General features: G+C 68.3%; 97 protein-coding genes, 1 tRNA gene and 2 riboswitches (2 of these 100 running past the window's edge). Of the genes, 61 read left to right on the top strand and 37 right to left on the bottom strand.

Annotated elements, in window-relative coordinates:
* From capB to ESD82_RS02590, 9 genes are all read left to right on the top strand, one after another.
* Window positions 1-1,485: the 3' portion of a caprolactamase subunit beta gene (gene capB / locus ESD82_RS02550; RefSeq protein ID WP_147429073.1), read on the top strand. It extends 264 nt beyond the left edge of the window; only the last 1,485 of its 1,749 coding nucleotides appear in the window; the start codon falls outside the window, past its left edge; the stop codon is at window positions 1,483-1,485.
* 94 nt (window positions 1,486-1,579) lie between these two features.
* Window positions 1,580-3,703, top strand: coding sequence for a caprolactamase subunit alpha (gene capA, locus ESD82_RS02555; protein WP_167521688.1), 2,124 nt, complete (start codon window positions 1,580-1,582; stop codon window positions 3,701-3,703).
* A 76-nt stretch (window positions 3,704-3,779) separates the two neighbouring features.
* Window positions 3,780-5,108, top strand: coding sequence for a purine-cytosine permease family protein (locus tag ESD82_RS02560; RefSeq protein WP_147429071.1), 1,329 nt, complete (start codon window positions 3,780-3,782; stop codon window positions 5,106-5,108).
* Window positions 5,109-5,199: 91 nt separating this feature from the next.
* On the top strand, window positions 5,200-7,053 hold the full coding sequence (locus tag ESD82_RS02565; protein WP_244314490.1) for a sensor histidine kinase: 1,854 nt from the start codon (window positions 5,200-5,202) through the stop codon (window positions 7,051-7,053).
* Window positions 7,050-8,396 (top strand): sigma-54-dependent transcriptional regulator, encoded by a 1,347-nt coding sequence (locus ESD82_RS02570; RefSeq protein ID WP_024842549.1) that lies wholly within the window; start codon window positions 7,050-7,052, stop codon window positions 8,394-8,396. The genes ESD82_RS02565 and ESD82_RS02570 overlap by 4 nt, the downstream gene beginning before the upstream one ends.
* Before the next feature lie 189 nt (window positions 8,397-8,585).
* Window positions 8,586-9,560 carry a tripartite tricarboxylate transporter substrate-binding protein gene (locus tag ESD82_RS02575; RefSeq protein ID WP_024842550.1) on the top strand — a complete coding sequence of 325 codons (975 nt, stop codon included), beginning with the start codon at window positions 8,586-8,588 and terminating at the stop codon, window positions 9,558-9,560.
* 56 nt (window positions 9,561-9,616) lie between these two features.
* Window positions 9,617-10,081, top strand: a complete 465-nt coding sequence (locus ESD82_RS02580) for a tripartite tricarboxylate transporter TctB family protein (protein WP_024842551.1) — start codon at window positions 9,617-9,619, stop codon at window positions 10,079-10,081.
* Between the two features lie 7 nt (window positions 10,082-10,088).
* A complete protein-coding gene (locus ESD82_RS02585; protein WP_024842552.1) occupies window positions 10,089-11,597 on the top strand; it encodes a tripartite tricarboxylate transporter permease in 1,509 nt (502 codons plus the stop codon).
* Between the two features lie 21 nt (window positions 11,598-11,618).
* On the top strand, window positions 11,619-12,584 hold the full coding sequence (locus ESD82_RS02590) for a Bug family tripartite tricarboxylate transporter substrate binding protein (RefSeq protein ID WP_147429070.1): 966 nt from the start codon (window positions 11,619-11,621) through the stop codon (window positions 12,582-12,584).
* 46 nt (window positions 12,585-12,630) lie between these two features.
* On the opposite strand, the gene ESD82_RS02595 is transcribed toward ESD82_RS02590, so the two are convergent.
* Window positions 12,631-13,440: a FadR/GntR family transcriptional regulator gene (locus ESD82_RS02595; protein WP_024842554.1), complete on the bottom strand. Its 810-nt coding sequence runs from the start codon at window positions 13,438-13,440 to the stop codon at window positions 12,631-12,633.
* Between the two features lie 163 nt (window positions 13,441-13,603).
* On the opposite strand from ESD82_RS02595, the gene ESD82_RS02600 reads away from it, so the two are divergent.
* The 3 genes from ESD82_RS02600 to glcF are packed head-to-tail and all read left to right on the top strand — an operon-like array spanning window position 13,604 to window position 17,470.
* Window positions 13,604-15,043 (top strand): FAD-linked oxidase C-terminal domain-containing protein, encoded by a 1,440-nt coding sequence (locus ESD82_RS02600; RefSeq protein ID WP_407672801.1) that lies wholly within the window; start codon window positions 13,604-13,606, stop codon window positions 15,041-15,043.
* Complete coding sequence (locus ESD82_RS02605; protein ID WP_147429068.1) at window positions 15,040-16,173, top strand: FAD-binding protein; 1,134 nt, start codon at window positions 15,040-15,042, stop codon at window positions 16,171-16,173. The genes ESD82_RS02600 and ESD82_RS02605 overlap by 4 nt, the downstream gene beginning before the upstream one ends.
* 1 nt (window position 16,174) lies before the next feature.
* Window positions 16,175-17,470, top strand: a complete 1,296-nt coding sequence (gene glcF, locus ESD82_RS02610) for a glycolate oxidase subunit GlcF (protein WP_147429067.1) — start codon at window positions 16,175-16,177, stop codon at window positions 17,468-17,470.
* A gap of 92 nt (window positions 17,471-17,562) precedes the next feature.
* Here glcF and cysN read toward each other — a convergent pair whose 3' ends face one another.
* Together cysN and cysD are read right to left on the bottom strand one after the other, a co-directional pair.
* A complete protein-coding gene (gene cysN / locus ESD82_RS02615) occupies window positions 17,563-19,485 on the bottom strand; it encodes a sulfate adenylyltransferase subunit CysN (RefSeq protein WP_024842558.1) in 1,923 nt (640 codons plus the stop codon).
* A 1-nt stretch (window position 19,486) separates the two neighbouring features.
* Window positions 19,487-20,422, bottom strand: coding sequence for a sulfate adenylyltransferase subunit CysD (cysD, locus tag ESD82_RS02620; protein WP_024842559.1), 936 nt, complete (start codon window positions 20,420-20,422; stop codon window positions 19,487-19,489).
* Between cysD and ESD82_RS02625 the strand changes: the two genes are divergently transcribed.
* The 8 genes from ESD82_RS02625 to ESD82_RS02660 all read left to right on the top strand — a co-directional run bounded on the left by ESD82_RS02625 (window position 20,403) and on the right by ESD82_RS02660 (window position 28,525).
* Window positions 20,403-20,780, top strand: a complete 378-nt coding sequence (locus ESD82_RS02625; protein ID WP_147429066.1) for a hypothetical protein — start codon at window positions 20,403-20,405, stop codon at window positions 20,778-20,780. The genes cysD and ESD82_RS02625 overlap by 20 nt on opposite strands.
* Window positions 20,781-20,876: 96 nt before the next feature.
* Window positions 20,877-22,469, top strand: a complete 1,593-nt coding sequence (glpD, locus tag ESD82_RS02630; RefSeq protein ID WP_147429065.1) for a glycerol-3-phosphate dehydrogenase — start codon at window positions 20,877-20,879, stop codon at window positions 22,467-22,469.
* Between the two features lie 14 nt (window positions 22,470-22,483).
* Window positions 22,484-23,563 carry an ABC transporter ATP-binding protein gene (locus tag ESD82_RS02635; protein ID WP_147429064.1) on the top strand — a complete coding sequence of 360 codons (1,080 nt, stop codon included), beginning with the start codon at window positions 22,484-22,486 and terminating at the stop codon, window positions 23,561-23,563.
* Window position 23,564: 1 nt separating this feature from the next.
* Window positions 23,565-24,650 carry an ABC transporter ATP-binding protein gene (locus ESD82_RS02640; protein WP_024842562.1) on the top strand — a complete coding sequence of 362 codons (1,086 nt, stop codon included), beginning with the start codon at window positions 23,565-23,567 and terminating at the stop codon, window positions 24,648-24,650.
* Window positions 24,650-25,537, top strand: coding sequence for a carbohydrate ABC transporter permease (locus ESD82_RS02645; RefSeq protein WP_024842563.1), 888 nt, complete (start codon window positions 24,650-24,652; stop codon window positions 25,535-25,537). Before ESD82_RS02640 ends, ESD82_RS02645 begins: the two co-directional genes overlap by 1 nt.
* Complete coding sequence (locus ESD82_RS02650) at window positions 25,537-26,340, top strand: carbohydrate ABC transporter permease (protein ID WP_024842564.1); 804 nt, start codon at window positions 25,537-25,539, stop codon at window positions 26,338-26,340. The genes ESD82_RS02645 and ESD82_RS02650 overlap by 1 nt, the downstream gene beginning before the upstream one ends.
* Window positions 26,340-26,765, top strand: coding sequence for a DUF2160 domain-containing protein (locus ESD82_RS02655; protein ID WP_024842565.1), 426 nt, complete (start codon window positions 26,340-26,342; stop codon window positions 26,763-26,765). The genes ESD82_RS02650 and ESD82_RS02655 overlap by 1 nt, the downstream gene beginning before the upstream one ends.
* Window positions 26,766-26,803: 38 nt before the next feature.
* On the top strand, window positions 26,804-28,525 hold the full coding sequence (locus tag ESD82_RS02660) for an ABC transporter substrate-binding protein (protein ID WP_147429063.1): 1,722 nt from the start codon (window positions 26,804-26,806) through the stop codon (window positions 28,523-28,525).
* A gap of 157 nt (window positions 28,526-28,682) precedes the next feature.
* Here the strand turns inward: ESD82_RS02660 and ESD82_RS02665 are convergent, their stop codons facing one another.
* From ESD82_RS02665 to ESD82_RS02685, 5 genes are read right to left on the bottom strand one after another with little or no spacing between them, the layout of a single operon-like run.
* Complete coding sequence (locus ESD82_RS02665; RefSeq protein WP_147429062.1) at window positions 28,683-29,687, bottom strand: DUF6925 family protein; 1,005 nt, start codon at window positions 29,685-29,687, stop codon at window positions 28,683-28,685.
* Window positions 29,684-30,439, bottom strand: a complete 756-nt coding sequence (locus ESD82_RS02670; protein WP_114669112.1) for an ABC transporter ATP-binding protein — start codon at window positions 30,437-30,439, stop codon at window positions 29,684-29,686. Before ESD82_RS02670 ends, ESD82_RS02665 begins: the two co-directional genes overlap by 4 nt.
* Window positions 30,440-30,441: 2 nt before the next feature.
* Entirely contained in the window at window positions 30,442-31,434 is a 993-nt protein-coding gene (locus tag ESD82_RS02675) for a FecCD family ABC transporter permease (protein ID WP_024842569.1), read from the bottom strand.
* Window positions 31,431-32,282 (bottom strand): ABC transporter substrate-binding protein, encoded by an 852-nt coding sequence (locus ESD82_RS02680; RefSeq protein ID WP_147429061.1) that lies wholly within the window; start codon window positions 32,280-32,282, stop codon window positions 31,431-31,433. The genes ESD82_RS02675 and ESD82_RS02680 overlap by 4 nt, the downstream gene beginning before the upstream one ends.
* On the bottom strand, window positions 32,276-34,195 hold the full coding sequence (locus ESD82_RS02685) for a TonB-dependent receptor plug domain-containing protein (protein WP_024842571.1): 1,920 nt from the start codon (window positions 34,193-34,195) through the stop codon (window positions 32,276-32,278). The genes ESD82_RS02680 and ESD82_RS02685 overlap by 7 nt, the downstream gene beginning before the upstream one ends.
* A 133-nt stretch (window positions 34,196-34,328) precedes the next feature.
* Window positions 34,329-34,544: riboswitch (cobalamin riboswitch) on the bottom strand.
* A gap of 132 nt (window positions 34,545-34,676) precedes the next feature.
* Between ESD82_RS02685 and ESD82_RS02690 the strand changes: the two genes are divergently transcribed.
* Window positions 34,677-36,452: an SLC13 family permease gene (locus tag ESD82_RS02690; RefSeq protein ID WP_147429060.1), complete on the top strand. Its 1,776-nt coding sequence runs from the start codon at window positions 34,677-34,679 to the stop codon at window positions 36,450-36,452.
* Window positions 36,453-36,461: 9 nt separating this feature from the next.
* Here ESD82_RS02690 and ESD82_RS02695 read toward each other — a convergent pair whose 3' ends face one another.
* Complete coding sequence (locus tag ESD82_RS02695) at window positions 36,462-37,682, bottom strand: aminotransferase-like domain-containing protein (RefSeq protein ID WP_028709817.1); 1,221 nt, start codon at window positions 37,680-37,682, stop codon at window positions 36,462-36,464.
* A 114-nt stretch (window positions 37,683-37,796) separates the two neighbouring features.
* Here ESD82_RS02695 and ESD82_RS02700 point away from each other — a divergent pair, with 114 nt between their 5' ends.
* The gene (locus ESD82_RS02700; RefSeq protein WP_024842574.1) at window positions 37,797-38,765 is read left to right on the top strand and encodes a bile acid:sodium symporter family protein; all 969 of its coding nucleotides are present in this window, start codon (window positions 37,797-37,799) and stop codon (window positions 38,763-38,765) included.
* On the opposite strand, the gene nrdF is transcribed toward ESD82_RS02700, so the two are convergent.
* The 4 genes from nrdF to nrdH form a co-directional block, all read right to left on the bottom strand.
* Window positions 38,762-39,733, bottom strand: coding sequence for a class 1b ribonucleoside-diphosphate reductase subunit beta (gene nrdF, locus ESD82_RS02705; RefSeq protein WP_147429059.1), 972 nt, complete (start codon window positions 39,731-39,733; stop codon window positions 38,762-38,764). The two genes, ESD82_RS02700 and nrdF, sit on opposite strands and share 4 nt — an antisense overlap.
* 62 nt (window positions 39,734-39,795) lie before the next feature.
* Complete coding sequence (nrdE, locus tag ESD82_RS02710) at window positions 39,796-41,922, bottom strand: class 1b ribonucleoside-diphosphate reductase subunit alpha (protein WP_147429058.1); 2,127 nt, start codon at window positions 41,920-41,922, stop codon at window positions 39,796-39,798.
* Entirely contained in the window at window positions 41,904-42,320 is a 417-nt protein-coding gene (nrdI, locus tag ESD82_RS02715; RefSeq protein ID WP_024842577.1) for a class Ib ribonucleoside-diphosphate reductase assembly flavoprotein NrdI, read from the bottom strand. Before nrdI ends, nrdE begins: the two co-directional genes overlap by 19 nt.
* Window positions 42,321-42,328: 8 nt before the next feature.
* Window positions 42,329-42,550 carry a glutaredoxin-like protein NrdH gene (gene nrdH / locus ESD82_RS02720; RefSeq protein ID WP_024842578.1) on the bottom strand — a complete coding sequence of 74 codons (222 nt, stop codon included), beginning with the start codon at window positions 42,548-42,550 and terminating at the stop codon, window positions 42,329-42,331.
* A gap of 92 nt (window positions 42,551-42,642) precedes the next feature.
* Window positions 42,643-42,833: riboswitch (cobalamin riboswitch) on the bottom strand.
* A 373-nt stretch (window positions 42,834-43,206) separates the two neighbouring features.
* Here nrdH and ESD82_RS02725 point away from each other — a divergent pair.
* The 3 genes from ESD82_RS02725 to ESD82_RS02735 all read left to right on the top strand — a co-directional run bounded on the left by ESD82_RS02725 (window position 43,207) and on the right by ESD82_RS02735 (window position 47,380).
* Window positions 43,207-45,462 carry a TonB-dependent receptor gene (locus ESD82_RS02725; RefSeq protein WP_147429057.1) on the top strand — a complete coding sequence of 752 codons (2,256 nt, stop codon included), beginning with the start codon at window positions 43,207-43,209 and terminating at the stop codon, window positions 45,460-45,462.
* Between the two features lie 149 nt (window positions 45,463-45,611).
* On the top strand, window positions 45,612-46,295 hold the full coding sequence (locus tag ESD82_RS02730) for a Fe2+-dependent dioxygenase (RefSeq protein ID WP_147429056.1): 684 nt from the start codon (window positions 45,612-45,614) through the stop codon (window positions 46,293-46,295).
* Entirely contained in the window at window positions 46,292-47,380 is a 1,089-nt protein-coding gene (locus tag ESD82_RS02735; RefSeq protein ID WP_028709816.1) for an alpha-hydroxy acid oxidase, read from the top strand. Before ESD82_RS02730 ends, ESD82_RS02735 begins: the two co-directional genes overlap by 4 nt.
* Here the strand turns inward: ESD82_RS02735 and ESD82_RS02740 are convergent.
* On the bottom strand, window positions 47,370-48,200 hold the full coding sequence (locus ESD82_RS02740) for a DUF6635 family protein (RefSeq protein WP_147429055.1): 831 nt from the start codon (window positions 48,198-48,200) through the stop codon (window positions 47,370-47,372). The two genes, ESD82_RS02735 and ESD82_RS02740, sit on opposite strands and share 11 nt — an antisense overlap.
* Before the next feature lie 67 nt (window positions 48,201-48,267).
* A complete protein-coding gene (locus ESD82_RS02745) occupies window positions 48,268-49,287 on the bottom strand; it encodes a YeiH family protein (RefSeq protein WP_024842583.1) in 1,020 nt (339 codons plus the stop codon).
* Between the two features lie 102 nt (window positions 49,288-49,389).
* On the opposite strand from ESD82_RS02745, the gene ESD82_RS02750 reads away from it, so the two are divergent.
* Window positions 49,390-50,292, top strand: coding sequence for a LysR family transcriptional regulator (locus tag ESD82_RS02750; protein WP_147429054.1), 903 nt, complete (start codon window positions 49,390-49,392; stop codon window positions 50,290-50,292).
* 106 nt (window positions 50,293-50,398) lie between these two features.
* Here ESD82_RS02750 and ESD82_RS02755 read toward each other — a convergent pair whose 3' ends face one another.
* Window positions 50,399-51,718 carry a C4-dicarboxylate transporter DctA gene (locus ESD82_RS02755; protein WP_028709814.1) on the bottom strand — a complete coding sequence of 440 codons (1,320 nt, stop codon included), beginning with the start codon at window positions 51,716-51,718 and terminating at the stop codon, window positions 50,399-50,401.
* Window positions 51,719-51,879: 161 nt separating this feature from the next.
* On the opposite strand from ESD82_RS02755, the gene ESD82_RS02760 reads away from it, so the two are divergent.
* The 3 genes from ESD82_RS02760 to ESD82_RS02770 all read left to right on the top strand — a co-directional run bounded on the left by ESD82_RS02760 (window position 51,880) and on the right by ESD82_RS02770 (window position 55,672).
* The gene (locus ESD82_RS02760; RefSeq protein ID WP_147429053.1) at window positions 51,880-52,782 is read left to right on the top strand and encodes a LysR family transcriptional regulator; all 903 of its coding nucleotides are present in this window, start codon (window positions 51,880-51,882) and stop codon (window positions 52,780-52,782) included.
* Window positions 52,783-52,833: 51 nt separating this feature from the next.
* Window positions 52,834-53,394, top strand: a complete 561-nt coding sequence (locus ESD82_RS02765) for a DinB family protein (protein ID WP_147429052.1) — start codon at window positions 52,834-52,836, stop codon at window positions 53,392-53,394.
* 145 nt (window positions 53,395-53,539) lie between these two features.
* Window positions 53,540-55,672 carry a DEAD/DEAH box helicase gene (locus tag ESD82_RS02770; protein ID WP_147429051.1) on the top strand — a complete coding sequence of 711 codons (2,133 nt, stop codon included), beginning with the start codon at window positions 53,540-53,542 and terminating at the stop codon, window positions 55,670-55,672.
* Here the strand turns inward: ESD82_RS02770 and ESD82_RS02775 are convergent.
* From ESD82_RS02775 to ESD82_RS02795, 5 genes are all read right to left on the bottom strand, one after another.
* A complete protein-coding gene (locus ESD82_RS02775; protein WP_147429050.1) occupies window positions 55,669-56,907 on the bottom strand; it encodes an Hsp70 family protein in 1,239 nt (412 codons plus the stop codon). The genes ESD82_RS02770 and ESD82_RS02775 overlap by 4 nt on opposite strands.
* Window positions 56,908-57,026: 119 nt before the next feature.
* Window positions 57,027-57,452, bottom strand: coding sequence for a GlcG/HbpS family heme-binding protein (locus tag ESD82_RS02780; protein ID WP_024842590.1), 426 nt, complete (start codon window positions 57,450-57,452; stop codon window positions 57,027-57,029).
* Between the two features lie 27 nt (window positions 57,453-57,479).
* The gene (locus ESD82_RS02785) at window positions 57,480-58,688 is read right to left on the bottom strand and encodes an MFS transporter (protein ID WP_244314491.1); all 1,209 of its coding nucleotides are present in this window, start codon (window positions 58,686-58,688) and stop codon (window positions 57,480-57,482) included.
* Window positions 58,685-59,158 carry a nucleoside deaminase gene (locus ESD82_RS02790; protein ID WP_147429049.1) on the bottom strand — a complete coding sequence of 158 codons (474 nt, stop codon included), beginning with the start codon at window positions 59,156-59,158 and terminating at the stop codon, window positions 58,685-58,687. The genes ESD82_RS02785 and ESD82_RS02790 overlap by 4 nt, the downstream gene beginning before the upstream one ends.
* Before the next feature lie 10 nt (window positions 59,159-59,168).
* The gene (locus tag ESD82_RS02795; protein WP_147429048.1) at window positions 59,169-59,837 is read right to left on the bottom strand and encodes an ankyrin repeat domain-containing protein; all 669 of its coding nucleotides are present in this window, start codon (window positions 59,835-59,837) and stop codon (window positions 59,169-59,171) included.
* Between the two features lie 292 nt (window positions 59,838-60,129).
* On the opposite strand from ESD82_RS02795, the gene ESD82_RS02800 reads away from it, so the two are divergent.
* Window positions 60,130-61,518 carry an L-cystine transporter gene (locus ESD82_RS02800; RefSeq protein WP_024842593.1) on the top strand — a complete coding sequence of 463 codons (1,389 nt, stop codon included), beginning with the start codon at window positions 60,130-60,132 and terminating at the stop codon, window positions 61,516-61,518.
* Between the two features lie 477 nt (window positions 61,519-61,995).
* On the top strand, window positions 61,996-62,907 hold the full coding sequence (locus ESD82_RS02805; RefSeq protein ID WP_147429196.1) for a Gfo/Idh/MocA family protein: 912 nt from the start codon (window positions 61,996-61,998) through the stop codon (window positions 62,905-62,907).
* Between the two features lie 111 nt (window positions 62,908-63,018).
* Here the strand turns inward: ESD82_RS02805 and purL are convergent, their stop codons facing one another.
* The gene (gene purL / locus ESD82_RS02810; protein ID WP_147429047.1) at window positions 63,019-65,190 is read right to left on the bottom strand and encodes a phosphoribosylformylglycinamidine synthase subunit PurL; all 2,172 of its coding nucleotides are present in this window, start codon (window positions 65,188-65,190) and stop codon (window positions 63,019-63,021) included.
* A gap of 322 nt (window positions 65,191-65,512) precedes the next feature.
* The gene (locus ESD82_RS02815; RefSeq protein WP_024842596.1) at window positions 65,513-66,433 is read right to left on the bottom strand and encodes a LysR family transcriptional regulator; all 921 of its coding nucleotides are present in this window, start codon (window positions 66,431-66,433) and stop codon (window positions 65,513-65,515) included.
* A gap of 489 nt (window positions 66,434-66,922) precedes the next feature.
* On the opposite strand from ESD82_RS02815, the gene ESD82_RS02820 reads away from it, so the two are divergent.
* From ESD82_RS02820 to ESD82_RS02850, 7 genes are all read left to right on the top strand, one after another.
* Window positions 66,923-67,735 (top strand): glutamate racemase, encoded by an 813-nt coding sequence (locus tag ESD82_RS02820; RefSeq protein ID WP_147429046.1) that lies wholly within the window; start codon window positions 66,923-66,925, stop codon window positions 67,733-67,735.
* Window positions 67,736-67,753: 18 nt separating this feature from the next.
* The gene (ccmE, locus tag ESD82_RS02825; RefSeq protein WP_024842598.1) at window positions 67,754-68,197 is read left to right on the top strand and encodes a cytochrome c maturation protein CcmE; all 444 of its coding nucleotides are present in this window, start codon (window positions 67,754-67,756) and stop codon (window positions 68,195-68,197) included.
* Window positions 68,198-68,273: 76 nt separating this feature from the next.
* The gene (locus tag ESD82_RS02830) at window positions 68,274-68,885 is read left to right on the top strand and encodes a holin-associated N-acetylmuramidase (RefSeq protein WP_147429045.1); all 612 of its coding nucleotides are present in this window, start codon (window positions 68,274-68,276) and stop codon (window positions 68,883-68,885) included.
* Window positions 68,876-69,409 (top strand): holin family protein, encoded by a 534-nt coding sequence (locus ESD82_RS02835; RefSeq protein ID WP_024842600.1) that lies wholly within the window; start codon window positions 68,876-68,878, stop codon window positions 69,407-69,409. The genes ESD82_RS02830 and ESD82_RS02835 overlap by 10 nt, the downstream gene beginning before the upstream one ends.
* Before the next feature lie 89 nt (window positions 69,410-69,498).
* Window positions 69,499-71,460, top strand: coding sequence for a heme lyase CcmF/NrfE family subunit (locus ESD82_RS02840; protein ID WP_147429044.1), 1,962 nt, complete (start codon window positions 69,499-69,501; stop codon window positions 71,458-71,460).
* 3 nt (window positions 71,461-71,463) lie between these two features.
* On the top strand, window positions 71,464-71,916 hold the full coding sequence (locus ESD82_RS02845) for a cytochrome c-type biogenesis protein (RefSeq protein WP_024842602.1): 453 nt from the start codon (window positions 71,464-71,466) through the stop codon (window positions 71,914-71,916).
* Window positions 71,917-71,986: 70 nt separating this feature from the next.
* Window positions 71,987-72,757, top strand: coding sequence for an enoyl-CoA hydratase-related protein (locus tag ESD82_RS02850; protein ID WP_147429043.1), 771 nt, complete (start codon window positions 71,987-71,989; stop codon window positions 72,755-72,757).
* Window positions 72,758-72,788: 31 nt separating this feature from the next.
* Here ESD82_RS02850 and ESD82_RS02855 read toward each other — a convergent pair whose 3' ends face one another.
* The 3 genes from ESD82_RS02855 to ESD82_RS02865 all read right to left on the bottom strand — a co-directional run bounded on the left by ESD82_RS02855 (window position 72,789) and on the right by ESD82_RS02865 (window position 75,422).
* Window positions 72,789-73,505, bottom strand: a complete 717-nt coding sequence (locus ESD82_RS02855) for an NUDIX hydrolase (RefSeq protein ID WP_147429195.1) — start codon at window positions 73,503-73,505, stop codon at window positions 72,789-72,791.
* A 5-nt stretch (window positions 73,506-73,510) separates the two neighbouring features.
* Window positions 73,511-73,930, bottom strand: coding sequence for a DUF983 domain-containing protein (locus tag ESD82_RS02860; protein ID WP_024842605.1), 420 nt, complete (start codon window positions 73,928-73,930; stop codon window positions 73,511-73,513).
* 103 nt (window positions 73,931-74,033) lie between these two features.
* Window positions 74,034-75,422 carry a diguanylate cyclase gene (locus ESD82_RS02865; protein WP_147429042.1) on the bottom strand — a complete coding sequence of 463 codons (1,389 nt, stop codon included), beginning with the start codon at window positions 75,420-75,422 and terminating at the stop codon, window positions 74,034-74,036.
* Window positions 75,423-75,536: 114 nt separating this feature from the next.
* Here ESD82_RS02865 and ESD82_RS02870 point away from each other — a divergent pair, with 114 nt between their 5' ends.
* On the top strand, window positions 75,537-75,806 hold the full coding sequence (locus ESD82_RS02870) for a DUF3572 domain-containing protein (protein WP_024842607.1): 270 nt from the start codon (window positions 75,537-75,539) through the stop codon (window positions 75,804-75,806).
* A gap of 15 nt (window positions 75,807-75,821) precedes the next feature.
* Here the strand turns inward: ESD82_RS02870 and ESD82_RS02875 are convergent, their stop codons facing one another.
* From ESD82_RS02875 to ESD82_RS21700, 6 genes are all read right to left on the bottom strand, one after another.
* Window positions 75,822-77,183: an aminotransferase gene (locus tag ESD82_RS02875; RefSeq protein ID WP_147429041.1), complete on the bottom strand. Its 1,362-nt coding sequence runs from the start codon at window positions 77,181-77,183 to the stop codon at window positions 75,822-75,824.
* Between the two features lie 234 nt (window positions 77,184-77,417).
* On the bottom strand, window positions 77,418-78,773 hold the full coding sequence (locus ESD82_RS02880; RefSeq protein WP_147429040.1) for a cytochrome P450: 1,356 nt from the start codon (window positions 78,771-78,773) through the stop codon (window positions 77,418-77,420).
* The gene (locus tag ESD82_RS22070) at window positions 78,770-79,969 is read right to left on the bottom strand and encodes a hypothetical protein (RefSeq protein WP_028709810.1); all 1,200 of its coding nucleotides are present in this window, start codon (window positions 79,967-79,969) and stop codon (window positions 78,770-78,772) included. The genes ESD82_RS02880 and ESD82_RS22070 overlap by 4 nt, the downstream gene beginning before the upstream one ends.
* Before the next feature lie 53 nt (window positions 79,970-80,022).
* On the bottom strand, window positions 80,023-80,709 hold the full coding sequence (locus tag ESD82_RS02890) for a M48 family metallopeptidase (RefSeq protein ID WP_147429039.1): 687 nt from the start codon (window positions 80,707-80,709) through the stop codon (window positions 80,023-80,025).
* Window positions 80,710-80,736: 27 nt separating this feature from the next.
* Complete coding sequence (locus ESD82_RS02895) at window positions 80,737-81,918, bottom strand: vWA domain-containing protein (protein ID WP_147429038.1); 1,182 nt, start codon at window positions 81,916-81,918, stop codon at window positions 80,737-80,739.
* Entirely contained in the window at window positions 81,918-82,094 is a 177-nt protein-coding gene (locus ESD82_RS21700; protein WP_155987163.1) for a hypothetical protein, read from the bottom strand. Before ESD82_RS21700 ends, ESD82_RS02895 begins: the two co-directional genes overlap by 1 nt.
* Window positions 82,095-82,201: 107 nt before the next feature.
* Between ESD82_RS21700 and ESD82_RS02900 the strand changes: the two genes are divergently transcribed.
* The 3 genes from ESD82_RS02900 to gshB all read left to right on the top strand — a co-directional run bounded on the left by ESD82_RS02900 (window position 82,202) and on the right by gshB (window position 85,171).
* A complete protein-coding gene (locus ESD82_RS02900; protein ID WP_024842612.1) occupies window positions 82,202-83,326 on the top strand; it encodes a Ppx/GppA phosphatase family protein in 1,125 nt (374 codons plus the stop codon).
* 2 nt (window positions 83,327-83,328) lie between these two features.
* Window positions 83,329-84,081, top strand: coding sequence for an RlmE family RNA methyltransferase (locus ESD82_RS02905; protein WP_024842613.1), 753 nt, complete (start codon window positions 83,329-83,331; stop codon window positions 84,079-84,081).
* A gap of 139 nt (window positions 84,082-84,220) precedes the next feature.
* Window positions 84,221-85,171, top strand: a complete 951-nt coding sequence (gene gshB, locus ESD82_RS02910; RefSeq protein WP_024842614.1) for a glutathione synthase — start codon at window positions 84,221-84,223, stop codon at window positions 85,169-85,171.
* 112 nt (window positions 85,172-85,283) lie between these two features.
* Here gshB and ESD82_RS02915 read toward each other — a convergent pair whose 3' ends face one another.
* Window positions 85,284-86,798, bottom strand: coding sequence for a YifB family Mg chelatase-like AAA ATPase (locus ESD82_RS02915; protein ID WP_147429037.1), 1,515 nt, complete (start codon window positions 86,796-86,798; stop codon window positions 85,284-85,286).
* Between the two features lie 146 nt (window positions 86,799-86,944).
* Between ESD82_RS02915 and coaBC the strand changes: the two genes are divergently transcribed.
* From coaBC to ESD82_RS02975, 12 genes are all read left to right on the top strand, one after another.
* Complete coding sequence (coaBC, locus tag ESD82_RS02920; RefSeq protein ID WP_147429036.1) at window positions 86,945-88,216, top strand: bifunctional phosphopantothenoylcysteine decarboxylase/phosphopantothenate--cysteine ligase CoaBC; 1,272 nt, start codon at window positions 86,945-86,947, stop codon at window positions 88,214-88,216.
* Window positions 88,213-89,280 (top strand): cysteine desulfurase family protein, encoded by a 1,068-nt coding sequence (locus ESD82_RS02925; protein WP_147429035.1) that lies wholly within the window; start codon window positions 88,213-88,215, stop codon window positions 89,278-89,280. Before coaBC ends, ESD82_RS02925 begins: the two co-directional genes overlap by 4 nt.
* 1 nt (window position 89,281) lies before the next feature.
* Window positions 89,282-90,808, top strand: coding sequence for a Fe-S cluster assembly protein SufB (sufB, locus tag ESD82_RS02930; RefSeq protein WP_024842618.1), 1,527 nt, complete (start codon window positions 89,282-89,284; stop codon window positions 90,806-90,808).
* Window positions 90,805-91,116 (top strand): heavy metal-binding domain-containing protein, encoded by a 312-nt coding sequence (locus ESD82_RS02935; RefSeq protein WP_024842619.1) that lies wholly within the window; start codon window positions 90,805-90,807, stop codon window positions 91,114-91,116. Before sufB ends, ESD82_RS02935 begins: the two co-directional genes overlap by 4 nt.
* Before the next feature lie 9 nt (window positions 91,117-91,125).
* Entirely contained in the window at window positions 91,126-91,881 is a 756-nt protein-coding gene (sufC, locus tag ESD82_RS02940) for a Fe-S cluster assembly ATPase SufC (RefSeq protein WP_024842620.1), read from the top strand.
* Window positions 91,881-93,242: a SufB/SufD family protein gene (locus tag ESD82_RS02945; RefSeq protein ID WP_147429194.1), complete on the top strand. Its 1,362-nt coding sequence runs from the start codon at window positions 91,881-91,883 to the stop codon at window positions 93,240-93,242. The genes sufC and ESD82_RS02945 overlap by 1 nt, the downstream gene beginning before the upstream one ends.
* Window positions 93,239-93,727: a hypothetical protein gene (locus ESD82_RS02950; protein ID WP_147429034.1), complete on the top strand. Its 489-nt coding sequence runs from the start codon at window positions 93,239-93,241 to the stop codon at window positions 93,725-93,727. Before ESD82_RS02945 ends, ESD82_RS02950 begins: the two co-directional genes overlap by 4 nt.
* On the top strand, window positions 93,724-94,311 hold the full coding sequence (locus ESD82_RS02955) for a YIP1 family protein (RefSeq protein WP_028709807.1): 588 nt from the start codon (window positions 93,724-93,726) through the stop codon (window positions 94,309-94,311). Before ESD82_RS02950 ends, ESD82_RS02955 begins: the two co-directional genes overlap by 4 nt.
* Window positions 94,308-95,519, top strand: a complete 1,212-nt coding sequence (locus tag ESD82_RS02960) for a cysteine desulfurase (RefSeq protein WP_028709806.1) — start codon at window positions 94,308-94,310, stop codon at window positions 95,517-95,519. Before ESD82_RS02955 ends, ESD82_RS02960 begins: the two co-directional genes overlap by 4 nt.
* Window positions 95,520-95,675: 156 nt before the next feature.
* Entirely contained in the window at window positions 95,676-97,319 is a 1,644-nt protein-coding gene (locus tag ESD82_RS02965; RefSeq protein WP_208852048.1) for a tetrathionate reductase family octaheme c-type cytochrome, read from the top strand.
* On the top strand, window positions 97,312-97,968 hold the full coding sequence (locus ESD82_RS02970) for a cytochrome b/b6 domain-containing protein (protein ID WP_024842626.1): 657 nt from the start codon (window positions 97,312-97,314) through the stop codon (window positions 97,966-97,968). The genes ESD82_RS02965 and ESD82_RS02970 overlap by 8 nt, the downstream gene beginning before the upstream one ends.
* A gap of 53 nt (window positions 97,969-98,021) precedes the next feature.
* Window positions 98,022-98,098, top strand: a tRNA-Arg gene (locus tag ESD82_RS02975).
* Window positions 98,099-98,468: 370 nt separating this feature from the next.
* Here ESD82_RS02975 and ESD82_RS02980 read toward each other — a convergent pair.
* Both ESD82_RS02980 and ESD82_RS02985 read right to left on the bottom strand, forming a co-directional pair.
* Complete coding sequence (locus ESD82_RS02980) at window positions 98,469-99,428, bottom strand: asparaginase domain-containing protein (protein WP_167521689.1); 960 nt, start codon at window positions 99,426-99,428, stop codon at window positions 98,469-98,471.
* A 207-nt stretch (window positions 99,429-99,635) separates the two neighbouring features.
* Window positions 99,636-100,328: a FadR/GntR family transcriptional regulator gene (locus tag ESD82_RS02985; RefSeq protein ID WP_231486570.1), complete on the bottom strand. Its 693-nt coding sequence runs from the start codon at window positions 100,326-100,328 to the stop codon at window positions 99,636-99,638.
* A gap of 393 nt (window positions 100,329-100,721) precedes the next feature.
* Between ESD82_RS02985 and ESD82_RS02990 the strand changes: the two genes are divergently transcribed.
* On the top strand, window positions 100,722-101,912 hold the full coding sequence (locus ESD82_RS02990) for a multidrug effflux MFS transporter (protein ID WP_024842629.1): 1,191 nt from the start codon (window positions 100,722-100,724) through the stop codon (window positions 101,910-101,912).
* 23 nt (window positions 101,913-101,935) lie between these two features.
* Here the strand turns inward: ESD82_RS02990 and ada are convergent, their stop codons facing one another.
* Together ada and ESD82_RS03000 are read right to left on the bottom strand one after the other, a co-directional pair.
* Window positions 101,936-103,012, bottom strand: coding sequence for a bifunctional DNA-binding transcriptional regulator/O6-methylguanine-DNA methyltransferase Ada (ada, locus tag ESD82_RS02995; protein WP_147429032.1), 1,077 nt, complete (start codon window positions 103,010-103,012; stop codon window positions 101,936-101,938).
* An 88-nt stretch (window positions 103,013-103,100) separates the two neighbouring features.
* Window positions 103,101-103,805: a helix-turn-helix domain-containing protein gene (locus ESD82_RS03000; protein ID WP_024842631.1), complete on the bottom strand. Its 705-nt coding sequence runs from the start codon at window positions 103,803-103,805 to the stop codon at window positions 103,101-103,103.
* A 271-nt stretch (window positions 103,806-104,076) separates the two neighbouring features.
* On the opposite strand from ESD82_RS03000, the gene ESD82_RS03005 reads away from it, so the two are divergent.
* The 6 genes in view from ESD82_RS03005 to ESD82_RS03030 are tightly spaced (at most 14 nt apart) and all read left to right on the top strand, a layout consistent with a single transcriptional unit that may run on beyond the window.
* Window positions 104,077-106,794, top strand: a complete 2,718-nt coding sequence (locus ESD82_RS03005; RefSeq protein WP_024842632.1) for a nitrate/nitrite transporter — start codon at window positions 104,077-104,079, stop codon at window positions 106,792-106,794.
* Window positions 106,795-106,808: 14 nt separating this feature from the next.
* Window positions 106,809-110,573, top strand: coding sequence for a nitrate reductase subunit alpha (locus ESD82_RS03010; protein ID WP_024842633.1), 3,765 nt, complete (start codon window positions 106,809-106,811; stop codon window positions 110,571-110,573).
* Window positions 110,570-112,087, top strand: a complete 1,518-nt coding sequence (gene narH / locus ESD82_RS03015; RefSeq protein ID WP_147429031.1) for a nitrate reductase subunit beta — start codon at window positions 110,570-110,572, stop codon at window positions 112,085-112,087. The genes ESD82_RS03010 and narH overlap by 4 nt, the downstream gene beginning before the upstream one ends.
* The gene (gene narJ / locus ESD82_RS03020; RefSeq protein ID WP_147429030.1) at window positions 112,084-112,773 is read left to right on the top strand and encodes a nitrate reductase molybdenum cofactor assembly chaperone; all 690 of its coding nucleotides are present in this window, start codon (window positions 112,084-112,086) and stop codon (window positions 112,771-112,773) included. Before narH ends, narJ begins: the two co-directional genes overlap by 4 nt.
* Window positions 112,774-112,783: 10 nt before the next feature.
* A complete protein-coding gene (gene narI / locus ESD82_RS03025) occupies window positions 112,784-113,485 on the top strand; it encodes a respiratory nitrate reductase subunit gamma (RefSeq protein WP_024842636.1) in 702 nt (233 codons plus the stop codon).
* A 5-nt stretch (window positions 113,486-113,490) separates the two neighbouring features.
* On the top strand, window positions 113,491-113,508 hold the start of the coding sequence (locus ESD82_RS03030) for a peptidylprolyl isomerase (protein WP_024842637.1). The gene runs 786 nt beyond the window's last position; 18 of the gene's 804 nt are visible here — the first part of the coding sequence; the start codon lies at window positions 113,491-113,493; the stop codon falls past the right edge of the window.

A 113,508-nucleotide genomic window follows, 5' to 3' on the forward strand; every position in this document is an offset into this window, starting at 1 on the left:
CTGATCCTGCACAACGATCCGGCCCATGGCGGCAGCCATATCATCGACACCTGCATGTATTACCCGGTCTTCTACCAGGGCGAGCTGGTGTTCTGGACCGTTTGCAAGGGCCACCTGACCGATATCGGCGGCCCGGTGCCCGCCGGCTACAACCCCAACGCGACCGAGATCTATGCCGAGGGGCTGCGCATCCCGCCGGTCAAGCTCTGGGATCGCGGCAGACCGCGCCATGACGTGATGAACCTGATCCTGACCAATATGCGCGCGCGCCGCGACCAGGAGGGCGATTTCAATGCCCTGATCGGCGCCTGCCAGGTCGGCGCCCGCAACCTGGTCCGGCTGATGGACAAATATGGCAAGCAGGTGGTGCAGGACTGCATCGCCGAGCTGCTGGACATGGCCGAGGCGCATATGCGCAAGCTCATCGCCCAGGTTCCCGACGGCACCTATACCGGCACGGCGGTGCTCGAGGATGCGGGCCACGGCTTCGGCGACATGGACATCACCGCCACGGTGACGATCCAGGGCGACGGCTGCCACATCGCCATCAGCTCGCCGCCGCAGGTGCCCTATTTCATCAACAGCTACGAAGGCAACAGCCATTCCGGCGTCTATCTGGGGCTGATGATGTTCGCGCAGCTCCCGCCGCCCTATAACGAGGGGCTCTATCGCTGCGTGACCACCGACATGGGGCCCCGGGGCACGCTCTGCAACGCGAAATCCCCCGCGCCGCACATGAACTGCACCACCACGCCGATGGAGACGCTGACCGATGCGGTGCGGCTGGCCTTCGAACAGGCGGCGCCGGCCAAGGTCTCGGCCAGCTGGGGCCATGCCAATGGCTGCAACATCGCCGGCTGGGACAAGCGCCATGACGAGGAATATGTGACCATGGTGCTGGCCTCGATCATCTCGGGGGCGGGGGCCACGGCCAGCCAGGACGGCTGGCATGCCTGCGGGCCGGAATGCTGCTTCGGCGCGCTGACCTCGGGCGATATCGAGATGCTGGAGCACAGCTATCCGATCATCATCCACCGCTATTCCCTGATGCAGGATTCGGGCGGCGCCGGCCAGTTCCGCGGCGGCTCGGGCACCTGCTGGGAGGTCGAGCCGCTGGACAGCCCGATGACGCTGGTCACCTTCGGCGAGGGCCGCCGCATCCCGGCCATGGGCGCGGCCGGCGCCCGTTCCACCCTGATCCCGCCCAAGGTCGGCCGGCTGGAAGTGACGCGGGGCGGCGAGACGCAGGTCATCACCGAAAACGTCATCGAGACCATCCAGCCCGGCGAGCGCGCCGCGAACCGCAATCCCGGCGGCGGCGGCTACGGCGACCCCTATGCCCGCCCGGTCGAGAAGGTGGTCGAGGATGTCAGGAACGGCCTCGTCAGCCTCGAGGGCGCGCGGCTCGACTATGGCGTCGTCATCGCCGATGCCGCGACCCTCGCCGTCGATCACGCCGCCACCGCCGCCCTGCGCGCCGCCTAAGGCTTTCGCCGTTTTCCAAATACCCCGCGGGGGTCCGGGGGCGCGAAGCCCCCGGCGCCGGACCCGCGAACCGCAGCCAAAGATGGAACCCGCCATGAAACACCAATATCGCCTTGGCATCGACGCCGGCGGCACCTTCACCGATTTCATCCTCGCCGACCGCGAGGGGGGCTTGCGCATCTTCAAGGCGCTCTCCACCCCGCAGGATCCGACCCTGGCCATCAGGAACGGCCTGGCCGTGATCGAGGAGGAGACGGGCATCGGCCCGCGCGACCTCGTCTCGAACGCCGACCTGTGCATCAACGGCACCACGGTCGGGCTCAATGCGCTGATCACCCATAGCGGCGCCAGGACCGGGCTGATCGCCACCAAGGGCCACGAGGACAGCATCGAGATCCGCCTCGGCCACAAGGAGGACGGCTATCGCTACGACCCGGACTATCCGCCCGCGACCATGCTGGTGCCGCGCTACCTGCGGCGCGGGATCAGCGAGCGGGTGATCTCGACCGGCGCCGTCCACACGCCGCTGAACGAGGACGAGGTGCGCGAGGCCTGCCGGCATTTCCTGCGCGAGGGCGTCGAATCGGTCGCCATCAGCTTCGTCTGGTCGGTCCTGCATCCCGATCACGAACTCCGCGCCGCCGAGATCGTGCGCGAGATGATGCCCGAGGCGCGCCTGACCGTCGGTAGCCAGCTCTATCCGCAGGTGCGCGAATATACCCGCACCTCGACCGCCATCGTGAACGCCTATCTCGCGCCGATCCTGTCGCGCTACGTGCAGGCGGTGGACGGCTATTTCCAAGGCCTCGGCGCGCGTCAGCCGGTGCGCTATTTCCAGTCGAACGGCGGGCTGGCGCTGGGGTCGGTGGTCTCGGACCAGTCGGTCTATGCGATCAATTCCGGCCCCGCCTCGGCGCCGCGCGCGGCGCTCTATCTGGGCGAGCCCTACGGGCTTGAGGACATCATCACCGTCGACATGGGCGGGACCAGCTTCGACATCACCCTGACCCGCGACGGGCAGGCCAATGTGTCAAAGAACATCGACTTTCTGCGCTATCGCATTGGTATCCCGATGATTCAGGTGGAAACCCTGGGCGCGGGCGGCGGATCGATCGGCTGGATCGACTCGATGGGGCTGATGCAGATGGGGCCGCAATCGGCGGGCTCGGAACCCGGTCCGGCCTGCTATGGCAAGGGCGGCGAGCGGCCGACCACGACCGACGCGAACCTGGTGCTGGGCTACCTGAATCCCGAGGGCCTGGTCGGCGGCCGCCTGCCGCTCAGCGTCGAGAAGGCGCGCGAGGCGATCCGCAAGCACCTGGCCGAGCCCCTGGGCATCAGCGTCGAGACCGCGGCCTATGGCATGTTCACCATCGTCAACAACAATATGGTGAATGCGATCCGCAGGGTTTCAGTCGAGCGGGGCTACGACCCGCGCGACTTCGTGCTGAACTGCGCCGGCGGCGCCACGGGCGCGCATATCACGGCGCTGGCGCGCGAGATGGGCATCGGCAAGGTGCTGGTTTCCAAGCTCGCCTCGGGGCTTTGCGCCTTCGGGCAGATCATCTCGGACGTGAAATACAACTACATGGCCCCCATCGCCGCGTGGCTGGAAGGGGCCGAGGCGGCCAGGCGGCTGGACGAGACCTTCGCCCGGCTGGAGGAGAAGGGCCGCGCCGACCTGCTGGCCGACGATTTCGCGCCCGACCGGATCGGCATCCGCCGCAGCCTGGACATGCGCTATGTCGGGCAGGTGCATGAATGCACGGTCAGCGTCGATCCCTTCCCGATCGACGAGGCGGCGCTGGAACGCCTCAAGGCCGCCTTCCACGCCCGCCACGAAGAGCTTTACACCTATGCCGAGCCGCACAGCCCGGTCGAGGTGGTGAACGTGGAAAGCGCCATCTCGGGCGCGGTCGAGCGGCCGGCGCGGATGCGCATCGCGCAGGGCGCAGGCGCGCATGCGGCGCTGTCGGGCACGCGCGAGATGATCTTCGATGCCTCGGGCCGCAAGCACGAGACCCCGGTCTATGACGGCGCGAAGCTGGGCGCGGGCGACGTCGTCACCGGCCCGGCGGTCATCCAGGAGGTGACGACCACCATCGTCATCGAGCCGGGCTGGGTCGCCGAACTGGACCAGAACGGCGTCTATGTCGTGACCGTGGCCAGCGCCGCCGGCGCTGCGCCCGAAAGGGCCGCGGCATTGGCCGAGGCCTGACCAAGGCCGGGCGGGGCCGCGCCAGGCCCCGCCCATCCGGAACCAATCACAAGAACCAAAACAGGGAGCTTCAGCCATGGCTGGATCTTTGGACAATTCGGAAGAACTGGAATTTTCGGACCGGCCGGTGCCGCGCGACCAGCGCATGGGCCGGCTGCCGCTGACCATGGCCTGGTGGTCGGTCTGCTCGGCCATGTTCTACCTGGTCATCGCCGCCTCGCTGGCTCTGGCCTATGGCGCAAGGAACGCCATCATCGGGCTGGTGCTGTCGGTTATCGCCTATGCGGCGGTGAACGCGGTGCTGGTGCGGCACGCGATCCGCACCGGGCTCAGCGTCTCGCTGTTCTCGCGCATCCTGCTGGGGCGCAGCGGGGCGGCGGTGGCGACGCTGATCTTCTTTGCCACCGCGATCTATTACGCGGTGTTCGAGGGCTCGGTGATCGCCGTCGCCCTGCGGGAATATGCCGGCATCTCCTATCCGCTGGCGGCGCTGGTGGTGGCGGTCTATTCGGTGGCGCTGATCTTCGGCTCGATCCAGAACTGGCTGGACAAGTTCAACGGCGTGCTTTTGCCCTTCTACCTGCTGGGGCTGGTCGCGGCGGTGGTGCTGGCGGTGGCGGAATACGGCTATTCGGACGCCTGGCTGAACCTTGGCCCCGAGGGCGGCGCGCCCGCCGGCGGCTGGTGGGACTGCTTCACCGCCTATATGGGCGTCTGGATCCTGATGATGTTCACCTATGACTATGCCCGCTTCGGCCGGCCCGAGGATGCGCGCTTCCACGCCATTATCAACTTCGGCGCGCCCTTCTATGCCGTGGCCTTCCTGCTCAACGGTCTTGTCGGCATCTTCCTGGCCGCCAGCCTGCCGACCGAGGGCGGGGTCTCCGAGGTCTCGGTCGTCTTCGCGCTGGTGCAGCTGATGGGCGTGGCGGGCCTCGCCTTCGTCTGGATCTCGCAGACCCGGATCAACACCGCGAACTATTACCTCGCCGCGGTGAACATGGAGAGCTTTGCCGAGACCGCCTTCCGGCTGCACCTGCCGAAATGGGTCTGGGCCTGCGTGGTCGGCGCCATCGCCTATGCGCTGATGCTGGCCGATGTCTTTGCCTATATCCTGCAGGCGCTGGCCTATCAGGGCATCTTCGTCGTGGCCTGGGTCGGCATCGCGCTGGTCCATATCGCGACAGATCGCGGCGCCGGCGCCGGCGACGCCGACCTGGCGGATGCGCGCGCGGTCAATCCGGCGGGGCTGGGGGCCTGGCTGCTGGCCTCGGGTGCGGGGCTCGCGCTGCATTTCGCCGGCGGCACGGCGGCCTCGCTGTCGGCGCCGGCGACCTTCCTGGTCGCGGGTGCCGCCTATGCCGCGCTGGCGGGCCGGGCGGCGGTGCGCCGGGCGCTGTCCTGACCCTGGCACGAGGCCGGTTGCGCGCAGCCGGCCTTGCTGTCAGATTCCGCCGCAGGGAGAGAGAGAGAGAGAGCGGGAAGGAAGGCATGCCTTGGATGCGCCGGTTCGGATGCGCATAGACCCGCGGCCGCGCCGCTGGCCGCTGGTCCTGTCCTGCCTGGCCTGCGTGGCGGCCGTCCTGTGGCTGGGCGCGCAGCTTGCCCATCAGCATTACTTCCGCGAAGGCCATGCCCGCGCCACGACCGCGCTGCGGCTGACGGTGAACGCGCTCAATGCCGACCTGGCGCGCTATGAGGTGGTGCCGCAACTGGTCGCCGACCTGGACCTGATCCGAGAGCTTGCCGCCGATCCCGGCAATGCCGCGCTGCGGCAGCAGACGAACCGCTGGCTGGCCGAGCAGAACGAGGCGGTGCAGGCCTCGGACATCTACCTGATCCTGCCCGATGGCGAGACCATCGCCCATTCCGGCTATCAGGGCCCGGCCAGTTTCGTCGGGCAGAATTTCAGCTACCGGCCCTATGTCATCGACGCCATGGCGGGCGGACAGGGGCGGTTCTACGGCATCGGTACCACGTCCGGCGTGCGGGGCTATTTCTTCTCGGCCCCGGTCGCGGACGAGACCGGCCGGATCAGCGCCGTCGTCGCGGTCAAGATCGGCGTGGACCGGATCGAGGCCTCCTGGCGCGGCAACCAGTATCGCGTGCTGGTGACCGATCCCGAGGGCACGGCCTTCCTGTCCTCGGAACCCAGCTGGCTTTACCACAGCATCCGGCCGCTGACGCCGGAACGGCTGGCGCGCACCGAATCATCGCGCCGTTATGCCGGCACGCCGCTGGCCGAATTGCCGGTCGAGCGGCTGGAGCTGCACGGCGCGCCGGTGTTCCGCCTGCCGCCCGCCCTTGCAGAAGGGCCCCAGCGCAGCCACGACTATATCGCCGCCTCCGAGGAGATGCCGGGGGCGGGCTGGACCGTGCATGTGCTGCTGGACAGCGCCGAGCTGCGGGCCGAGGCGCGGCTGGCGGTGCTGAGCCTCATGCTGCTGATCGCGGTCGCGGGAATCGGGCTGATGATGTGGCGCCAGCGTCGGGCGCGCATCGCCGATCGCCTGGCCGCAACGGCGGAACTGGAGCGCCGCGTGGTCGAGCGCACCGCCGACCTGGCGCGGGTCAACAGCCAGCTTGAACAGGAGATCGCCGAGCGCCGCGCCACCGAGGCCGAGCTGCGCGCCGCCCAGGCCAGCCTGGTGCAGGTCGGCAAGCTGGCGGCGCTGGGGCAGATGTCGGCCTCGCTTTCGCACGAGATCAACCAGCCGCTGGCGGCGGCGCGCAACTATGCCGACAGCGCCGCCATCCTGATCGAGCGCGGCGACCTGACCCGCGCGCGCGAAAACATCGCGCAGATCCTGGCGCTGGTGGACCGGATGGCCGCCATCGGCAAGCACCTGCGCCATGCCGCGCGCAAGCCCGACGATGTGCTGGGCGCGGTGGCGCTGGCCGGGCTGCTGGAGGAGACGCGCACCATCGTCGCCGCCCGGCTGGCCAGCAGCGACGCGGTGCTGGATGTGGATGTGCCCGCCGACCTGCCGCCGCTGCGGGCAGGGCCGACGCGCTTGCAGCAGGTGCTGGTGAACCTGATCACCAATGCCGCCGATGCGGTCGAGGGCGGCGCGGATCGCCGCATCACGCTTTTGGCGCGGGCCGAGGGCGGGCGCGTCGCCATCCGCATCCGCGACCGCGGCCCCGGCGTGCCCGATGCCATCGCCGCGCGCATCTTCGACCCGTTCTTTACCACCAAGGGCATGGGGGCGGGGCTGGGGCTCGGCCTGTCGATCACCGCCAATATCGTGCGCGATTTCGGCGGCGAGATCGCCTGCCGCAACATGGACCCCGGCGCCGAGTTCTGCGTGACCCTGCCCGCCGCCGTCCCGGCCGAGGCCGCCGCATGACCCGGCGCGTGCTTCTGGTCGAGGATGACGAGCAGATGCGCAGTTCGACCGCGCAGGCGCTGGAGCTGGCGGGCTTTGCCGTCGAGCCGCTGGCCTCGGGCGAAGAGGCGCTGGCGCTGGCCGGGCCGGGCTTTGCCGGCGCGGTGGTCAGCGACATCCGCATGCCGGGTATGGACGGCATGACCCTGCTGGGCCGGCTGCACGAGATCGATCCCGAGATCCCGGTGATCCTGGTCACCGGCCATGCCGAGGTGCCGCTGGCGGTCGAGGCGATCCGCGGTGGCGCCTATGACTTCATCGAAAAGCCCTTCGTGGTGCAGGAACTGGCCACGGTGATCCGCCGCGCCATCGACCATCGCGGGCTGGTGCTGGAGAACCGCCGCCTGCGCGCCGTCGCCGGCAAGCGCGACGATGTCGAGGCGCGGCTGCCCGGCCGCACCCAGGTCATGGTCGACCTGCGCTATCGGCTGCGCGCCATCGGCGCCTCGGATGCCGATGCGCTGGTGATCGGCCCGACCGGCGCCGGCAAGGAGGTGGTGGCGCGCACGCTGCACGACATCTCGGCCCGCGCGGGGCGGCCCTTCATCGCCATAAACTGCGCCGCCCTGCCCGAGGCGCTGATCGAATCCGAGCTGTTCGGCCATGAGGTCGGCGCCTTTCCCGGCGCGCTGCGGCCGCGATACGGCAAGTTCGAACATGCGCGCGGCGGCACGATCCTGCTGGACGAGATCGGCTCGATGCCGCTGGAATTGCAGGCCAAGCTGTTGCGGGTGCTGCAGGAGCGCACGATCACCCGGCTCGGCTCGAACGACCCGGTGGCGCTGGACGTGCGCTTCGTCGCCGTCAGCAAGGCCGATCTGGAGGAACTGGTCGCCCAGGGCCGCTTTCGCGAGGATCTGTTCTGGCGGCTGAATGTCGCCGTGCTGCACGTCCCGCCGCTGTCCGCCCGGCGCGAGGACATTCCGCTGCTGTTCCTGCAACTCTTGCGCGAGGCGGCCGCCCGCCACAACCGGCCCGAGCGCGAGGCGCCCGCCGCCTTCCTGTCCGGCCTAGCCGCACGGGAATGGCCGGGCAACGTGCGCGAATTGCGCAACCTGGCCGAGCGTTTCGTGCTGGGGCTGGAAGGGGTCGAGCTTGGTACCGCCCAGGGTGCGCGCCTGGCCGACCGCGTGGCGGCCTTCGAGCGCAGCCTGATCGCCGGCGCCATCGCCGCCCATGACGGCAAGCTGCGCCCGGTCTACGAGACGCTGGGCATCTCGCGCAAGACGCTTTACGAGAAGATGCAGAAATACGGTCTCGACCGCCGGCTGATCCTGGATTCCGCTGAAGACGAGCCGGGTTGACCGGAAATGGGTGGAAATCCACCCACTCCAGCCAGGCAATGTTCCCTTTTCCACCCATTTCCGTCGTATTGCGGCAATATGCGCCGGATGGGCCGCGTTTTTGATTTGTGCCGTGGTCCGGCCCGCCGCAGGCTTCACCCGGTGGCCGCGCCGGGAGGGAGGCGGCCGGAATATCCTTGGGGAGGGAACATGGCTTATCCAAAGCTTCTGGGCGCGCTTTGCGCCGCGACATTGCTGGCCGCGCCGGCATTCGCGCAGGACTGGCCGCAGCGCCAGATCACCATGGTCGTGCCGTTCTCGGCCGGCGGTCCGACCGATACGGTCGCGCGCATGGTGGCCGAGCGCATGTCGGCCGATCTGGGCCAGCAGATCATCGTCGAGAATATCGGCGGCGCCGGCGGCACGCTGGGCGCGGCCAATGTCGCCAAGGCCGAGCCGGACGGCTATACCGTGCTTTTGCACCATATCGGCATGGCGACATCGGACACGCTTTACCGCAACCTGCCCTATGACACGCTGAACGCCTTCGAATATGTCGGGCTGGTGACGGAGGTGCCGATGGTGGTGACGGCGCGCAAGGATTTCGAGCCCGCCGATTTCACCGCCTTCAAGGATTACGTCAAGGCCAATGCCGACAAGCTGACGCTGGCCAATGCCGGCATCGGCGCGGCCAGCCACCTGTGCGGCATGCTGCTGATGCAGGCGCTGGAGGCACCCTTGGTGACGGTCCCCTACAAGGGCACCGGCCCGGCGATGACCGACCTGCTGGGCGGGCAGACCGACATCATGTGCGACCAGACCACCAACACCACCCAGCAGATCAAGGGCGGCACGATCAAGGCCTATGCCGTGACCTCGCCCGAGCGGCTGGACCTGTTCCCCGACCTGCCCACCGCCAAGGAAGGCGGCGTCGAGACGATGGAGTTCGGCATCTGGCACGGCATCTATGCCCCCAAGGGCACGCCGGCCGAAGTGACCGAGCGGCTGTCGCAGGCCCTGCAGGTCGCGCTGGCCGACGAGGGTGTCGCCAAGGCGATGGCCGACCTGGGCACCGCGCCCGAGCCGGCGGAAAACGCCACGCCGGCCGCGCTCAAGGCCAAGCTGGAATCCGAGATCGCCCGCTGGAAGCCGGTGATCGAGGCCGCCGGCGTCTATGCCGACTGAAACGGAAAGCGGCCCCGCCCCTTGCGGCGGGGCCCGTCAATCGGGGGGAGGAACGCATGTCCGCAAAACCCAAGGATACCACCGACATCGTCGCCGGGCTTTCGATGATGGCGGCGGCGGGATTCTTCGGCTGGCACACGGCCGGGCTGGAAATCGGCACTTCGCTGCGGATGGGGCCGGGATATTTCCCGATGGTCCTGTCCGGGCTTCTGTTCGTCCTGGGGCTGATCATCCTGCTGAGATCCTTCGGGCGCGAGGATGACGAGCCCTTCGGCAAGGTCGCCTGGCGCGGGCTGCTGTTCATCCTGCCGGCGCCGATCTTCTTTGGCCTGACGGTGCGCGGCCTCGGCTTCGTGCCGGCGCTGTTCTTCACCACGCTGATCGCCTCGCAGGCCTCGATGCGGATGCGGCCGCTGGCGGCGCTGATCCTGGCGGTGGCGGTGACGATTCTGTCCACGCTGATCTTCAGCTACGGCCTTGGCCTGCCCTTCCGGCGCTTCGGCCCCTGGCTGGGCATGTGAGGGCGCGATGGAACTTTTCAGCAATCTCGCGCTCGGCTTTTCGGTCGCCTCCTCGCTGGCGAACCTGGCCTTCTGCCTGATCGGGGTCATGCTCGGCACGCTGATCGGCGTGCTGCCCGGCATCGGCGCCACGGCGACCATCGCCATGCTCTTGCCGATCACCTTCCAGCTCGAGCCCGTCAGCTCGCTCATCATGCTGGCCGGCATTTATTACGGCGCGCAATACGGCGGCTCGACCACGGCGATCCTGATCAACATGCCGGGCGAAAGCTCGTCGGCCGTCACCGCCATCGACGGCTACCAGATGGCCCGCAGGGGCAAGGCCGGCACCGCGCTGGCGCTGGCGGCGCTGGGATCGTTCTTTGCCGGCTCGGTCTCGACCTTCCTGGTGGCGCTGTTCGCCCCGCCGCTGACCGCGGTGGCGCTGAAATTCGGCGCGGCCGAGTATTTCAGCCTGATGGTGCTGGGCCTGGTGATGTCTGTGGCGCTGGCGCATGGCTCGGTGCTGAAGGCGCTGGCCATGGTGGTGCTGGGCCTGCTTCTGGGCATGGTCGGCACCGATATCTATACCGGCGCCCCGCGCTTCACGATGGGGATCACGCAATTCGCCGACGGGCTGAACTTCGTCGCCGTCGCCGTGGGGGTCTTCGGCATCGCCGAGATCCTGCGCAACCTCGAGGACGAGCATGACCGCCAGGTCATGACCAAGAACATCAACCGGCTGTTCCCCACCGGCCAGGAGCTGCGCCAGATGATCGGCCCGGTCCTGCGCGGCACCGGCATCGGCTCGGTCCTGGGCATCCTGCCGGGGGGCGGGGCGATCCTGGCCAGCTTTGCCAGCTACACGATCGAGAAGAAGGTCTCCCGCCACCCCGAGGAGTTCGGCAAGGGCGCGCTGGCCGGGGTCGCCGGGCCGGAAAGCGCCAACAATGCCGGGGCGCAGACCAGCTTCATCCCGCTCCTGACCCTGGGCATCCCGGCGAACCCGGTGATGGCGCTGATGATCGGCGCGATGATCATCCAGGGCATCGTGCCGGGGCCGAACGTGGTCAGCGAGCAACCCGCACTGTTCTGGGGCATCATCGCCAGCATGTGGATCGGCAACCTGATGCTGGTGGTGCTGAACCTGCCGCTGATCGGGCTGTGGGTGAAGCTGCTGACCGTGCCTTACTACGTGCTGTTCCCGATCATCATGGCCATGTGTTCGATCGGGGTCTATTCGGTGAACTCGAACAGCTACGACCTGTTCGCCGTCGCCTTCTTCGGCCTGCTCGGCTATGTCATGTCCAAGCTGCGCTGCGAGCCGGCGCCCTTGCTGCTGGGCTTCGTCCTCGGCCCGCTGCTCGAGGAAAACCTGCGCCGGGCGATGATCCTGTCGCGCGGCGATCCCACGACCTTCCTGACCCGTCCGATCAGCGCCACGCTGCTGGCGATGTCGCTGGTGGTGCTGGTGCTGGTCTTCATGCCGCAGATCCGCAAGCGGCGGGACGAGGTCTTTACCGAAAGCGACGCCTGAATATTCAACTGGGAGGAAACCATGACCGCATCCATCACCCGCCGGCTGCTGCTGGGCGCTGCCGTGGTGCTTGGCTTGGCCGGGGCCGCCGCCGCCGAATACCCGGACCGTCCGATCACCCTGGTCATCCCCTTTGCCGCCGGCGGCTCGACCGACGTGGTCGGCCGTATCGTCGCCGACCGCATGAGCCAGGAGCTGGGCCAGCAGGTCATCGTGCAGAACGTCGGCGGGGCGGGCGGCAGCCTGGGCGCGGCCCAGGTCGCCAAGGCCGATCCCGATGGCTATACGATCCTGATGGCGACCGTCGCCACCCATGCGCTGAACCCGCTGATCCTGAAGCAGAAACCCTATGACCCGGTCGCGGATTTCGCGCCCGTCTCGCTGCTGGTGCTGGTACCGAACGTGCTGGCGGTGAACCCGGAACTGCCGGTCAACACCGTGCAGGAGCTGATCGACCTGTCCAAGTCCGAGCCCTTGGCCTATGCCTCGTCCGGCAACGGCACGCCGCTGCACCTGTCGGGCGAGCTGTTCAAGGCCATGGCCGGGATCGACCTGACCCATATCCCCTACAAGGGTTCGGGGCCGGCGCTGACCGATGTGCTGGGCAACCAGGTGCCGATCATCTTCGACAACCTGCCCTCGGCCTCGGGTCATATCGCCTCGGGCAAGCTGCGGGCGCTTGGCGTGACCACGGCGGAACGCGCGCCCAGCTTCCCCGACATCCCGGCCATTGCCGAGACCCTGCCGGGATACGAGACTTATACCTGGAACGCGCTTTTCGCCCCGGCCGGCACGCCGCCCGAGGTTGTCGAGGCGCTGAACAAGGCCGCGCTGGTGGCCATGGCCGACCCGGCCGTCGCCGAGCGGATGCAGGAGTTCTCGGCCACCATCGTCGCCTCGACCCCCGAGGAATTGGCCGAGCATGTCCAGGCCGAGATGGCGAAATGGGAGCCGGTGGTCCGCGACGCAAACGTCAGCCTGGACTGACGCGCAATCGAAAGGCCGGGCACCGTCCCGGCCTTTTTCCTGCCGGCTAGCCCTCTGCGGCGGGGGCGGCTTTCGCGCCAGCCGCGCGCGTTCCAGCGCCGCCGCCGTTCAGCCGGCGCAGCGACAGGTCCAGCCGCGCCTCGGCCTCGCGGATCTCGCGGCTGGCTTGGCGCAGATAACGGATATGTTCGCACGCCGCCTGCCGCGCGGCTTCCGCATCGCGGGCAAGGATCGCTTCGGCGATGGCGCGGTGCTGCTGGCGCAGCAATTCGCGGATGGCCGGCACCGCGAACAGCCGGCTGCGGTTCTGGATCACGTCCGAGCGCAAGACCCCTGCCAGCGCCTGCATGATCTGCAAAAGCGTCAGGTTGTGGCTGGCCTCATAGATCAGCAGGTGCAATTCGGCATCCGCCTCGGCCTCCTCCTTGGTATCGGCGCGGGCATGGGCGCGGTCCATGCGCCCGAGGCAGTCGCGGATGCGTGCCAGCTCCACCTCGGTCGCGCGCTCTGCCGCCAGCCCTGCTGCCGCGCTTTCGACGATGCCGCGGAACTCCAGGTAATCGTCGGCCGCCTCGGCATGGCGGACCAGCATGGCGATCAGCGGATCGGTGATCGCGGCCTGGCCCAGGGCCGCCACCCGGCTGCCGCGCCCGCCGGCGCTGGTCAGCAGCCCGCGTTCCTCCAGGATCTTCAGCCCGTCGCGCAGGGTCGAGCGCGAGACGTTCAGCCGCTCGGCCAGCTCGCGCTCGGGCAAGAGCCGCTCGTCCGGGCGCAGCGACCCTTCCAGGATCAGCGATTCGAGATGCTGGGCCACGGCCTCGGCGGCGCGTTCGGATTTTACGGAAGCGTTGGTCATGGGCGCTCATGCGGTTTTGCCGGATCGTGGCCATGTAAGCACAAATCCCGCATGATGGTACAGAAAAATACCGATTGACTAACATGGTCTGAAAATAATACCAAGAATGCAGGGGCAGAGGACGGCCCCGCCACGAAGGGAGAAGAGCTTGTCCGGTATCGCCATGCCCCAGCCCGATGCGGGCATCCTTGCGCGCCTGCCGCAGATCGTCGCGGCCCTGCGCGACGTCCTGCCCGAGGATGCCGTGATCTGGGATCCCGAGGAGACGCGGGCCTATGAATGCGATGCGCTGACCGCCTATCGCTGCCCGCCCTTGGCCGTGGTGCTGCCGCGCACCACCGAAGAGGTCGCCGCCGCCATGCGCATCTGCCACGAAATGCGCGTGCCGGTGGTGCCGCGCGGCGCGGGCACCTCGCTGGCCGGGGGGGCGCTGCCCACCGCGGACAGCGTCATCATCGCCACCCTGCGGCTGCGCGAGGTGCTGGAGATCGACACCCAGAACCGCTTCATCCGCGTGCAGACCGGCGTGACCAATCTTTCGGTCAGCGCCGAGTTGGAGCCGCATGGCTTCTTCTATGCGCCCGACCCGTCCTCGCAGTTGGCCTGCACCATCGCCGGCAATATCGCGATGAACTCGGGCGGGGCGCATTGCCTGAAATACGGCGTGACCACCAACAACCTGATGGGCGCCACGGTGGTCCTGCCCAGCGGCGAGGTGGTCGAGCTGGGCGGGCCGGAAATGGGGCCGACGGGCTTGGACCTGATGGGGCTTCTCTGCGGCTCGGAGGGCCAGCTCGGCATCGTGACCGAGGCCACCCTGCGCATCCTGCCGCGGCCCGAGGGTGCGCGGCCGGTGCTGATCGGCTTCGACGGCGCCGAGGTGGCGGGGGAATGCGTGGCGCGGATCATCCGCTCGGGCGTGCTGCCGGTCGCCATCGAATACATGGACGATGTCTGCCTGCGCGCGGTCGAGGCCTTTGCCCATGCCGGCTATCCCGATTGCGCCGCGGTGCTGATCGTCGAGGTCGAGGGCTCTCCGGCCGAGATCGACCACCAGATCGCCCGCATCCGTGAGATCGCGGGTGCCCTGAACCCGGTCGAGTTCCGCGAAAGCCGCAATGCCGATGAGGCCATGGCGATCTGGAAGGGCCGCAAATCGGCCTTCGGCGCCATGGGCCGGCTGGGCGATTACATTTGCCTGGACGGCACGGTGCCGGTGGGGCAGCTGCCCTATACGCTGAAGATGATCGGCGAGTTGTCGCGCCAGCACGGGCTGGAGGTCGCGAACGTCTTCCATGCCGGTGACGGCAACATGCACCCGCTGATCCTGTTCAACGCCAACAAGCCCGGCGACCTGGAACGCGCCGAGGCTTTCGGCAACGACATCCTGCGGCTTTGCGTCGATGTCGGCGGCTGCCTGACCGGCGAGCATGGCGTGGGCATCGAAAAGCGCGACCTGATGGGCAAGCAATATGACGGCCCCGACCTGGAGATCCAGATGGCGGTCAAGGATGTTTTCGACCCACGCTGGCTGCTCAATCCGGCCAAGGTCTTTCCGCTGGATGCAAGCCAGCCCTGGCGCGAGGAGGCAGCCACCCGATGATCCCCGAGACCCCCAGCCGCGCGGGGCTGAACCCCGCCAGCGAGGCCGAGCTTGGCGCCCTGATCGCCGAGCGTTTCGCCGCCCGCCAGCCGCTGCGCCTTGCCGGCGGCGGCACGCGGGTCGAGACCGGCGCCGTGCCGGGCGACACCCTGTCTACCGCCGCGATCTCGGGCGTCGTGACCTATGAGCCGGGCGAGATGACGCTGATCGCCCGCGCCGGCACGCCCTTGGACCAGATCCAGGCGATGCTGGCCGCCGAGGGCCAGGCGCTGGCCTTCGAGCCCGCCGACATGCGCGGCGTGCTGGGCCAGGGCGGCACGCCGACCATCGGCGGCGTGGTTGCGGCCAATGCCAGCGGCCCGCGCCGGCTGCTGGCCGGGGCCTGCCGCGACCATCTGCTGGGCCTGCGCTTCGTCGACGGGCAGGGCAGGGTGCTGAAGAACGGCGGCAGGGTGATGAAGAACGTCACCGGCCTCGATCTGGGCAAGCTCTTTTGCGGTGCGCATGGCACGCTGGGCGTGTTGACCGAGGTGGCGCTGAAGACCCTGCCGCACCTGCCCGACCGCTGTACGCTGGGCTTTCACGGCGTTACGGTCGAGGAGGCGGTGGCGATCTTTTCGGCTGCGCTGGCGACGCCTTTCGAGGTCTCGGGCGCCGCCTTCCGCGACGGCACCGCCTGGCTGCGGGTCGAGGGGCTGGGGCCGCAGATGGATTATCGCCGCGACCGGCTGCTGGCGCTGCTGGCACCGCGCGAGGCCGAGCTTCTGGATGCCGAGGCCACCCTGGCCCTGTGGCGCGAGCTGCGCGATCTGGCGCATTTCGCCGGCACGGACGCGCCGCTCTGGCGGGTGCTGGTCAAGCCCAGCGACGCCCCGGCCGCGGCGCGGGCCTTGCAGGCGCTGGGGGGCGAGGCGTCGCTCGACTGGGGCGGCGGGCTGGTCTGGTATTGCGGGCCGGGGACGGCCCAGGCGGTGCGGCAGGTCGCCCCCCATGCCACGTTGCTGCGGCGCGGCGGGCTCACCGGCCCGGCCTTCCCGCCCGAGGCCCCGGCCGTCGCCCGGCTTTCGGCCGGGCTGCGCCAGAGGTTCGACCCCGCCGGCATCCTCAATCCCGGCCTGATGGATCAGTGACATGCAGACCAATTTCACGCCCCAGCAACTGGCCGACCCCGGCACCGCCCGCGCCAACGAGATCCTGCGCAGCTGCGTCCATTGCGGCTTTTGCACCGCGACCTGCCCGACCTACAAGGTGCTGGGCGACGAGCTGGACAGCCCGCGCGGCCGCATCTACCTGATCAAGGACATGCTGGAGAACGGCAAGATCCCCGACGCCAAGACCGTCGGTCATATCGACCGCTGCCTCAGCTGCCTTTCCTGCATGACCACCTGCCCCTCGGGCGTGCATTACATGCATCTGGTCGATCACGCCCGCGAATATATCGAAAAGACCTATCGCCGCCCCCTGGGCGAGCGGGCGCTGCGCTGGCTTCTGGCGCGCATCCTGCCCTATCCGGGCCGTTTCCGGCTGGCGCTGATGGGTGCGAAACTCGCGCGGCCGTTTCGGCGGCTGGTGCCGGATGCGCGGCTGCGGGCGATGCTGGACATGGCGCCAAGGGACATTCCCCCGCCCAGCCTGAACGACCGCCCGCAGGTCTTTGCCGCCGAGGGGCCGCGCCGCAAGCGGGTGGCGCTGCTGATCGGCTGCGCGCAAAGGGCGCTGAACACCGACATCAACGACGCGACCATCCGCCTGCTGCGCCGGCACGGCTGCGAGGTGGTGATCCCGCGCGGCCTGGGCTGCTGCGGTGCGCTGACCCATCACATGGGCAAGACCGACGAAAGCCACGCCATGGCGGCCGCCAATATCCGCGCGCTGATGGCCGAGGTCGCGGGCGAGGGGCTGGACGCGGTGGTCATCAACACCTCGGGCTGCGGCACCACGGTCAAGGATTACGGGCATATGTTCGCGCATGACCCGCTGGCCGCGGATGCCGCGCGGGTCGCGGCCTTGGCCAGGGACATCACCGAGGTCATGGCCGATCTGGGCCTGCGCGAACCCGGCCATGCCGAGCCCTTGCGCGTCGGCTATCATGCCGCCTGTTCGTTGCAGCACGGCCAGCAGATCCGCGCGACGCCCAAGGAATTGCTGGCCGCCGCCGGCTTCACCGTGCTGGAGCCCAGGGATGCGCATATCTGCTGCGGCTCGGCCGGCACCTACAACCTGATGCAGCCGGCGATCTCGGCCGAGCTGAAGCGCCGCAAGGTCGAGACGCTGGAGGCGCTGACCCCGCAGGTCATCAGCGCCGGCAATATCGGCTGCATGATGCAGATCGGCTCGGGCACCGGGGTGCCGGTCGTCCATACGGCCGAACTGCTCGACTGGGCCACCGGCGGGCCAAGGCCGCGGGCGCTGGCGGACACGGCCTGACGCCGCCGCTTGGAAAAGCCCGACCCCGACATGCGAACGGCGGCCGCAACCCGGCCGCCGTTCTTTTGTCTCATCCACGAAGGGGCGGGGCGTCAGCTCATCTCGCGCAGCACGTATTGCACGATGCGCTCGGCTGCGTCCTCGGGCGTCAGCTCGACGGTGTTCACGGTCAGCTCGGCATTCTGCGGCTGCTCATAGGGGCTGTCGATGCCGGTGAAGTTCTTCAGCTGGCCCGACCGCGCCTTTTTATACAGCCCTTTGACATCGCGTGCCTCGGCCACCTCCAGCGGCGTGTCGACGAAGACCTCGACGAACTCGCCCGGCGCCATCAGGTCGCGCACCATCTGCCGCTCCGAGCGGAAGGGCGAGATGAAGGCGGTCAGCACGATCAGCCCGGCATCGGTCATCAGCCGCGCCACCTCGCCCACGCGGCGGATGTTTTCCACCCGGTCGGCATCGGTGAAGCCAAGGTCGCGGTTCAGCCCGTGGCGGATGTTGTCGCCGTCCAGCAGGAAGGTGTGCTTGCCCAGGGCATGCAGCTTTTTCTCGACGATATTGGCGATGGTCGACTTGCCCGAGCCCGACAGGCCGGTGAACCAGACCACGGCGGGCTTCTGGTTCTTCAGCGCCGCATGGGCATCGCGGTTCACGTCCAGCGCCTGCCAGTGGATGTTTTGCGACCGGCGCAGGGCGAAATGGATCATGCCCGCCGCCACCGTGGCATTGGTCATGCGGTCGATCAGGATGAAGCCGCCCAGGTCGGGGTTCTGGGCATAGGCCTCGAAGGGGATCGGCCGGTCGGTCGAGATGTTCACCACGCCGATCGCATTCAGCCCCAGCGTCTTGCTGGCCAGATGCTCCAGCGTGTTGACATTGACCTCATACTTGGGCTCGGTGACGGTCGCGGTGACGGTCTGGGTGCCGATCTTCAGCAGGTAGGGGCGGCCCGGCAGCATCTCCTGCTCGGCCATCCAGACCAGCGTGGCCTCGAACTGGTCGGCGACCTCGCAGGGCTGGTCGGATTGCACGATCACGTCGCCGCGCGAGCAGTCGATCTCGTCGGCGAAGGTCAGCGTCACCGACTGGCCGGCAACGGCCAGGTCCAGCTCGCCGTCATAGGTGACGATGGACTTGACCGTGGTGGTCTTGCCCGAGGGCAGCACCCGGATCGCGTCGCCCGGCCGCACCATGCCCGCGCCGATCTGGCCGGCAAAGCCGCGGAAATCCAGGTTCGGCCGGTTCACCCATTGCACCGCCATGCGGAAGGGCTGGTCCAGCATGCGCGTGTCGCTGACCGGCGCCTCTTCCAGATGGCCCAGCAGCGTCGGGCCCTGATACCAGTGCATGTTGTCGCTGTGGCTGACGATATTGTCGCCCTTGAGCCCCGAGATCGGGATCGGCAGGAAGCTGTCCATGCCGATCTGCTTGGCGAAATGCGAATAATCCGCGACGATGTCGTAGAACCGCTCGGCCGAGTAATCGACCAGGTCCATCTTGTTCACCGCCAGCACCACGTTCTGGATGCCCAGCAGGTTCACCAGATAGCTGTGCCGCCGGGTCTGGGTCAGCACGCCCTGCCGCGCGTCGATCAGGATCACCGCAAGGTCGGCGGTCGAGGCGCCGGTGACCATGTTGCGGGTATACTGCTCGTGACCGGGCGTGTCGGCAACGATGAACTTGCGCTTATCGGTGGCGAAAAAGCGATAGGCCACGTCGATGGTGATGCCCTGTTCGCGCTCGGCGGCCAGGCCGTCGACCAGCAGGGCGAAGTCGATCTCGCCGCCCTGGGTGCCCACGGCCTTGGAATCGCTTTCCAGGCTGGCAAGCTGGTCCTCGAAGATCATCTTGCTGTCATAGAGCAACCGGCCGATCAGCGTGGACTTGCCGTCATCGACCGAACCGCAGGTGATGAAGCGCAGCATGGTCTTGTGCTGGTGCTTCAGCAGATAGGCGTTGATGTCCTCGGCGATCAGCGTGTCCGTGACATAGACGGGGTTCTTCATCTCGTGGTTCATCTCAGAAATACCCCTCTTGCTTCTTTTTCTCCATCGAGGCCGACTGGTCGTGGTCGATGGCGCGGCCCTGCCGCTCGGACGTGGTGGTCAGCAGCATTTCCTGGATGACCTCGGGCAGGGTCTTGGCGTTCGATTCCACCGCGCCGGTCAGCGGATAGCAGCCCAGCGTGCGGAAGCGCACCGATTTCATCATCGGCTGCTCGCCGTCGCGCAGGCGGAAGCGGTCGTCATCGACCATGATCAGCAGGCCGTCGCGTTCCACCACCGGCCGCAGGTCCGAGAAATACAAGGGCACGATGTCGATGTTTTCCAGGTGGATATACTGCCAGATGTCCAGCTCGGTCCAGTTCGACAGCGGGAAGACCCGGATCGATTCGCCCTTGCCCTTGCGGGTGTTGTAAAGCTTCCACAGCTCGGGGCGCTGGTTCTTGGGATCCCAGCGGTGGTTGGCCGAGCGGAACGAGAACACCCGCTCCTTGGCGCGCGATTTCTCCTCGTCGCGGCGGGCGCCGCCGAAGGCCACGTCGAAGTTGTATTGGCTCAGCGCCTGCTTCAGACCGTCGGTCTTCCACATGTCGGTATGCAGGCTGCCGTGGTCGAAGGGGTTGATGCCCTTTTCCATCGCCTCGGGGTTGTGGTGGACGATCAGCTCCATGCCCGCCTGCGCCGCGGCGCGGTCGCGCAGCTCGTACATGGCGCGGAACTTCCAGGTGGTATCCACATGCAGAAGCGGGAAGGGCGGCGGGGCCGGGTAGAATGCCTTCTTCGCCAGATGCAGCATGCAGGCCGAATCCTTGCCCACCGAATAGAGCATCACCGGATTGTCGGCCGTTGCCACGACCTCGCGCATGATCTGGATGCTTTCGGCTTCAAGCCGCTGAAGATGGGTCAGCGTGGCCACCTGACCCCCGGTTTCTATGACGGATTGGCTGTTCATCTGGTCGGCCCTTGTTCTAGGATGCGCCGTCCTTGCCAGATTTTCCCGGCAAGACCAAGCCCGGCGCTGGCAAAACGGCGTCACTTTGCCGCATCGCCGGCATTGTTGCTGCATTGCGGCAACGTCGGGCCGGGTGAAAGGGCCGTGCGCGGGCGTGAAAATGCCTTTCTACCTGCGGTTGCTGCGGCCATATGATTCTAAAACGTTCGTTTCAGTTCGTTCCTGGTGGCTGATGGGCGCCTGCCTGCGCGACCTTGCGGGAAAAACCGCGCATTCCATCGCCGATTCCTTGCTGCAAGCGCAATATTTCGCCGCGAATCATGCTGCATTGCCGCAGGTGTTCATTCGTTTATCGTAAAAACGATCATAAGCGAAAATTTTCGCTTGACCGGAGTCACGAAGCCGTTACACCTTTCGGCTATCGACGGACGCGCAGCGACGGGGAGGGATCGGCGTGCCGGCACCAACGCGGCCCCAGGCCGACCTTTTCATCATCGGCGGTGGAATCAACGGCTGCGGCATCGCGCGCGACGCGGCGGGGCGCGGGCTTTCGGTCACGCTGGCCGAGATGGGCGACCTGGCGCAGGCGACCTCCTCGGCATCGACCAAGCTGTTCCATGGCGGGCTGCGCTATCTGGAGTTCTTTGAATTCCGCCTGGTGCGCGAGGCGCTGGAGGAGCGCGAGACCCTGCTGGCCGCGATGCCGCATATCTCCTGGCCGATGCGCTTCGTGCTGCCCTGGTCGCCCGACATGCGCTTCGAGGCCGACACGCCGACCTCGCGCATCCTGTCCTGGACGATGCCCTGGCTGCGCGGCCGCCGGCCAGCCTGGCTGATCCGGCTGGGGCTGTTCCTTTACGACAACCTGGGCGGGCGCAAGATCCTGCCGGGAACCAGGCGGCTTGACCTGTCCCGCGATCCGCTGGGCCTGCCGCTGAAGCCGGGCTTTCGGCTGGGCTGGGAATATTCCGATTGCTGGGTGCAGGATTCGCGTCTGGTGGTGCTGAACGCCCGCGATGCGCGGGCGCGCGGCGCCACCATCCTGACCCGCACCCGCGTCACCCGTGCCGAGCGCGCGGACGGGCTGTGGCGCATCACCACCGAGGGGCCGGGGGGCACGCGCATCCACCACGCCCGCGCGCTGGTCAATGCCGGCGGGCCCTGGGTCGAGGACGTGATCCGCAACGTCGCGCATATCCCCTCGGCCGAGGGCGTGCGGCTGGTGCGCGGCAGCCATATCGTCGTGCCGCGGCTTTACGACCACGACCGCTGCTATTTCTTCCAGGGCACGGACGGGCGGATCATCTTCGCGATTCCCTTCGAGGAAGATTTCACCCTGATCGGCACCACCGACATGGACCATCGCGCCCCCCCCGGCGAGGCGCGCTGCACCGAGGAAGAGCGCGACTATCTCTGCGCCTTCGCCAGCCGCTATTTCGCCCGCCCGGTGACGCCCGACCAGGTGGTCTGGACTTATTCCGGGGTGCGGCCGCTTTACGACGATGGTGCCAAATCGGCCACGGCGGCGACGCGGGACTATGTCCTCAGCCTGCAGGATGGCGAGGCGGGCGGGGCGCCGCTGCTCAATGTCTTCGGCGGCAAGATCACTACCTATCGCCGGCTGGCCGAGGGCGCGCTGGCCAGGCTCGCACCCTTCTTTCCGCAGGCGGGCGGGGACTGGACCGCGCGGGTGCCGCTGCCGGGCGGCGATTTCCCGGTGGACGGGGTCGAGGCTCTGGTCGCGCAGTTGCAGGCGCGCCATCCCTTCCTGTCGCCACGGCTGTCGCGCCGGCTGGTGCGCAGCTACGGCACCGAGTCCTTCCTGCTGCTCGATGGCGCCGCAAGCCTCGGGGATCTGGGCCGCGATTTCGGCGCCGGGCTGACCGAGGCCGAGGTGATGTGGCTGATCCGCCATGAATTCGCCCAGACCGCCGAGGACATCCTGTGGCGCCGCACCAAGCTGGGCCTGCACATGACCGAGGCGCAGCGCCGCGAGCTGGAGGCCTTCGTGGACCGGCACCACGCCGCCCATTCGGCAGCGGAATAGGGGGAGGACGGGCCGTGCTGGACTTGCAGGGCGTATCGCGGTCGGTCGGCGGCCGGGCGCATATCCATCCCACCAGCCTGACCTTGCAAAGGGGCAGCATGAACGTGCTGCTGGGGCCGACGCTGTCGGGCAAGACCAGCCTGATGCGGCTGATGGCGGGGCTGGACCAGCCGACGACCGGCCGCATCCTCTGGGACGGGCGGGACGTGACCGGCCAGCGGGTGCAGGACCGCGGCATCGCCATGGTCTATCAGCAATTCATCAACTATCCCGGCCTTTCGGTCTATGAAAACATCGCCTCGCCCCTGCGCATCCTGCGCCGGCCGCGGGACGAGATCGACCGCAAGGTGCGCGAGACCGCCGAGATGCTGCGCCTGACGCCGATGCTGGCGCGCAAGCCGCTGGAGCTTTCGGGCGGCCAGCAGCAACGCTGCGCCCTGGCCCGCGCGCTGGTCAAGGGCGCCGGGCTGGTGCTGCTGGACGAGCCGCTGGCGAATCTCGACTACAAGCTGCGGGAAGAGCTGCGGATCGAGATCCCGCGCATCTTCGAGGCGTCGGGCGCGATCTTCGTCTATGCCACCACCGAGCCCGAGGAGGCGCTGCTCTTGGGCGGCCATACCGCGACGCTGTGGCAGGGCCGGGTGACGCAGTTCGGCCCGACGCCCACGGTCTATCGCCAGCCGGTCGATGCGACCACGGCGCGGGTGTTCAGCGACCCGCCGATGAATTTCGTCGCCGCCCGCAAGCAGGGCGGTGCCGTCAGCTTCGGCGACAGCGCGCTGGCTTCGGGCGGTTTCGCCGACCTGGCCGACGGCGCCTATCTGGCCGGGTTCCGCGCCAACCACCTGTCGCTGGCCCGGCAAGGAACGGCGGCGGTTGCTTTCGCCTGCACGCTCGTCGGGACCGAGATCACCGGCTCGGAAACCTTCGTCCATGTCGAGCATGGCGCCGACCGCTGGGTCGGGCTGGTCGAGGGCGTGCATCCCTTGACCCCCGGCCAGCCGCTGACGGTCTGGCTGGACCCGGCGCATGTCTATCTGTTCGACGCGTCCGGGCGGCTTGCCGCTCCGGCCGCCTATGCGAGGGCGGCCTGACATGGCGCGGATCTCCCTGCAGAACCTGGCCCACAGCTACCTTCCCCATCCCCGGTCCGAGGCGGATTACGCGCTCAAGCAGATGGACCATGTCTGGCAGGATGGCGGCGCCTATGCGCTGCTGGGCGCCTCGGGCTGCGGCAAGACCACGCTTCTGAACATCATCTCGGGGCTTCTGACCCCCAGCCAGGGCCGGGTGCTGTTTGGCGAGCGCGACGTGACCGCGGCCCCCACGGCCGAGCGCAACATCGCCCAGGTGTTCCAGTTCCCGGTGGTCTACGACACCATGACGGTGCGCGACAACCTGGCCTTCCCGCTGAGGAACCGCGGCAAGGACGCCGCCTATGTCAAGGCGCGGGTGGATCAGATCGCCCGCATGATCGGCATGGAGGCATGGCTGAACCGCAAGGCGCAGGGCCTGACCGCCGATGCCAAGCAGAAGATCAGCCTGGGGCGCGGCATGGTGCGCGAGGACGTGAACGCGATCCTGTTCGACGAGCCGCTGACCGTCATCGACCCGCAGATGAAATGGGAGCTGCGCACCCAGCTCAAGGAACTGCACCGCCAGTTCGGCCATACCATGATCTACGTCACCCACGACCAGACCGAGGCGCTGACCTTTGCCCAGCAGGTCGTGGTCATGCATGAGGGCCGCGTGGTGCAGATGGGCACGCCCGAGGAACTGTTCGAAAAGCCCGCCCATACCTTCGTGGGCTATTTCATCGGCTCGCCCGGCATGAACTTCCTCGATGCCGCGCTGCAGGGCGACCGCGCCCTGCTGCCCGGCGGCGAGGCGGTGGCGCTGGGGGCGCATTATCCCCCGGTCGCGGGCCGGGTGCAGATCGGCATCCGCCCCGAACATGCCAGGCTGGTGGCCGGCGGCGGGCTGGCCCTGACCATCCGCCGCATCGAGGACGTGGGCCGGCATCGGCTGGTGCGCGGCGAGGTGGCGGGCCGGCCGCTGAACGTGGTCATGCCCGAGGGCCTGCCGGTCGAGGGCCTGCCGCAGGTCGCCTTCGCGCCGGGCAAGATCAACGTCTATGCCGACGACTGGCGCGTCGCGCCGCTGGATGAGGGGGCCGGCTGATGGAAAAGACCCAGAACAACAAGGCCTGGTTTCTGGTCCTGCCGGTGCTGGTCGTGGTCGCCTTTTCGGCGGTGATCCCGCTGATGACGGTGGTGAACTATTCGGTGAACGACACGTTCGGCAACAACGCCTTCTTCTGGGCGGGGCTCGAATGGTTCGACGAGATGGTGCATTCCCGCCGCCTGCACGGGGCGCTGGGACGGCAGGCGCTGTTTTCCGCCATCATCCTGGCCATCGAGGTGCCGCTGGGCATCTTCGTGGCGCTGAACATGCCCAAGAAGGGCTTCTGGTCCAGCCTGGTGCTGGTGCTGATGGCGCTGCCCCTGCTGATCCCCTTCAATGTCGTGGGCACGATCTGGCAGATCTTCGGCCGCACCGACATCGGCCTGCTGGGGCGGGGGCTCAAGGCGCTGGGGCTGGACTACAACTACACGAATGATCCGATCGACGCCTGGATCACCGTGATCGTCATGGATGTCTGGCACTGGACCAGCCTGGTCGCGCTGCTCTGCTATGCCGGTCTGCAATCCATCCCGCAGGCCTATTACCAGGCCGCCCGGATCGACCAGGCCAGCCGCTGGGCGGTGTTTCGCTACATCGAGCTGCCCAAGATGAAGGGCGTGCTGCTGATCGCCGTGCTGCTGCGCTTCATGGACAGCTTCATGATCTATACCGAGCCCTTCGTCGTCACCGGCGGCGGGCCCGGCAACTCGACCACCTTCCTGTCCATCGACCTGGTGAAGATGGCGGTGGGGCAGTTCGACCTCGGTCCCGCCGCCGCCTTCTCGATCATGTATTTCCTGGTGATCCTGCTGGTCAGCTGGGTGTTCTACACCGTCATGACCAATATCGACCGCCGCCAGGACGACATCCCGGAGGGCATGTGATGCGCGTGAAGCCCTCGGCCCTGGTGATGCTGATCTACCTGCTGTTCCTGCTGGTGCCGATCTACTGGCTGGTCAACATGAGCCTCAAGACCAATGCCGAGATCACCGGCACCTTCAGCCTTTATCCGCACAACCTGACCCTGCGGAACTATCGGGTGATCCTGACCGATCCCAGCTGGTACATGGGCTATGTGAACTCGATCATCTACGTGGTGATGAACACGGTGATTTCCGTCGCCGTGGCGCTGCCCGCCGCCTATGCCTTCAGCCGCTACAGCTTCATGGGCGACAAGCACCTGTTCTTCTGGCTCTTGACCAACCGCATGTCGCCGCCGGCGGTCTTTGCGCTGCCCTTCTTCCAGCTTTATTCCTCGGTCGGGCTTTTCGACACGCATATCGCGGTGGCGCTGGCGCATTGCCTGTTCAACGTGCCGCTGGCGGTCTGGATCCTGGAAGGCTTCATGCGCGGCGTCCCGAAGGAGATCGACGAGACCGCCTATATCGACGGCTACAGCTTCCCGCGCTTCTTCGTACGGATCTTCATGCCGCTGATCGCCAGCGGGATCGGGGTCGCCGCCTTCTTCTGCTTCATGTTCAGCTGGGTCGAGCTGCTCTTGTCCCGCACGCTGACCTCGGTGAATGCCAAGCCCATCGCGGCGACGATGACGCGCACGGTTTCCGCAAGCGGCATGGATTGGGGCGTGCTGGCGGCGGCGGGGGTGCTGACCATCATTCCCGGCGCCTTGGTCATCTGGTTCGTGCGCAACTACATCGCCAAGGGCTTTGCCCTGGGGAGGGTCTGATGTCCGACGCCGCCATCCCGACGCACAAGCGCATCGCCTGGCCGGCGATCTATGCCGGGGCCGCCCTGCTGATGGGCGCGATCCTGGGCCTGCTGGTCTTGGCCACGCCGGTCAGGGACGGGGCCAGGGACTGGACCGGCCCGATGGTTCCCGGCGGCTGGATGGCCTGGACCTTTCCGGTGGCGCTGTTCTTCTGGGTGATCGCCAGCCTGCTGGTCTTGTTCACCATCCTGGCCATCCGCTTTCCGGAAACCCCGCGCCGCGGCATCCTGCGCATCGAGACGACGCGCGGCGACCGGTTGTTCATCTCGCTTCTCGGCTCGGCCTTCATCTGCCTGGGCTGGCTGTTCTTCGCAGGCCCGCCGCTGTGGTGGGGGCTCGCGCTCTGCCTCGTTTATGCCGCGGCGGTGTTCCGCTGGGTCTGACGGGGATCGGGAAACGGTGTCTCATCAGGGAGGAAAACATGAGACCGATGCAAAGGACCACGGCCATGGCGCTTGCGCTGATGGTCATGGGCGCGCCCGCCTGGGCGGACATGGAGGCGGCCAAGAGGTTCCTTGACGCCGAGATCGGCGATCTGTCCTCGCTTTCGCGCGAGGACCAGGAAAAGGAGATGCAATGGTTCATCGACGCCGCGCAGCCGCTGGCGGGGATGGAGATCAAGGTGGTCTCGGAAACCATCACCACGCATGAATACGAGGCCAAGGTGCTGGCGCCGGCCTTCACCGCCATCACCGGCATCCGGGTCACCCACGACCTGATCGGCGAGGGCGACGTGGTCGAGAAGCTGCAGACCCAGATGCAGACCGGCGAGAACATCTATGACGCCTATGTCAACGACAGCGACCTGATCGGCACGCATTGGCGTTATCAGCAGGCGCGCAGCCTGACCAGGTGGATGGAGGAGGAGGGCAAGGACTTCACCAGCCCGACGCTGGACCTTGACGATTTCATCGGGCTGGAGTTCACCACCGCCCCGGACGGCGAGCTCTACCAGCTGCCCGACCAGCAATTCGCCAACCTCTACTGGTTCCGCTACGACTGGTTCAACGACCCGAAGACCCAGGAGGATTTCAAGGCGAAATACGGCTACGACCTGGGCGTGCCGGTCAACTGGTCAGCCTATGAGGACATCGCCGAGTTCTTCACCGGCCGCGACATGTCCTATGTCGAGGGCGGCCCGACCAGGGCCTGGGGCAACATGGATTACGGCAAGAAGGATCCCAGCCTCGGCTGGCGCTATACCGATGCCTGGATGTCCATGGCCGGCATGGGCGACAAGGGCGAGCCGAACGGGCTGCCGGTCGACGAATGGGGCATCCGCGTCGACGAGAACTCGCGCCCCGTCGGTTCCTGCGTGGCGCGGGGCGGGGCGACCAACGACGCGGCGGCGGTCTATGCCGTGACCAAGGCCATCGACTGGCTCAAGAAATACACTCCGCCCGAGGCCATGGGCATGACCTTCGGCGAGGCGGGGCCGGTCCCGGCGCGCGGCGATATCGCCCAGCAGATGTTCTGGTACACCGCCTTCACCGCCGATATGGTCAAGCCCGGCACGCCGGTGATGAACGAGGACGGCACGCCGAAATGGCGCATGGCCCCCAGCCCGCACGGCGCCTATTGGTCCGAGGGCACCAAGATCGGCTATCAGGACGTGGGCTCCTGGACGCTGATGAAATCGACGCCGGTGGATCGCGCGCAGGCCGCCTGGCTTTACGCGCAATTCGTGACCTCGAAGACCGTGGACGTGAAGAAATCCCATGTCGGGCTGACCTTCATCCGCGAATCGACGATCCAGGACCAGTCCTTTACCGAGCGCGCGCCGCAGCTTGGCGGGCTGGTCGAGTTCTATCGCTCGCCCGCCCGCGTGCAATGGTCGCCGACCGGCACCAATATCCCCGATTATCCGAAGCTCGCGCAGCTCTGGTGGCAGAACATCGGCGACGCGCTTTCCGGTGCCAAGACCCCGCAAGAGGCGCTGGACGCGCTTTGCGCCGAGCAGGAGCGGGTGCTGGAGCGGCTGGAGCGCGCCGGCGTGCAGGGCGACCTGGGCCCCAAGATGAACGAGGGAAAGGATCCGCAGGAATGGCTGGCCGCCGAGGGCTCGCCCGTCGGCCCGCTGGAGAACGAAAAGCCGCAGGGCGAGACGATCTCCTATGACGAGCTGCTGAAGTCCTGGCAGTAATCGGCCTTGCGGGGCGGGGCTTCGGCCTCGCCCCTTTCCCTCGGGCCCAAGCCAGGCCGGAACCGCCGCCCTTGACCAGGGCGGAACCGACCGCCGCGGGGATGAAAAAAAGCGCCGTCAGGGCCAGGCGGGGCGGCCCGCCCCGCCTTTGCGGCGGTCAGTGGCCGGGTGCGTCCTGATCCGCGGGCGCCGCGTCGCGGTCGAAAGCCGCGCGCCATTGCGACAGCAGCGCCGAGGGTCCGTCCCGGCGTTCGGCCTGGCGCAGCGCGATGCGCAGCGCGGCGCGGGCATGGCGGTCGCCGGGCTCGGCCAGGGCCGAGGGCGGCTCGCCCGCTTCCAGCGCCGCCCAGACCCGTGCCTTCAGAGCATGGCGTTCGGCATCGCCCCAATCGGCCAGCATGGCCTGGAAATCGGCAAAGGCGGTGGCGTCGAAATCGCGGTCCTGGCCCAGGCTGTCCATGACCGGGCTGGTCGGATGCAGCCCGGCGACCGGCACCAGCCCGGGCGGGATCGGCGTATTCGCCGAATGGGTGCGGCCGGTGCGCAAAAGCTGCGGCAGGATATGCGTATGCGGCCCGACGGGCGAGATGCCGCCGGTATCGGGCCCGCCGATCTTCTGCCAGACCTCGATGCGCCCGATGCGGGTCAGCGCCACGCGATGCGGATGGGCGGGCAGGATCGCCGCCATGGCGCGGCTTTCCGGGTCGAGGACCGAGCGGCCGCATTCCGCCCGCAGCCGCGCGACCAGCACCGGATCGTCGCTGCGGATGCAGAAATCCACCTGCGGCTGGTCCAGGCCCAGGTCGAACAGCACCGCCCCGCGATCCTGGTCGCGCAGCGCGCCCGCATCGGGGCCAAGCTCGGTCAGCACCCGGCGCCGCGCCGTGCCCAGCCGCCCCTCGGGCAGGCAGAGCGAGACGCCCTGCTGCCAGCGATGCGGGCGCGGGCTCAGCGCCTCCCAGGCGATGGGGGTCAGGTCGGCCAGGTCGTCCAGCCGCACCCCTCCGCGTTCGGTAACGATGCCGCAGCCCTCCAGCGGCTGCGGCGGCGGATCGCCCGCGACATGGTGGAACTCGGCGATGGCCCCGAAGGAGCCCATGGACCATCCCGCCCCGGTATCGGTCATCAGCGCGCCCAGCCGGTCCGCCAGCATGTCGGTCATCGGTCCTCTCCCTCAATGGTGCCGAGCGGCTGGAACAGGATGCCGCCGGGGCCCTGCGCCAGATGGGCGGTGATGCCGAAGACGCGGGCGAGGTTTTCGGCGGTCAGCACCGCCTGGGGCGGGCCGTCGGCGGCGATCCGGCCCTGGTGCAGCATGACGAGCCGCGTGCAATGCCGCGCCGCCAGCCCCAGGTCGTGCAGCGAGGCCAGCACCGCATGACCCCGGTCGGCCAGCCGGGAAAACAGCCGCATCGCGTCGATCTGCGCGGCCGGGTCGAGGCCCGCGATGGGCTCGTCGGCGATCAGCAGCGGGGTTTCCTGGGCGAGCGCGCGGGCGATCAGGGTGCGGGCCTGCTCGCCCCCCGACAATTCGGTGGCGCGGCGGTGGCGCAAGGGGCTCAGGTGCAGCGCCGCGATGGCGCGCTCGATCGCGGCGCGGTCTTCCGCGCTGGCGGAATGCGGATGCGCGATGCGGCCAAGCGCCACCAGCGCCTCGACCGGCATCGGCCAGGCGATCTCGCGGCCCTGCGGCATATAGGCGGCGGCGCGGGCGCGCTCGCGCACCGAAAGCCTTGCCAGCGAGGAATGGCCCCGCGCCGGCAAGAGCCCCAGCGCCGCGCGCAGAAGCGTGGTCTTGCCGGCGCCGTTCGGACCAAGCAGGCCCACGAACTCGCCCGCGCCGATGCTGAGGTCGATGCCGTCCAGCACCGCCTGGCCGCCGCGGTCGAGCGAAAGGGCGCGAAGCTCCAGCATGGTCACAGCCCCTCGCGCCGGGTTTTCAGGATCAGGTGCAGGAAGAAGGGTGCGCCGACCAGCGCCGTGAGCACCCCGAGCTTCAGGTCGCGACCCGGTGCCAGCCAGCGCACCGCGATGTCGGCGGCCAGCACCGTGGCCGCGCCCCCCAGCGCCGCTGCCGGGACCAGCCGCGCCGGGCTGGCGCCGACGGCACGGCGCAGCACATGCGGCACCACCAGCCCGACGAAGCCCACCGTGCCGGCGACCGCCGTGGCGCCGCCGATCAGCGCCGCGATGCCCGCGACCAGCATCAGCCGCAGCCGGCCCAGGTGCACACCGCTGGAGGCCGCCGCGTCCTCGCCCAGCGTCAGGGCCTCGAGCGCGGGGCGCATGGGCCAGAGCAGGGCGAAGCCCAGCAGCATGAAGGGTGCCGCGATCCAGACATGCAGCATCGAACGGTCAGCCAGCGAGCCCATCATCCAGAACACGATCTCATTGATGGCAAAGGGATTGGGCGACAGGTTCAGCACCAGCGAGGTCGCGGCCCCCGCCAGCGCCGAGATGGCGATGCCGGCCAGGATCAGCGCCAGCGTGCCGCCGCGCGGCCCGGCAAGCATCAGCACCAGCAGCACCGACAGCGCCGCGCCCGCCAGCGCCGCCAGCGGCAGGCCCAGGGGAAAGGCGGCGGAAAGCCCGGTCTGGATCGCCAGCACCGCCCCCAGCGCGGCCGAGGCGCTGGTGCCGATCAGCCCCGGCTCGGCCAGCGGGTTGCGCAGGAAGCCTTGCAGCACCGCACCCGCCATTCCCAGCGCCGCCCCGACCATCAGCCCCAGGATGGCGCGCGGCAGGCGCAATTCGCGCATCACCAACGCCAGCAGGTCGTCGCCGCCGCGAAACAGCGCGGCCAGGCTTTCACCGGGACCGATGCCGGCCGGGCCGGTCAGCAGCGAGGCCAGGAACAGCGCCGCGACCAGCGCGGAAAGCCCGGCGAAAAGCAGGCCCTGCCGGTTCATGGCGCGTCCCGCAGGGCCAGCCGCGCGTCGCGCAGCCCCGCCACGGCACGCAGGATGAAGGGAGTGCCGCAGATCCAGTCGGGGTCCGAGATGACCTCGGCCGGCCTGCCCCGGCTCAGCGCCTTCAGCGCCGGGTGGTCCAGCATCTCCTGCGCGCGGGCATGGCCGTCGTAGCGGCGGCCCTCGATCAGCAGGTCGGGATCGGCAAGCAGCAGCGATTCCAGCGCCAGCGTCCCGCCTGCCGGCAGGCCGAGTTCATCGGCGATATTGTCGAATCCGGCCAGATCCACGATCTGCCCGGCCAGGCTGTCGCGGCCGGAACTGTAGCCGTTGGCCATGTAAAGCGCCGCGCGCGGCCGCGGCCCCGGCGGCGCATCGGCCAGCCGCGCCAGGTCGGCGTCGAAACGCGCCAGCATCGCTTGGGCCTGGGCCTCGCGCCCCAGCACCTCGCCCATACGGCGGATATTGGCGCGGATGCCGGCGATGTCGGTTTCGATCGGGAACATCTCGACCGGGATCTCCAGGCGCTTGAGCAGCCGGATGGTCTCGGGCGTGGACCATGCCCCGGCCAGCACCAGATCGGGCCGCATCAGGAAGATTTCCTCGGCCAGGCCGTGGTTGACAGGCAGCCGCGCCGCCTGATCCGCCATGGCCGAGGCGGTCGGATCCTGCGCCAGATAGGAGACCGAGACCAGCTGGCCCGGCGCCGCCAGCATCAGCGCCAGCTGGTCGGTGCAGAGGTTCATCGACAGCACCCGGCGCGGCGGCTCGGCCGCGCCGGGCTGGAAAAATCCCGGCAGGATCAGGCCGGCCAGAAGGCCGGCGACAAGGCCGAGCCGCCTTACCATTTCGCCGTCAGGCCGGCGTAAAGGGTGCGGCCCTGACCGTAATAGCCCCAGGATTCGGAATAGTCCCGGTCGAACAGGTTCACCACGCGGCCTGTCAGGCGCAGGTTTTCGGTCAGGTCATAGCCGGCGGCCAGGTTGACGGTGACGTAATCGGGCAATTCGGTGGTCGGCGGGCTGTAGTTCCTGAACCATTCCGCGTCGTAACTGCTGCCGGCATAGCGCAGATCGGCTGTGACCGAACCGCGCCCCTGCGCAATATCGGCCGTCGCGCGCAGGCCAAGCAGGTGGCGGGGCTGGCGCACGACGGGCTGGTCGTCCTCTGTGCGGGCATCCGTGTAGGTATAGGTCGCGCCCAGCCGAAGCCAGTCGGTCGCTTCATATTCCAGGTCGGCCTCGAACCCCTTGCGCTTGCTGGTGCCGTCAAGGTTTTGCGACGTGTTGCCGGTCCCGATGATCATATCCTCGACCTTGCTGGTGAAAAGCGTCACTCCCAGCGCGCCCCGCCCCGCGGCAAAGTTCCAGTCGGCGCCGATTTCCTGGCTGCGGCTGGTTTCGGGCGTCAGATCGGCATTGCCGTCATAGCTGCCCGGCGCATAGCCATAAAGTTCGAACATGGTGGGATTGACGATGGCTTTGCCGGCCGCTGCGCGCAGACGCAGGTCGCGGCCGGGCACCTGCCATGCCGCGGCGATGTTCCAGGTGGTCGCATGGCGGAAATCGTCGTTGAAATCGCGCCGCATGCCGGCCTGGACGCCGATCCCGTTGTCGAACTGTCCCTGATATTCCAGAGAGGCCGATTTCGTGTCGCGCTCGTACCGGCCGCCCGATGCAAAGGAGTTCTCGTAGATCTCGCGTTTCTTCTGCACCGCCACATTCAGCTTTTGCGCGGCATCGCGGGCATTGCCGCCATCCAGCGCCCAACTGCCGGTATATTTGAAGTTCCGCAGCCGCGAGGCGTCGCTGTAATCCGGCAGGCCGCCGTTGAAATGCGCCGTGTTCTGGTTGGCGCCAGAGACGGCAAAGCGGTTGAGCAGCCTGCCGCCGAAAGCTTCGCCTTCCAGCCACAGCGAACCATAGGTTTCGTCCCGGTCGGCGGTCAGCGGTGCGTCGACGATATAGTCGTCGGGCGAATCCACGAAAGAGACGGCCCGGTCATAACCGTATTCCTGCCAGATGCGCCTAAGCGTGAAACCGACGGTCGCGCTTTCGGTCAGATCATATGAGCCGTTCAGGCCCAGCACGCGCTGCCGGTTGAACTCGGTATCCCCGCCGGGGCTGCGCGATTCGTCCTCGCCATCGGTGCGGCGCGCCACCGCGGACAGGCTGATGCTGCCGCGCCCGTCCCCCGCCTGCACAAAGGCGCTGGCGGTGCGGGTGTCCAACCCGCCGATCTCGACCGTGCCGCCATAGCCCGGCCCCTGCGCAGAGGCGCGACGGGTGGTGATCGAGATGACGCCGGATGCGGCATTGGCGCCGTAGATGGCGGATTGCGGGCCGCGCAGCACCTCGATGCGCTCGATGTCCTCGGCCAGCATGCCGCTGAAGATATAGTCGCCGTTGCCGGGGGAATTGGCCTCGACCCCGTCGATCAGCACCAGCACGTGATTGGATTCGCCGCCGCGGATGCGGATCTTGGCCACCGTTTCGCCGGTCGAGGTGACGGAAAGTCCGGGGACCGTGCGCAAAGCGTCCTGGACGGTGATGACCCGGCGGCTTTGCAGGTCTTCGCTGGTCAGCACGGTATGGGCGCGGCCATAGGCGCTTTCGGCCACCGGCGACAGGCCGGCGGACAGGACCAGGGTGTCAAGCACGACCTGGTCCTGGACCTGCTGGCCCGTGGCGGCACAGGGCAACAGGGCGGCGGGCAGTACGGCGGCGGTTGTGGCCAGCAGCGAAAGCGGGGTTCTGAACATTCCAAAGCCTTTCCAGCGCGGGCCAGGCCCGCGATTTGCAGAAATGCCCTGTGGAAAGGCTGGCAGGCCCGACCGCAGGACGGCGATCGTCACCTCTGCGGAACGGCCGCTTTCCAGACGCGCCCCGCGCCGGAAATGGGTGATCGCCACGGCAGGTCTCCTGGCTCGCGGATCGCTGCTCGGGCCGGCCTTCCCAGGAGATCCCAGTGGCACGTTCGACCGTCGCTCACCGCTTACAGTTGCGGGGGTAGTCCCGGCCTTGCCCCGGCCGCATCGCGGCCCATGGGCGCACCGGTGTTCCCTTTTGATCCGGCGCAGATCCGCCGGAACCGTAGCGGCCCTGCATTGCCGCAGCCGGGCAAGGGCTGTCAAGCGCCAATCCGGTGCCGCCGGGCGGCCGCGACAACCTGTCCTGCCGCGGAACCGCCCGCCGGCCTGCGGCATTGGATAGCGTATCCGACGAAAGGGAGGGTCAAGCCACATGGCCATGCCGCAGCTCCTGGCCGTGCTGATCCTTTGCGCGATGATGGTGCTGTTCGTCTGGGGGCGGCTGCGCTACGACGTGGTGGCGATGATCGCGCTGTTGGCCTCGCTGGTGGCGGGCACGGTCAAGCCGGACGAGGCGTTCCGCGGCTTCAGCGACGATATCGTCATCATCGTCGGCAGCGCGCTGGTGGTCAGCGCCGGCATCTCGCGCTCGGGCGTGATCGAGGCGGTGATGCGCCGGATGCTGGGGCGGTTGCGGGCCCTGCGCTGGCAGCTGCTGGTGCTGGTCGGCTCGGTCACGGGCCTGTCGGCGCTGGTCAAGAACATCGGCGCGCTGGCCATGCTGATGCCCGCCGCGCTGAAGATGGCGCGGCGCTCGGGGCATTCGCCCTCGGCCTATCTGATGCCGATGGCCTTCGGCTCGCTCCTGGGCGGGCTGATCACGCTGGTCGGCACCTCGCCCAACATCATCGTCTCGCGGGTGCGCGAGCAGATGACGGGCCAGCCCTTCACCATGTTCGACTATGCGCCGGTCGGCCTCGGGCTGTCGCTGGTGGGGCTGGTCTTTCTGCTTTTCGCCCATCGGCTGCTGCCGCGCGACCGCCGTGCCACGGCCTCGCTGAGCGAGGCGGTGAACATCAGCGACTATCACACCGAAGCCACCGTCCCCGAGGGCGCCGATATCGTCGGCATGACGGTGGGCGACTATCTGGGCGCCGTCGATGGCGAGGTGGCCGTCACCGGGCTGATCCGGGGCGACGTCCGTCGCGCGGTGACACTGCCCGACACGGTGATCCGCGTCGGCGACACGCTGCTTCTGCGCGGCGAGCCGAATGCGTTGGAACGCGCCGTGACCAAGCTGGGCATGGAACTGACCCGGCAGGATGCGGCCGCCGAGGAGGGCCTGCCTGCCGACCAGATCGGTGTGATCGAGGCGGTGATCGCGCCCGCCTCGCTGCTGGTGGGGCAAAGCGTGGGGCGGATCGCGCTTTTCGACCAGCATGGCGTGAACCTGATCGCCATCTCGCGCGCCGGGCATCGCATGACCCAGCGGCTCAGCCAGACGGTGCTGGCGGCCGGCGACGTGCTGCTGGTGCAGGGGCCGATCGACCGCCTGCCCGAGCGGATGCGGGTGCTGGGCCTCTTGCCCCTGGCCGAGCGCCATATCCGGCTGGGCGGGGTGCGCAAGCAATTGCTGCCGGTGCTGATCCTGACGGTCGCCATGGCGGCGACGGCGGCGGGGCTGGTGCCTGTCGCCATCGCCTTCTTCGCCGCCGCCGTGCTGATGATCCTGACCGGCACGATCAGCGCCGAGGAGGCTTACGAGGCCATCGAATGGCCGATCCTGGTCATGCTGGGCGCGCTGATCCCGGTCAGCGAGGCGCTGCAAAAGACCGGCGTGACCGAGCTTCTGGGCGCCTGGCTGTCGCAGGCGGCGATGGGCCTGCCGGTCTGGGGTGCGGTGACGCTGATCCTGGTCGCGGCCATGGCGGTCACGCCCTTTCTGAACAATGCCGCGACCGTGCTGGTCATGGCGCCGATCGCGGCGACCTTTGCCAGCGAACTCGGCTATCGGCCCGATGCCTTCCTGATGGCGGTGGCGGTGGGGGCAGGCTGCGACTTCCTGACCCCCATCGGGCATCAGTGCAACACGCTGGTCATGGGGCCGGGCGGCTATCGCTTTGGCGATTACGCCCGGCTGGGCGCGCCGCTGTCGGTGCTGGTGGTGCTGACCGGCGTGCCGCTGATCCTGATGGTCTGGCCGGTGTGACGGGCGGCTTCAGCCCGCCTCGGCCAGCGCGGCGCGGATGGCGCGGGCCAGGCGGCGGCAGCCCTCCTCCAGCCGCTCGGGCGGGTTCAGGGTAAAGTTCAGCCGCAGCGAACGGCGGTCCAGCCCCTCGGGATCGAAGACGCTGGAGGGCGAGATGCAGACCCCCTCGGCCATCGCGTGATGCAGCAGCCGGTCGGTATCCAGCCGCGGATCGCGCGCCGTGGCCCAGACGAACATGCCGCCGACCGGCACCTGCCAGTCCAGCTCGCCCGCCAGATGCGCCTGCAGGGCGGCGCAAAGCGCGTCGCGCCGGGCGCGATAGATCGCCAGCACCTCGGGGCGGATGCGGTCGGTGATCCCCGCCTGCAACGCGCGCAGCGCCAGCATCTGCGACAGGCCGCTGGTGCACATGTCCGAGCCCTGCTTGGCGGTGGCCAGCGCCACGATCATCTCGGGGGCGGCGATCACCCAGCCGATGCGCAGCCCCGGCGCCAGTTCCTTGGAGAGCGAGCCCATGTAGACCACCGGCCCGCCATAGGGGCCGGGCCGCTCGGCCGCCGACAGTTCGAGCAGCCGGGGCAGCGGCTCGCCTTCGTAGTAAAGCGCGCCATAGGGGTCGTCCTCGATCAGCCAGGTGCCGGTGGCATGGGCGGCGGCGACCAGCGCCTGCCGCTCGGGCAGGGCCACCAGCCGGCCGCTGGGATTCGAAAAATTCGGCACCGTATAGGCGAATTGCGCCCCCGCCAGCGCGGCATGGGGGTCGAAATCGTTGCCTTCGATCCGCATGGGCCGATAGCGCGGCGCATGCGGCATCCAGGCGTCCAGCGCCCCCAGATAGGCCGGGCTTTGCGCCGCGACCGTCCCGCCCGGTTCCAGCAGCACCTTGCCCATCAGCTCCAGCGCCTGCATGCCGCCGGTGGTGATCAGCACGTTCTCGCGCGACAGCCGCAGCGCCTCGGTCGAGAAGCGGGCGGCGATCAGGTCGCGCAGCGCCGGCAGGCCGGGGATCGGGCCATAGCCCAGCGTCTCGTCCGGGTGGTTGCGGATCGCCTCGGCGGCAAGATCGGCCAGTTCCGCGACCGGCCAGACCGAGGGCTCGGGCAGGCCGCCGGCAAGGTTGACCAGGTCGGGCACCTGGCCGGCCGCCAGGAAGACCGAGGTCACGTCATTGCTGCGGGACAGCCAGGGGGCGAAAGCGGGGCGCATGGTCGGAACGGTTTGGTCGGGCATGACCCTGCTGTGACCGTTTTTTGCCAGCGGGGCAAGCGTCATGGCATTCCGCCGGCGGCTTGTGCCGGGCCCCGATGTATATCAGACAGGGGCGAACGCGCGACGGGGAAGACCATGCAGGCATTGAAACGGATCGGCATCGACACCTACATGCTGCTGCTGATCGGCATGGTGCTGCTGGGGCTGCTGTTGCCCGCCCGCGGCATGGCGGCCGAGATCCTGCGCGGTGCGACCTTCTGGGCGGTGACGCTGCTGTTCTTCCTCTACGGCGCCAAGCTCGATCCGGCCTCGGTCCGGGCGGGGCTCTTGAACCTGCGGCTTCAGGGCCTGACCTTCGGCGCCACCTATGCGCTGTTCCCGGCCCTGGGCATCCTGCTGGCCATCCTGTTCGGCCGCGTGCTGGGCCCTGAACTGACGCTGGGACTGCTGTTCCTGGCCGTGCTGCCCTCGACGGTGCAAAGCTCGATCGCCTTCACCTCGATCGCGGGTGGCAACGTGCCGGCGGCGATCTGCGCCGCCTCGCTGTCGAACCTGGTGGGTGTGGTGCTGACGCCGCTGCTGGTCACGCATCTTCTGCATCAGGAGGGCGGCGGCGCCAGCCTGGACGCCATCCAGAAGATCGCGGTGCAGATCCTGCTGCCCTTCGTCGCAGGGCAATTGCTGCGGCGCTGGATCGGCGGCTTCGTCCAGCGCCACCGGCTCATGACCATGGTGGTGGACCGGGGCTCGATCCTGCTCATCGTCTATTCCGCCTTCGGCGCCGGCACCGTCGCGGGCATCTGGTCGGCGATCCCGCTGCCCGGGCTGGTGCTGTGCTTCCTGGTCACTGCGCTGCTGCTGGCCCTGGTCATGGGGGGCATGGTGGGCGCCGGGCGGCTGTTCCGCCTGCCGCCCCAGGACCAGGCGGTGCTGTTCTTCTGCGGCTCGACCAAGAGCCTCGCCAGCGGGCTGCCCATCGCCACGGCGATCTTCCCGGCGGCGACGGTGGGCGCTACCGTGCTGCCGGTGATGATCTATCACATGACGCAGCTGCTGGTCTGCTCGGCCATCGCGCAGCGGCTGGCGCGCAACCCGCGCGCCTAGAAGTCCCAGTCCTCATCCTCGGTCGCGACCGCCTTGCCGATGACATAGCTCGACCCCGAGCCGCTGAAGAAATCGTGGTTCTCGCTGTCCGGGGACAGGGCGGCCAGGATCGCCGGGCTGACCTCGCAGGCCTGCGGCGGGAACAGCGCCTCGTAGCCCAGGTTCTGCAAGGCCTTGTTGGCGTTGTAATGCAGGAAGGCCTTGACGTCCTCGGTCAGCCCGATGCCGTCATAAAGCTCTGCGGTGTATTTCGCCTCGATATCGTAGAGATCGAAGATCAGCGAAAAGGCGAAATCCTTCAGCGCCGCGCGCTCGGCCTCGCCCAGCCGCTCCAGCCCGCGCTGGTACTTGTAGCCGATGTAATAGCCATGCACAGCCTCGTCGCGGATAATGAGGCGGATCAGGTCGGCGGTATTGGTCAGCTTGGCGCGGCTCGACCAGTACATCGGCAGGTAGAAGCCGGAATAGAACAGGAAGCTTTCCAGGAACACGCTGGCGATCTTGCGCTTCAGAGGGTCCGAGCCGGCCTGGTATTCCTCCAGCACCAGCCGCGCCTTCTGCTGCAGATGCAGGTTTTCCTCGGCCCAGCGAAAGGCCGCGTCCACCTCGGGCGTCAGGCACAGCGTCGAGAAGATCGAGGAATAGGACCGCGCATGCACCGCCTCCATGAAGGCGATGTTGGACAGCACCGCCTCCTCATGCGGGGTCAGCGCATCGGGCATCATCGCCGGTGCGCCCAGGGTGTTCTGGATCGTGTCCAGAAGCGTCAGCCCGGTAAAGACGCGGATGGTCAATTCGCGCTCCTCGGGGCGCAGCGTGGCCCAGCTCTGCACGTCATTGGAAAGCGGCACCTTCTCGGGCAGCCAGAAGTTCACGGTCAGCCGGTTCCAGACCTCCAGATCCTTCTCGTCCTCCAGCCGGTTCCAGTTGATCGCCCGCAGGGGCGTCCGCTGCGCATGGTCCTTCATCCGAAGAGCCTTTCTTTCTTGTCCAAATATCCTCGGGGGTGCGGGGGCAGACAGCCCCCGCCTCAAAGCGTGCAGGAGACGCAGCCCTGCACCTCGGTGCCTTCCAGCGCGGTCTGGCGGAGCCGGATGTAATAGATCGTCTTGATGCCTTTCTTCCAGGCATGGATCTGGGCGCGGTTGATGTCGCGCGTGGTGGCCTCGGCCGGGAAGAACAGCGTCAGCGACAGGCCCTGGTCGACATGCTCGGTCGCCGCCGCATAGGTGTCGATGATCGCCTCGGGGCCGATCTCGTAGGCGTCGCGGTAATAGTCCAGGTTGTCGTTGTCCATGAAGGGCGCGGGGTAATAGACCCGGCCGATCTTGCCTTCCTTGCGGATCTCGATCTTGGCGACGATGGGATGGATCGAGCTGGTCGAGTTGTTGATGTAGCTGATCGAGCCCGTCGGCGGCACCGCCTGCAGGTTACGGTTGTAAAGCCCGTGCCGCATCACCGATTCCCGCAGCATGGCCCAATCCTCGCGGGTGGGCAGGCTGATGCCCGCGAAGACCCGCGCAACCTCGGGCAGCGAGGGCAGCCAGTCGCGCGTGACGTATTTGTCGAAGAACGAGCCGTCGGCATATTTCGACGTCTCGAAATCCTTGAAGGTCCGGCCCTTTTCCTGCGCAAGCCCGTTCGAGGCGCGGATGGCGTGATAGGCGACGGCGGCGAAATAGACGCTGGTGAACTCGATCCCCTCGGGGCTGCCGTAATGGATGCGCTCGCGCGCCAGGAAGCCGTGCAGGTTCATCTGGCCCAGGCCCACGGCATGCGCCTCGTCATTGCCGCGCCGGATCGAGGGCACGGCCTCGATCGCCGACATTTCCGACACCGCGGTCAGCGCCCGGATCGCCACCTCGACGGTCGCGCCGAAATCCGGCCCGTCCATGGTCGCGGCGATGTTCAGCGAGCCGAGATTGCATGAAATATCAGTGCCCAAATGGGAATAGCTCAGATCTTCGTTGAACGTGCTCGCCTCGTTCACCTGCAGGATCTCGCTGCACAGGTTCGACATGCTGATGCGGCCGGCGACCGGGTTGGCGCGGTTCACCGTGTCCTCGAACATGATATAGGGATAGCCGCTCTCGAACTGGATCTCGGCCAGGGTCTGGAAGAAGGCGCGGGCATTGATCTTCTTCTTCCTGATGCGCTTGTCGTCGACCATCTCGGCATATTTCTCGGTGACGGAAATCTCCGAGAAGGGCAGGCCGTAGACCCGCTCCACGTCATGGGGCGAGAACAGATACATGTCCTCGTTGCGCTTGGCGAGCTCGAAGGTCACGTCGGGGATGACCACGCCGAGCGACAGCGTCTTGATGCGGATCTTCTCGTCGGCATTCTCGCGCTTGGTGTCGAGGAAGCGCAGGATGTCGGGGTGATGCGCGTTCAGGTAGACCGCGCCGGCGCCCTGCCGCGCGCCCAGCTGGTTGGCATAGGAAAAGCTGTCCTCCAGCAGTTTCATTACCGGGATGACGCCCGAGGACTGGTTCTCGATCCCCTTGATCGGCGCGCCGGCCTCGCGCAGGTTGGTCAGCATCAGGGCGACGCCGCCGCCGCGCTTGGAAAGCTGCAGCGCCGAATTGATGCCGCGGCCGATGCTCTCCATGTTGTCCTCCAGCCGCAAGAGGAAGCACGAGATCAGCTCGCCCCGCGACTTCTTGCCGGCGTTCAGGAAGGTCGGCGTCGCCGGCTGGAAGCGGCCCGACAGGATTTCCTCCATGAAGCGCATGGCGAGATCCTCGTCGCCGCGCGCTAAGGCCAGCGCGACCATGACCACCCGGTCCTCGTAGCGTTCCAGATAGCGCCGCCCGTCGCGGGTCTTCAGCGTGTAGCTGGTATAATACTTGAAGGCGCCCAGGAAGGTCGGAAAGCGGAACTTCCGCGCATAGGCCGCGTCCCAGATCCGGTGCAGGAACTCGCGCGGATACTGCTCCAGGACTTCGGCCTCGTAATAGCCCTCGTCCACCAGATAGCCCAGCTTCTCGTCCAGCGAGTGGAAGAAGACGGTGTTCTGGTTGACATGCTGCAGGAAATACTGCCGCGCGGCCTTGCGATCCGCGTCGAAGCGGATGCGGCCCTCGCCGTCGTAAAGGTTCAGCATCGCGTTCAGCGCGTGATAGTCCAGCTCGGCCTTTACGCCATCGTCAAGCATTCCGTCCCCCAGAATTTCTCAAGCCCCGCCCGGACGCGGGAAAGATCATTGTCGTCGCCCGCCAGCTCGAAGCGGTAAAGCACGGGCACGTTGCATTTTGCGGCGATCACCCTGGCCGACAGGGCGAAGGCGGTGCCGAAATTGCGGTTGCCGCTGCCGATCACGCCGCGCAGCAGGCCGCGGCGGGCGGGATCGTTCAGAAAACGGATCACCTGTTTCGGCACCGCGCCGCGTCCCTCGCCATCGGCATAGGTCGGGCAGATCAGCACATAGGGCGCCGCGGGCTGCGGCAGCGCGTCGCGCGGCGAGACCGGAATGCGCCCGGCCGCCAGCCCCAGCCGCGCGACGAAGCGCGCGGTGTTCCCCGAGGCCGAGGAATAATAGACCAGCCCGCCCATGGCGCCGGTCAGGACAGCCGGCCGATCATGTCGGGCCGGAAGCCCGCCCAATGCGCATCGCCGGCGACGACCACCGGGGCCTGACGATAGCCCAGCGAGGCGACCAGCTCCATCGCCGCCTCGTCCTCGGTCAGGTCGACCAGCCGATAAGCCAGGCCGCGCGCGTCGAGCGCCCGCGTGGTGGCGGTGCATTGCACGCAGGCGGGCTTGGAGTAAACGGTGATGGGCATGGCCCGGCTCCTTCTGTTCTGTCGGCAAGAGAGGGCCGGGCCGATGGACATGCCACCGGACCCTGTTCCAGCCCCGCGCCCGCCGCACGGTTTCGTTCTTTCGCGCCATGGCAGGTCTTCTGACTTGCGGGTCTCGGCTCGGCCGGCCTTCCCGGAGCCTGGGCTCCAGTGGCATTCCAGCGTCGCTCGCCGCTTACAGCTGCGGGGGCAGTGCCGGCTTTTCACCGGCTTCCCTTTTCATCCCCGAGTCGGCCCCAGGGCAACCATGACCCCCGCAGTTAGCCACGGGTCACAGGCCGGGTCAATCCAGATTTAGTGGGCGATGGCACTGTTCTTAGAACATCTGGTGGGTCGCCGGGATCGCGGGCAGGGGCTGGATATGCTGCCGGCGGCGGCGATGACGGGCCATGGCGCGGGCGCAGCACCCGGCAGACTGTTGGATTATGGCAACAGGCGAGGTTGCGGAGCCGGGAAATGACGCTGCGTCGTTTGACAAGGTATGACAATTTGTCCTCTTGCGTTGATCAAGCGCAGCCGGACCGCGGTTTCACCCCGCTTTCCGCTGCGCGAACGCGCAAGCCATTGATGAGCCAGCACCTTCCTGTCGTTTCCGCCTTGAGGCGGTTGCGACTCATCTTTCGTGCCGGGATCAACCCATGAACAAAACCCATCCCAAACCGCCTGCCTCGGGGTCAGCCGCGCAATTGCTGCCGACCCTGGGCTTGCTGCCCGTGCTGGCCATCTCGGCCGGCGTGGCCGGCCCCGCCCAGGCGCAGGATACCGTAACCCTGGACACGGTGGTCATCCGCCGCCAGCAGGGCAACGAGGCCGAGACCAGCTACAAGGTCACCGAGAGCGCCTCGGACAAGGCCACCGCGCCGCTGCTCGACACGCCCAAGACCGTGACCGTCGTCACCGCGCGCCAGATCGAGGAGCGCGGCCAGACCTCGGTCGCGGACGTGCTGCGCACAACGCCGGGCGTCACCCTGGGCGCGGGCGAGGGCGGCGTGCCGCAGGGCGTGCGCCCCTATATCCGCGGCTTCGAGGCCAGCCAGGACATGCTGGTCGACGGCATGCGCAACGCCTCGCGCACGCAATACGAGGCCTTCAACCTGGAATCGATCGAGATCAGCAAGGGTCCGGGCGGCGTCTATTCCGGCGCCGGTTCGACCGGCGGCACCATCAGCCTGAACAGCAAGACCCCGCAGCCGGGCGCCTTTGACGAGGTGGCGCTGTCCTATGGCACCGGCAACTATGTCCGCGGCACGCTGGATTCGAACCGTGAATTCGGCGCGATCGGCCTGCGCCTGAACCTGATGGGGCAGCACGCCGACGATCTGGGCGGGCGCGACGGCGTCGAGTCCCGGCGCTTCGGCGTGGCGCCCAGCATCAGCTATCGCCTGACCGACGACAGCAAGATCACCGCCGGGCTGTATTACTACAAGGACGAGGATACGCCCGATTACGGCGTGCCGATGTCCAATGCGAGCACGCCGGCGGCATGGCGGCGTGGTTCGGGCACCAGCGTCGACCCGTTCCTGCCGGCCGATGTCGAGCCCGATACCTTCTACGGCCTGCACGCGCGCGATTTCCGCGATCTCGAATCCGCCTCGGGCTATGTGAAGTTCGAACATGCCTTCTCGGACAGCCTGCGGCTGACCACGGCCCTGCGCAAGGCGCGCGACACCAACACCTATGTCGTGACCTCGCCGACCTCGGGCAGCGACGGGCTGGTGTCGCGCAGTTCCAAGGCTTCGGACCGGGTGAACGAGACCGTGTCGTTCAACGCCCAGCTTTCGGGCGAGGCACGGGCCTGGGGCGTCGAGCATCGCTTCGCGGTCGGGGTGGACATCGCCAATTCCCGCGCCGCCACCCGCCGGCTGGCGGTGAACAATCCCGACCCGATGCCGACCTCGCCCTATGAGAATCCGAATCCCGGCGCGTTCTGGGGCGGCAGCATCGAGCGCGGCGGCGAGACCGGCTACAGCACCACCAAGTCGCGCGGCGTCTACGCGCTGGACACCATCACCTTCACCCCGCAATGGGAGGCGACGGTGGGGCTACGCTGGGACGATTACAGCGTCGACAGCGTCACCCATGCGACCGAGGATGATCCACGCGCGAGCAACGACAACGATTCCGATTTCCTGAACGGGATGCTGGGCGTGGTTTACAAGCCGGTGCCCAATGGCTCGATCTATGCCTCGGCCAGCACCTCCTCGAACCCGGCGGGCGAAGGCGCGGGCACCGGCGGCAGCAATGCCTCGGACGATCTGGACAGCCTCGATCCCGAGCGCAGCGTGAATTACGAGATCGGCACGAAATGGCTGGTGCTGAACGATCAGCTTGAGCTGAGCGCGGCGCTGTTCAGGACCGAAAAGGACAATGCCCGCGTCACCAACGCCCTGGGCGAGACCGAAAATATCGGCAATACCACCGCCAAGGGCATCGAGCTGGGCTTTGCCGGCCAGCTCACCGAGCGCTGGGGCATCTGGGGCGGCTATGTCTATCAGGACGTCAAGCTGAAGGACGGCGGCTGGAGTACGCCGCGCGGCGGCGGCGATCCCTATCCGAACCCCGCCACCGGCAAGCAGGTCGTGAAGATCCCGCGCAACAGTTTCTCGCTGTGGACGACCTATGACTACAGCCCGGAACTGACGCTGGGCGGCGGCGTGACCTATACCGGCAAGCGCATGGCCAGCTATTCGCAGAACGGCGATGCCGATGCCGGCCTGCCGTCAAGCTGGCGCACCGACCTGATGGCGGCCTATCGGCTGAACGAGGCCACGGCGTTGCAGCTCAACATCAACAACGTCTTCGACCGCCAGATCTATACCGACTCGCATAGCGGGCAATTCGCCAATATCGAGCCGGGGCGGAATTTCGTGCTGACGCTGAAGCACGCGTTCTGAGGATCGCGTCGCCACCGCTTCGGGGACGGCTTTCGGGCCGTTCCCTCTCGCTCGCGCTGCGGGCATTCCCAAAATCCGACAAAAACGCTTAACTTTCTGCGGCCCCGGCCCTATCCTGCGCCCGCCGCATTCCACCGCAGGAGAATCCCATGCTCGTCACCATTCCGGATCTGCTGACGCCCGAGGAGGTCGCCTATATCCGGCAGGTGCTGGAGGGTACCGACTGGGTCGACGGCCGCAGCACCGCCGGCGATCAGGCGGCCAAGGTCAAGCTGAACCTCCAGGTGCCGGTGGACAGCCCGGTGGCACGCGAACTCAGCGGCATCGTCATGCGGGCGCTGGGGCGCAGCCCGGTCTATTCCTCGGCCGCGCTGCCCCTGCACGTGTTGCCGCCGATGTTCAACCGCTATGACGAGGGCATGACCTTCGGCGCCCATGTCGACGGCTCGATCCGGGTCGTGCCCGGCAGCGGCCAGCGCATCCGCACCGATGTCTCGACCACCGTCTTCCTGACCCCGCCCGCAGATTACGACGGCGGCGAGCTGGTCGTGCACGACACCTATGGCGAGCATCGCGTCAAGCTGCCGGCGGGTCATGCCGTGGTCTATCCCGCGACCTCGCTGCATTCGGTGACGCCGGTGACGCGCGGCTCGCGCTGGGCCTCGTTCTTCTGGGCGCAGTCGATGGTCAAGGACGACTGGAGGCGGCACATGCTCTATGACCTCGACCAGTCGATCATGCGCATCCGCGCGATGCTGCCTGACGACGATCCGGCGGTCACGGGCATCACCGCGCATTATCACAACATGATCCGCCACTGGTCCGAGATTTGACCCAGGCCATTCCCCCCGACGTGGTGGCGCTGGAGGATTACCAGCGCCTGGCCGCCGCCATCCTGCCCGTCCCGGCGCGGGCCTATGTCGATGGCGCCGGCGCGGACGGGCTGACGGCACAGGCCAACCTTGCCGCCTGGCGGGGGATCAGGCTGCAATCGCGCCTGCTTTGCGACATGCGGGGGGCGCATACCGGTCTGCGGCTTTTCGGCCTGGACCTGCCGCATCCCTTCCTGCTGGCGCCGGTGGCCTTTCACGGGCTCGCCCATGCCGAGGGGGAACATGCGACCGCCCTTGGCGCCGCGGCGACCGGCAGCCTGATGGTGGTCTCGACCCAGTCCGGCCTGCCGCTGGAGGAGATCGCGGCCCGCGCGCAGGGGCCCTTGTGGTTCCAGCTCTACATGCAGCCCGACCGGGCCGACACGCTGGCGCTGGTCCGCCGGGCCGAGGCGGCGGGTTGTCGCGCGCTGGTCGTGACCGTGGATGCGCCGGTGAACGGCATCCGCAACACCGAAGCCCGCGCCGGCTTCGCCCTGCCCGAGGGGCTGCGGGCGGTCAACCTGGACGGCATGCGCCCGCCGCAGATCCGCAGCGAGCCGGGGCGGGCGGCGACCTTCCTGGGCCTGCTGGATCAGGCGCCGCGCTGGGAGGACATCGTCTGGCTGAAAGCGCAGACCCGGCTGCCGCTGCTGCTGAAAGGCATTATGTCGGCGCATGATGCCGGGCGTGCGGTCGCGGCCGGGGTGGACGGCGTGATCGTCTCGAACCACGGCGGGCGGGCGCTCGACACGCTGCCGGCGACGGCCGAGGCGCTGCCGGTGGTGGCCCGCCAGGTCGCCGGGCGCATCCCGGTGCTGTGCGACGGCGGCATCCGGCGCGGCACCGATGCGCTGAAGGCCCTGGCGATGGGCGCGGCGGCGGTGCTGGTCGGGCGGCCGCAGCTGCATGCGCTGGCGGTGGGCGGTGCGGCGGGGGTCGCGCATATGCTGACCATCCTGCGCGCCGAGCTTGAGGTCGCGATGGCGCTGACCGGGCGGCGCGACCTGGCCGGGATCGACGAAACCGTGCTTTGGCCTAGCCCCTGAAGCTGCGCCACAGGCTCAGCGCCGCGTCGGACAGGTCGCCCAGCCGGGCCAGAACATGTTCGCGCGCCAGCCCCGGCGCGTCCTCGGCCTTCTCCAGCCGGCGCAGCAGCCGCAGCACCCGGCGCTTGTGGATGCCGGTCCAAAGCTGGACCGGATCGGCGACGAGCCCGGCAAAGGTCGTCAGGACCGAGGCGAGCATGGCCAGCACCGCCCCGGTCAGCACCAGGTCCACGCTGGACAGCTCGCGCGGGAAGGCGCCGTACCACATGCGGCCGGCCCAGCTTCCCAGCGCAAAATCCTCGATCGCCTGCACCTGCGCTCGCAGATGTGCGACCGGCCCGGCCAGCGAGATCACGCTCGGCGTGGCGCGGTGGAACAGCAAGAGCCCCGAGGCCAGCACCAGGACCGAGGTGGTGATCTCGGATATCGCATTGCGGGTCTCGGCATAGTCCGAGGCGGCGCGGGCGACGCTTTGCGGCGCGGCCCCGGGCGCCAGCCCCTTTTCGGCCAGATCCTCGATGAAACGGGCCAGGTCCGCCTCGATCCGCTGCGCCACGTCGGATTTCAGGAAGATCTGCCGGCGCGACAGCCAGTCGCCCGCGCGCCGTAGCCCGATGCGGCGCAGAAGCGGCGCGGCCAGCCGCACCAGCAGGAACAGCGGCGACAGCATGACGTTCACCGGCGCGCGCAGCAGGTCGAGGCCAAGGGCGTGGCGATGCAGCGCCAGCGTGCCGCGCGGGCCATAGCGGGCGCGGACGAAGCGGCGGACCTCGGTCTCGCGCCGGGTCATCGGACGGGGGTCGGCGGGCTTTAGGGCCATGGGCGCGGTCCTTTGGCGGATCGCGCCCAATCTAGGCATGGCGGCGGGGCGGCTCAATGCCGCGGGGTCACAGCAGCGCCACCAGCCCCAGCCCCAGGGTCGAGATGAACAGCCAGGCCAGCGCCCCGAGCGCCAGCGGCCGGATGCCCTTGGCGCGCAGCTTGCGGATGTCGGTCTCCAGCCCCATCGCCGCCAGCGCCATGGTCAGCAGGAAGGCGGTCAGCGCCACCACCTCGGCATGCAGCGGCTCGGGCAGGGGCAGGGCGCTGTTCAGCAGCACCACGGCGATGAAGCCCAGCACGAACCAGGGCGTCGGCGCCGCGCCATGCGCGGCCTTGCCGCCGCGGCGCGCCAGCGTGCCCAGCACCAGGATCAGCGGCGCCAGCAGCATCACCCGGCTCAGCTTGGCCACGGTCGCGGCCTGCCCGGCCTCGGCGCCGTGCTGGAAGCCGGCGCCGACGACCTGCGCCACCTCATGCACGGTCGCGCCGACCCAGATGCCGTAATGCGCAGGCCCCATCGCCAGCATCTCGCCCAGCAGCGGCATGGCGATCATCGAGAGCGAGCCGAAGACCGTCACGCAGGCGATGGCATAGGCCACGTCCTCGTCCGTCCCGCGCGTGACCGTGTTCGTCGCGATCACCGCCGAGGCGCCGCAGACCGAGGTGCCGGCCGCGATCAGTTCCGCCAGCCGCGCCTCGACCCCCAGCGCCCGCCCGGCCCATCTGGTGAAGGCGAAGGTCGCGGCCAGCACCACCGCGATCACCGCCACCCCCGGCAGGCCCACGGCGCGCAATTGCTCCAGCGTCAGCTGGAAGCCCAGCAGCACGATGGCAAAGCGCAGCACGCGGCGCAGCGAAAAGCCGATGCCCGGCCGTGCCGCCCCGGGCGTGCCCACGAGGTTGCGCAGCGCCATGCCCAGCACCATGGCCACCACCAGCGGGCTGAGCGCCGGGATGCCCGAGAACCGATGCGCCGCCGTCGCCAGGACCGCGATGCCGAAGGTCAGTCCCAGCCCCGGCAGCGTGGCGCCCAGCCAGGCGGCGACGGCGGGGGATGTTGGCTGGTTCTGGTCGGTCGAGGACATGATCGCGCTTCCTTGCTGATGCAGCGGAACATGGTCGCGGATCGCTGTTCAATCCATCGCATTATATTTGCCATATCGTTCGATTTTGCTTATCAATGGCGCATGACGCTGGAACAGCTCCGCATCTTCCTGGCCGTGGCCGAGCGCCAGCACGTCACCCGCGCGGCCGAGGCGCTGAACCTGACGCAATCGGCGGTCAGCGCCGCCGTCTCGGCGCTGGAGGCGCGGCATGGCGTGCGCTTCTTCGATCGGGTGGGGCGGCGCATCCTGCTGACCGAGACCGGCGAGGCCTTCATGGCCGAGGCGCGCGCCGTGCTGGACCGCGCCGAGACGGCCGAGATGGTGCTGGAGGATCTGGCGCGCGAGCCGCGCGGGCGGCTGCGGGTCCATGCCAGCCAGACCGTCGCGAGCTATTGGCTGCCGCCGCGGCTGGTGGCGTTGCACGAGATGCATCCGGACATCGAGCTGCGGCTGACCGTCAGCAACACCACCCAGGTCGCCGATGCGGTGCAGGAGGGCGGCGCCGACCTGGGGCTGGTCGAGGGCGCGGTGGCGCATGGCGATCTGCACCGGCAGGTGGTGGCGCGCGACCGGCTGGTTTTGGTCATGGCGACCGATCACCCCTGGGTCGGGCGCGAGGCGGTGCCCCCGGCCGAGCTTGCCACGCAGAGCTGGATCCTGCGCGAGCCGGGTTCGGGCACCCGGTCCGAGTTCGAGACCTGGCTGGCCGGGCAGGGGCTGTGCGTGGCCGCGCTGCCCCTGGCGCTGGAATTGCCCTCGAACGAGGCGGTGCTGAACGCGGTGGCCTCCAGCCAGTGCCTTGCGGCGCTGTCGCAGCGGGCGGTGGCGCGCCCGGCCGCCGCCGGCTGGATTCGCACCCTGCCGCTGCCGGGGGCCGAGCGGCCGTTCTCGCTGCTGACCAATCCGCGGCGTTATCGCACCCGGGCCCAGCAGGCGCTGATCGGGATCCTGACGGACGAGGGCTTTGCCGCCGGCCTTCCCTGACGCGAAATGGCCTGCGCCATCGGGAGGGAAGGCGCAGGCCGTCTTCTCGGCGGGGCTGACCGGATCCGTCGCGCTGGGCCCGGCCAGCCCCGCGAGGCGACTTCGTTTAGCCGTGCTGGGGCTGCGACATCGGCGCATCCTCGTCCAGCACGTCCAGGGTCGGCATGTCCTCGCCCTCGAGGATGCGGCGGGCGCGGTCGCGGTCGATATCCCCCACCCAGGAGGCGACGACCACGGTGGCGACGCAATTGCCCAGGTAGTTCCCCAGGGCGCGGGCGATGCCCATGAACCAGTCGACCGACAGCACCAGCACCAGCCCGATGGCGGGGATGGCCGGGATCGCGGCCAGCGTCGCGGCCAGGATCACGATGGCCGAGCCCGGCACCCCATGCGCGCCCTTGGACGTCACCAGCGCCACGCCCAGGATGGCCAGCAGGTCGGTGGTGGACAGCGGCGTGTTGGTCGCCTGGGCGATGAAGACCGCCGCCAGCGTCAGGTAGATCGAGAAGGCGTCGAGGTTGAAGGAATAGCCTGTCGGCACCACCAGCCCCACGGTCGAGTCCTTGATACCCAGGTGTTCCAGCTTGCGCATGGTCTGGGGCAGCACGGCATCGCTGCTGGCCGTGCCGGCGACGATGCCGACCTCGGTGCGCAGGTAGCGCAGCAGCTTGAAGATGTTGAAGCCCGCCAGCCGCAGCACGAAGCCCAGGACCACAAAGACGAAGACGGCGATGGTGACGTAGAACAGCCCGACCAGGTAGCCCAGCTGCGCCAGCGAGCCGATGCCGTATTGCCCGACGGTGAAGGCGATGGCGCCGAACACGCCCAGCGGCGCCAGCCGGACGATGAAATACATGATCTTGAAGGTGACGTCGCCCGTCAGCTCGATCATGTGCAGCAGCGGCTTGCCGCGCTCGCCCACCAGCGACAGGGCGCAGCCGAACAGGATGGCGACCAGCAGCACCTGCAGGATGTCGCCCTGGGCGAAGCCGCTGATCATCGTGGTCGGGATCAGCTTCATCAGGAAGTCGACGGTGCCGCCGCTGGTGACTTCATGCGCGCGGTCCACATAGGCCGACAGCGCCGAGGCGTCGAGCTGGCTCACGTCGATGTTCATGCCATGGCCCGGCCCGAACAGATAGGCGACCGCGATGCCCAGGGCCAGCGCGATGGTGGTGATGATCTCGAAATAGATGATGGCGCGCACGCCGACCTTGCCGACCTTTTTCAGGTCGCCCGCGCCGGCGATGCCATGCACGACGACGCAGAACACGATAACGGGGATCAGCATCTTGATAAGCTTGATGAACCCGTCTCCCAGCGGCTTCATCTTGGCGGCGAACTCGGGCGCGAAGAAGCCGGCGACGATCCCCAGCACCAGCGCCACGCAGACCTGTCCAAACAAGGACCTGGACCAATTCGGCATGTGTTTCCGTTCCTCCCTGTGACGGAAGGGGGGCCGCGATGCGGCGATGCGTCTCCTTGCGCATCGGCACATGGTCGCGGCCACCCCTCATTCCGAAGATTGTTGGCCAATGGCACATCCGTGTCTAATATTGATTTGCCGTTGATCAATATGGTGACGATATGAGAATACGCCAGCTTCGCTGCTTCGTCGTTCTGGCCGAGGAGTTGAACTTCACCCGCGCCGCCCGGCGGCTGAACATGTCGCAGCCGCCGCTGAGCACGCAAATCCAGACACTTGAACGCGAAGTGGGTGCCGAACTGATCAGCCGCACCAGCCGCAAGGTGGCGCTGACGCGGGCGGGCGCGCTGTTCCTGCCCAGGGCGCGCAACATGCTGGACCAGTACGAACGCAGCCTGCACGAGATCCGCGAAATCCAGCAGGGCCAGGACGGATTGCTGGAAATCGGCGCCACCGGCTCGATCCTGCGCGGCGGCCTTGCCGAGCTTCTGGCGCATTTCGCCCGGCTGCATCCGCGAATCACCCTGCGCGTCCACGAACAGACCCCGGCCACGCAGATCACCGAGGTGCTGAGCCGGCGCACCGATGTCAGCTTCAACCGCTCGGTGCCGCGCGACGAGGAGCTGGCCCATGAATACGGCTGGCGCGAGGAGATGGTGGCGCTGGTGCGCAGCGACCACAGGCTGGCCGGGCGCACCTGCGTCTCGATCGACGATCTGCGCGAGGACCAGCATGTGGTGCTGCGCCCCGACAGTTCCGATTTCGCGGCCTATGTCATGGCCTGTATCATCGCCTCGGGCTATCGGCCGCGGGTCTCGCAGCAGGTGGTGGATGCCCAGTCGATCCCCAGCCTGATCGTGGCGGGCTTCGGGGTCAGCATCGTGCCGGCGGGCATCGCCAAGCTGACGGCGGGACCGCTGACCTTCCTGCCGATCCGGCCCAACCCGCCGGTCTCCGAGGTCTATATCGTCTATCACCACCGCGACCCGGTGCCGGCGCTGCAACTGTTCCTGGCCGAGATCCGCCGCAGCCTGGGCCATGATCCCGCCGGGCCGCGGCGCTAGAGGCTCGACCCGGCGGGCGCCGCGCGGCATCATCGCGGCAGGAGGTGCCCGATGGTCCAGATGCTGCGCATGCTGCGCAAGCTGGCGCAGATGAACCGCCTGGCCAATGCCCGGCTGCATCGCGCCTGCGCTGCCCTGCCGCCCGGCGCCTATGAGGCGCCGCGCCCGTCCTTCTTCGGCTCGATCCGCGCCACGCTGAACCATATCCTGCTGGTCGACCGCTTCTATATCGACGCGCTGGAGGGCCGGCCGCTCAATGAGGCCGCGCTGGCCGAGGCGCGGGATTGCCCTGACCTCGCGCGGCTGTCCGAATGGCAGACGCGGATGGACGACCGCCTGCTGGCGCTGGTCGCGGCGCTGACGCCGGACGCCCTGGCGGAAATCGTGGCGGTGGACCGGGGCTTGCGCGTGCAGCACGACCGCCGCGACGACCTGCTTTCGCATCTGTTCCAGCACCAGACCCATCACCGCGGGCAGGTGCATGGCCTGCTGTCGCAGGCCGGCATGGTCCCGCCGCAGCTGGACGAATTCATCGTCGGCGACGATGCGGCGGCGCGGGCCGAGGACATGGCGCGGCTCGGCTGGACCGAGGATCAGCTGATGCGGCCCTAGTTTCGCTTTGACTTGCGGGCCGCGACAGGATAGGCGGGCGGCTTGGCTCCGCATTCCGGGCCGGCGGGTCATGGGAGGGCCCGGCCGCAAAGGGGATGGTGCCTTTCACCGGATGCGCCCCCGCATCCCCTTTCTGGCGAAGACGATGAACGAACATGATATTGCCGCGCCTCTGGCCGCGGCGCTGGCGGCCAAGGGCTATGCCAGCCTGACCTCGGTGCAACAGGCCGCCCTGGCCCCCGAGGCGCGGGGCCACGACGTGCTGGTCTCGGCGCAGACCGGATCCGGCAAGACCGTGGCCTTCGGCCTGGCCATGGCCGGCGACATCCTCGACGGCGATGCGCTGCCCGAGGCGGGCCAGCCGCTGGCGCTGGCCATCGCGCCGACGCGCGAGCTGGCCTTGCAGGTGGCGCGCGAGCTGGGCTGGCTTTACGAGCAGGCGGGCGTGCGCATCGCCACCTGCGTCGGCGGCATGGACTATCGCACCGAGCGCCGGGCGCTGGAGCGCGGGGCGCATATCGTCGTCGGCACCCCCGGCCGGCTGCGCGACCATATCGAGCGCGGCTCGCTGGACCTGACCGGCCTGCGCGCCTGCGTGCTGGACGAGGCGGACGAGATGCTGGATCTGGGCTTTCGCGAGGATCTGGAATTCATCCTGGGCTCGGCGCCGGCCGAACGGCGCACGCTGCTCTTCTCGGCCACGGTGCCGCCGGCCATCGAGGCGCTGGCCCGCGACTTCCAGCGCGACGCGCTGCGCATCCAGGCGATGGGCGAGGCGCGCCAGCACGGCGACATCGAATATCGGGCCCTGTCGGTGACCACCCGCGACCGCGAGCACGCGATCTTCAACACCCTGCGCTATTACGAGGCCAGCCGGGCGATCATCTTCTGCAAGACCCGCGCCAATGTGAACCACCTGCTGGCGCGCATGGGCAATCGCGGCTTCAAGGTGGTGGCGCTGTCGGGCGAACTGTCCCAGCAGGAACGCAGCCACGCCCTGCAAGCCCTGCGCGACGGAAGGGCGCGGGTCTGCATCGCCACCGATGTGGCGGCGCGCGGCATCGACCTGCCGGGGCTGGAACTGGTGATCCATGCCGACCTGCCGACCAATCCCGACACGCTGCTGCACCGTTCCGGCCGCACCGGCCGGGCGGGCGCCAAGGGCACCTCGGTGCTGATCGTGCCCTCGGCGGAATACAAGCGGGCGCAGCGGCTCTTGCAGCGCGCCAAGCTGGTCGCGGACTGGGGCAAGGCGCCCTCGGCCGACGAGGTGCAGGCCCGCGACGACGCGCGCATGCTGGACCATCCGGCGCTAGCCGAGGCGCCGGGCGAGGAGGCGGGGCTGGCTGCCGCGCTGCTCGACCGCTTCGGCGCGGAACGGGTCGCATCGGCCTTCGTGCGGCTGTGGCGCGAGGGGCGCCCGGCGCCCGAGGAACTGTCGGAAAGCGTGGGCCCTGCGCCTTCTGCGCCGCGCGAACGGGGCGAGTTCGGCCCGGCGGTCTGGTTCCTGCTTTCGGTCGGCCATTCCGGCCGGGCCGAGGCGCGCTGGCTGCTGCCCAAGATCTGTGAGGCGGGCAACATCACCCGCGATGCCATCGGCGCGATCCGGGTCAAGACTGAGCAGACCTTCGTGCAGATCGCCGCCGCCGTCGCGCCGAATTTCGGCGAGCGGATCGAGCTGGAGCCCGGCCTGACCATGCGCCGGATCGAGGGCGAGCCGGTTTTCGAGCCTGCCGCCGGGCGCGACAAGCGGCCCGGTCGGCGGGAGTATTTGGAAAACGGTGAAACGGCAGGTGCGATGCCCCCCGCGCGCGAGAAGAAACCGCATCGCGGCCAGGCGTCGCGCTCTGCACGGCCCGAGGCACTGGAGCCGCGCGCCGAGGACAGGCCCAAGCCCGCCCGGCGCCCGGCCTTGCTGGATCCCGCCGACGTGAAGCCGCGCGCCGCCCGTCCTGCCCCCGCCCCCGCCCCCGCCCACGGCCGCGAGCCCGCGCCGGAAGCCGAGGCGCCGGAAACCCCGCGCAAGGCCCGCTGGAGCGCCGAGAAGAAGCAGGCGCACAAGGCAGCGCCGAAAACCGCCCCGCGTGCAGGGCTGAAATCGGCGGGCTTCAAGACGCATGGCGGCGCGGCGCGCGACGACCGCCCGGCGCGGGGCGACGGTGCCGAGGCGCGGCCGAAGCGTGCCGCGGGCTTCAAGTCGCACAAGGCGGCTGGCGGCTGGCAGGGCAAGGGCGGTGACAAGCCGTTCCGTGCCGGGCCGAAACCCGGCAAGCGCTAGCGCGCCGTCGCCAGTGCCAGCCCGTCCACCACGGCGGTGAAGGCCCCCGCGCGCCGCAGCTGCGCGCCGGGGCAAAGCCGCAGCGCCTCGGCGGCGACGAAGCCCATCAGGCTGGAACCGCCGACCAGAATCACGCTGCCCACCTGTCCGGGCGCGATCCCCGCCAGCCGCAGCGTCTCGGCCGCGGCTTGCGCAAGATCCCTGCGGCAATCCGACAGCGCCGCCTCCAGCGAGGCGGGCGAGATTTCCGGCGCCAGGCCCGGCTCGACGAATCCCATGGCGATGCGCGCGCCGTCGCCGGCATTGGCGGCGATCTTGCCGCGTTCGACCGCGAAGGCCAACTCATGGCCCAGCTCCTCGTCCAGGACCGCGACGAGGCGGTCCATGGCGGCGCGGTCCACCGCCATGCGGGCCATCCCGGCGGCCATGCGCCGCGTCTCGGGGACATAGAGGAAGGGGATCCTGGCCCAGGTCGCCAGGTCGACATAGATCGCATTCGGCACCGGCAAGAGCCCCGGTCCCATCGCGCGCCGCAGCTGCCCGCCATGACCCAGCGCCGGCATGGCATGGCTTAGCGAAACCTGCTGGTCGAAATCCGTGCCGCCCAGTCGGATGCCGTGATTGGCGAGGATTTGCAAGCCGTCGCCCCGGCTGCGGAAGGCCGAGAAATCCGAGGTGCCGCCGCCGATATCGACGATCAGCCCGATCTCGCCCGCGCGGCCCAGGCCGTGGCTGGCCAGCGCCGCCGCCTCGGGCTCGGGCAGGAAGGCGACCTCGCCGAAGCCGGCCGCCAGGTAGCAGCCCTGCAGGTCGGCCAGGGCCTGCGCGTCGCGGACGGGGTCGTTCGAGTGGAAATGCACCGGCCGGCCGGACAGCGCGCGGCGAAAGGGCCGCCCGGCGGCCGCCTCGGCCCGCTCGCGCAGGGTGGCGAGAAAGGCCGTGACGATTTCGGAAAGCGTGCGGCGCTTGCCGGCGATGAGCCGCGATTCGTGGAACAGCGCCGTTCCCAGCACGCTTTTCAGCGCCCGCATGTAGCGGCCCTCGTCGCCTTGGATCAGCGCCTCGGCCGCCGCCGCGCCGATGCGCATGGCGCCGCCCTGGGCGGGGAAGAAAACGGCGGTCGGCAGGGTTTCGGCCCCCGGCTCGATGGCGATGCGCCGCGGCTGCCCCTGGTCCAGGATCGCGGCGGCCGAGTTCGATGTCCCGAAGTCGATGGCGAGCCAGTCGTTGCGCATCCCTGTCCGTCCCCGTGCCCCTGTCCGCAAGGCCCGCGCTGCTAGCCTTTTGCGCGGCCGGGCGCAAGCGCGTCCGGCCGCGGGATGGGCGCGTTCCGGGGGGCGGTCCGGGCTGGGGGTCAGGTGCGATGCGCCCGCCAATGGTCGATGCCGGCCTGCGCCACCGCCTGGTCCTGCGCCGGCGTGCCGGACGAGACGCCGATGCCGCCGACGGTCTGGCCGTCGTGATCGACCGGCAGTCCCCCGCCCACCACCATCAGCCGCCCGCCGATGGCCGAGGAAATGCCCCAGGCCGGGGCGCCCGGCTGGCTGGCGGCGCCGTATTCATGCGTGGCCTTGCGCGCCGCGGCGGCGGTGAAGGCCTTGTCGATGGCGATGGTGGCAGATGTCACCTTGCCGCCGTCCATGCGCGAAAAGGCCAGAAGCTGGCCGCTTTCGTCGGTGACGGCGATGCACATGGGCACGCCGATCTCGCGGGCATGGGCCTCGGCTCCGGCGATCAACAGGCGTGCATCGGCCTGGTCCAGTCGGGTGATGGTCAGCATGGGTTCCTCCTCCTTGTCGAAAATCGTTCACTCGGCCGGCGCGGCATCCGTGCGCAGCGGGCCGGGCCGGTGCAGGGCGCGCCGATAGCTGGCCGGCGACAGGCGCAGCGCCAGGGCCGAGACCGCCAGTACGGCGGCCAGATGCAGCGCCCAGCCGGGGGCGAAGCTGCCGGTCAGGTCGTACAGCAGCGCCAGGATCCAGGGCGGGATCGCGGCCAGCAGGAAGCCGCCGCCCTGCATCAGCGCCGCCAGCGCCCCGGCCTGCGCCGGATCGGGCAGATGGTCCAGCGCCACGATCATCATCAGCGAAAAGCAACCGCCAAGCCCGGCGCCCAGCAGAAAGGCGATGGGATAGGGTGCGGCCTCGGGGCGCAGGACCAGCATGGCAAAGCCAAGCGCCTGCATGGCCAGGCAGATCCCCAGCCAGGGCCGCCGGTCGCTGCCGTGACTGGCCAGGACCGGTGTGACCAGCGCCGAGACCGCCTGGCCCACCGCCAGCACCGCCAGCAGCCCGCCGCTGGCCCCGACCGACCAGCCCAGGTCCTGGAAGGCGGGCGCAAGCCAGGCGACGGACGAGGAATAGCCGCCGTTGATCAGCCCGAAACAGGCCATCAGCAGCCAGACCCGCGGCCGACGCAGCCAGTGCCACAGTCCCTGCCGGGCGGTCCGCGGCGCGCGTGCCTCGGGCGGCAGGGCCAGCGCCACCAGCAGCGCGGTCAGCACGGCGGGCAGCGCCAGCCAGCCAAGCGCCAGCCGCCAGCTGCCCGACCAGGCGGCGATCAGCGGCGCGGCCTGCGCGCCGAAGGCACCGCCGCCCATCATCATCGCGGCGTAAAGCCCCATGGCCAGGTTGATGCCGCGCGGGAACTCGCGCTTGATGATGGTGGGAAACACCGCCTGCACCACCGCCGCGCCCACGCCCAGCAGCATGGCCGAGCCCAGCATGTCCAGCGCCGAATGCGCCCCCAGCCGCAGGCCCGAGCCCAGGCCCAGCACCAGCAGCGCCAGCACGGCGGCGCGTTTCGCCCCCAGCCGCGCCTGGATCGCCGGGCCGAGAAAGGCGCCCGCGCCCATCAAGAGGATCGGCAGCAGCGTGAGGGCCGAGAGGCCCTGCATGGTCAGGCCGGTCTCGGCCGAGATCGGCGCTGCCAGCGGGCCGACCCCGGTCAGGAAGGGCCGCAGCGCCAGCCCGACCATGGCCACCACGGCCAGCATCAGCGGCTGACGGTTCGTCACGCCCGGTCCTGCCGTGCCTTCCAGTCGGCATAGAGATCGCCCATGCCCTGGGGGCGCAGGGGCCGGTGGCGGATGGTCATGGATTGCTGCGCCAGCGGTTTCGCCAGTTCCTCGTAAAGCGCGGCCGTGGACAGGCCGTAGGGTGCCCCGTCCTGGTTCGAATAGGCGAAATGCACCTCGGCCACGCCGGCCAGCCGCATGGCGGCCAGGCACATCGGGCAGGGCTGGCCGCTGGCATAGACCGCGCAGCCCGAAAGATCGGCCGAACCCAGCCGCTGCGCGGCGGCGCGCAGGGCCACCAGCTCGGCATGGGCCGTCGGGTCATGGGTGGCGACGGTCTCGTTGACGCCGGTCGCCAGCACCTCGCCGCCCCGCACCACAACCGCGCCAAAGGGCCGCCCGCCGGCCTGCACGTTGCGATGCGCCAGCATCACCGCCTGTTCCAGATAGCGTGTCGCCTTGTCGGTCATCGTTCTTCCTTCACTTTGCGCCGGCTTCGGCCAACCGCGCCGCGATCGCGTCGAAACCCCTGCGGCGGGCATGGGCCAGCGGCGAGACGCCCTCGGCATCGGCCAGGTTTACATCGGCGCCGGCCGCGACCAGCAGGTCGACCACCTGCTGCTGGCGCGGGCCGCCATCGCCCAGGACGATCGCCTCCAGCAATGCGGTCCAGCCCAGCCGGTTGACATGATCGATCTCGACCCCGGCCCGGATCAGCCGGCGGACGGTCTCGACATGGCCACGCTCGGCCGCCGGGATCAGCGCCGTGCCGCCGAAGCGGTTGGTGCTGGCCAGATCGGCGCCATGGGCCAGCGTCAGCTCGAGGATCTCCAGATGCCCGCGCGCCCCGGCATAGAGATAGGGGCTGTCGTGGATGGCATCCCTGGCGTTCACGTCGGCGCCGGCCTCGATCAGCGCCCTCGCGGCCTCGACCCGGTTGGCATGGGTCGCCACCAGCAGCGGCGTGCGCCCCTTTGCGTCGCGCGGGTCCACGGCCACGCCGCGGGCCAGAAGGTCGCGGATGGCCGCGGCATCGCCATCGGTCGCGGCGGCGAACAGGGCGGTCTCTTGCATGGTCTGTGCCTGGACGGGCAAGGGGCTGGCGGCGCCCAGGGCGAAGGCGAACAGGATCGCCAGAAGCTTGTGCATGGCCTGCCTTGCTGTTGCGATTGGACCCGGCGCCGGCGGCCGATCAAGCGGCGGCCGCAGGGATCGGTTTCGCCAAGGTATCGCGGCGACGCAGCGAAAATAATCTCTGATATCCAAACACTGTTTCAATATTACATGGAATATAGCCACCGAAACCGCGGTCAAGAGGTTTGCAGCACGACTCTGTACGGCCTTTATCGGCGAAGGCCCGCAAAGCCGGGCGACCCCTGGGCTATACGCCGGACGTGCATTATGGCTTGATAGGTCAATCTGAAATTGCCGGAGACGCGCGATGGCATCCGTCCTCATCAACCTCGTGATCTTTGCCGCGCTGATCGTCGCACTGGTCCGCCTGCAAGGCGGTCAGCTGTCGCTGTCGGTGCGGGTCTTCATCGCCCTGGTCCTGGGCACGCTGTTCGGGATCGGGCTGCAACTCGTCCATGGCACCGGCACGCCGGCGCTGCAAACCACCATCGACTGGATCAACGTGGCCGGCAACGGCTATGTGCAGCTGTTGCAGATGGTGGTGATGCCGCTGGTCTTCGCGGCGATCCTCAGCGCGGTGGCGCGGCTGCACGACGCCTCGGCGCTTGGCCGCATCTCGGTGCTGACGCTGGGCACGCTGCTTGGCACCACGACCATCGCGGCCTTGGTGGGCGTGGTCATGTCGCTGGCCTTCGGCCTGACCGCCGAAGGGCTGGCCCAGGGCGCGGCCGAGACCGCAAGGCTGACCATGCTGGAGACCAGCTACGCGCCCCGCGTCGCCGACCTGACGGTGCCGCAGCTGCTGTTGTCCTTCATCCCCAGGAACCCCTTCGCCGACCTGACCGGGGCCAACCCGACCTCGATCATCGCGGTGGTGGTCTTTGCCGCCTTCCTGGGCGTCGCCGCCATCCGCCTGCTGCGCCGCGACCCGGAAAAGGGCCGCAGCCTGCTGAACCTGATCGACATCCTGCAAGCCTGGATCAGCCAATTGGTGCGGCTGATCATGGCGCTGACCCCCTATGGCGTCATGGCGCTGATGACCAAGATGGCGGCGACCTCGAACGCGGCCGACATCCTGAACCTGGGCAAGTTCGTCGTCGCCTCCTATCTGGGCCTGGCGATCATGTTCGTCGTGCATGCCGTGCTGCTCAGCCTGACCGGCGTGAACCCGCTGACCTTCTACCGCAAGATCGTCCCGGCGCTGACCTTCGCCTTTTCCAGCCGTTCCAGCGCCGCGACCATCCCGCTCAATGTCGAGATCCAGACCCGCCGCCTCGGCGTGCCGCAGACCATCGCCTCCTTTTCGGCCTCCTTCGGGGCGACCATCGGCCAGAACGGCTGCGCCGGGCTTTATCCGGCGATGCTGGCGGTGATGGTGGCGCCGACGGTCGGCATCGACCCGCTGGACCCGGCCTGGATCATGACGCTGCTGGCCATCGTCACCCTGTCCTCGGCCGGGGTCGCGGGTGTGGGCGGGGGCGCGACCATGGCGGCGCTGATCGTGCTGCCGGCCATGGGTCTGCCGGTGACGCTTGTGGCGCTGCTGATCTCGGTCGAGCCGCTGATCGACATGGGGCGCACGGCGCTCAACGTCTCGGGCTCGATGACGGCGGGCACCGTCACCTCGCAGATCCTCGGCCAGACCGACAAGGCCGTCCTGCAAAGCCGGGACGAGCGCGGCCTGCAAAGCGCATGACAACGCCCCGGCGCCGCCCGCAGACGCGGCGCCGGCTTTCTCCGTTTCCAAAATACCCATGCGACGGCGCGCGCTGTCGCCGGTTCAGCCGAATGCGGCCCTGCAAGTTCCATTCCTGCCCGGCCAGTTCGGTTGGCGTCGCCGGGCGGGGCGTCCAGCGTGGTGGCTGGCCCGTAGGTCTCGTCCGACATCGGCAGGATGCGGGCCAGGACGAAATCCATCTCTCCAGCCGCCCGGTGCAGCGGCAATTCGCACCAGGGCAGGAAGTCGCGCGTGATACTCGCCCGGCTCGACCTGATCGGCACGGGACGGCATGCGCGCCCGGCCGGGCGAGGTGCCGGGGATCGAGGCCCCATGCTCGGCCTGCCGCTGGCGGTGCCGGCGCTCTCGGCCAGCGGGAACGGCTTCCGCCCGGCCGCGATGACGTATCGCAAGCTCGCCGCCATGGCGGTCGAGGTGAGGAAAGGACAGTTACCGATGAAGATCGCGCTTGCCGGCATCGGAAAGATCGCGCTGGACCAGCATGTTCCGGCGCTGACCTCGAGCCCGGATTGGGAGCTGGCCGCGACGGTCAGTCGCCATGGCCGGGTCGAGGGTATCGAAGCCTTTCCGCGCATCGAGGACATGCTGGAGGCCCGTCCCGACATCGGTGCGGTCAGCCTGTGCCTGCCGCCCGTGCCCCGCTTCGAGATCGCGCAGGCGGTGCTGCGCGCCGGCCGCCACCTGATGCTGGAAAAGCCCCCCGGCGCGACCCTGGCCGAGGTGCATGTCCTGCGCGACCTGGCGCAGGCGCGGGGGGTGACGCTTTTTGCGACCTGGCATTCGCGCATGGCCCATGCGGTGGCGGCGGCCAGGGCGTGGCTGGCCGGCCGCCGCATCCGCGAGGGCCGGATCACCTGGCGCGAGGATGTGCGGCTCTGGCATCCCGGCCAGGACTGGATCTTCGAGGCCGGCGGCATGGGCGTCTTCGACCCAGGCATCAACGCGCTTTCGATCCTGACCGAGATCCTGCCCGTGCCGGTGCATGTCATCGCGGCGGAACTGGACTTCCCGGAGAACCGCCAAGCCCCCATCGCCGCACGGCTGAGCCTGTCGCATGGCATCACGGCCGATTTCGACCTCCGCCAGCAGGGCTCCGAAACCTGGGATATGGAGTTCGCCACCGATGCCGGCCGGCTGGCGCTGCGCAGGGGCGGCAACCTGCTGGAGATCGACGGCCGCCCGGCGACGGGCAAGGCCAGCATCACGGGCGAATACCCGGCGCTTTACGCGCGCATGGCCGGGCTCCTGCGCAAGGGCGCCTCCGAGGTGGACCTCTCGCCCATGATCCTCGTTGCCGATGCCTTCACAAGAGGAAGCCGCCGGACCGTCGCGCCCTTCGTCTTCTAAGCTCCGGCACCGGGATGGCGACGCGGCCGGTCCCGCGACCTGGGCCGCTGCCGTTCTTTCCGTTTTCCAAATACCCCCGCCGGAGGCAGCGGCCAAGGGCCGCTTTCCGGGTCAGGCGAGTTCCAGGTCCAGGCTTTTCTCGAAGGCGGTGCGATAAAGCTGCGACAGCTCGGCCAGGGGCGCGGCGTCGCCGCCAAGGATCACCGTCTCGCCGCCGAAGCCGCCGACCGTCGCCAGCGGCACACCGGCCGCCGCGGCCGCCTCGGCCAGCTTGGCCGCGTCCTCGGCGGTGCAGGCGACCAGGTAGCGGGCCTGATCCTCGCCGAAAAGCTGCGCGATCCCGGCGCTGTCCAGCGTCACGCCCAGGCCCGCCGCCTCGGCCAGTTCGAAGGCCGCCAGCGCCAGCCCGCCGTCGGACAGGTCGGTCGCGGCCCGGACCAGCGCGCCGTGGGCGCGCAGGAATTCGCCATTGCGGCGCTCGGCGGCCAGGTCCACATGCGGCGCGTCGCCCGCCTCGATGCCGAAGGCCTCGGCGGCCAGCGCCGACTGGCCCAGGTGGCCGCGCGTCTCGCCGATGACCAGCGCCAGGTCGCCCTCGGCCGGAAGGCCGGCGATCAGGTCGCCCAGATCGGCGATCAACCCGACGCCGCCGATGGTGGGGGTGGGCAGGATCCCCTTGCCGTCGGTTTCGTTATAAAGCGAGACGTTGCCCGAGACGATGGGGAAGTCGAGCGCCGCGCAGGCCTCGCCGATGCCCTTGATGGCGCCGACGAACTGGCCCATGATCTCGGGCTTTTCCGGGTTGCCGAAGTTCAGGTTGTCGGTGGTGGCCAGCGGCAGGGCGCCGCAGGCGGTCAGGTTGCGATAGGCCTCGGCCACCGCCTGCTTGCCGCCCTCATAGGGGTTCGCCCGGACATAGCGCGGCGTCACGTCGCTGGTGAAGGCCAGCGCCTTCTTCGTGCCATGCACGCGTACCACGCCGGCGCCCAGGCCGGGGCGGCGGATGGTGTCGGCGCCGACCTGGGTGTCGTATTGCTCCCACACCCAGCCCTTGTGGGCATAGTTCGGGCTGCCGATCAGCACCTTCAGCGCCGCGATCGGGGCGATGGCGGGCAGGGCAGGCATCTCGGCCGCGACGGGCGTTTCCACCCAAGGACGGTCATATTCCGGCGCGCTGGAGGAGAGTTTCGACAGCGGCAGGTCCGCCTTGACCTCGTTGCCGTGCATGATCAGGAAACGGTCCTCGGCGATGGTCTCGCCGACGATGGCGAAATCCAGATCCCATTTCTCGAAGATCGCCCGCGCCTCGGCCTCCTTCTCGGGCTTCAGCACCATGAGCATGCGTTCCTGCGACTCCGACAGCATCATCTCATAGGCGGTCATGTTGGTTTCGCGCTGCGGCACGGCATCGAGTACCAGCTTGATCCCGAGCCCGCCCTTGTCGCCCATCTCGACCGCCGAGCAGGTCAGGCCCGCCGCGCCCATGTCCTGAATGGAAATGACGCTGTCGGTCTGCATCAGCTCCAGGCAGGCTTCCAGCAGGCATTTCTCGGTAAAGGGGTCGCCGACCTGCACGGTCGGGCGCTTTTCCTCGATGGTGTCGTCGAACTCGGCCGAGGCCATGGTGGCGCCGCCGACGCCGTCGCGGCCGGTCTTGGCGCCAAGGTAGACCACCGGCATGCCGACGCCCGAGGCGGCGGAATAGAAGATCTTGTCGCTGTCCGCGAGGCCCGCGGCAAAGGCGTTCACCAGGCAGTTGCCGTCATAGCTGCGGTGGAAGCGCAGCTCGCCGCCGACGTTCGGCACGCCGAAGGCATTGCCATAGGCGCCGATCCCCTCGACCACGCCCTTGACCAGATGCGCGGTCTTGGGATGCTCGGGCCGGCCGAAGGACAGCGCGTCCATGGCGGCGATGGGGCGGGCGCCCATGGTGAAGACGTCGCGCAGGATGCCGCCGACGCCGGTCGCGGCGCCCTGATGCGGCTCGATATAGCTGGGATGGTTGTGGCTCTCCATCTTGAAGACCACGGCCTGGCCGTCGCCGATATCCACGACGCCGGCGTTTTCGCCCGGACCGCAGATCACCTGCGGGCCGTTGGTCGGCAGGGTGCGCAGCCATTTCTTGGACGACTTGTAGGAGCAATGCTCGTTCCACATCGCCGAGAAGATGCCCAACTCGGTGAAGGTGGGTTCGCGCCCGATGATCTCGAGGATGCGCTGGTATTCGTCGGGCTTGAGCCCGTGCGCGGCGATCAGTTCCTCGGTGATCTGCGGTTCGTTCATGTCCTGGCGCCTTTCCCCCGGTTTTGCGGCCTTTTAAGCGGCGGCGAAGGGTTAGGAAAGGCCCCCGCGCGCAGGGCCGGGAAAAACCGCGATGCCTGGGGCAAAAAAGTGGCGGCGCAAAAAAAAGCCGGGCATGAAGCCCGGCTCAAGTCCAACAGGGAGGTTGAAGGTGATGAGAGTTTCCTCAAACCATCGCCTTCGAGATCGGAAATATGTGCAGTCGGCGAGCGGTTCAAGGATCAATTCCGCATTGCAGCACATGCCCGATATGCATTCTGCGAATGCCTCGGGCAAAGCCGCGCGGCATCTGCCCGTTCGGCGCTCATCCCGCGGACGGGTCGGTGGCCTGTTCCTCGGTTTGCTGGCGGCGCAGGGACTGGATCTCCTCCAGCACGAAATCGCGGAAGGCGGCGACGCGGCGCGAGGCGCGCAATTCCTCGGGGAAAGCCAGGAAGACCGGCACCTCGCCCGACTGGATGTCCGGCAACACACGGGTCAGGTTGGGGAAATCCGACGACAGGTAATCGGGCAGGACACCGATGCCGACATGGTTCAGCACGCCTTGCAGCACGCCGAAATAGTTGTTCACCATCAGGGTCGAGCTGATGTTGCGCGCCAGCAGCATCTGCGACAACACCGCGCCGGAACTGACCTGCGGCGTCTGCGGGTTCTGGCAGATCAGCCGGTGCGGCCCCAGATCCTCCAGCGTCTCGGGCACGCCGGCCTTGGCCAGGTATTCCGGCGTGGCATAAAGCCTCATGCGGATGTTGAGCAGCCGGCGGCGGATCAGATCCTGCTGGTTGGGTTCCTTCATGCGGATGGCGACGTCGGCCTCGCGCATGGGCAGATCCAGCACGCGCTCTTCCAGCATCAGGTCGATCTTGAGGTCGGGGTAGCGTTCGTAAAGCTTGGCCAGCCGCGGCACCAGCCACATGGTGCCGAAGCCGGTGGTGGTCGTGACCTTGAGCTCGCCGAAGACGCTTTCCTCGCTGTCGCGGATGCGGGCGGCGGTGGTGTCGAGCTTGCGCACCATGGACGAGGTCGCCTCGAACAGCAGCTCCCCCTGCTCGGTCAGGATCAGCCCGCGGGCATGGCGGTGGAAAAGGGTGGTGCCCAGCGAGTCTTCCAGCGCGCGGATCTGGCGGCTGACGGCGGACTGGGACAGGTGCAAGACATCGCCCGCGTGGGTCAGGCTGCCCGCGTCGGCGACGGCGTGAAATATTCTTAACTTATCCCAGTCCATAACAGTGCTTTCTTGCGGCATCAGCCATGCAATCCGTGCAACCCTTATCACAGAAGGTTAGCGGAACAAGCCTGCAAAACGCCAAGAAAACCCTTTCTCCGGCAGTGTTGCTTACCCACAATGCGCAGCGGATGACCACCTGCCGAGCAGGGGCAGGCCAAGCCTGTGCAAATCCCGTCCATGGTGCCGATTCGGACCGGCGAAACGTCACGCGCTTTTGAACGCGGCCGGTCGGTCATGCGGGGGGGGGGGCGGCCGACCGGCCCGGCCGGGCGCGGGGCCTGCGCCGCGCGACCTTCTGCCGCATGGTGCCCGGCCGTCGCCGCCCTCGTGCGCCGCCGGCGGGGGCTCGACCGCGAAAAACCATGCTGGCGCGAGCCTGGGCGCGTCGCGCAGCCGTGTTCCGGCCCCGGCGGCCGGGTGACATAAATCATGGCATTCCGGCGCGGCGCATCCTAGAAAAGGCCAATCGCGAACAGGAGGCTAGTCATGGCGGTGGGCGTATTCGATTCGGGTCTGGGCGGGCTGACGGTTCTGGCCGCCATCGCCGCCCGGCTGCCCGACTTGCCGCTGGTCTATCTGGGCGACAATGCCCATACCCCCTATGGCGTGCGCGATGCCGAGGACATCTTCGGCCTGACCTGCGCCGGGGTCGAGCGGCTGTGGGCCGAGGGCTGCGACCTGGTGATCCTGGCCTGCAACACCGCCTCGGCCGCCGCGCTCAAGCGCATGCAGGAGACCTGGCTGCCCGCGGACAAGCGCGTGTTGGGGGTCTTTGTGCCGATGATCGAGGCGCTGACCGAGCGCGGCTGGGGCGACAATTCGCCCCCGCGCGAGGTGGCGGTGAAGCATGTGGCGCTGTTCGCCACGCCCGCCACCGTGGCAAGCCGCGCCTTCCAGCGCGAGCTGGCCTTTCGCGCCATCGGCGTCGATGTCGAGGCCCAGCCCTGCGGCGGGGTCGTCGATGCCATCGAGATGGGCGACGAGATCCTGGCCGAGGCGCTGGTGACCAGCCATGTCGAGGCGCTCAAGCGCCGCATGCCGCATCCCGAGGCGGCGATCCTGGGCTGCACGCATTACCCGCTGGTCCAGGCCGCTTTCCAGAAGGCGCTGGGGCCGGGGGTCAAGGTCTATTCCCAGCCCGACCTGGTCGCCGAAAGCCTGGAGGACTATCTTGAGCGCCATCCCGAAATGCTGGGCGCGGGCAGCCGCTCGCGCTTCCTGACCACCGGCGATCCCGAGCGGGTCTCGGGCAAGGCCACGCAATTCCTCCGCCATCCGATCAGGTTTGAAAGCGCCTGAAGAAGGAGAGCCTGAAATATGAAATCATTGAAGAAAAGGCGCCGTATCCAGATCCTTGTCGCCGCCGCCGTGGCCCTTGTGCTGGCCGTCGGGCTGATCGGCTACGGGTTTCGCGACGGCATCAACCTCTACCGCTCGCCCAGCCAGATGGCCGAGAACCCGCCCGAGGCCGGCGAGGTCTTCCGCCTGGGCGGCCTGGTCGAGGACGGCAGCCTGGTGCGCGGCGCCAGCGAGACGGTGACCTTCCGCGTGACCGATGGCGGCGCCACCGTCCCGGTGCGCTTTACCGGCGTGCTGCCCGACCTGTTCTCGGAGGGCCAGGGCATGATCGGCACCGGGCGCATGGAGGGCGAGACCTTCGTCGCCTCGGAAATCCTGGCCAAGCATGACGAGAACTACATGCCGCGCGAGGTCATGGATTCGCTGAAGGAGCAGGGCGTCTACCAAGAGCCGAACTCCTGACGCAACGCGCGCCCGGTTAACCCCCGGTTAACCGGATTTCTCCAGCCTTGGTCCGCTTCAGGATTGGGGGCTGGACATGAAGACAGTAACGCAGATCGCGGCCGAGATCGTCGCGCGTGAGGGGGGCTACGTCAACGACCCCGACGATCCGGGCGGGGCGACGAAATTCGGCGTCACGCTGGCGACCCTGCAGCGGCTGGGGATCGACAAGACCGGCGACGGGCGGGTGGACGTGGCGGACGTCAAGGCGCTGACCCGCGCCGATGCCGAGCGCATCTTCGTCGAGCATTATTTCCGCCGCCCGCGCCTGGCGGAACTGCCGGCCTCGGTGCAGGCCTCGGCCTTCGACATGTATGTCAATGCCGGCGCCAATGCGGTGAAGATCCTGCAACGGCTGGTCACGCGCATGGGCTTTGCGGCCACGGACGACGGCGTGGTGGGACCGCGCACCGTCCAGGCCGCGCAGCAGGCCGATGCGGCGGCGCCGGGCTATTTCGCTGATGCCTACGGGATCGCGCGGCGGAACTATTACTATGCATTGGGCGATGCGCGCCCGGCCAGCCGCAAATATGCCCGCACCAAATCGGGGGGCAAGGGCGGCTGGATCCTGCGGGCCGAGGAGTTCATCTCGGCCAAATACCACCTGACGGCGGCCGAGCATCGGGCGAGGGTGGCGAAATGGGGCTGATGGACCGCTTCCTGGGCGCCAGCGGCGCCGTCACCACCATGGCCAATGCCGCGACCGGCGTGGCCGAGGTGTTCCGCGAGAACGCGACGCGGCGCATGGAGCTGGACGAAGAGGCCTATGCCCGCGCCATCGCCCAGCTTTCCGGCGAGTTCGCCGCCCAGCCGCGCGGCTGGTTCGACGCGATGATGAACGGGCTGAACCGGCTGCCGCGGCCGATGATGACGCTGGGGACGGTGGGGCTGTTCACCTATGCCATGGCCGACCCGGAAGGATTCGGCCTGCGGATGGAGAACCTGAACCTGGTGCCCGAACCGCTCTGGTGGCTTCTTGGCGCCATCATCAGCTTCTATTTCGGCGCGCGCGAGGCGCATTACTTTCGCAGCCGGCCCGTGCTGCCCGTCGCAGCGCGTAAGGCGGCGGCCGATGCCGCGCCCGCCGTATTCCCGGCGCAGATCGCCGCATCCGGGCCCTTCGAGGACAATGCCGCCCTGCGGGACTGGGCCGCGGCCGGCGCGGCGCGCTAGCGATGCTGTGACAATCTGGCAGGTGCGGGGGGCTGGTTTGCCGCCCGCACCGCGGTTATCCTGCGGCGCAGCCATCCCGGAGGAAGCCCATGATCGCTGAACTTGGCCATTTCGCGCTGATCCTGGCCTTTGCCGTGGCGCTGTTCCAGATGGTCGTGCCGATGGTCGGCGCCAGCAAGGGCTGGAGCGGCTGGATCGATTCCGCCCGCCCAGCCGCCCTGGCGCAGTTCGGGCTGGTCGGCATTTCCTTCGCGGCGCTGACCATGGCCTTCGTGACCTCGGATTTCTCGGTCGCGCTGGTCTATCAGAACTCGCATACCGCCAAGCCGATGATCTACAAGATCAGCGGCGTCTGGGGCAACCACGAGGGCTCGATGTTGCTGTGGGTGCTGATCGTGACGCTGTTCGGCGCCATGGCCGCGGTCTTCGACGCCAACCTGCCGCCCAAGCTGCGGGCGCGGGTGCTGGCGGTGCAGGCGTCGATCGGCGCGGCCTTCCTGGCCTTCATCCTGTTCACCTCGAACCCCTTCCTGCGCATGGCGAGCCCGCCCTTTGACGGGCGCGACCTGAACCCGCTGTTGCAGGATCCCGGCCTCGCCTTCCATCCGCCCTTCCTTTACCTCGGCTATGTCGGGCTCAGCATGGCCTTCAGCTTTGCCGTGGCCGCGCTGATCGAGGGGCGGGTCGATGCCGCCTGGGCGCGCTGGGTCCGGCCCTGGACGCTGGCGGCCTGGGTCTTCCTGACCATCGGCATCGCGCTGGGTTCCTGGTGGGCCTATTACGAGCTGGGCTGGGGTGGCTTCTGGTTCTGGGATCCGGTGGAGAACGCCAGCTTCATGCCCTGGCTGATCGCCGCCGCGCTTCTGCATTCCGCCATCGTGGTGGAAAAGCGCGAGGTGCTGAAAAGCTGGACCATCCTGCTGGCGATCATGGCCTTCGGCTTTTCGCTGATCGGCACCTTCATCGTGCGCTCGGGCGTCATCACCTCGGTCCACAGCTTTGCCAGCGATCCGCAGCGCGGCTTGTTCATCCTGGCGATCCTGGCCTTTTTCGTCGGCGGCGCCCTGCTGCTTTACACCGTCCGCGCCGCCTCGATGCAGGCGCGGGGCGCCTTTGCCCCGGTCTCGCGCGAGGGGGCGCTGGTTCTGAACAACATCCTGCTGGCGGTTTCGGCCCTAGTGGTCTTTGTCGGCACGGTCTGGCCGCTGGTGGCCGAGATGCTGTGGGACCGCCGGCTGTCGGTGGGCGCGCCCTTCTTCGAGCAGGCCTTCACGCCCTTCATGGTGGCGCTGGCGATCATCCTGCCCCTGGGCGCGATCCTGCCGTGGAAGCGCGGCCGGCTGAAGCGCGCGCTTTACCCGCTGCGCGGGGCGCTGGTCTTTGCCGGGGCGGTGATGGCGCTGGTCTTTGCCGTCTCGACCGGCCATTCGGCGCTGGCGGTGATCGGCGCAGGCCTAGGCGCCTGGCTGGTTGCGGGTGCGGCGGTGGATCTGTGGCTGCGCACCGGCAATTCCGGCCTTGCGCGCCTGCGCCGGCTGCCGCGGGCCGATTGGGGCAAGGCCGTGGCCCATGCCGGGCTGGGCGTCACCTTCATCGGCATCAGCCTGCTGATGGCCTGGCAGGTCGAGGACATCCGCGTGGCCCGCATCGGCGAGACCTTCACCGTCGCCGGCTATGACATCACCCTGGAAAGCGTCGAGGAGCGTCCGGGCCCCAACTACAATTCGATCATCGCCGCGATGACGGTCGATCGCGACGGGCGGCAGGTCGCGCTGCTGCATCCCGAAAAGCGGGTCTACCCGGTGCAATCCATGCCCACGACCGAGGCGGCGATCCAGAACGGGCTGTTCCGCGACCTTTACCTGGTTATCGGCGATCAGCAGCAGGGCGGCGGCTGGGCGGTGCGGGTCTATATCAAGCCTTTCGCCAGCTGGATCTGGCTCGGCTCGGCGCTGATGGCGCTTGGCGGCTTCATCAGCCTGTCGGACCGGCGCTATCGCGTCGCCGCCGGCGCCCGCCATGCCCGCGTCGCGCCCCAGCCGGCGGAGTAGCCCATGCGCGCCCTGATCCTGTGCCTGTCGCTGCTGCTTGCGCTGCCCGCCCTGGCCGTCCAGCCCGACGAGGTGCTGTCCGACCCGGCGCTGGAGGCGCGGGCGCGCGAGATCTCCAAGACCCTGCGCTGCCCGATCTGCCAGGGCGAGACCATCGACGAATCGAATGCCGCCATCAGCCGCGACCTGCGGCTTTACCTGCGCGAGCGCCTGGTCGCCGGCGACAGCGATGCCCAGGCGGTGCAGGCCATCGCCGACCGTTTCGGCGAATATGTCCTGTTCGAGCCGCCAGCGCGCGGGGCGAACTGGCTGCTCTACCTGGCCGGGCCGGTGATGGCGCTGCTGGCGCTGCTGGTGGGCTGGCGCTTCATCCGCTCGCGCAACCTGGCCGAGGAAGGGCCGGAAAAGCTCAGCGACGAGGAAAAGGCCCGGCTGGAGCAGATCCTGCGCGACTGACGCAGGGTCGGGGCTTTTCCGCCCCGCCGCACCCCGGCAGGATGGCCGAAACCGGGGGAGAGGGGCAGGGATGAGCTTTCAGACCATCGAATTCACGCATCAGGACGGCATTGCAAGGCTGGCGCTGAACCGGCCCGACGTGGTCAACGCGCTGAACCGCGCCATGCGGGCCGAGATCGTCGCGGCGCTGACCGGCCTGCCGCCGGGCGCGCGCTGCGTGGTGCTGACCGGGAACGGGCGCGGCTTCTGCTCGGGCCAGGATCTGGCCGATGCCACCGGCGGCTTCGACGTGGAGACCATCCTGCGCGAGGAATACGAGCCGATGCTGGCCGCCATCTCGGACGCGCCGGTGCCGGTGATCGCCGCGGTGAACGGCATCGCGGCGGGGGCGGGGGCCAACCTGGCGCTGGCCGCCGACGTGGTCATCGCCGCGGAAAGCGCCAGCTTCGTGCAGGCGTTCAGCCGGATCGGCCTGATCCCCGACGCGGGCGGGACATTCATCGTGCCGCGCTCGGTCGGGGTGCCGCGCGCCATGGGGATGATGCTGTTCGCCGACCGCATTCCCGCGACCCAGGCGGCGGAATGGGGACTGATCTGGGAGGCGGTGCCGGACGCGGATTTCGAAACGGCCGTGGCGGCGCGCGCGCAAACCCTGGCCCAGGGACCGACGGCGGCCTTACTGGCGATCCGGCAGGCGTTGCGCGCCTCGGGCGGCAACGACATGGCCGGGCAGTTGCGGCTGGAGGCGCGGCTGCAAGGCGAAATGGCCCGGACCGAGGATTTCGCCGAAGGGGTCGCGGCCTTCCTGCAAAAGCGCGCGCCGCGGTTCAAGGGGCGCTGATCCGGGGCGCTGAATCGGGGGCGGAACCGGCCTAGCCGATGCGCATGAAGCGCGGCACCGACAGCCTGTTGTCGAAGAAGGGCACCGTCGGCGGCGGGGCCAGCGGCCCGTCGCCGGCCGTGGCCAGCAGGCTTGCGACCTCGGCCAGCACCACCTCGGTGATGAAGGGCAGGTCCAGCGCCCGCGCCTCGGTCAATGGCACCCAATGCAGATGCGAAAGCTCGTCGCAGGCGGCGCTGAAATCGTGGCGATCCCCATGCAGCCGCTCGGCGTCCAGCAACAGGAAGCGCGCGTCGAAGCGCCGGGTCCGGCCGGGCGGGGTGATGGCGCGGAACAGGTAGATCAGCGCCGAAGCGTCGGGCGCCAGCCCGGCCCCGGCGTAATGATCCCAGCCCTCGGGCGCGGGGCCGGGGGGGCCGGTCAAAAGGCCGGTTTCCTCGGCCAGTTCCCGCAGGGCGGCGGCGGCCAGCGCCAGGGGCGTGACCTGCGATTCGGCGCGCGGTTCGGCGGCCAGCAGGGCCGAGGTTCGGGCCGGCAGGTCGCCGGCCAGGCGCACCTGGGCGTCGCCGGCATCCACCGCGCCGCCCGGAAAGACGTATTTCGAGGGCATGAACACCGCAGAAGCCCCCCGTTGCCCCATCAGCACCGAAGGCCCGCCCTGGGCGTTGCGGTCCAGCACGATGACGGTGGCGGCATCGCGGATCGGCTGCTCGGCGGCATCGCGGCTTGCGGGGGCGGTCCCGGCCAGACTGCTCACGACGCGGCGGCCTCGATCGCGGCGGGCTCGGCGCCGAAGCCATGCATGCGGCGCGCCCATTGGAAGCCGATCATCCCGCCCTTGATCCGGGGCAGCAGCAGCAGCGACAGCACCACCGCGCCCAGGCCGAAGCCGATCAGCATGGCCATGGCCGAGGGGCGATACATCATGTAGATCGCCAGCAAGAGCGGCGCGCCCAGATGCGAGACCAGCAGGATGGTCAGATAGGCCGGGCCGTCGTCGGCACGCTGATGGTGCAGTTCCTCGTGGCAATGCGGGCAGGTGGGGCTGACCGACAGATAGCCCCGAAACAGCCGCCCCTGCCCGCAGGAGGGGCAGCGGCCAAGCGCGCCGCGCAGCATGGCCGGCTTGACGGGACGTTCGGGCAGGGCGGTGTCGGAATAGGCATGGGGCATGGGCGCGTTCCTTTCCTGTTCCGCCTTTATCTAGGGGATGCACTCCACAATGAAAAGCGCGCCTTGAGTCCGAGGCCGCCGTGGCAAAGTGACGCAGCGACAATCAGGCTGCAAGCCCCGAGGCGGCCATGACGATACGATTCCGGCCCGAGGACTTGGCGTTGAGCAGCGCACGGTCGGCGCTGGCCAGCAGCGCCTGGGGGTCGAGCGGCAGCAGATGCGGCGCGCCATGGCCGGTGGCCACGCCGACCGAGATGGTGACGCCCAATTCGGCATCCTGGCAGCCCTGCGGCAGGGCGACCGGCGCGGCCATTACCGCGCGGCGCAGATCCTCGGCGACGCGGCGGGCGGCGCGGGCCGGGCAATCGGGCAGCACGGCCAGGAACTCCTCGCCGCCGAAACGGGCCAGCAGCGCGCCCTCGGGCAGGGTGGCGGCCAGGCGGGCGGCGATCTCGGCCAACACGGCATCCCCGGCCGGATGGCCGTGGATGTCATTCACCTGCTTGAAGCGGTCCAGGTCCAGCAGCATGACCGCCAGGTCGCCCTGGCGCTCCTGCGCCTCTGTGGCAAGCTCGGCAAGGCGGGGCAGGGCGAAGCGGCGGTTGTGCAGCCCGGTCAGCGGATCGGTCATCGCCCAGCGCATGTTGCGCTGGGTCTCGTGCCGGCGGCGGTCGGCCTCGTGCTTGCGGGCCAGCTGGGCCGACAGGCGCATCGCCGTTTCGGGCGCGGCATCGGGGCGGGCCAGATCCCAGGGCAGCACATCGCCCGCGCCCAAGTCCAGCGCCACCGGCATCATCTCGGCCCGTTCAGGGCGCAGCGTCACCACGACCGCCGCCTCGCGCGAACGCGGGCGCGAGCGCAGTTCCGACAGCAGCCGCAGCCCGTCGCCCGGCTGCTGGATGTCGACGGCGATCAGGTAAAGATCGGCGACCCGGCTCGATGCGGCCTCGGCCAGCGCATGCTCGGGTTCGCGGACCGCGATGGCGAAATCTACCCGGTCGCGCAGGGCGTGCCGCCAGCCCAGCGCCGTGGCGGGCCGGTCGGCGACGAAGACCGCGCGCGGACGGTTGTCCGCGGCAAAGCCGGCCGCCGCCTCGGCCATGCCGGGGGCGGGATGATCCAGCGCGCCATATTCATGCCGCATCAGCCCGCGGATGCGCGCCAGCAGCGTCAACTCGTCGCTGCCCGCGTCGATCAGCGCCGCCGCGCCTGCCCGCAGCGCGGCCACCCGATCCGCGCCGCTGGCCTGGACCAGCACCGGCAGGTCGGCGGCCCAGGGCTGGGTGCGCAGCGCGCCGCACAGCGCGGCCCCGTCCATGTCGGGCAGGCCGGCGCCGACCAGCACGATCTGCGGATGGATCAGCCGGGCGATGCGCAACGCCTCGGCCGCCGAGCTGGCGGTCGAGACCTCGTAGCAGGCCGAAGCCAATCGCACCTTCATGGTGATGCGATTCGTCGGCACGCCGTCAACGACAAGAATACGCCCCGCCATGGTTACGCCTGCTTTACACCCCGAGCCCAGAGCCGCATCTTGCGCGGGAATGGTTAACAAATCCTTTCCGGCTGCGAGGAAATTCGCGGCGGGCTTCACGAAAGCGAGAATGGCATGACACGAAACGAGGCGCGCGACATAGCCGATGCGGGCTTTGTCCATATTGCCGGGGATGCGGAACTGGTAGGGGCGCTGCTGGCGCAATCGGGCAGCGACGTGGCGGGGCTGCGTGCCATGGCGGCGCGGCCGGAATTCGCCGTCTTCGTGCTGGATTTCCTGCTGGAGCACGACCAGCGCGTGCTGGATTTCGCGCAGGCCGCGCAGATCGCGCCGCAGCGGGTGCAGCTGGCGCGCGCCGTGCTGGGCGGGGGCGACCCCTGGTAGGGGCCGCCCGCCGCCTCAGGCGACCTCGGCGAAGACCTTGTCGAGCGCCTTTTCCAGCTTCTCGAACATCTCGTCCATCTGCGCCTCGGTCAGGATGAAGGGCGGGCAGAGCACGATGGACTGGCCCAGCGGCCGGCAGATCAGCCCCAGGTCGGTGCAGGTATTGGCGATGCGCTCGCTGACCGAGAGATTGCCGTCGAAGGGGGTCTTGCTCGGCTTGTCCTTGACCGCCTCCAGCGCCCACATGAAGCCGATGCCGCGGTATTCTCCGATGTTCGGGCGGTCGGCGATGCGCTGCAGCCCCGCCTCGAAGCGGGGGGCGAGGCGGCGCACGTTCTCGGCCAGCCCCTCGTTCATCACCACGTCGATGGCCTTCAGCGCGATGGCGCAGCCGACCGGATGGCCCGAGGCGGTGAAGCCGTGCGGAAACTCCTCGATCGCCTCGACGGCGGCCTCGACCCGTTTCGCGAGGTCGGGGCCGAGGATCACCGCGCCCATGGGGAAAAAGCCCGCCGTCAGGTTCTTGGACGAGATGATGGCATCGGGCATGAAGTCATAGGTCAGGCAGCCCCAGGTGCTGCCGGTGCGCCCGAAGCCGCAGATCACCTCGTCCGAGATCATCGGAATGTCGTGCTTGCGCAAGATCGGCAGGATGGCCTGGAAATAGCCCTGGGCCGGCGGGATCACGCCCCCCGCGCCCATCACCGGCTCGGCGAAGAAGCCGGCGATGGTGTCGGCGCCCTCGCGGGTGATGGTGTCCTCCAATTCGCGGGCCAGGCGGGCGACGAATTGTTCCTCGGTCTCGCCCTCCTCGCCATAGCGCCAGTAATGCGGGCAGGTCAGGTGGATGAAGCCGGGCAGCGGCAGGCCGAAGACCGAGTTGTAGGGCTTGCCGGTCATCGAGGCGGAAACCGCGGTCACGCCGTGATAGGCGTTCCAGCGCGTCAGGATCTTGCGCTTTTGCGGCTTGCCCTCGGCGGCATGCAGGAACCACAGCATCTTGACCATGGTGTCGTTCGCCTCGGAGCCGGAATTGGTATAGAAGACCCGGCCCGATTCGAAGGGCGAGACCTCTACCAGCTTTTCCGACAGCATCACGGTCTGGTCGGACATGCGGCCGAAAAAGGCGTGATAGCCGGGAAAGCGGTCGTATTGCGCCTTGGCAGCCTCGATCAGGCCCCTGTGGTCGAAGCCGGCGACCATGTTCCACAGCCCCGAATTGGCATCCAGATAGCGGCGGCCATGCACATCGACGATATAGGGGCCCTCGCCATGGGTCACGACGACGGTGCCTCGCTGATGGACCGAAGGCATGTCGGTGAAGCCGTAGAGCGAATAGGTCTCGGCGCGGGCTTCCCAGCTTTGCGGTTGGTTCATGACGTCAGCCTCCATCTGCTTTGGAGGCAGGCTAGCCGGGCACCGGGGACGGTTCAATGGGGGCTGCGCCAAGTGCCGGGGCGCCGCGGCGCGGCCGGGCGAATTGCCGGGGCGGACGGTGGAAATGCCGGCGCGGGCTGGCCGAAATTCGTGCCGGTTGCCGGCGTTGCATGGGTATTTGGAGAACGAAGAAATGCCCTGGCATCGGCGCTTTTTGGATACGGCGGGTGCGAGTCAGCCCGTTTGCCTTGGGAAAAGACACAGGCGGATGCCGTCTTTGCCGCGCAGCGTCAGCCGCATGATCGGTACCGGGCGGTCGCGGCCGGGTTCCAGACGATAGGCGCGCAGGAGGGTGGCGAGGATCAGCGGCCCCTCGACCATGGCGAAGCCGGCGCCGGGGCAGGCGCGCGGTCCGGCCGAGAAGGGGATGAAGGCGTCGCGCTGGCGGGCCTTGCCGTTCTCGGTTTCCCAGCGCGACGGGTCGAAATGGTCGGGATTGTCCCAGAGCCGCTCGTGCCGGTGCAGGTGCCAGGGCGACAGCACCAGTTGCGCGCCCCTGGGCGCCTTGCGGTCGCGCAGGGTCTCGGGGCGGCGGCATTGCCGCACCGTCATGGCGGCGGGCGGGTAGAGCCGCAGCGCCTCGCGGAAGACGGCGCGGGCCAGCGGCAGGTTGCGCATGGCGGCGAAATCCGGGGCGAGGTTCTGCCGCGCCTCCCGCGCCAGCCGGTCCTGCCATTCCGGGCTTTCGGCGAGCAGGTAGAGCGTCCAGGCCAAGGCCGAGGCGCCGGTCTCGTGCCCGGCCAGGAAGAAGGTCGCGACCTCGTCGATCATCTCGGCCTCGGTAAAGCTGCGGCCGGTCTGCGGGTCGGGCGTGGTCATGATCTTGGTGGCGAGATCTTGCGGCGCGCTGCCGGCGGCGATCTCGGCGGCGCGGGCCGCGACGAGCTGGCGGATCAGACCGCGGATGCGGCGCGCCGTCTCGCGCACCCGGCGGGTGTGCAGCTGGGCCCAGCGGGGCAGGGCCATCAGCCCGCCCAGGTTCACCATCGGCTGGGCATCCTGATGGTCGCGGAAGGCCTGGAAGACCTGGGCGGCGGTCGCGTCCTCGATGGGGATCGAGAACAGGGTGCGGAAGATGACGTCGGCGGCGATGTGGCTGGTCAGCGGCTCGATGTCGATCTCGGTCCCGTCGGCCAGCGGCGCCAGGCGCGCGACGCCGGCCTGGGCCGCGTCCCACATCGCCGGGAAGGCCTCGCGCAGGCGGCCGCCCTCGAAGGCGGGATCGATGATGCGGCGCTGGTGCAGCCAGGTCTCGCCGTTCGAGATGAAACTGGAATTCCCGAGCAATGGCTGCAAACCCGCCGCCATGCGCGGCGATTTTGGGAAATCCATCGGACGTTTTCGCAGGATCAGCTCGACCAGCACCGGGTCGTTGCAGGTGAAGCTGTGGATGAAGGGGCCGCGGAACTCGGCCATCCAGGCGCGGTAGAGCCGGTCGGATTGCGCCGACAGGATGTCGCGGCGGAAATCGCGAAGGAAGCGCCAGACCGAGGGTTTTCCCGGCCGCGCCGGTGGCTTGGGCGGGATCATGTCGCTACCCGGCGATTGACGGGCCGGGCGATGCGGCCCGGCGAATGCGCGCGCCCGGCGAAACGCCGGCCCAGCGTCAGCGGCCCGGCGGTAATGGCGAAATAGTCGTAATCGCCCGGCCGGTCGAAGGCGCAGAGATACTGGAAATGCAGCCGGAACCAGCGCCCGCGCAGTGCGCGCCGCTTTTGCGGGGAAAGCGTTTGGGTGAAGGCCGCCGACAGCACCAGCGGATGGCGGCGGCCGGGCGGCTCGACCCCCGAGACCGCGACCGGATCGCACAGGCCGAAGCAGCAGGCATCGCCCGGCGCGGTGACGTCGATCCAGTCAAGCTCGTCCCGAGCCGCCAGAAAGCGCAGGTCGGCGCGCAGCCGGTTCGCGCGCGGCAGGAACGACGCCATCGGCACGACATGGCCCAGCGACAGGTAGGAAAGCCGCGGCCCCTGTGCCGGCACCCGGCCCGAGCGGATCAGGTCGGCCAGCACCGAGATGCCCAGATAGGCGCCGGAGCTGTGGCCGACCACCAGCACCTCGTCCCAGTCGCCGGCCAGCACCTCGGCGATGCGTTCGGCGAAACGCGCCAGCCGCGCCTCGAGCGCCGGGGGATAGGCGCCGCGGTCCTGGGCGGTAAAGGCGTAGTCGTGCATCAGGTACCAGGCGAAGATCCTGCCGTCGAGGCGCCGCCACGCATGCAGCCCGGCCCAGGTCAGCGCCAGCATGACCGGCCCGCCCAGCCACCAGCCCAGGCCGGTGATCCGCCCCAGCGCCCAGCCGATGAGCGCCCCGGCCAGCGCCGAGGCCAGCAGCTGCGCCAGCAGCACGACCACCGGGTAAAGCGCCGCGATCACCGGGCCGCGGCGCAGCCGCATCAGCCGCATCAGCGCGCCCGAGCCGACATAGGCCCAGGCGGTGCGGACAAGCTGGCCATAGGTCGCGAGAATGCCCTGGCCCATCGAACCCTGCACGATGTCGGCCCAGACCAGCACCTCGAACTCGGCCTCGGCCTGCCGGCCGGCGAAATCGCCGGCGACGCCCCAGCCGAAGCCCGTGCGGTCGCGGCGCGGGCCGAAGCCCAGATGATAGCCCGAGATGCGCGCCTGTTCCGCCCCCTCGCGCCGGTAAAGCTCGCGATAGCGGCGGGGCGGGATCGGGTCATAGCCCGGGATGTAAAGGATGCGGCGGCGAAAAGGGCGGGTCATGGAAAATCAGCTGTTTGCCCGCGCAGCATACGCGATCCGCGCGCGCAGACAAGTTAGGCTAATTCCCAGCGCGCCTCGAGCCTCTCGATAGCGGCGATGCGGGCCTCGGCCGGCGGATGCGACATCAGCCAGGCCGGCGCGCCCGCCCGGCCCGCGCCCGCCAGCCGGTCGAGCTTGCGAAACAGGCTTTTCTGCGGCTCGGTGCCCAGCCCGGCCTTGACCATCAGCGCGCTGGCGAAGGCGTCGGCCTCGAATTCGTCTTGGCGCGACAGGCGGGCGGCAATGGCGCTGGCGGCGATATTGGCGATCCAGACGCCGATGCCGGGCAGGAAACGGCCCAGCACCCCTGCCAGCACCATGCGCACCACGTTCTGCCCGGCGAAATCCACCATGCGGCGCCGGGTATGGCCATGGGCGACATGGCCCAGCTCATGCGCGATGACCGATGCCAGCTCGGCCTCGGTCACTTCGCCGCGGTCCAGCCGGTCGAGGAAGCCGCGGGTCAGGAAGATGCGGCCGTCGGGCGCGGCCAGCCCGTTCACATGGCCGACCTCGTAGACATGCGCCCGCACTTCGGGCAGGTCCATGGCCCGGCCCAGCCGCTCCAGCATCGGCAGCAGCCGGGGATGGCGCAGCGGCGTGGACTTGGCGTTCAGCTCGGCCTTGAGCCGCCATGCGGAAAAGAACCACATCGCGGCGGCATAAAGCAGGATCAGCAGGATCGGCGTGAGCTTCAGCATATGCGCAATATGGGCATGGCGCGGCGCCTAGCCAAGGAGGCGCATGGCCTGGGTCAGCCCCTCCAGCGTCAGGGGCTGCATGCGGTCCTCGAAGATCTCGCGGATCATGGCGATCGAGCGGGTATGGCCCCAATGCGCGCGCGGCACCGGGTTCAGCCAGACGTGATCCGGCCAGGTCTCGCGCAGGCGCTTGAGCCAGGTCTCGCCCGATTCGGGGTTCCAGTGCTCGTTGGCGCCGCCGGGCACGGCGATCTCATAGGGCGACATCGAGGCGTCGCCGACGAAGATCAGTTTGTAGTCGCGGCCGAAGCGGTTGATGACCTCCCAGGTCGGCGTCGTCTCGGTCCAGCGGCGGCGGTTGTCCTTCCACAGCGCCTCGTAGACGCAATTGTGGAAATAGAAATGCTCCAGGTGCTTGAACTCGGCGCGGGCGGCCGAGAACAGCTCGTCCACCAGCCGCGAATGGTCGTCCATGCTGCCGCCCGCGTCCAGGAACAGCAGCACCTTGACGGCATTGTGCCGCTCGGGCCGGGTCTGCACGTCGATATAGCCATGCTCGGCGCTGGCGCGGATGGTGCCGGGCAGGTCCAGCTCCTCCAGCGCGCCGTGGCGGGCCCATTGCCGCAGCCGCTTCAGCGCCACCTTGATGTTGCGGGTGCCAAGCTCGACCGAATCGTCGAAGTCGCGGAACTCGCGCTTGTCCCAGACCTTGACGGCGCGGCGGTGGCGGCTTTCGGCTTGCCCGATCCGCACCCCTTCGGGGTTGTAGCCATAGGCGCCGAAGGGCGAGGTGCCGGCGGTGCCGATCCATTTGTTGCCGCCCTGGTGGCGGCCCTGTTGCTCGGCCAGCCGCTCGCGCAGGCGCTTCATCAGCTCCTCGAAACTGCCGGTGCCCTCGACCGCGGCGCGCTCCTCGGGCGTCAGCAGCTTCTCGGCCAGCTTTTCCAGCCATTCGCGCGGGATCGAGACCTCGTTCACCAGCGCCTCGATGGGGATCTCGTCAAGGCCCGAGAAGGCTTCGGCGAAGGCGCGGTCGAACCGGTCGATATGCGCCTCGTTCTTGACCAGGGTGGCGCGGGCGAGGTGATAGAAGCCCTCGGGCGTCCAGTCCGACAGCCCGGCCTGCAGCCCCGCCAGCAGGTCCAGGTATTCCCGCAGGCTGGCCGGCACCCCATGGCGGCGCAGACTGTCGAGGAAGGGCCGGAACATCAGCCCATCCGGCTGAGCAATATGGTCAGGAACACCCCCAGCACGGTCAGCGCCAGGGCATGGGCGGCGGCATATTGCAGCTTGTCGGCGCGGCTGCCGCCGGCTTTCGCGGCGCGCATCCAGCCGATCGCTGCGCCAATCAGGAATGCGGCGATCACGATCATGGGGCAGGGCATAGCCCGCCCCCGCGCCCCTGTCGAGAGGCGCGCCTTTGATCGCCCCCCTTGAAGGCGTGGCGGGCGCGGGTTACTTTCGGACCAACTTGTTATCGGAGGGCGTGACCATGGCGCCCAGGCGTCCTGCGGGTGCGGACGCGTTCCCGAGAAAAACGGTCGAGCCTTTCGCCACCCGCCCGGCCGAGGACGGGCCGCTCTATGCGGCCTTGGATCTTGGCACCAACAGCTGCCGGATGCTGATTGCCCGTCCCGCGGGCAGCCAGTTCCAGGTGGTCGACAGTTTCTCGAAGCCGGTCCAGCTGGGCCACGGCCTCGAGGCATCAGGCAGGCTGTCGCGTCCCTCGATGGCGCGGACGGTGCATGCTTTGCAGGTGTGCCGGCGCAAGCTCGAGGCGCATAAGGTCACGCGCATGCGCCTGGTCGCGACCGAGGCCTGCCGGCGGGCCAGGAACAGCCGCGATTTCCTGCGCATGATCCGGCGCGAGACCGGGCTGCCGGTCGAGATCATCGACGCCGAGGAAGAGGCGCGGCTGGCGGTGATCTCCTGCGCGCCGCTGGTCAGCCAGCGCACCGAGCAATTGCTGGTCGTCGATATCGGCGGCGGCTCGACCGAGCTGGTCTGGATCGACCTCGAGGATGTCGAGCCCAAGGAGCGGTCGCGCGCGATTATGCGGCTGGGCAACGGTTTTGCCGACCCGCAGCCGGGCGGGGCGCGGGTGGTGGACTGGATCAGCGTGCCGCTGGGCGTCGCCACGCTGCGCGACCAGTTCGAGGATGTCGAGGACGATCAGGGCCGATTCGCGCTGATGTCCTGGCATTTCGAGGAGATGCTGGCGGATTTCACACCCTATTCCCTGGCCCAGACCATGCGGGAAGGATTCCAGATCATCGGCACCTCGGGCACCGTGACCACGGTGGCGGCCAGCCATCTGGGCCTGCGCCGCTATGATCGGACCAAGGTGGACGGGCTGACCATGACCACGGCCCAGATCGACCGGGTGATCCGTGATTACCTGGCGCTGGGGCCCGAGGGGCGGCGCGCCGATCCCCGCATCGGACGCGAGCGCCATGCGCTGATCATGTCGGGCGCGGCGATCCTGCAGACGCTGATGCGGGTCTGGCCGACGACGCGGCTGTCGGTCGCGGATCGCGGCCTGCGCGAGGGGTTGCTTTATGTGCAGATGGTCAGGGACGGGGTGCTGGCCCCGGACGGAATGAACGGGGTGGCTTGAAGATGGGCGAAGGCAAGAAGCCGGGATCGGAACGGAAAAGCTCGGGCCGCGGCCAGCGCGACCTGCGGGTGCGGGTAAAGTCGGCCAAGGGGCGCAAGCTGTCCAGCACGCTGTGGCTGGAGCGGCAACTGAACGACCCCTATGTCGCGCGCGCCAAGCGCGAGGGCTATCGCGGCCGCGCCGCCTACAAGATCCTGGAGCTGGACGACAAGTATCGCTTTCTGGTGCCGGGCGCGCGGGTGGTCGATCTGGGCTGCGCGCCGGGCGGCTGGTGCCAGGTGGCGGTCGCGCGCGTCAATGCGCTTGGCGACAAGCCCGGCAAGAAGGTCGGTCGGGTGCTGGGCGTTGACCTGCAAGAGGTCGATCCGATTCCGGGGGCCGAGATCCACCAGCTCGATTTCCTGTCGGATGGCGCCGACGAACAGGTCAAGGCCTGGCTGGGCGGGCGCGCCGACGTGGTGATGTCGGACATGGCCGCGGCCTCGTCGGGGCACAAGGGCACCGATCATTTGCGCATCGTGGCGCTGGTCGAGGCGGCGGCGCAGCTGGCCTTCGACGTGCTGGAGCCGGGCGGCACCTTCGTCGCCAAGGTGCTGGCCGGCGGCGCCGAGAACGAGATGCAGGCCATGCTCAAGCGCAATTTCCGCAAGGTGGCGAATGTGAAACCGCCGGCCAGCCGCTCGGATTCCTCCGAGAAATTCGTGGTGGCGCAGGGTTTCCGCGGCAGGGAGGCGGATGAGGCCGACCAGGGCTGAAGTCGCGCCCCAGGCCGGCCCCGCGCCGGACGCAAGCGCCTGGGTGCCGGCCCGGCTGCGAAGGGGCCGGGCCGCTGCCGCTTGCAAACCCCGCCCGTGCTTGCCAGAACTTCGGGCGAAACTGGCTGGGAATGATAGCATGAGTCTTTACGTGGCCCTTCAGATGGACCCGGTCGAGCATGTCTCGATCGACGGGGACAGCACCTTCCGGCTGGGGCTGGAGGCCGAGGCCCGCGGCCACCGGCTGTTCCAGTACACAGCCGACCGGCTGAGCTATTGCGAGGGGCGGGTGATGGCCCGCGGCCGGCCGATCAGCCTGCGGCGCGAACAGGGCAACCATGTCAGCTTCGGCGATTGGGCCGATGTCGATCTGTCCGGGTTCGACGTGGTCTGGCTGCGCCAGGATCCGCCCTTCGACATGGGCTATATCACCACCACGCATCTGCTGGACCGGGTGCATCCCTCGACCTATGTCGTCAACGATCCCTTCTGGGTGCGCAACAGCCCCGAGAAGCTTCTGGTGCTGGACTTCCCCGAGCTGACGCCGCCGACGCTGATCACCCGCGAGCTGGCGCAGATCCGCGCCTTCCGCGAGCGGCACGGCGATTTCATCCTCAAGCCGCTCTACGGCAATGGCGGGGTCGGCATCTTCCACATGCGGCCGGACGATCCGAACCTGTCCTCGCTGGTCGAGACCTTCCTGGCCAACAGCCGCGAGCCGATCATCGCGCAGAAATACCTGCCCGCCGTGGTCCGGGGCGACAAGCGCATCATCCTGGTCGATGGCGAGCCGGTCGGCGCGATCAACCGCGTCCCGGCCCAGGGCGAGGCGCGGTCGAATATGCATGTCGGCGGCCGCCCGGAAAAGATCGGCCTGACCGAGCGCGAATACGAGATCTGCGCCCGGATCGGCCCGGTGCTGCGCGAAAAGGGTCTGATCTTCACCGGCATCGACGTGATCGACGGCTGGCTGACCGAGATCAACGTGACCTCGCCCACCGGCATCCAGGAGCTTGAGCGTTTCGACGGCATCAACGCCGCGGCGCTGATCTGGGAGGCCATCGAGCGGCGGCTGGCCGAGCGGGGCTGACCCCCGCCCGCCTGACCGGGCATCGCGGCTGATTCGCCCCCGCCGCCGCGAAAACCGGCGCAGGGGCGAGTGGCAAGAACCCCGACGGGGTCGCGCTGCCTTCGCCAGGCCCTCAATCCGGGCGACCGAAGGGCAGGCGATAGGACAGCGCCTCGGCCAGGTGCGGCTGGCGGATCGCGGGCGAGGCGTCCAGGTCGGCGATGGTGCGGGCGCTGCGCAGGATGCGGTGATAGCCGCGCGGGGTCAGCCCCAGCCGCTCGGCTGCCAGCGCCAGCAGCGACCGGCATTCGCCGTCGAGCGGCGCGATCTCCTCCAGCAGCCGGCCCGAGGCGTCGGCGTTCACCCGCGCCGCCGGGTGATCGGCAAAGCGGGCCGTTTGCAGCGCGCGGGCGGCGGCGACACGCGCGGCCACGCTGGCCGAGCTTTCGCCGGTGGCAGGCAGGCCCAGATCCTCGATGGCGACCTGCGGCACCTCGATGCGCAGGTCGAAGCGGTCCATCATCGGCCCCGAGATGCGGCCCAGGTAATCCGATCCGCAGCGCGGCGCCTTGGAACAGGCGCGCGCGGCATCCGCGATCTCGCCGCAGCGGCAGGGATTGGCGGCCGCGACCAGCAGGAAACGCGCCGGATAGCGGATATGGGCATTGGCGCGCGAGACATGGATCTCGCCGGTCTCGATCGGCTCGCGCAGGGCGTCGATGACCCGACGTTCGAACTCGGGCAGCTCGTCCAGGAACAGCACGCCGTTATGCGCAAGGCTCGCCTGTCCGGGCCGGGCGTTGCGCCCGCCGCCCACCATCGCTGCCATCGAGGCGGTGTGATGCGGCTGGCGAAAAGGGGCGGTGCGCGAGATGCCGCCCTCGGCCAGCAGCCCGGCGACGGAATGGATCACCGAGGTCTCCAGCGCCTCCTGCGGGCTCAGCGGCGGCAGGATGCCGGGCAGGCGGGTGGCCAGCATCGACTTGCTGGCGCCGGGCGGGCCGATCATCAGCAGGTGGTGGCGGCCGGCGGCGGCAATCTCCAGCGCCCGGCGGGCGCGTTCCTGGCCCTTGACCTCGGCAAGGTCGGCCCCGAACACGGGTTCCGCCAACTCGCCCGGCGCGGCGCGGGGCAGGGGCGCGCGGTCGGTCAGGTGATCGACCACCTCGCGCAGGCTCTGCGGCGCCAGGACCGGCACGGTGCCGACCCAGGCCGCCTCGGCCCCGCAGGCGCGCGGCACCAGCAGCGCCCGGCCGTCCTCGGCCGCGGCCATGGCGGCGGGCAGGGCGCCCGCGACCGGGGAAAGCCGGCCGTCCAGCGCCAGTTCCCCCAGCGCCACCATCCGTTCCAGCGACTCGGCCGGGACGATCTCCAGCGCCGCCAGCACCGCAAGCGCGATGGGCAGGTCGAAATGCGACCCCTCCTTGGGCAGGTCGGCGGGCGACAGGTTCACCGTCACCCGCCGCGAGGGCATGGCGATGGAGAGCGCGCCGAAGGCGGCTTTCACCCGCTCGCGCGCCTCGCTGACCGATTTGTCGGGCAGGCCAACGATGCCGAATCCCGGCAGGCCCGGCGAGACCGAACATTGCACCTCGACCAGCCGCGCCTCGACCCCGTCGAAGGCCACGGTATAGGCAATCGCCGCCATTGGCACTCTCCCCTGCACGGCCGCAGGCTTAACCTTCAGGGCTTAAAGAATGGTTAACGGAATTGGCTTGCTTGTTCCGGGCCGCGCTTGCGCCTATGTGCAGGGCGGACGACACGGGGCACAAACGGGGTACAGGGGAAGCGACCATGCAAGGCAGCCGCATATTGCTGATCGTCGGCGGGGGTATCGCCGCGTTCAAGATACCCGAGCTGGTCCGCATGATCCGGCGCGAGGGCGGCGCGGTCGTGCCGGTGCTGACCCAGGCGGGCGCCGAGTTCGTGACGCCGCTGACCCTTTCGGCGCTGGCCGAGGCGCCCTGCCATACCGAGCTGTTCGACCTGACCCGCGAATCGGAGATGGGCCATATCCAGCTGTCGCGCGCCGCCGACCTGGTGGTGGTCGCCCCGGCCACGGCGAATCTGCTGGCGCGGATGGCGGCGGGGATGGCGGACGACCTGGCCTCGACCCTGCTCTTGGCCACCGACAAGCCGGTGCTGGCGGCGCCGGCGATGAACGTGCGCATGTGGCAGCACCCGGCGATGCAACGCAACCTGGAGACGCTGGAAAACGACGGCATCCGTTTCATCGGCCCGGACGAGGGCGACATGGCCTGCGGCGAATACGGCCCTGGCCGCATGGCCGAGCCCGAGGCGATCCTGGAGGCGATCCGTGCGGCGCTGGGGCGCGACCGGCCGCTGCGCCTGCCGCCCGAGGCGGTGGTCTCGCTGCCTGCCCGCGTGCTGGCGGGGCGGCATGTGGTCGTGACCTCGGGCCCCACGCATGAGCCCATCGACCCGGTGCGCTATATCGCCAACCGCTCCAGCGGGGCGCAGGGCGCGGCCATCGCCGCGGCCTTGCGCGACCTGGGCGCGCGGGTCAGCTTCGTCACCGGCCCGGCCGAGGTGCCGCCGCCCCAGGGCGTTGAGGTGATCGCCGTCCAGACCGCGCGCGAGATGCGCGAGGCGGTCGAGGCCGCCCTGCCGGCCGATGCCGCGGTCATGGCCGCGGCCGTCGCCGATTGGCATGTCGCCAATGCCCGGCCGGGCAAGATCAAGAAGGACGGCTCGGGCAAGCTGCCGCAACTGCAATTCGCCGAGAACCCGGATATTCTGGCCTGGATCAGCCGGCTGGAGCATGGCCGGCCGGCGCTGGTGGTGGGCTTTGCCGCCGAAACCGACGACGTGCTGGACAATGCCGCCCGCAAGCGCAAGCGCAAGGGCTGCGACTGGATCGTCGCCAATGACGTGAACCCCGAAACCGGGATCATGGGCGGGACCGAGAATGCGGTCACGCTGATTTCCGAGGAAGGGGCGGAAAGCTGGCCGCGGCTGACCAAGGACGAGGTGGCGCGACGGCTGGCCGGCCGCATCGCCGAGGCGCTGAACGGCGGCGAGGGCCGGGTGGAGGATCGCGCATGAGCCGGGTCTATCTGGACTGGAACGCGACCGCGCCGCTGCGCCCAGAGGCGCGCGAGGCGATGCTGGCGGCGACCGAGATCGTCGGCAACCCCTCCTCGGTCCATGCCGAGGGGCGGGCGGCGAAATCCGCGCTGGAGCGCGCGCGCGAGGAGATTGCCGTGGCGCTTGGCGCCGAGGGGACAGACGTGATCTTCACCTCGGGCGCGACCGAGGCGGCGGCGCTGGCGCTCCAGGGGCGGGGCCTGGCCTGTTCGCCGGTCGAGCATGCCGCCGTGCTGGCCTGGTGCGAGGCCGCGCTGCAAACGGATCCGGCGGGGCGGGTCTCGGTTCCCGATCCGGGCCGCGCAACGCTGCAACTGGCCAATGCCGAGACCGGCGTGATCCAGGATCTGCCGCAGGGCCTGGCGGTCAGCGACCTGACCCAGGCCTTCGGCAAGATCCCCTTCGCCTTCAACTGGCTGGGAATCGAGGCCGGCTTCGTCAGCGCCCACAAGCTGGGCGGTCCGCGCGGCATCGGCGCGCTGGTGGTCCGGCGCGGCACCGAGGTCGAGGCGCGCATCAAGGGCGGCGGGCAGGAACAGGGCCGCCGCGCCGGGACCGAGAATCTGATCGGCATCATGGGCTTTGCGGCGGCCGCAAAAGCGGCGCAGAATGATCTGGATCAAGGAATCGGGGAAAAAGTGTCGCAACTGCGCGATTCCCTGATGGCTACACTGGAATCCCAGACAGAAATGGTTACATTTCCGGGGCGCGAGGCCCGCCGCCTGCCCAATACATTGTCGATCCTGACGCCGGGATGGCGCGGAGAGACGCAGGTGATGCAGATGGACCTGGCCGGATTTGCCGTCTCGGCAGGCTCGGCCTGTTCTTCGGGCAAGGTCCGGCCAAGTTCGGTTCTGACGGCCATGGGTATCGCGGAGGAATGGGCGGGCGATGCGATCCGCGTCTCGATCGGCCCGGCGACGGAGCCTCGGGACGTGATGCGTTTTGCGGATGCCTGGCTTGCGGCGCATGGCCGCTGGCGGCAAAGGAATGATGGGCGGGCGACCGCAGGAAAGGTTTGAGATGACTGTAGAGATCGGCGAGGCAATCGAAATCCGCGAGGGCGTAGACCGCGAGACCGTCGAGACCGTCCAGAGCATGGGGTCGTACAAATACGGCTGGGATACCGAGATCGAGATGGAATATGCCCCCAAGGGCATAAACGAGGACATCGTCCGGCTGATCTCGAAGAAGAACGAGGAACCGGAATGGATGACCGAGTGGCGGCTGCAGGCCTTCCGCCGCTGGCAGACCATGACCGAGCCGAAATGGGCGATGCTGAACTATCCCGTGATCGACTATCAGGACCAGTATTACTACGCCCGCCCGAAAAGCATGGCCGAAAAGCCCAAGTCGCTGGACGAGGTCGATCCCAAGCTGCTGGCCACCTATGAAAAGCTGGGCATCCCGCTGAAGGAGCAGATGATCCTGGCCGGCGTCGAGGGCGCCGAGGGCGCGCCGGCCGAAGGCCGCAAGGTCGCGGTCGATGCGGTCTTCGACAGCGTCAGCGTCGGCACCACCTTCAAGGACGAGCTGGCCAAGGCCGGGGTGATCTTCTGCTCGATCAGCGAGGCGATCCGCGAGCATCCCGAGCTGGTGCGGAAATACCTGGGCTCGGTGGTGCCGCAATCGGACAATTTCTTCGCCACGCTGAACTCGGCGGTCTTCTCGGACGGCAGCTTCGTCTATGTGCCGCCGGGGGTGCGCTGCCCGATGGAACTGTCCACCTATTTCCGCATCAATGCCGAGAATACCGGCCAGTTCGAGCGCACGCTGATCATCGCCGACAAGGGTTCCTACGTCAGCTACCTGGAGGGCTGCACCGCGCCCAAGCGCGACGTGGCGCAGCTGCATGCGGCGGTGGTCGAGATCGTCGTGCTGGAGGATGCCGAGGTCAAGTATTCGACCGTGCAGAACTGGTTCCCCGGCGACGAGGAAGGCAAGGGCGGCATCTACAATTTCGTCACCAAGCGCGCCGATTGCCGCGAGGCGCGGGCCAAGGTGATGTGGACCCAGGTCGAGACCGGCTCGGCCATCACCTGGAAATACCCGTCCTGCATCCTGCGCGGCGACGAAAGCCAGGGCGAGTTCTATTCCATCGCCATCGCCAACAACCACCAGCAGGCGGATACCGGGACCAAGATGATCCATCTTGGCAAGAACACCCGCTCACGCATTGTTTCCAAAGGAATTTCTGCCGGGCAGGCGCAGAATACCTATCGCGGTCTGGTGTCGATGCATCCGCGCGCCAAGAACAGCCGCAACTACACGCAATGCGACAGCCTGCTGATCGGCGACAAATGCGGCGCCCATACCGTGCCCTATATCGAGGTCAAGAACACCTCGTCCCGCGTCGAGCATGAGGCGACCACCAGCAAGGTGGACGACGACCAGCTGTTCTATTGCCGCCAGCGCGGCATGGACGAGGAGGAGGCGGTTGCCCTGGTGGTGAACGGCTTCTGCCGCGAGGTCTTGCAGGCGCTGCCGATGGAGTTCGCCATGGAGGCGCAGTCGCTGGTCGCCATCAGCCTGGAGGGCTCGGTCGGATGATCGTCACCACCACCCCCGGCATCGAGGGCCGCCGCATCACCGCCTATCACGGCGTGGTGACGGGCGAGACCATCATCGGCGCCAACATCTTTCGCGACATCTTCGCCGGGATTCGCGACATCGTGGGCGGCCGCTCGGGCGCCTATGAATCCGCGCTGGCCTCGGCCCGCGAAACCGCCCTGTCCGAGATGCAGGACCGCGCCCGCCAGATGGGCGGCAATGCCGTGGTCGGCGTCGACCTGGACTATGAAGTCATCAACAACATGCTGATGGTGTCCGCCTCGGGCACCGCCGTAAGCGTCGAATAGGAACGAACCATGCTGGAAATCAAGAATCTGCACGTCAAGCTTGAGGACGAGGACAAGCAGATCCTCAAAGGCGTCGATCTGACCGTCCCGGCTGGCGAGGTCCACGCCATCATGGGGCCGAACGGTTCGGGCAAATCGACGCTGTCCTATGTGCTCTCGGGCCGCGACGGCTATGAGGTGACCGAGGGCGAGGCGACGCTGGACGGCGAGGGCCTGCTGGAGATGGAGCCCGAGGAACGCGCGGCCGCCGGCCTGTTCCTGGCCTTCCAGTATCCGGTCGAGATCCCCGGCGTCGGCAACATGACCTTCCTGCGCACCGCGGTGAACGCGCAGCGCAAGGCGCGCGGCGAGGAGGAGCTTTCCTCGGCCGATTTCCTCAAGCTGATCCGCCAGAAGGCCGCGACGCTGAAGATCGATGCCGAGATGCTGAAGCGTCCGGTCAACGTGGGTTTCTCGGGCGGCGAGAAGAAGCGCAACGAGATCCTGCAGATGGCCATGCTCGAGCCGCGCATGTGCATCCTGGATGAGACCGATTCCGGCCTCGACGTGGATGCGATGCGGCTGGTGGCCGAGGGGGTGAACGCGCTGCGCTCGCCCGACCGCGCCTTCCTGGTCATCACGCATTACCAGCGGCTTCTGGACCATATCAAACCGGACGTGGTGCATATCATGGCCGACGGCCGCATCGTGCGCACCGGCGGCCCCGAGCTGGCGCTGGAGGTCGAGCAGAACGGCTACGGCGATCTGCTGGCGGAGGTCGGATGATGGCGGATACGGCTGTTCTTGCCGCGCAGGTTCCTGCGGTCGAGGGCAAGGCCCGTCCCGGCGATGCCGCGCTTGCGGCGCGCCTGGATGCGCTGGACCTGCCGCGCGGCGGCTTTACCCGCGCCGCGCGCGAGGATGCGGCGCAGCGGCTGGGGGCCATGGGCCTGCCCGGCGCGCGCGACGAATACTGGCGCTATACCGATCCGGCGCCCTTCAACGCCGCCCGGCCGCAGCCTGTCGAACCGGCGGCGGATGAAAGCACCCTGTTCACCGGCATCGACCGGCTGAACCTGGTCTTCGTGGACGGGCGCTTCGACGCCGCCGCCTCGGATGCGCTGGAGGCCGAGGGGGTCGAGATCGAAAGCCTCGCCGCCGCCGATGCCGGGGCGGATCACTGGGCGGCCGGGCTTTACGGCCGGCTGGAAGCCGCCGGGCAGGTGCCGGTCAAGCGGCCCTTCGCCGCGCTGAACACGCTGGCCGCGGCCGAGGGCGTGCTGATCCGCGTCACCGGCAAGGTCGAGCGGCCGGTGCATATCACCTATCGCCGCTCGGCGGCCGATGCCGATGTCCATCTGCATCACGTCGTGAAGCTGGAGGAAGGGGCCGAGCTGACGCTGCTGGAATCCGGCTCGATCGGCGCGCGTTCGAATGTGGTGATCGAGGCCGAGCTGGGCCGCGGCGCCCGCTTCCACCATATCAGCGCCAAGCGCGCCAACGATCCCAAGCTGGGGCTGGGCCATATCTTCGCCCGCGTCGCCGCCGAGGCGCTGTTCAAGTCCTTCACGCTGTCGGTCAACGGCACGATGATGCGCAACGAGGCGGTGATCGAGATCGCCGGCGACGATGCCGTGGCCCATATCGCCGCGGCGGTGCTGGGCGACGGCGACATCGGCCGCTTCCACCACGACGACACCGTCTTTGTCACCCATGCCGCCGAGCGCTGCGAAAGCCGCCAGGTGTTCAAGAAGGTGCTGAAGAACTGGGCCGAGGGCATCTTCCAGGGCAAGATCCTGGTCAAGCCCGGTGCGCAAAAGACCGACGGCTACCAGATCAGCCAGGGGCTTTTGCTGGACGAGGGCAGCCAGTTCCTCGCCAAGCCCGAGCTGGAGATCTATGCCGACGACGTGAAATGCTCGCATGGCTCGACCACCGGGGCGCTGGACGAGACGGCGCTGTTCTACCTGCGCTCGCGCGGGGTGCCCAAGGAGCGCGCCATCGTGCTCTTGGTGCTGTCCTTCCTGGCCGATGCGCTGGACGAGATCGAGGATCAGCGGCTGCGCGACGACATCCTGGGCCGGCTGGAAGACTGGCTGACGGCGCGCGCGGGCAAGCCGGGCAAGGCCGTTCCGGGCAGGGCATGAGCCGGACCGGCATCGTCCCGCGCATCCTGGAAAGCTGGTGGGCGCCGGGCAGGGTGGTGCAGTCCCTGCGCGGCATGCCCGACCGGGCGCTGATCGTCGTGCTGATGGCGGCGATGCTGGTCTTTCTGGTCGCGCAGGCTCCGGGCCATGCGCGGGATGCGCAGTTCATGCCCGAGGTGCCCCTGGCCGCGCGCATGGGCGGGGCGCTGCTGGCGGTGATGTTCATGATGCCGCTGCTGGCCTATGGGCTGGCGGCGCTGGTCTCGGCCCTGTCGCGGCTGACGCCCTGGCCGGTCGCGCCGCAGGATTCGCGGCTGGCGCTGTTCTGGGCCCTGCTGGCGGTGGCTCCGGCGATGCTGCTGGCGGGGCTGACCGCCGGCCTGGTCGGTCCCGGCCCGGCGCTTGGCGTGACGCGGGCGGTGGCGGGGCTTGGCTTTCTCGTGATATGGGGCGCGGGATTGCGGGCATTGGCGGGGAACAGATGAAACTGGGCGATCTTGGCGATCTGATGGTCCTGACCCTGCGCGATCCCGATGCGGCCGTCGGGGTGCTGCGCGGGCTGGACCTGCCGATGGCGGCGCGCTGGATGGTGCTGCTGCTGGCGGTGACGCTGTCCACGCTGCTCGCCGGGCTGTCGCTGCTGCTGTTCCCGGTCGAGGTGGACAATCCCGTCTCGCGCATGTTGTCCGAGCCGATGACGCTGGCCGGTATCCAGTTCGGCGCCATGGTGCTGTCGGCGCTGTTCGTGGCGCAGATCGGCCGGCTGTTCGGCGGCCACGGCACCTTCCCCGATGCGCTGCTGATCGTCGGCTGGGTCGAGTTGATGCTGGTCGGCTTGCAGGCGGTCCAGGTGGTGATGATGGCGCTGTTTCCGGCCTCGGCCACGCTGCTCTCCATGCTGGCCTTTGGCCTTTTCCTCTATCTTGCCGTGACCATGACCAAGGCGTTGCACGGGTTCACCAATACCGGCAAGGTGGTTCTGGGCCTGATCGGCAGCATTTTCCTGCTTGGCTTCGTGCTGTCGCTGATCGCGGCGGCATTCGGCATCGTCCCCGAGGTGACACCATGAGCTTCGACGTCGAAAAGGTCCGCGCCGATTTCCCAATCCTGTCCCGGCAGGTGAACGGCCGGCCGCTGGTCTATCTGGACAATGGCGCCTCGGCGCAGAAACCGCGCGTGGTGATCGACGCCATCACCCGCGCCTATGAGGCGGAATATGCCAATGTCCATCGCGGCTTGCATTTCCTGTCCAACCTCGCGACCGAGAATTACGAGCGCGTGCGCGCCATCATCGCGCGTTTCCTGAACGCCCCGCGCGAGGATGAGGTCATTTTCACCTCGGGCGCGACCGAGGGGATCAACCTCGTCTCCTATGGCTGGGCTGCGCCGCGGCTTGAGGCCGGTGACGAGATCGTGCTGTCGGTGCTGGAGCATCACGCCAATATCGTGCCCTGGCATTTCCTGCGCGAGCGCCAGGGCGTCCGGCTGAAATGGGTCGAGCCCGAGCCCGACGGCTCCTTGCCGCCCGAAAAGGTGCTGGCGGCGGTGGGACCGAAAACGAAGCTGATCGCCGTCACCCATATGTCGAACGTGACCGGCACCGTGGTCGATGTCGGCGCCATCGCCCGCGGCACCTCGGTGCCGGTGCTGGCCGATGGCAGCCAGGCCGCCGTGCATATGCCGGTGGACCTGTCGGCGCTCGGCGTCGATTTCTACTGCATCACCGGGCACAAGCTCTATGGCCCCTCGGGCTCGGGCGCGATCTGGATCCGGGCCGAACGGCAGGCCGAGATGCGGCCCTTCATGGGCGGCGGCGACATGATCCGCACCGTCACCCGCGACAGCGTCGATTATGCCGACCCGCCGCTGCGCTTCGAAGCCGGCACTCCCGGCATCGCCAACCAGATCGGCCTGGGCGCCGCGCTGGAATACCTGATGGACCTGGGCATGGAGAACATCGCCGCGCATGAGCGCGACCTGCGCGACTATGCCCGCGACCGGCTGCGCAGCCTGAACTGGCTGTCGGTGCAGGGCGACGCGGCGGACAAGGGCGCGATCTTTTCCATGACCATGCAGGGTGCGCATGCCCATGACATCTCGACCATCCTCGACAAGCGCGGCATCGCCGTGCGGGCGGGAACCCATTGCGCCATGCCCCTGCTGGACTTCTTTGGCCTCAGCGCCACTGCGCGCGCCAGCTTCGCCATGTACAATACCCGCGCCGAGGTCGATGCGCTGATCGACGGGCTGTCCTTCTGCCGGGAACTGTTCGCCTGACCCCTTCGGCGTAATATTCGCTTCTGCGAAGGCATGCGTCAATTTGCGGCGGCGCCCGATTCTGGCGCCGCCTGGCCGGCATTGCTAATCTGCATCCAGGAAGCGCGCTCTCTTCGGCCGTAGCGAACCGGCCGTTCCTTGGGAGGAAGAGGGCAAATGCCACCGACATACCGGGCCATGCGTTTGCTCGCATGGGCCTTTTGGGTCGCGGCCGCGATGGCCGCGCCGGCGCAGGCGCAGGAGGCGCCTGCCATTCCGGGCAGCGGCAGCACCGCCGACCATTCGAAATTTCCGGCGCTGAAGGGGCCCTTCTCATCGGGGCCGGAAGTCACCCAGGCCTGCCTGTCCTGCCATACCGAGGCCGGCAACCAGGTCATGCATACGCTGCACTGGACATGGGATTATACCCATGCCGAAACCGGGCAGAAGCTGGGAAAATCCAGCGTCATCAATTCGTTTTGTGGCAATGTCGGCTCGAACGAGGCGCGCTGCACATCCTGCCACGCCGGCTATGGCTGGACCGATGTGCGCCAGCCACCGCCCTCGGACCCGGCGCGGGTCGATTGCCTGGCCTGCCACGACCGCTCGGGCCAATATGCCAAGCTCGACAACATGGCGGGCCACCCGCCGCTGGAGCCGGTGCCCGCCGGGGCCAAGACCATCACCGGCGCCGATGCCAGGCCGGTCGATCTGGCGCGGGCGGCGCAATCGGTGGGCGCGCCCGGACGCGACAATTGCGGCAACTGCCATTTCTACGGCGGCGGCGGCGACAACGTGAAGCATGGCGACCTGTCCTCGGCACTGATCCGGCCGGACCTGGCGACCGATGTGCATATGTCGCCCCAGGGCGGCAATTTCACCTGCCAGACCTGCCATGTCACCGAGGACCACCGCGTCGCCGGCTCGCGCTATGCCGTCGAGGCCAAGGACATCGTTGACACGCATCTGCTGGGCCAGCTGCGCGATGCCGCGACCTGCGAAAGCTGCCACGGCAACCGGCCGCATCCGGTGACTCCCACGGGGATGAAGCTCGACGACCATACCGACCGCGTTGCCTGCCAGACCTGCCACATCCCGTCCTTTGCCCGCGGCGGCGTGGCGACCAAGACGCTGTGGGACTGGTCCACCGCCGGCAAGCTCAAGGACGGCAAGCCCTTCGCCGAGGAGGCGTTCACCCAGTCCGACGGCCAGCACCTGCACACCTACCTGTCCACCAAGGGCAATTTCGAGTGGGCCGAGAACGTGGTGCCCTTCTATGGCTGGTTCAACGGCACCGTGGAATACACCACCGCCGAGACGGTCTTCGATCCGTCGCTGCCGGTCGAGATCAACCGGCTGGAAGGTTCGGCCGGCGATCCGGATGCGCGGATCTGGCCCTTCAAGCGGATGGTCGGCCGCCAGGCCTTCGATACCGAGCGCAACGTGCTTCTGCACAGCCAGGTCTATGGCCCGCAGACCGATACCGCCTTCTGGACGAATTTCGACTGGGCCAAGGCCCTGCAGGCGGCGGCGCGTTACATGGGCACCGATTATTCAGGGAAGTTCGATTTCGTCGACACGCGCATGTATTGGCCGATCACCCATATGGTCGCGCCGGCCGAGGATGCGCTGAAATGCGGCGCCTGCCACCGGCCGGAAGGGCGCATGGCCGGAATTGCCGGCGTCTATATACCCGGCACCAAGCTGCCGCCGGGCGGGATCATCGGGCTGGCCCTGCTGGCGATGGTGGTGGCGGGGGTGGCCGGGCATGGCCTCATGCGCCTGCTGGGCAGGAAGGGAAAGGGGGCGCATCATGGCTGAGCGCAAGGTTCTGGTCTATACCCGCTTCAACCGGCTGTGGCACTGGAGCCAGGCGGCCTCGATCCTGGTCCTGCTGTTCACCGGGCTGCGGATCATGGGGCTGCACGGGATCCTGACCTTCGGCCTGGCGGTGACGATTCATTCCGTCGTCGCGGTGGCGCTGATGCTGCTCTGGGTCTTCACCGCCTTCTGGCTGCTGACCACCGGGGCGTGGCGGCAGTTCGCCCCGCGCCGGGCCGGGCTGTGGCAGGTCGCGCGCTTCTATGCCTGGGGCGTGTTCCGCGGCGAGGAGCACCCCTATCGCAAGGTGCTGCGCCGCCGGCACAACCCCTTGCAGGCGCTGGCCTATCTGGCGCTGAAGGTGCTGCTGTTCCCCGCGGTGCTTCTCAGCGGCATCGCCTATCTGGGCTATGGGCTCTGGGACGATCTCGACCCTTCTGGCTGGGTCATCTGGGCGGTGGCCAACATCCACATCCTGACCGCCTTTGCGATCGGCAGCTTCGTGGTGGCGCATGTCTACCTGCTGACCATCGGCCACGGTTTCCGCGAACATGTGAAGCCGATGCTGACCGGGTTCGAGACCGTCGACCTGACGCCCGAGCAGGAAGCCTATCTCACCGCCGAGGAACCCTGGCGCCTGAAGCCCTGACCGGCGATTTGCCATTGCGGGGGCCGGTCCGATCGGCTATGGACCGGCCTGAGGCACCCGTAGCTCAGCTGGATAGAGTGTCGCCCTCCGAAGGCGAAGGTCACAGGTTCGAATCCTGTCGGGTGCGCCATTTCCCAAAATGGCATTTGATATTCCAACATAATTTCTGTCATTCTGGAAAGTTTTCCACGCGGTTTCCCATTGGCCGTTCCCTCTTTCCCACGGGGAACCCCCTTCTGGTCGGCCTGCCGCGTGTAATGCGCCGCCTCCTGTACGCTGGCGTGCCCGGTCCAGGCGCCGCTCTGGGATGCCGTTGCGCCGGCCTCGGCAAGGGCGGCTGCGCGGGCTTTGCGGAGACCCGGCGCGGTGCAGTCGTCGGGCAGGCTAGCGGCTGGACGGGGTTCCTCCGGGCGCGTCGTTTCTCAAGGGCGTCGTTTGCCAGGGGTCAGGCTGGGATAGCCGTGGGAAGCCTGGCCGCGACCGCGGCGGCGCGGCCGGGTTCAGGTCGCGACGGATTCGGGCGCGGATTCGAAGGCGCGGGCGATCTCGGCCTCGGGGCAGCCATTGGCCAGCATTGCCGCCAGCAGGATTCGCGCCTGGCCGGGGCGCAGCAGCCGGGCATGGATGGCGCCTGCGCGCCGCATGTCGTGGCCGCCGCCGCCGCCGCCATAGATCGGCGACAGCAGCCCCTCGGGCACCCGGCTGGAGACCACCACCACCACGCCCCGCGCCCTTGCGCGCGCAATGGCGGCGACCAGCGCGGGCGTGGCATTGCCCGATCCCAGCGCCGAGATCACGATGCCCCGCGCGCCGGCGGCCAGGCTGGCCTCGAGATGCAGCCCGTCGCTGCCGGGATGGGCGGCGACGATGTCCACGCGCAGGTCGCCGACCGGGGCGGGCAGGGGGCGGGTGACGGTCGCGCCCTCATCGGCCACGCGGCGAAAGGCGTCCGGCGCGTCCGAAGTGAACTTGTAAAGCCCCCATACCGGCAGCGCCCGGCCGCCAAAGGCCAGCGTCACGCCCCCCGACTGGGGTGCGTGCAGGGCCGTGCGGACGGCATCGGCCAGGTTGCGCGCGCCGTCCGAACGCGGGTGGTCCGAGGCGAATTGCGCCCCCGTGAACACGACCGGCTTGCGCGGAGCGTGCTGCAACTGCACCAGAAGCGCGGTTTCCTCCATCGCATCAGTGCCGTGCAGGGCGATGACGCCGGCGATGCCGGGATCGGCCAGCTGGGCCGCCACCGCATCGCTGATGCGCTGCATGTCGGCCAGCGTCAGGCTGGCTGAATCCTTGGCCAGAACCTCTTGCGGGCGCAGATCGACCGCCATCGGCGGCAGCAGCGCCAGCAGATCCGCCGCCCCCAGGCTGGGGCTGGCGGCGCCGTTCTTGCCCCGGCTGCTGGCGATGGTGCCGCCGGTGGCAAGGACCGCCAGCAGAGGAAACCGTCCGGTTCCGGTCACGACACGAGCCGCATGATTGCGCAATGCCTCCCTTGCAGAACTGCGGTCAGCCGGGCGAACCCGGCTTTCCACGATCTGTCTGACAGCTTGCGATAACCACAGCCGCCGACGGGGTCAAGTCGCCCCGTCGCCTGCGGCCGGCGCAATCTTGCGCATCCGGGCCGGAAGCGGCCGGATCATTGCCGCGGCAGGCCCGAAACCGCAAGATCAGGAATTGGCCGGGCGTTGGCCGATGATCCAGGTCATTGCCTGTTCCACCTCGTCGAGATGGTCGCGCATGGCGGCGCGCGCCTCGGCCTCGGACCCGGCGGCGATCGCCTCGGCGATGCGGCGGTGCTCCAGGTTCGAGGTGACGCGGCGATCGGCCATCAGGTTCACCAGTTCGGACTGCCGCATCAGCGCGTCGCGGGAATCGGTGACGATGCGCGCGAACAGCCGGTTGCGGGCGGCCTCGGCGATCAGGCAGTGGAAATCCGAATCCAGCCGGACCCATTTCAGCGCATCCTCTTGCCGCTCCATGCTGTCGCAAAGCTGCAAGAGCCGGGCCATGTCCTGCTCGCTGCGGCGCAGGGCGGCCCAGCCGGCGGCGGGGATCTCGATGAAGGGGCGGGCCTCGATCAGCTCGCGCGCCGAGTAGTTGCCATAGGCCAGTTCCGGCGCCTGCCGGTCCGAGATCACGAAGCTGCCGCTGCCGCTGCGGCTGCGGGTCAGGCCCAGCGTCTGCAGCGAGCGCATGGCCTCGCGGATGATCGGGCGGCTGACGCCGTAATGCTCGGCCAGCTTGGCCTCGGAAGGCAGCCGGATGCCGACCGGCAAGCGGCCGGCCAGTATCGCGCCTCGCAGATCCTCGAACACCGTCTCGGCGGCGTTTTTCCGACTGACCGGGCTCTTATGGGACAACCAATCAGCCACCTTGTTCATGGCGCCAATGTTGCATGTCAGGCGCACCTGTCAAGACGTGCTGTCCGGGGGAAACCTTCTACCAGTACAGAATGGCGGCACCGAGCAGCCCGGCCAGGCCGGCGATCTGCGCCATGAAAATCAGGTGATAGATCCTCATCCGCGTCGCTCCGCGTTCAGAATCCGGGGAAATCGTTTCCCATCCTGCCGGCGGTTGCGGGTTTTGGGAAGCCGGATTCCGGGCGCGCTGAACATTTATCAACTCCGGCAGGCGCGATCGGCGGGGTTGCACCTGTCGGCGCGGTATGGCAGTCAGGGCCGGCGGCGGCGAACGACCCTTGGCGCGATTCTGCGCCCGCAATCCCCATATCTGGCACTTTCACAGGTTTTCCGATGCGTGATCCCCTGTTCCGCATGGCCCTGCTTCTTGGCCTGCTTTCCGCCGTCGGTCCCTTTGCGATCGACATGTATCTGCCCGCCCTGCCGCAGGTGGCGAGCGACCTTGGCACCACCGAGGCCGGGGCGGCGCTGACCCTGACCTCGTATTTCATCGTCTTCGGCTTTGCGCAGATGATCTATGGTCCCATGGCCGATGCGGTCGGGCGCAAGAAGCCGCTGGTGATCGGGGTGGCGATCTTTCTGGCCGCCACCGTCGCGGCCAGCCTGGCGCCAACCATCGGCTGGCTGATCGCGGCCCGCGCCGTGCAGGGCCTGGGCGCTGCGACGCTGATGGCGGTGCCGCGCGCGGTGATCCGCGACATGGCGACCGGGCCCGCGGCGGCCAAGATGATGGCGGCGATCATGATCGTGATCTCGGTCTCGCCCATGCTGGCGCCGCTGACCGGCTCGGCGGTGATGGCTTGGGGCAGCTGGCGCGAGATCTTCGCCGTGCTGGCCGGCGCCGCCTTGCTGAGCCTGGGGCTGATCCTCTTCGCGCTGCCCGAGACCCTGCCGGCCCATCGGCGCCGGCCGGTGCGGCTGGCGGTCATGACGGCCGGGGCGCGGCGGCTGCTGGCCGACCGGCGCTTCCTGGGGCTGACCATGATCGGCGGATTCGGCATGGCCAGCTTCTTCGTGTTCCTGGCCTCGGCGAGCTTCGTCTATACACGGCAATACGGGCTCAGCCCGACCGGGTTTTCGCTGGCCTTCGCGGTGAATGCCATCGGCTTCTTCACCGCCTCGCAATTCGCCGGCCGGCTGGCCGAACGCTTTGGGATGGAGCGGGTGATCTCGCTGGCCATCACCGGCTTTGCCGGGCTGTCCCTGGCGCTCACCCTGGTGGTGCTGGCGGGGTTCGACGCGCTGGCGGTGGTCATCGCCGGGTTGTTTCTGGCCAATGCCTGCCTGGGGTTGGTGATGCCCACGGCCATGGTCATGTCGCTGGACCCGCATCCCGACATCGCCGGGCTCGCCTCATCGCTGGGCGGCACGCTGCAGATGCTGACGGGCGGGCTGATGATCGCCGCGACCGGGCCATTCCTGGACAATACCGCCGCGACCATGGTGCCGGCGATCACGCTTTGCGCGGCCCTGGCCTGGGCGGCGGCCGCGGCCTCGCTGCCGCGGCTGCGGTTGCTGGCCTGAGTTCCCGCCGGGGGGCTGCCGCGCTACCCGGCGCGGTCCTGTGCCGACCCCTCGCGGTCCAGCAGCGCGCGCTTGCGCGCCACGCCCCAGCGATAGCCGGACAGCGCGCCGTCGCTGCGCACGACCCGGTGGCAGGGGATGGCGACGGCGATGTCATTGGCGGCGCAGGCGGCGGCCACGGCGCGGCTGGCGCGGGGCGCGCCGATGCGGCGGGCGATTTCCGCATAGCTGGCGGTGCTGCCGGGCGGGATCTGGCGCAAGGCCTGCCAGACCCGCTGCTGGAAGGCGGTGCCGCGGATGTCCAGCGGCAGGTCCAGCCCGATGCCGGGTGCCTCGACGAAGCCGACGACGCGGGCGACCAGCGCCTCGAAGGCGGCATCGCCGCCGATCAGCTCGGCGGCCGGGAAGCGGTCCTGGAAGTCGTGCAACAACGTCTCGGGGTCGTCGCCCAGCGCAATGGCGCAGATGCCGCGGCGGCTTTGCGCGACCAGGAGGGCGCCAAGCGCGCATTGCGCCAGCGCAAAGCGGATCTCGGCGCCCGCGCCGCCCTTGCGCCAGGCCGTGGGCGTCATGCCCAGCATCCCGTCCGCGCCTTCATAGAAGCGGCTGTTCGAGCCGAAGCCCGCCTCGTAGATCGCGCCGGTGATGCTGGCGCCCTGGGCCAGCCGGTCGCGCAGCCGGCCGGCGCGATGCGCGGCGGCATAGGCACGCGGCGTCAGCCCGGTCGCGGCCTTGAACTGGCGGTGAAAATGGAACGGGCTCAGCCCCGCGGCATCGGCCAGCGCCTGCAAGCTGGGCGGCGTCTCGGCGCCTTCGATCAGGCGGCAGGCGGCGGCGACCAGCGCGGCATTCGCCTCGGCCGTCGAGGCGCCCCTGGGGTTGCAGCGCCGGCAGGGGCGAAAACCGGCCGCCTCGGCCTCGGCCGGCGAGGCATAGAGGGCGACGTTTCCGGGCTTCGCCCGCCGCGACGGGCACGAGGGGCGACAATAGACGCCGGTTGTGCGTACGGCATAGACGAAGCGGCCGTCCGCCGCCGTGTCGCGCGCCAGCACCTGCTGCCAGCGCGGATCGCTTTCGGTCGGGATCTGGGCGCGGTCCATGGCGGGAACCTTTCTGCTGCATGTCCTTAGCATATCTAGGCATGGCCGGCGACCGGCGCACTCCGCCGCTTGCGCTCAAATCCGGCCGTCAGGGGATGTTCAGCGCCGTGTCCAGCAGGGTGTTGGGCTGGACCAGCGCCTTCAGCGCGACCGGGTCGGTGATGGTGACGCGCATGCCGTCGATATGCACGCCATGCTCGCGCAGCGCCTTGAAGGCGCGCGACAGGCTTTCCGGCGTCATGCCCAAATAAGAGGCCAGCAGCCGCTTTTCCTGCGGCAGCACGAAACCCAGCACCCCCCCGGCCTCTTGCGAGCGCTGCCACAGATAGGCGCCCAGCCTTTCGCGGGCATTGCGCAGCTTGAGGTTCTTGGCATGGCGCACCAGGTTGCGATAGCCTTCGGACAGTTCCTGCACCGTGGCCAGGGCAAAGCCATGGTCGCGGGAAAAGGCTGCGCGCACGTCCACGGCCGGGATCAGCACGATGCGCGAGCGTTGCAGGGTGCGCGCCGACATCAGATAGGGCGCATCGCGCATGCAGGCGGCCAGGATGAAGGTGGCGACCGGCTGGACCACGGCCATGGTGGTGTCGCGGTCCTGCCAGTTGGCGTAAAGTTCGACCGCGCCCTCCAGCACGACATGCAGGAAATTCGCTACCTCGCCCTGCCGGATCAGCTCCAGCTGGGCGGGGAAGACCTGGTCGTAGGCGGCATGGATCAGCGCGTCGAAACACGGGCTGGTCATGTTGCGAAACAGCGGCAGGTTGCGGATGTCGTTGCGGTCCTCTTCGCGCATGGGCTGTCCTGTAGGATTGGTCTGAATCGCGGATAATCTGGCAAAAATCTTGATATTTGTCAATCAATGACGGCATATTTGTCATGAAATGACAGGGCAGATGGCGTGTACTGGATTGAGCATGCTCCAATCCTGACGGCGCATAATCGAAAAGCGGGCGGTTTTCGCGTGGCGTCAGGGCAAAGTTGATCCAGATCAAACATTGCTGCCGGGGCCCGTGCTGGGTGAGCGCCAGAAACAATGCGCGAACGTCCCAATCGGAGCATCCGCCATGCCGGACCCAAGTTCCTTTTCCCCGATGCAGCAGCAAAAGGCGCTGTGGCTCAGCACCACCGCCTTCACGCTGTGCTTTGCCGTCTGGACGATCTTTTCCATCATCGGCATCACCATCAAGGAGGAGCTCGGCCTGACCGAGTTCGAATATGGGGTGCTGATCGCCACGCCCATCCTGACCGGATCGCTGGTCCGGCTGATCCTGGGCGTCTGGACCGAACGCTATGGCGGCCGCCTGGTGTTCTCGTTGCAGATGCTGTTCACCGGCCTTGCCACCTGGGCGCTGACCTGGGCCGACAGCTATGCCGGCTTCCTGCTGGCGGCTTTGGGCGTGGGCATGGCGGGCGGCAGCTTCATCATCGGCGTCGCCTATGTCTCGAAATGGTTCCCGGCCCAGCGCCAGGGCACTGCGCTTGGCATCTTCGGCATGGGCAACGTGGGCGCCGCGGTCACGAAGTTCATCGCGCCCTTCATCCTGGTCGCCTGGGGTTGGCAGGCCGTGGCGCAGATCTGGGCGGTGGGCATCGCGCTGATGGGCGTGGTCTTCCTGCTGGTCGCCCGCGACGATCCCGATTTCGAGGCGCGCCGTGCCCAGGGCATCGCCGGGCCGACACTGGCCGAGCAGTTCGCGCCGCTCAAGAAGCTCCAGGTCTGGCGCTTCGCGCTTTACTATTTCTTCGTCTTCGGCGGCTTCGTCGCCCTGGCGCTGTGGCTGCCGCATTACCTGACGCAGGTCTATGGCGTCGATCTGCGGGTCGCGGGCATGGCGGCGGCGGCCTTCAGCCTGTCGGCCAGCATCTTCCGCGCCTATGGCGGCATCCTGTCCGACCGTTTCGGCGCGCGCACGGTGATGTACTGGACCTTCGGCTTCAGCGCGCTGTTCCTGTTCATGCTGTCCTATCCGCCGACCGATTACACCATCCGCGGCAAGGACGGGCTGATCTCGTTCTCGACCGAGATGGGGCTCTGGCCCTTCGTGGTCACGTTGTTTGCGCTGGGCTTCTTCATGAGCCTGGGCAAGGCCGCCATCTTCAAGCACATCCCGGTCTATTATCCGAACCATGTCGGGGCGGTCGGCGGGCTTGTCGGCATGATCGGCGGCCTGGGCGGCTTTGTGCTGCCCATCGTCTTCGGTGCGGCGCTGGACCTGACCGGGATCTGGACCTCGTGCTTTGCCCTGCTTTTGCTGATCGTCGTCGTCTCGATGGCCTGGATGCACCTGTCGATCCGCGCCATGGAGCGCCGTGCCCAGGGCCGGGCCCTGGACCGGCTGCCGAACTTTCCCGAACTGGCCGAGGTGCATGACCCTGAGCGCACGGTGATGCCGCGCGTGCTGGACGACTGGCGCCCCGAGAACCCGACCTTCTGGGCCGAGCAGGGCCGCAGGATCGCCAGGCGCAACCTGTGGATCTCGATCCCCGCCCTGACGCTGGCCTTCGCGGTCTGGATGGTCTGGTCGGTGGTGGTGGCCAAGCTGCCGCTGATCGGCTTCGGCTTCACCCAGGACCAGCTGTTCTGGCTGGCGGCGCTGCCGGCCCTGTCGGGCGCCACGCTGCGCATCTTCTACAGCTTCATGGTGCCGATCTTCGGCGGGCGGCTGTGGACGACGCTGTCCACCGCCTCGCTGCTGATCCCGGCCATGGGCATCGGCTATGCGGTGCAGGATCCCGCGACGCCTTATGTGATCTTCGTGGCGCTGGCGCTGCTGTGCGGGCTGGGGGGCGCGAACTTCGCCTCGTCCATGGCCAATATCAGCTTCTTCTTCCCGAAATCGGAAAAGGGCAACGCCCTGGGGCTGAACGCGGGCCTGGGCAACCTGGGCGTATCGCTGATGCAGTTCCTGGTGCCCATCGTCATCACCATGGGCGTCTTTGGCGCCATGGGCGGCGCGGCGCAGGAGCTTTCGGACGGCAGCCGGCTGTGGATGCAGAACGCGGGCTTCATCTGGGTGCCCTTCATCATCGCCTCGACCATTGCGGCCTGGCTGGGGATGAACGACATCACCGATGCCCGCGCCAGCTTCCGCGAACAGGCGGTGATCTTTACCCGGCTGCACAACTGGGTGATGTGCCTGCTTTACATCGGCACCTTCGGCAGCTTCATCGGCTATTCTGCCGGCTTCCCGCTGCTCATCAAGCTGGCCTTCCCGGACGTCAACGCGCTGCAATTCGTGTTCCTGGGCCCGCTGGTCGGCGCGCTCAGCCGCGCGGGCACGGGCTGGCTTTCCGACCGGGTCGGCGGCGGGCGCGTGACCTTCTGGGTCTTCGCCGGCATGATCGCCTCGGTCGGGCTGGTGATCGTCTCGCTGCAGGCGCTGTCCTTCTGGGGCTTCTTCGCGGGCTTCATGGCGCTGTTCTTCTTTACCGGGGTCGGCAATTCCTCGACCTTCCAGATGATCCCGGTGATCATGCGCAAGGAAGTCGCCCGGCTTGAGCCGCAGCTGTCCCCCGAGGATCGCCGCCGCCAGTCCGACCGCGAATCCGCCGCGATCATCGCATTCACCAGCGCGATCGGTGCCTATGGCGGCTTCTTCATCCCCAAGGCCTATGGCAGTTCGATCGCCCTGACCGGATCGGCGATCGGCGCGCTCTGGGCCTTCCTGGGCTTCTACGTGCTCTGCCTTGCCGTGACCTGGGTGTTCTACACCCGTCCGGGCGGCCTTCTGCACGACATCGAACGCGGCCGCGCCTCTGCCGGCGCCGCCTCCCCTGCCTGACATAGGAGACAGCCATGAGCCATCTGCTGGACCGCCTGAACTTCCTGAAATCCACCCGCAAGGACGTGTTTTCGGAAGGGCATGGCCAGACCACGACCGAGAACCGCGACTGGGAGGACACCTATCGCTCGCGCTGGCGCCACGACAAGATCGTGCGCTCGACTCATGGGGTGAACTGCACCGGCTCCTGCTCCTGGAAGATCTATGTCAAGTCCGGCATCGTCACCTGGGAAACCCAGCAGACCGACTATCCCCGCACCCGGCCCGACCTGCCCAATCACGAGCCGCGCGGCTGTGCGCGCGGCGCCTCCTACAGCTGGTATCTCTATTCCGCCAACCGGGTGAAGACGCCGCTGATCCGCGGCCGGCTGATGAAGCTCTGGCGCGAAAAGCGCAAGACCATGACGCCGATCCAGGCCTGGAGCGCGATCCAGGCCGACCCCGCGGCGCGCGAAAGCTATACCCGCATCCGCGGCAAGGGCGGTTTCGTGCGCGCGACCTGGGACGAGGCGACCGAGATCGTGGCCGCCGCCAATGCCTATACGGCCCAAAAATATGGCCCCGACCGGGTCTTCGGCTTCTCGCCGATCCCGGCCATGTCGATGGTCTCCTATGCCGCCGGCACGCGCTACCTGTCGCTTCTGGGCGGCACCTGCATGTCCTTTTACGACTGGTATTGCGACCTGCCGCCGGCCAGCCCGCAGACCTGGGGCGAACAGACCGACGTGCCGGAATCGGCCGACTGGTATAACGCGGGCTACCTGCTGCTCTGGGGCTCGAACGTGCCGCAGACCCGCACGCCCGACGCGCATTTCTATACTGAGGCGCGCTATCGCGGCACCAAATCGGCGGTGATCTGCCCCGACTATTCCGAGGCGGCCAAGTTCGGCGACATCTGGCTGAACGCCAAGCAGGGCACCGACGCGGCGCTGGGCATGGCCTTCGGCCATGTCATCCTGCGCGAATTCCACCTGGATCGTCAGGCCGAGTATTTCGAGGATTACTGCCGGCGCTATTCCGACATGCCGATGCTGGTGCGGCTGGAGGAACAGGACGGCCGCCTGATCCCCGGCCGCCAGCTGCGTGCCAGCGATTTCGACGGCGCGCTGGACCAGGCCAACAACCCGGAATGGAAGACGGTCGCCATCGACGACTTGACCGGCCGCATCGTGGTTCCGAACGGTTCGGTCGGTTTCCGCTGGGGCGAGGAGGGGCGCTGGAACCTGGAGCAGAAGGCGGGCGAGGACGAGGTCCGGCTGAAGATGAGCCTGATCCTGGACGAGGATCGCGACGATGTGGTCGGCGTCGACTTCCCCTACTTCGGCGGCGCCGCGACCAATGGCTTCGCCGTCGACGACCGCGGCGCGGTGCTGACCCGCAACGTGCCGGTCAAGCGGCTGACCCTCGCCAATGGCGAGCAGGCGCTGGTCGCCACGGTCTTCGACCTCATCTGCGCCAATTACAGCCTGGACCGCGGTCTGGGCGGCGAGAACGTCGCCCGCGACTATGACGCCGACGTGCCCTTCACCCCCGCCTGGGCCGAGCGCATCACCGGCGTGCGCCGCGACAAGATCATCCAGGTGGCGCGGGAGTTTGCCGCCAATGCCGAAAAGACCAACGGGCGGTCGATGGTCATCATCGGCGCGGCGATGAACCATTGGTTCCACATGGACATGAACTATCGCGCCGTCATCAACATGCTGGTGATGTGCGGCTGCGTCGGCCAGTCGGGCGGCGGCTGGGCGCATTACGTCGGCCAGGAAAAGCTGCGCCCGCAGACCGGCTGGACGGCGCTGGCCTTCGCGCTGGACTGGGCGCGCCCGCCGCGGCACATGAACGCCACCTCGGCCTGGTATGCCCATACCGACCAATGGCGCTACGAGACGGTGAGCGCGCAAGAGATCCTGTCGCCGACCGCGCCGGCGGGCGACTGGAACCGGCTCAGCCTGATCGACTACAACATCCGTGCCGAGCGGATGGGCTGGCTGCCCTCGGCCCCGCAGCTGAAGACCAACCCTCTGGAGGTCGGCCGGGCCGCCAAGGCCGAAGGCATCGCCGCCAAGGATTACGTCGCGCGCGAACTGCAATCCGGCGGCTTGCAGATGTCCTGCGAAGACCCGGATGCGCCCGAGAACTGGCCGCGCAACCTGTTCGTCTGGCGCTCGAACCTGCTCGGCTCCTCGGGCAAGGGGCATGAATATTTCCTCAAGCACCTCCTGGGCACCGATCACGGCGTGCAGGGCAAGGATCTGGGCCAGGAGGGCCGGCAGAAGCCGGTCGAGGCCGCCTGGCACGACCAGGCGCCCGAGGGCAAGCTGGACCTGCTGGTGACGATCGACTTCCGCATGTCCACCACCGCCGTCTATGCCGACATCGTCCTGCCGACCGCCAGTTGGTACGAAAAGGACGACATGAACACCTCGGACATGCATCCGTTCATCCACCCGCTGCAGGCGGCGGTGGACCCGGCCTATGAGTCCAGGACCGACTGGGAGATCTTCAAGTCCATCGCCCGCAAGTTCTCGGAAATCGCGCCCGAGGTGCTGGGGGTCGAGACCGACGTGGTGCAGCTGCCCTTGCAGCATGACAGCGCCGGCGAGATCGCCCAGCCCTTCGTGCAGGACTGGAAACGGGGCGAATGCGAGCTGATCCCCGGCAAGACCGCGCCGGCCTATATCGAGATCGAGCGCGACTATCCCAACCTCTACAAGCGCTTCACCGCGCTGGGTCCGCTGATGGAAAAGCTGGGCAATGGCGGCAAGGGCATTTCCTGGGACACCAAGGACGAGGTGCATCACCTGCAAGCCCTGAACGGCCGCGTGACCGAGGAGGGCGCGACCAAGGGCATGGCGCGGATCGAGACGGCGATCGACGCCGCCGAGGTGGTGCTGATGCTGGCCCCCGAGACCAATGGCGAGGTGGCGGTCAAGGCCTGGGAGGCGCTTGGCAAGGCCACTGGCCGCGACCACAAGCACCTGGCCGAGGTCAAGGAGGACGAGAAGATCCGCTTCCGCGACATTGCCGCCCAGCCGAGGAAGATCATCTCCTCGCCCACCTGGTCGGGCATCGAAAGCGAGGAGGTCTGCTATAACGCCGGCTGGACCAACGTGCATGAGCTGATCCCGTGGCGCACCGTCTCGGGCCGCCAGCAGCTTTACCAGGACCACGAATGGATGCGCGCCTTCGGCGAGGCCCTTGTGACCTGGCGCCCGCCCGTCGACCTGAAGACCGTCGGCGCGGATGCGAGGAAGTCGCTGGCCGCGGGCGAAAAGCACGTGGTGCTGAACTTCATCACCCCGCACCAGAAATGGGGCATCCATTCCACCTATACCGACAACCTGCTGATGCTGACGCTGAACCGCGGCGGCCCGGTGGTGTGGATCTCGGAAATCGACGCCCGGAAGGCCGGGCTGGTCGACAATGACTGGGTCGAGGTCTTCAACAGCAATGGCGTCATCACCGCCCGCGCGGTGGTCAGCCAGCGCATGAAGGAAGGCAGCATGTTCATGTATCACGCCCAGGAAAAGATCGTGAACACGCCCGGCAGCCAGATCACCAACCTGCGCGGCGGCATCCACAACTCGGTGACGCGCATCGTGCCCAAGCCCACCCATATGATCGGCGGCTATGCGCAGCTGGCCTACGGCTTCAACTATTACGGCACCGTGGGCGCCAACCGGGACGAATTCGTCATCGTCCGCAAGATGAACAAGGTCGACTGGCTCGACCAACCCCTGGAAACGGGGCCCGCAACCCAAGCGACGGAGGCAGCGGAATGAAAGTGCGTGCGCAAATCGGCATGGTGCTGAACCTGGACAAGTGTATCGGCTGCCATACCTGCTCGGTGACGTGCAAGAACGTATGGACCTCGCGCGAGGGGGTCGAATACGCTTGGTTCAACAACGTCGAGACCAAGCCCGGCATCGGCTATCCCAAGGATTGGGAAAACCAGAGGCGCTGGAACGGCGGCTGGGTGCGGACCCGCTCGGGCCATCTGCGGCCCAAGCAGGGCGGCAAGTGGCGCATCCTGGCCAATATCTTCGCCAACCCCGACCTGCCCGAGATCGACGATTTCTACGAGCCCTTCGATTTCGACTATGACCATCTGAAATCGGCGCCCGAGATGCAGGCCTTCCCGACCGCAAGGCCGCGATCCAAGATCTCGGGCGAGCGGATGGAAAAGATCGAATGGGGCCCGAACTGGGAGGAGATCCTGGGCGGCGAGTTCGAGAAACGCAGCAAGGACTATAACTTCGAGGGCATCCAGAAGGACATCTACGGCGAATACGAAAACACCTTCATGATGTATCTGCCGCGGCTGTGCGAGCATTGCCTCAACCCGGCCTGCGTTGCCTCCTGCCCCTCGGGCGCGATCTACAAGCGCGAAGAGGACGGGGTGGTGCTGATCGACCAGGACAAGTGCCGGGGCTGGCGGATGTGTGTCTCGGGCTGCCCCTACAAGAAGATCTATTACAACTGGTCCACCGGGAAGTCGGAAAAATGCATCCTGTGCTATCCGCGCCTTGAATCGGGCCAGCCCACGGTCTGCTCGGAAACCTGCGTCGGGCGCATCCGCTACCTGGGCGTGATGCTTTACGATGCCGACAAGATCGCCGAGGCGGCCGCATCGGAAAGCGAGATGGACCTCTACGACGCGCAGCTGGGCGTCTTCTTGGACCCCAACGATCCCGAGGTGATCGCCGCCGCCCGCGCCGAGGGCGTGCCCGAGGACTGGATCAAAGGCGCGCAGAAATCGCCGATCTGGAAGATGGCGATGGAATGGAAGATCGCCTTCCCGTTGCACCCGGAATACCGCACCCTGCCGATGGTCTGGTATGTGCCGCCGCTGTCGCCGATCCAGAACGCCGCCGAGGCGGGCAAGATCGCGGCCCAGGACGACATGCCCGACGTGCGCAGCCTGCGCATCCCGCTGCGCTATCTGGCCAACATGCTGACCGCCGGGGACGAGGCGCCGGTGGCCGCCGCGCTGGAGCGGATGCTGGCCATGCGCAGCTACATGCGTTCCAAGACGCTGGACGGGGTGGTGAACCTGGGCGTCGCCAAGCGCGTCGGCCTGACGCCGCAGCAGATCGACGAGATGTATCAGCTGCTGGCCATCGCCAATTACGAGGACCGTTTCGTCATCCCGACCACGCATCGCGAGATCGTCGAGGACGCCTATGACCTGCGCGGCGGCTGCGGCTTTACCGACGGGCACGGCTGTTCATCGGGCGACACGCCGTCGCTCTTTGGCGGCAAGAAATTCCGCAGCCCGCAGGAGTTCATCGCATGAAAAGCTTCCGAGCCCTTTCCGCGCTGCTGTCCTATCCCAGCGAGGAGCTGATCGCCGCGCTGCCCGAAATCGACGCGGTGCTGCAAGCCGAGGGGCTGCTTGGCCCCAAGCGCATGGAGGAAATCCGCCGCCTGCTGCAGGAATTGCGCCAGGGCGACCTCTACGACCTTCAGGAACGCTATGTGCTGCTGTTCGACCGTTCGCGCAGCCTGTCGCTGAACCTGTTCGAGCATGTGCATGGCGAAAGCCGCGACCGCGGCGGCGCCATGGTCGATCTTCTGGAAACCTATCGCGCCGGCGGCTTCGACCTGGTCGGGTCGGAACTGCCCGACCACCTGCCGGTGCTGCTGGAATACCTGTCCACCCGGCCCCTGGCCGAGGCCGAGGCGCTTCTGGCCGATGCCTCGCACATCCTGGTCGCGCTGGCCGAGCGGCTGACGCGGCGCGAGACGGCCTATGCCGGCGTGCTCAGCGCGCTGGTGGCGCTGGTGGTGACCGAGCCGGCCGAGCTGCCCGAGGAACTGGCCGCCGTCCCCGACGACGACCCCGAGGATCTGGCCGCGCTCGATGCCGTCTGGGAAGAGGCGCAGGTCACGTTCGGCCCCGACCCCAATGCCGGCTGCCCGGTCAGCCGCGACATCCTTGCCCGCATGGACGCCCCGCGCGTCGCGAACCCGGCGCAATGAGGAGGCGCAGATGAACAATTTCCTTTTCGGGATCTATCCCTATATCGCCATCACCGTGATGCTCCTGGGCTCGATCATCCGCTATGACCAGGATCCGTTCAGCTGGAAATCCAAGTCCAGCCAGATCCTGCGGCGGCGGCAATTCGTCATCGGCTCGGTACTGTTCCATGTCGGCGTGCTGGTAATCTTCTTCGGCCATCTGGTCGGGCTGCTGACCCCCATCGCCGTCTTCGACGCGCTGGGCATCAGCCATGGTGCCAAGCAGGTGCTGGCGATGACCGCGGGCGGCATCGCCGGGGTGATGGCGCTGGTCGGGGGCGGCATGCTGCTGCATCGCCGTCTGACCGACCCGCGGGTGCGCGCCCATACCACGCTGGCCGATACCGGCATCCTGGCGCTGCTGGTCGCGCAGCTGGTGCTGGGGCTGATGACCATCCTGGTTTCCATGCAGCACCTTGACGGGCACGAGATGACGCGGCTGATGTCCTGGGCGCAGGGCATCGTCTATTTCCGTGCGGGTGCGGCCGATCACCTGGTCGGCGTGCATTGGCTTTTCAAGCTGCATATCCTGCTGGGGCTGACCATCTTCCTGCTGTTCCCCTTCACGCGGTTGGTCCACATGATCTCGGCCCCGGTGCGCTATCTGTGGCGGCCGGGCTACCAGATCGTGCGGACCAAGCGTCAACCGGCCAAGCGCCATCCGGCGGAGTAGGGGTGATGGAGATGAAACCGCTC

It is taken from the genome of Paracoccus pantotrophus (assembly GCF_008824185.1).
GTDB lineage: Bacteria > Pseudomonadota > Alphaproteobacteria > Rhodobacterales > Rhodobacteraceae > Paracoccus > Paracoccus pantotrophus.

Coding starts and splice junctions, on each gene's coding strand:
- ESD82_RS02870 (WP_024842607.1), top strand. CDS start 75,537: ATGACACGAAACGAGGCGCGCGACATAGCCGATGCGGGCTTTGTCCAT.
- purL (WP_147429047.1), bottom strand. CDS start 65,190: ATGAACGAACCGCAGATCACCGAGGAACTGATCGCCGCGCACGGGCTC.
- ESD82_RS02935 (WP_024842619.1), top strand. CDS start 90,805: ATGATCGTCACCACCACCCCCGGCATCGAGGGCCGCCGCATCACCGCC.
- ESD82_RS02595 (WP_024842554.1), bottom strand. CDS start 13,440: ATGACCAACGCTTCCGTAAAATCCGAACGCGCCGCCGAGGCCGTGGCC.
- ESD82_RS02690 (WP_147429060.1), top strand. CDS start 34,677: ATGGCCATGCCGCAGCTCCTGGCCGTGCTGATCCTTTGCGCGATGATG.
- ESD82_RS02660 (WP_147429063.1), top strand. CDS start 26,804: ATGAGACCGATGCAAAGGACCACGGCCATGGCGCTTGCGCTGATGGTC.
- ESD82_RS02725 (WP_147429057.1), top strand. CDS start 43,207: ATGAACAAAACCCATCCCAAACCGCCTGCCTCGGGGTCAGCCGCGCAA.
- cysD (WP_024842559.1), bottom strand. CDS start 20,422: ATGAACAGCCAATCCGTCATAGAAACCGGGGGTCAGGTGGCCACGCTG.
- ESD82_RS02585 (WP_024842552.1), top strand. CDS start 10,089: ATGGAACTTTTCAGCAATCTCGCGCTCGGCTTTTCGGTCGCCTCCTCG.
- ESD82_RS02680 (WP_147429061.1), bottom strand. CDS start 32,282: ATGGTAAGGCGGCTCGGCCTTGTCGCCGGCCTTCTGGCCGGCCTGATC.
- ESD82_RS02990 (WP_024842629.1), top strand. CDS start 100,722: ATGCGTGATCCCCTGTTCCGCATGGCCCTGCTTCTTGGCCTGCTTTCC.
- narH (WP_147429031.1), top strand. CDS start 110,570: ATGAAAGTGCGTGCGCAAATCGGCATGGTGCTGAACCTGGACAAGTGT.
- ESD82_RS02860 (WP_024842605.1), bottom strand. CDS start 73,930: ATGCCCCATGCCTATTCCGACACCGCCCTGCCCGAACGTCCCGTCAAG.
- ESD82_RS02805 (WP_147429196.1), top strand. CDS start 61,996: ATGAAGATCGCGCTTGCCGGCATCGGAAAGATCGCGCTGGACCAGCAT.
- ESD82_RS02795 (WP_147429048.1), bottom strand. CDS start 59,837: ATGCACAAGCTTCTGGCGATCCTGTTCGCCTTCGCCCTGGGCGCCGCC.
- ESD82_RS02560 (WP_147429071.1), top strand. CDS start 3,780: ATGGCTGGATCTTTGGACAATTCGGAAGAACTGGAATTTTCGGACCGG.
- ESD82_RS03010 (WP_024842633.1), top strand. CDS start 106,809: ATGAGCCATCTGCTGGACCGCCTGAACTTCCTGAAATCCACCCGCAAG.
- ESD82_RS02590 (WP_147429070.1), top strand. CDS start 11,619: ATGACCGCATCCATCACCCGCCGGCTGCTGCTGGGCGCTGCCGTGGTG.
- ESD82_RS02605 (WP_147429068.1), top strand. CDS start 15,040: ATGATCCCCGAGACCCCCAGCCGCGCGGGGCTGAACCCCGCCAGCGAG.
- ESD82_RS02780 (WP_024842590.1), bottom strand. CDS start 57,452: ATGCTGACCATCACCCGACTGGACCAGGCCGATGCACGCCTGTTGATC.
- sufC (WP_024842620.1), top strand. CDS start 91,126: ATGCTGGAAATCAAGAATCTGCACGTCAAGCTTGAGGACGAGGACAAG.
- ESD82_RS02685 (WP_024842571.1), bottom strand. CDS start 34,195: ATGTTCAGAACCCCGCTTTCGCTGCTGGCCACAACCGCCGCCGTACTG.
- ESD82_RS03000 (WP_024842631.1), bottom strand. CDS start 103,805: ATGCGCGAAGAGGACCGCAACGACATCCGCAACCTGCCGCTGTTTCGC.
- ESD82_RS02960 (WP_028709806.1), top strand. CDS start 94,308: ATGAGCTTCGACGTCGAAAAGGTCCGCGCCGATTTCCCAATCCTGTCC.
- ESD82_RS02695 (WP_028709817.1), bottom strand. CDS start 37,682: ATGCCCGACCAAACCGTTCCGACCATGCGCCCCGCTTTCGCCCCCTGG.
- cysN (WP_024842558.1), bottom strand. CDS start 19,485: ATGAACCACGAGATGAAGAACCCCGTCTATGTCACGGACACGCTGATC.
- narJ (WP_147429030.1), top strand. CDS start 112,084: ATGAAAAGCTTCCGAGCCCTTTCCGCGCTGCTGTCCTATCCCAGCGAG.
- ESD82_RS02955 (WP_028709807.1), top strand. CDS start 93,724: ATGAAACTGGGCGATCTTGGCGATCTGATGGTCCTGACCCTGCGCGAT.
- gshB (WP_024842614.1), top strand. CDS start 84,221: ATGAGTCTTTACGTGGCCCTTCAGATGGACCCGGTCGAGCATGTCTCG.
- ESD82_RS02650 (WP_024842564.1), top strand. CDS start 25,537: ATGCGCGTGAAGCCCTCGGCCCTGGTGATGCTGATCTACCTGCTGTTC.
- ESD82_RS02900 (WP_024842612.1), top strand. CDS start 82,202: ATGGCGCCCAGGCGTCCTGCGGGTGCGGACGCGTTCCCGAGAAAAACG.
- ESD82_RS02875 (WP_147429041.1), bottom strand. CDS start 77,183: ATGAACCAACCGCAAAGCTGGGAAGCCCGCGCCGAGACCTATTCGCTC.
- ESD82_RS02775 (WP_147429050.1), bottom strand. CDS start 56,907: ATGCGCAACGACTGGCTCGCCATCGACTTCGGGACATCGAACTCGGCC.
- ESD82_RS02675 (WP_024842569.1), bottom strand. CDS start 31,434: ATGAACCGGCAGGGCCTGCTTTTCGCCGGGCTTTCCGCGCTGGTCGCG.
- ESD82_RS02760 (WP_147429053.1), top strand. CDS start 51,880: ATGAGAATACGCCAGCTTCGCTGCTTCGTCGTTCTGGCCGAGGAGTTG.
- ESD82_RS02950 (WP_147429034.1), top strand. CDS start 93,239: ATGAGCCGGACCGGCATCGTCCCGCGCATCCTGGAAAGCTGGTGGGCG.
- coaBC (WP_147429036.1), top strand. CDS start 86,945: ATGCAAGGCAGCCGCATATTGCTGATCGTCGGCGGGGGTATCGCCGCG.
- ESD82_RS02890 (WP_147429039.1), bottom strand. CDS start 80,709: ATGCTGAAGCTCACGCCGATCCTGCTGATCCTGCTTTATGCCGCCGCG.
- ESD82_RS02965 (WP_208852048.1), top strand. CDS start 95,676: ATGCCACCGACATACCGGGCCATGCGTTTGCTCGCATGGGCCTTTTGG.
- ESD82_RS02755 (WP_028709814.1), bottom strand. CDS start 51,718: ATGCCGAATTGGTCCAGGTCCTTGTTTGGACAGGTCTGCGTGGCGCTG.
- ESD82_RS22070 (WP_028709810.1), bottom strand. CDS start 79,969: ATGACCCGCCCTTTTCGCCGCCGCATCCTTTACATCCCGGGCTATGAC.
- ESD82_RS02770 (WP_147429051.1), top strand. CDS start 53,540: ATGAACGAACATGATATTGCCGCGCCTCTGGCCGCGGCGCTGGCGGCC.
- ESD82_RS02730 (WP_147429056.1), top strand. CDS start 45,612: ATGCTCGTCACCATTCCGGATCTGCTGACGCCCGAGGAGGTCGCCTAT.
- ESD82_RS02700 (WP_024842574.1), top strand. CDS start 37,797: ATGCAGGCATTGAAACGGATCGGCATCGACACCTACATGCTGCTGCTG.
- ESD82_RS02840 (WP_147429044.1), top strand. CDS start 69,499: ATGATCGCTGAACTTGGCCATTTCGCGCTGATCCTGGCCTTTGCCGTG.
- ESD82_RS02765 (WP_147429052.1), top strand. CDS start 52,834: ATGGTCCAGATGCTGCGCATGCTGCGCAAGCTGGCGCAGATGAACCGC.
- ESD82_RS02580 (WP_024842551.1), top strand. CDS start 9,617: ATGTCCGCAAAACCCAAGGATACCACCGACATCGTCGCCGGGCTTTCG.
- ESD82_RS02570 (WP_024842549.1), top strand. CDS start 7,050: ATGACCCGGCGCGTGCTTCTGGTCGAGGATGACGAGCAGATGCGCAGT.
- ESD82_RS02905 (WP_024842613.1), top strand. CDS start 83,329: ATGGGCGAAGGCAAGAAGCCGGGATCGGAACGGAAAAGCTCGGGCCGC.
- ESD82_RS02815 (WP_024842596.1), bottom strand. CDS start 66,433: ATGGACTGGGATAAGTTAAGAATATTTCACGCCGTCGCCGACGCGGGC.
- nrdI (WP_024842577.1), bottom strand. CDS start 42,320: ATGGGCGGGCTGGTCTATTATTCCTCGGCCTCGGGGAACACCGCGCGC.
- ESD82_RS02845 (WP_024842602.1), top strand. CDS start 71,464: ATGCGCGCCCTGATCCTGTGCCTGTCGCTGCTGCTTGCGCTGCCCGCC.
- capA (WP_167521688.1), top strand. CDS start 1,580: ATGAAACACCAATATCGCCTTGGCATCGACGCCGGCGGCACCTTCACC.
- ESD82_RS02925 (WP_147429035.1), top strand. CDS start 88,213: ATGAGCCGGGTCTATCTGGACTGGAACGCGACCGCGCCGCTGCGCCCA.
- ESD82_RS02740 (WP_147429055.1), bottom strand. CDS start 48,200: ATGGCCCTAAAGCCCGCCGACCCCCGTCCGATGACCCGGCGCGAGACC.
- ESD82_RS02655 (WP_024842565.1), top strand. CDS start 26,340: ATGTCCGACGCCGCCATCCCGACGCACAAGCGCATCGCCTGGCCGGCG.
- ESD82_RS02850 (WP_147429043.1), top strand. CDS start 71,987: ATGAGCTTTCAGACCATCGAATTCACGCATCAGGACGGCATTGCAAGG.
- ESD82_RS02645 (WP_024842563.1), top strand. CDS start 24,650: ATGGAAAAGACCCAGAACAACAAGGCCTGGTTTCTGGTCCTGCCGGTG.
- ESD82_RS03005 (WP_024842632.1), top strand. CDS start 104,077: ATGCCGGACCCAAGTTCCTTTTCCCCGATGCAGCAGCAAAAGGCGCTG.
- ESD82_RS02665 (WP_147429062.1), bottom strand. CDS start 29,687: ATGACCGACATGCTGGCGGACCGGCTGGGCGCGCTGATGACCGATACC.
- ESD82_RS02790 (WP_147429049.1), bottom strand. CDS start 59,158: ATGACCGACAAGGCGACACGCTATCTGGAACAGGCGGTGATGCTGGCG.
- ESD82_RS02820 (WP_147429046.1), top strand. CDS start 66,923: ATGGCGGTGGGCGTATTCGATTCGGGTCTGGGCGGGCTGACGGTTCTG.
- ccmE (WP_024842598.1), top strand. CDS start 67,754: ATGAAATCATTGAAGAAAAGGCGCCGTATCCAGATCCTTGTCGCCGCC.
- nrdE (WP_147429058.1), bottom strand. CDS start 41,922: ATGCTTGACGATGGCGTAAAGGCCGAGCTGGACTATCACGCGCTGAAC.
- ESD82_RS02880 (WP_147429040.1), bottom strand. CDS start 78,773: ATGATCCCGCCCAAGCCACCGGCGCGGCCGGGAAAACCCTCGGTCTGG.
- ESD82_RS02625 (WP_147429066.1), top strand. CDS start 20,403: ATGACGGATTGGCTGTTCATCTGGTCGGCCCTTGTTCTAGGATGCGCC.
- ESD82_RS02600 (WP_407672801.1), top strand. CDS start 13,604: ATGCCCCAGCCCGATGCGGGCATCCTTGCGCGCCTGCCGCAGATCGTC.
- ESD82_RS02865 (WP_147429042.1), bottom strand. CDS start 75,422: ATGGCGGGGCGTATTCTTGTCGTTGACGGCGTGCCGACGAATCGCATC.
- glcF (WP_147429067.1), top strand. CDS start 16,175: ATGCAGACCAATTTCACGCCCCAGCAACTGGCCGACCCCGGCACCGCC.
- ESD82_RS02670 (WP_114669112.1), bottom strand. CDS start 30,439: ATGCTGGAGCTTCGCGCCCTTTCGCTCGACCGCGGCGGCCAGGCGGTG.
- ESD82_RS21700 (WP_155987163.1), bottom strand. CDS start 82,094: ATGCCCTGCCCCATGATCGTGATCGCCGCATTCCTGATTGGCGCAGCG.
- ESD82_RS02970 (WP_024842626.1), top strand. CDS start 97,312: ATGGCTGAGCGCAAGGTTCTGGTCTATACCCGCTTCAACCGGCTGTGG.
- nrdH (WP_024842578.1), bottom strand. CDS start 42,550: ATGCCCATCACCGTTTACTCCAAGCCCGCCTGCGTGCAATGCACCGCC.
- ESD82_RS02745 (WP_024842583.1), bottom strand. CDS start 49,287: ATGTCCTCGACCGACCAGAACCAGCCAACATCCCCCGCCGTCGCCGCC.
- nrdF (WP_147429059.1), bottom strand. CDS start 39,733: ATGAAGGACCATGCGCAGCGGACGCCCCTGCGGGCGATCAACTGGAAC.
- ESD82_RS02800 (WP_024842593.1), top strand. CDS start 60,130: ATGGCATCCGTCCTCATCAACCTCGTGATCTTTGCCGCGCTGATCGTC.
- ESD82_RS02915 (WP_147429037.1), bottom strand. CDS start 86,798: ATGGCGGCGATTGCCTATACCGTGGCCTTCGACGGGGTCGAGGCGCGG.
- sufB (WP_024842618.1), top strand. CDS start 89,282: ATGACTGTAGAGATCGGCGAGGCAATCGAAATCCGCGAGGGCGTAGAC.
- ESD82_RS02640 (WP_024842562.1), top strand. CDS start 23,565: ATGGCGCGGATCTCCCTGCAGAACCTGGCCCACAGCTACCTTCCCCAT.
- ada (WP_147429032.1), bottom strand. CDS start 103,012: ATGGACCGCGCCCAGATCCCGACCGAAAGCGATCCGCGCTGGCAGCAG.
- narI (WP_024842636.1), top strand. CDS start 112,784: ATGAACAATTTCCTTTTCGGGATCTATCCCTATATCGCCATCACCGTG.
- ESD82_RS02895 (WP_147429038.1), bottom strand. CDS start 81,918: ATGTTCCGGCCCTTCCTCGACAGTCTGCGCCGCCATGGGGTGCCGGCC.
- ESD82_RS02575 (WP_024842550.1), top strand. CDS start 8,586: ATGGCTTATCCAAAGCTTCTGGGCGCGCTTTGCGCCGCGACATTGCTG.
- ESD82_RS02830 (WP_147429045.1), top strand. CDS start 68,274: ATGAAGACAGTAACGCAGATCGCGGCCGAGATCGTCGCGCGTGAGGGG.
- ESD82_RS02835 (WP_024842600.1), top strand. CDS start 68,876: ATGGGGCTGATGGACCGCTTCCTGGGCGCCAGCGGCGCCGTCACCACC.
- ESD82_RS02750 (WP_147429054.1), top strand. CDS start 49,390: ATGACGCTGGAACAGCTCCGCATCTTCCTGGCCGTGGCCGAGCGCCAG.
- ESD82_RS02945 (WP_147429194.1), top strand. CDS start 91,881: ATGGCGGATACGGCTGTTCTTGCCGCGCAGGTTCCTGCGGTCGAGGGC.